At 43.5% G+C, this 114212-nt stretch carries 117 protein-coding genes and 1 riboswitch (2 of these 118 cut by a window edge); of the genes, 67 read left to right on the top strand and 50 right to left on the bottom strand.

All coding sequences use genetic code 11. The features are described 5' to 3' along the window. On the top strand, window positions 1-492 hold the 3' portion of the coding sequence (locus JHD44_RS02840) for an ABC transporter ATP-binding protein (protein WP_199460885.1). Its footprint begins 276 nt before the window's first position; only the last 492 of its 768 coding nucleotides appear in the window; its start codon lies beyond the left edge, outside the window; the stop codon is at window positions 490-492. 18 nt (window positions 493-510) lie between these two features. Further along, window positions 511-897 (top strand): nucleoside-diphosphate sugar epimerase/dehydratase, encoded by a 387-nt coding sequence (locus JHD44_RS02835; protein WP_199460883.1) that lies wholly within the window; start codon window positions 511-513, stop codon window positions 895-897. 28 nt (window positions 898-925) lie between these two features. Here the strand turns inward: JHD44_RS02835 and JHD44_RS02830 are convergent, their stop codons facing one another. The 5 genes from JHD44_RS02830 to JHD44_RS02810 form a co-directional block, all read right to left on the bottom strand. Beyond that, window positions 926-1732 carry a sugar phosphate isomerase/epimerase family protein gene (locus tag JHD44_RS02830; protein ID WP_199460881.1) on the bottom strand — a complete coding sequence of 269 codons (807 nt, stop codon included), beginning with the start codon at window positions 1730-1732 and terminating at the stop codon, window positions 926-928. 3 nt (window positions 1733-1735) lie between these two features. Then, complete coding sequence (locus tag JHD44_RS02825) at window positions 1736-2464, bottom strand: hypothetical protein (RefSeq protein ID WP_199460879.1); 729 nt, start codon at window positions 2462-2464, stop codon at window positions 1736-1738. Between the two features lie 226 nt (window positions 2465-2690). Continuing rightward, entirely contained in the window at window positions 2691-4202 is a 1512-nt protein-coding gene (locus JHD44_RS02820; RefSeq protein ID WP_199460877.1) for a tripartite tricarboxylate transporter permease, read from the bottom strand. A gap of 3 nt (window positions 4203-4205) precedes the next feature. Continuing rightward, a complete protein-coding gene (locus JHD44_RS02815; protein WP_199460876.1) occupies window positions 4206-4712 on the bottom strand; it encodes a tripartite tricarboxylate transporter TctB family protein in 507 nt (168 codons plus the stop codon). 68 nt (window positions 4713-4780) lie between these two features. Then, window positions 4781-5773: a tripartite tricarboxylate transporter substrate binding protein gene (locus JHD44_RS02810; RefSeq protein ID WP_199460874.1), complete on the bottom strand. Its 993-nt coding sequence runs from the start codon at window positions 5771-5773 to the stop codon at window positions 4781-4783. 554 nt (window positions 5774-6327) lie between these two features. Between JHD44_RS02810 and JHD44_RS02805 the strand changes: the two genes are divergently transcribed. The 10 genes from JHD44_RS02805 to JHD44_RS02760 all read left to right on the top strand — a co-directional run bounded on the left by JHD44_RS02805 (window position 6328) and on the right by JHD44_RS02760 (window position 15721). After that, window positions 6328-7335 carry an amidohydrolase family protein gene (locus JHD44_RS02805; RefSeq protein ID WP_199460872.1) on the top strand — a complete coding sequence of 336 codons (1008 nt, stop codon included), beginning with the start codon at window positions 6328-6330 and terminating at the stop codon, window positions 7333-7335. A 10-nt stretch (window positions 7336-7345) separates the two neighbouring features. Next, on the top strand, window positions 7346-8023 hold the full coding sequence (locus JHD44_RS02800) for a 4-carboxy-4-hydroxy-2-oxoadipate aldolase/oxaloacetate decarboxylase (protein ID WP_199460870.1): 678 nt from the start codon (window positions 7346-7348) through the stop codon (window positions 8021-8023). Beyond that, entirely contained in the window at window positions 8016-9086 is a 1071-nt protein-coding gene (locus JHD44_RS02795) for a 4-oxalomesaconate tautomerase (RefSeq protein ID WP_199460868.1), read from the top strand. Before JHD44_RS02800 ends, JHD44_RS02795 begins: the two co-directional genes overlap by 8 nt. A gap of 37 nt (window positions 9087-9123) precedes the next feature. Next, the gene (locus JHD44_RS02790) at window positions 9124-9996 is read left to right on the top strand and encodes an amidohydrolase family protein (protein ID WP_199460866.1); all 873 of its coding nucleotides are present in this window, start codon (window positions 9124-9126) and stop codon (window positions 9994-9996) included. A 33-nt stretch (window positions 9997-10029) separates the two neighbouring features. Beyond that, the gene (locus JHD44_RS02785) at window positions 10030-10389 is read left to right on the top strand and encodes a protocatechuate 4,5-dioxygenase subunit alpha (protein ID WP_199460864.1); all 360 of its coding nucleotides are present in this window, start codon (window positions 10030-10032) and stop codon (window positions 10387-10389) included. Next, the gene (locus JHD44_RS02780; RefSeq protein ID WP_199460862.1) at window positions 10389-11228 is read left to right on the top strand and encodes a class III extradiol dioxygenase family protein; all 840 of its coding nucleotides are present in this window, start codon (window positions 10389-10391) and stop codon (window positions 11226-11228) included. The genes JHD44_RS02785 and JHD44_RS02780 overlap by 1 nt, the downstream gene beginning before the upstream one ends. A gap of 202 nt (window positions 11229-11430) precedes the next feature. Continuing rightward, window positions 11431-11778 (top strand): protocatechuate 4,5-dioxygenase subunit alpha, encoded by a 348-nt coding sequence (locus JHD44_RS02775; protein WP_199460860.1) that lies wholly within the window; start codon window positions 11431-11433, stop codon window positions 11776-11778. Beyond that, window positions 11778-12632 (top strand): class III extradiol dioxygenase family protein, encoded by an 855-nt coding sequence (locus tag JHD44_RS02770; RefSeq protein ID WP_199460858.1) that lies wholly within the window; start codon window positions 11778-11780, stop codon window positions 12630-12632. The genes JHD44_RS02775 and JHD44_RS02770 overlap by 1 nt, the downstream gene beginning before the upstream one ends. Before the next feature lie 174 nt (window positions 12633-12806). Beyond that, window positions 12807-13661, top strand: coding sequence for a shikimate dehydrogenase family protein (locus JHD44_RS02765; protein ID WP_199460856.1), 855 nt, complete (start codon window positions 12807-12809; stop codon window positions 13659-13661). 200 nt (window positions 13662-13861) lie between these two features. Further along, window positions 13862-15721 carry a bifunctional sugar phosphate isomerase/epimerase/4-hydroxyphenylpyruvate dioxygenase family protein gene (locus JHD44_RS02760; protein ID WP_199460854.1) on the top strand — a complete coding sequence of 620 codons (1860 nt, stop codon included), beginning with the start codon at window positions 13862-13864 and terminating at the stop codon, window positions 15719-15721. Window positions 15722-15840: 119 nt separating this feature from the next. On the opposite strand, the gene JHD44_RS02755 is transcribed toward JHD44_RS02760, so the two are convergent. The 3 genes from JHD44_RS02755 to JHD44_RS02745 all read right to left on the bottom strand — a co-directional run bounded on the left by JHD44_RS02755 (window position 15841) and on the right by JHD44_RS02745 (window position 19214). Further along, window positions 15841-16824: an aldo/keto reductase gene (locus JHD44_RS02755; protein ID WP_233401653.1), complete on the bottom strand. Its 984-nt coding sequence runs from the start codon at window positions 16822-16824 to the stop codon at window positions 15841-15843. A gap of 78 nt (window positions 16825-16902) precedes the next feature. Then, a complete protein-coding gene (locus JHD44_RS02750; RefSeq protein ID WP_199460852.1) occupies window positions 16903-17850 on the bottom strand; it encodes a Gfo/Idh/MocA family oxidoreductase in 948 nt (315 codons plus the stop codon). A 149-nt stretch (window positions 17851-17999) separates the two neighbouring features. Continuing rightward, window positions 18000-19214 (bottom strand): LysR family transcriptional regulator, encoded by a 1215-nt coding sequence (locus JHD44_RS02745; RefSeq protein ID WP_199460850.1) that lies wholly within the window; start codon window positions 19212-19214, stop codon window positions 18000-18002. 237 nt (window positions 19215-19451) lie between these two features. On the opposite strand from JHD44_RS02745, the gene JHD44_RS02740 reads away from it, so the two are divergent. Then, complete coding sequence (locus JHD44_RS02740) at window positions 19452-22295, top strand: ligand-binding sensor domain-containing diguanylate cyclase (RefSeq protein WP_199460848.1); 2844 nt, start codon at window positions 19452-19454, stop codon at window positions 22293-22295. Window positions 22296-22399: 104 nt separating this feature from the next. Beyond that, window positions 22400-22711 carry a high-potential iron-sulfur protein gene (locus tag JHD44_RS02735; RefSeq protein WP_199460846.1) on the top strand — a complete coding sequence of 104 codons (312 nt, stop codon included), beginning with the start codon at window positions 22400-22402 and terminating at the stop codon, window positions 22709-22711. Between the two features lie 91 nt (window positions 22712-22802). On the opposite strand, the gene JHD44_RS02730 is transcribed toward JHD44_RS02735, so the two are convergent. From JHD44_RS02730 to JHD44_RS02705, 6 genes are all read right to left on the bottom strand, one after another. Next, window positions 22803-23606, bottom strand: a complete 804-nt coding sequence (locus tag JHD44_RS02730) for a M48 family metallopeptidase (RefSeq protein ID WP_199460844.1) — start codon at window positions 23604-23606, stop codon at window positions 22803-22805. 12 nt (window positions 23607-23618) lie between these two features. After that, window positions 23619-23978, bottom strand: coding sequence for a DUF2750 domain-containing protein (locus JHD44_RS02725; RefSeq protein WP_233401649.1), 360 nt, complete (start codon window positions 23976-23978; stop codon window positions 23619-23621). Window positions 23979-24092: 114 nt separating this feature from the next. Next, on the bottom strand, window positions 24093-25163 hold the full coding sequence (locus tag JHD44_RS02720) for a BMP family ABC transporter substrate-binding protein (RefSeq protein ID WP_199460842.1): 1071 nt from the start codon (window positions 25161-25163) through the stop codon (window positions 24093-24095). A 55-nt stretch (window positions 25164-25218) separates the two neighbouring features. Then, window positions 25219-26151 carry an ABC transporter permease gene (locus JHD44_RS02715; protein ID WP_199460840.1) on the bottom strand — a complete coding sequence of 311 codons (933 nt, stop codon included), beginning with the start codon at window positions 26149-26151 and terminating at the stop codon, window positions 25219-25221. Window positions 26152-26160: 9 nt separating this feature from the next. After that, window positions 26161-27228, bottom strand: a complete 1068-nt coding sequence (locus JHD44_RS02710; protein ID WP_199460838.1) for an ABC transporter permease — start codon at window positions 27226-27228, stop codon at window positions 26161-26163. Further along, window positions 27225-28784, bottom strand: a complete 1560-nt coding sequence (locus JHD44_RS02705) for an ABC transporter ATP-binding protein (protein ID WP_325097035.1) — start codon at window positions 28782-28784, stop codon at window positions 27225-27227. The genes JHD44_RS02710 and JHD44_RS02705 overlap by 4 nt, the downstream gene beginning before the upstream one ends. A 453-nt stretch (window positions 28785-29237) precedes the next feature. On the opposite strand from JHD44_RS02705, the gene JHD44_RS02700 reads away from it, so the two are divergent. Genes JHD44_RS02700 through rlmM form a run of 3 tightly spaced genes read left to right on the top strand, consistent with a single transcriptional unit; the run spans window position 29238 to window position 32092 of the window. After that, a complete protein-coding gene (locus JHD44_RS02700) occupies window positions 29238-30338 on the top strand; it encodes a GGDEF domain-containing protein (RefSeq protein ID WP_199460836.1) in 1101 nt (366 codons plus the stop codon). Between the two features lie 6 nt (window positions 30339-30344). After that, window positions 30345-31034 carry a TIGR01621 family pseudouridine synthase gene (locus JHD44_RS02695; RefSeq protein ID WP_199460834.1) on the top strand — a complete coding sequence of 230 codons (690 nt, stop codon included), beginning with the start codon at window positions 30345-30347 and terminating at the stop codon, window positions 31032-31034. A gap of 5 nt (window positions 31035-31039) precedes the next feature. Then, window positions 31040-32092 carry a 23S rRNA (cytidine(2498)-2'-O)-methyltransferase RlmM gene (rlmM, locus tag JHD44_RS02690; RefSeq protein ID WP_199460832.1) on the top strand — a complete coding sequence of 351 codons (1053 nt, stop codon included), beginning with the start codon at window positions 31040-31042 and terminating at the stop codon, window positions 32090-32092. Window positions 32093-32139: 47 nt separating this feature from the next. On the opposite strand, the gene JHD44_RS02685 is transcribed toward rlmM, so the two are convergent. Together JHD44_RS02685 and JHD44_RS02680 are read right to left on the bottom strand one after the other, a co-directional pair. Then, window positions 32140-33816: a L,D-transpeptidase family protein gene (locus JHD44_RS02685; protein WP_199460830.1), complete on the bottom strand. Its 1677-nt coding sequence runs from the start codon at window positions 33814-33816 to the stop codon at window positions 32140-32142. Continuing rightward, window positions 33813-34091: a YkgJ family cysteine cluster protein gene (locus tag JHD44_RS02680; protein WP_199460828.1), complete on the bottom strand. Its 279-nt coding sequence runs from the start codon at window positions 34089-34091 to the stop codon at window positions 33813-33815. Before JHD44_RS02680 ends, JHD44_RS02685 begins: the two co-directional genes overlap by 4 nt. A 100-nt stretch (window positions 34092-34191) precedes the next feature. On the opposite strand from JHD44_RS02680, the gene JHD44_RS02675 reads away from it, so the two are divergent. Beyond that, entirely contained in the window at window positions 34192-35436 is a 1245-nt protein-coding gene (locus JHD44_RS02675; protein WP_199460826.1) for a diguanylate cyclase, read from the top strand. Between the two features lie 75 nt (window positions 35437-35511). Here the strand turns inward: JHD44_RS02675 and gatB are convergent, their stop codons facing one another. Genes gatB through gatC form a run of 3 tightly spaced genes read right to left on the bottom strand, consistent with a single transcriptional unit; the run spans window position 35512 to window position 38720 of the window. After that, window positions 35512-36957 (bottom strand): Asp-tRNA(Asn)/Glu-tRNA(Gln) amidotransferase subunit GatB, encoded by a 1446-nt coding sequence (gene gatB, locus JHD44_RS02670; protein ID WP_199460824.1) that lies wholly within the window; start codon window positions 36955-36957, stop codon window positions 35512-35514. 2 nt (window positions 36958-36959) lie between these two features. Further along, on the bottom strand, window positions 36960-38420 hold the full coding sequence (gatA, locus tag JHD44_RS02665; RefSeq protein WP_199460822.1) for an Asp-tRNA(Asn)/Glu-tRNA(Gln) amidotransferase subunit GatA: 1461 nt from the start codon (window positions 38418-38420) through the stop codon (window positions 36960-36962). Window positions 38421-38432: 12 nt separating this feature from the next. Further along, window positions 38433-38720: an Asp-tRNA(Asn)/Glu-tRNA(Gln) amidotransferase subunit GatC gene (gene gatC / locus JHD44_RS02660; RefSeq protein WP_199460820.1), complete on the bottom strand. Its 288-nt coding sequence runs from the start codon at window positions 38718-38720 to the stop codon at window positions 38433-38435. Window positions 38721-38961: 241 nt separating this feature from the next. On the opposite strand from gatC, the gene JHD44_RS02655 reads away from it, so the two are divergent. The 7 genes from JHD44_RS02655 to JHD44_RS02625 are packed head-to-tail and all read left to right on the top strand — an operon-like array spanning window position 38962 to window position 48061. After that, on the top strand, window positions 38962-40005 hold the full coding sequence (locus tag JHD44_RS02655; protein ID WP_133560029.1) for a rod shape-determining protein: 1044 nt from the start codon (window positions 38962-38964) through the stop codon (window positions 40003-40005). A gap of 36 nt (window positions 40006-40041) precedes the next feature. Continuing rightward, window positions 40042-40860, top strand: coding sequence for a rod shape-determining protein MreC (gene mreC, locus JHD44_RS02650; protein WP_199460819.1), 819 nt, complete (start codon window positions 40042-40044; stop codon window positions 40858-40860). Then, window positions 40857-41330, top strand: a complete 474-nt coding sequence (mreD, locus tag JHD44_RS02645; protein WP_199460817.1) for a rod shape-determining protein MreD — start codon at window positions 40857-40859, stop codon at window positions 41328-41330. The genes mreC and mreD overlap by 4 nt, the downstream gene beginning before the upstream one ends. An 8-nt stretch (window positions 41331-41338) precedes the next feature. Next, window positions 41339-41932, top strand: coding sequence for a Maf family protein (locus JHD44_RS02640; RefSeq protein ID WP_199460815.1), 594 nt, complete (start codon window positions 41339-41341; stop codon window positions 41930-41932). Further along, window positions 41925-43379, top strand: coding sequence for a ribonuclease G (gene rng, locus JHD44_RS02635; protein ID WP_199460813.1), 1455 nt, complete (start codon window positions 41925-41927; stop codon window positions 43377-43379). The genes JHD44_RS02640 and rng overlap by 8 nt, the downstream gene beginning before the upstream one ends. Before the next feature lie 12 nt (window positions 43380-43391). Beyond that, window positions 43392-47219: a YhdP family protein gene (locus JHD44_RS02630; protein ID WP_199460811.1), complete on the top strand. Its 3828-nt coding sequence runs from the start codon at window positions 43392-43394 to the stop codon at window positions 47217-47219. Window positions 47220-47227: 8 nt separating this feature from the next. After that, window positions 47228-48061 (top strand): carbon-nitrogen hydrolase family protein, encoded by an 834-nt coding sequence (locus tag JHD44_RS02625; protein ID WP_199460809.1) that lies wholly within the window; start codon window positions 47228-47230, stop codon window positions 48059-48061. Window positions 48062-48068: 7 nt separating this feature from the next. On the opposite strand, the gene yjgA is transcribed toward JHD44_RS02625, so the two are convergent. From yjgA to JHD44_RS02580, 9 genes are all read right to left on the bottom strand, one after another. Next, complete coding sequence (yjgA, locus tag JHD44_RS02620) at window positions 48069-48599, bottom strand: ribosome biogenesis factor YjgA (protein WP_199460807.1); 531 nt, start codon at window positions 48597-48599, stop codon at window positions 48069-48071. Window positions 48600-48611: 12 nt separating this feature from the next. Then, window positions 48612-49964 (bottom strand): magnesium transporter, encoded by a 1353-nt coding sequence (gene mgtE, locus JHD44_RS02615; RefSeq protein ID WP_199460805.1) that lies wholly within the window; start codon window positions 49962-49964, stop codon window positions 48612-48614. 4 nt (window positions 49965-49968) lie between these two features. Next, window positions 49969-50238, bottom strand: coding sequence for an HPr family phosphocarrier protein (locus JHD44_RS02610; protein ID WP_199460803.1), 270 nt, complete (start codon window positions 50236-50238; stop codon window positions 49969-49971). A 9-nt stretch (window positions 50239-50247) separates the two neighbouring features. Then, window positions 50248-50697, bottom strand: a complete 450-nt coding sequence (locus JHD44_RS02605; protein ID WP_199460801.1) for a PTS sugar transporter subunit IIA — start codon at window positions 50695-50697, stop codon at window positions 50248-50250. A gap of 12 nt (window positions 50698-50709) precedes the next feature. Then, a complete protein-coding gene (locus JHD44_RS02600; protein ID WP_199460799.1) occupies window positions 50710-52194 on the bottom strand; it encodes an RNA polymerase factor sigma-54 in 1485 nt (494 codons plus the stop codon). A 77-nt stretch (window positions 52195-52271) separates the two neighbouring features. Then, on the bottom strand, window positions 52272-52997 hold the full coding sequence (gene lptB / locus JHD44_RS02595) for an LPS export ABC transporter ATP-binding protein (RefSeq protein ID WP_199460797.1): 726 nt from the start codon (window positions 52995-52997) through the stop codon (window positions 52272-52274). Window positions 52998-53001: 4 nt separating this feature from the next. Further along, window positions 53002-53523, bottom strand: a complete 522-nt coding sequence (lptA, locus tag JHD44_RS02590) for a lipopolysaccharide transport periplasmic protein LptA (RefSeq protein ID WP_199460795.1) — start codon at window positions 53521-53523, stop codon at window positions 53002-53004. Beyond that, the gene (lptC, locus tag JHD44_RS02585) at window positions 53507-54085 is read right to left on the bottom strand and encodes an LPS export ABC transporter periplasmic protein LptC (protein ID WP_199460793.1); all 579 of its coding nucleotides are present in this window, start codon (window positions 54083-54085) and stop codon (window positions 53507-53509) included. Before lptC ends, lptA begins: the two co-directional genes overlap by 17 nt. 3 nt (window positions 54086-54088) lie before the next feature. Then, entirely contained in the window at window positions 54089-55039 is a 951-nt protein-coding gene (locus JHD44_RS02580) for a calcium/sodium antiporter (protein WP_233401647.1), read from the bottom strand. Window positions 55040-55204: 165 nt separating this feature from the next. Between JHD44_RS02580 and JHD44_RS02575 the strand changes: the two genes are divergently transcribed. The 10 genes from JHD44_RS02575 to JHD44_RS02530 all read left to right on the top strand — a co-directional run bounded on the left by JHD44_RS02575 (window position 55205) and on the right by JHD44_RS02530 (window position 62284). Further along, window positions 55205-56008, top strand: coding sequence for an ATP-binding cassette domain-containing protein (locus JHD44_RS02575; protein ID WP_199461028.1), 804 nt, complete (start codon window positions 55205-55207; stop codon window positions 56006-56008). An 8-nt stretch (window positions 56009-56016) separates the two neighbouring features. Further along, complete coding sequence (gene mlaE, locus JHD44_RS02570; RefSeq protein WP_199460789.1) at window positions 56017-56790, top strand: lipid asymmetry maintenance ABC transporter permease subunit MlaE; 774 nt, start codon at window positions 56017-56019, stop codon at window positions 56788-56790. A 2-nt stretch (window positions 56791-56792) separates the two neighbouring features. After that, window positions 56793-57251, top strand: a complete 459-nt coding sequence (gene mlaD, locus JHD44_RS02565; RefSeq protein WP_199460787.1) for an outer membrane lipid asymmetry maintenance protein MlaD — start codon at window positions 56793-56795, stop codon at window positions 57249-57251. Next, complete coding sequence (locus JHD44_RS02560) at window positions 57251-57874, top strand: MlaC/ttg2D family ABC transporter substrate-binding protein (protein WP_199460785.1); 624 nt, start codon at window positions 57251-57253, stop codon at window positions 57872-57874. The genes mlaD and JHD44_RS02560 overlap by 1 nt, the downstream gene beginning before the upstream one ends. A 2-nt stretch (window positions 57875-57876) precedes the next feature. Further along, the gene (locus tag JHD44_RS02555; RefSeq protein ID WP_199460783.1) at window positions 57877-58149 is read left to right on the top strand and encodes a hypothetical protein; all 273 of its coding nucleotides are present in this window, start codon (window positions 57877-57879) and stop codon (window positions 58147-58149) included. Between the two features lie 111 nt (window positions 58150-58260). Next, complete coding sequence (locus tag JHD44_RS02550; RefSeq protein WP_199460781.1) at window positions 58261-58497, top strand: BolA family protein; 237 nt, start codon at window positions 58261-58263, stop codon at window positions 58495-58497. Between the two features lie 18 nt (window positions 58498-58515). Beyond that, entirely contained in the window at window positions 58516-59778 is a 1263-nt protein-coding gene (gene murA, locus JHD44_RS02545; protein ID WP_199460779.1) for a UDP-N-acetylglucosamine 1-carboxyvinyltransferase, read from the top strand. Between the two features lies 1 nt (window position 59779). After that, window positions 59780-60418 (top strand): ATP phosphoribosyltransferase, encoded by a 639-nt coding sequence (hisG, locus tag JHD44_RS02540; RefSeq protein ID WP_199460777.1) that lies wholly within the window; start codon window positions 59780-59782, stop codon window positions 60416-60418. 6 nt (window positions 60419-60424) lie between these two features. Then, entirely contained in the window at window positions 60425-61735 is a 1311-nt protein-coding gene (gene hisD, locus JHD44_RS02535) for a histidinol dehydrogenase (RefSeq protein ID WP_199460775.1), read from the top strand. Between the two features lie 9 nt (window positions 61736-61744). After that, window positions 61745-62284, top strand: a complete 540-nt coding sequence (locus JHD44_RS02530) for a hypothetical protein (protein WP_199460773.1) — start codon at window positions 61745-61747, stop codon at window positions 62282-62284. On the opposite strand, the gene JHD44_RS02525 is transcribed toward JHD44_RS02530, so the two are convergent. Beyond that, window positions 62281-63348, bottom strand: coding sequence for a S1C family serine protease (locus JHD44_RS02525; protein ID WP_199460771.1), 1068 nt, complete (start codon window positions 63346-63348; stop codon window positions 62281-62283). The genes JHD44_RS02530 and JHD44_RS02525 overlap by 4 nt on opposite strands. Between JHD44_RS02525 and JHD44_RS02520 the strand changes: the two genes are divergently transcribed. Next, the gene (locus JHD44_RS02520; protein WP_199460769.1) at window positions 63347-64108 is read left to right on the top strand and encodes a Nif3-like dinuclear metal center hexameric protein; all 762 of its coding nucleotides are present in this window, start codon (window positions 63347-63349) and stop codon (window positions 64106-64108) included. The genes JHD44_RS02525 and JHD44_RS02520 overlap by 2 nt on opposite strands. A gap of 80 nt (window positions 64109-64188) precedes the next feature. Here JHD44_RS02520 and JHD44_RS02515 read toward each other — a convergent pair whose 3' ends face one another. Then, window positions 64189-64632, bottom strand: a complete 444-nt coding sequence (locus tag JHD44_RS02515) for a DUF1043 domain-containing protein (RefSeq protein ID WP_199460767.1) — start codon at window positions 64630-64632, stop codon at window positions 64189-64191. Window positions 64633-64763: 131 nt separating this feature from the next. On the opposite strand from JHD44_RS02515, the gene zapE reads away from it, so the two are divergent. The 8 genes from zapE to JHD44_RS02475 all read left to right on the top strand — a co-directional run bounded on the left by zapE (window position 64764) and on the right by JHD44_RS02475 (window position 70889). Further along, on the top strand, window positions 64764-65873 hold the full coding sequence (gene zapE / locus JHD44_RS02510; RefSeq protein WP_199460765.1) for a cell division protein ZapE: 1110 nt from the start codon (window positions 64764-64766) through the stop codon (window positions 65871-65873). A gap of 156 nt (window positions 65874-66029) precedes the next feature. Next, window positions 66030-66458: a 50S ribosomal protein L13 gene (rplM, locus tag JHD44_RS02505; protein WP_199460763.1), complete on the top strand. Its 429-nt coding sequence runs from the start codon at window positions 66030-66032 to the stop codon at window positions 66456-66458. Between the two features lie 15 nt (window positions 66459-66473). Then, the gene (gene rpsI, locus JHD44_RS02500) at window positions 66474-66866 is read left to right on the top strand and encodes a 30S ribosomal protein S9 (protein WP_133560000.1); all 393 of its coding nucleotides are present in this window, start codon (window positions 66474-66476) and stop codon (window positions 66864-66866) included. A gap of 201 nt (window positions 66867-67067) precedes the next feature. Next, window positions 67068-67664 carry a ubiquinol-cytochrome c reductase iron-sulfur subunit gene (gene petA, locus JHD44_RS02495; protein ID WP_199460761.1) on the top strand — a complete coding sequence of 199 codons (597 nt, stop codon included), beginning with the start codon at window positions 67068-67070 and terminating at the stop codon, window positions 67662-67664. Then, window positions 67664-68899 carry a cytochrome b gene (locus tag JHD44_RS02490; RefSeq protein ID WP_233401643.1) on the top strand — a complete coding sequence of 412 codons (1236 nt, stop codon included), beginning with the start codon at window positions 67664-67666 and terminating at the stop codon, window positions 68897-68899. Before petA ends, JHD44_RS02490 begins: the two co-directional genes overlap by 1 nt. 2 nt (window positions 68900-68901) lie before the next feature. Then, the gene (locus JHD44_RS02485) at window positions 68902-69684 is read left to right on the top strand and encodes a cytochrome c1 (RefSeq protein WP_199460759.1); all 783 of its coding nucleotides are present in this window, start codon (window positions 68902-68904) and stop codon (window positions 69682-69684) included. Window positions 69685-69804: 120 nt separating this feature from the next. Next, window positions 69805-70437, top strand: coding sequence for a glutathione S-transferase N-terminal domain-containing protein (locus tag JHD44_RS02480; protein WP_199460757.1), 633 nt, complete (start codon window positions 69805-69807; stop codon window positions 70435-70437). A gap of 62 nt (window positions 70438-70499) precedes the next feature. Beyond that, window positions 70500-70889, top strand: coding sequence for a ClpXP protease specificity-enhancing factor (locus tag JHD44_RS02475; protein WP_199460755.1), 390 nt, complete (start codon window positions 70500-70502; stop codon window positions 70887-70889). A gap of 3 nt (window positions 70890-70892) precedes the next feature. On the opposite strand, the gene JHD44_RS02470 is transcribed toward JHD44_RS02475, so the two are convergent. From JHD44_RS02470 to JHD44_RS02460, 3 genes are read right to left on the bottom strand one after another with little or no spacing between them, the layout of a single operon-like run. Then, a complete protein-coding gene (locus tag JHD44_RS02470) occupies window positions 70893-71486 on the bottom strand; it encodes an SIS domain-containing protein (RefSeq protein WP_199460753.1) in 594 nt (197 codons plus the stop codon). Window positions 71487-71497: 11 nt separating this feature from the next. Then, a complete protein-coding gene (locus JHD44_RS02465) occupies window positions 71498-71881 on the bottom strand; it encodes a YraN family protein (RefSeq protein ID WP_199460751.1) in 384 nt (127 codons plus the stop codon). Continuing rightward, entirely contained in the window at window positions 71841-73670 is a 1830-nt protein-coding gene (locus tag JHD44_RS02460) for a penicillin-binding protein activator (RefSeq protein WP_199460749.1), read from the bottom strand. The genes JHD44_RS02465 and JHD44_RS02460 overlap by 41 nt, the downstream gene beginning before the upstream one ends. A gap of 35 nt (window positions 73671-73705) precedes the next feature. Between JHD44_RS02460 and rsmI the strand changes: the two genes are divergently transcribed. The 10 genes from rsmI (at window position 73706) to JHD44_RS02410 (ending at window position 86960) form a co-directional block, all read left to right on the top strand. Beyond that, the gene (gene rsmI, locus JHD44_RS02455; protein WP_199460747.1) at window positions 73706-74560 is read left to right on the top strand and encodes a 16S rRNA (cytidine(1402)-2'-O)-methyltransferase; all 855 of its coding nucleotides are present in this window, start codon (window positions 73706-73708) and stop codon (window positions 74558-74560) included. 63 nt (window positions 74561-74623) lie between these two features. After that, window positions 74624-74728, top strand: a riboswitch (TPP riboswitch). A 136-nt stretch (window positions 74729-74864) separates the two neighbouring features. Beyond that, on the top strand, window positions 74865-76856 hold the full coding sequence (gene thiC, locus JHD44_RS02450) for a phosphomethylpyrimidine synthase ThiC (protein WP_199460745.1): 1992 nt from the start codon (window positions 74865-74867) through the stop codon (window positions 76854-76856). Then, window positions 76857-78023 (top strand): thiamine phosphate synthase, encoded by a 1167-nt coding sequence (gene thiE, locus JHD44_RS02445; RefSeq protein ID WP_199460743.1) that lies wholly within the window; start codon window positions 76857-76859, stop codon window positions 78021-78023. Beyond that, a complete protein-coding gene (gene thiS, locus JHD44_RS02440; protein WP_199460741.1) occupies window positions 78004-78201 on the top strand; it encodes a sulfur carrier protein ThiS in 198 nt (65 codons plus the stop codon). Before thiE ends, thiS begins: the two co-directional genes overlap by 20 nt. A 1-nt stretch (window position 78202) precedes the next feature. Further along, a complete protein-coding gene (locus JHD44_RS02435) occupies window positions 78203-78976 on the top strand; it encodes a thiazole synthase (RefSeq protein WP_199460739.1) in 774 nt (257 codons plus the stop codon). Beyond that, window positions 78973-80130, top strand: coding sequence for a 2-iminoacetate synthase ThiH (gene thiH / locus JHD44_RS02430; RefSeq protein ID WP_199460737.1), 1158 nt, complete (start codon window positions 78973-78975; stop codon window positions 80128-80130). The genes JHD44_RS02435 and thiH overlap by 4 nt, the downstream gene beginning before the upstream one ends. Window positions 80131-81763: 1633 nt before the next feature. Next, complete coding sequence (locus tag JHD44_RS02425) at window positions 81764-83008, top strand: dsDNA nuclease domain-containing protein (RefSeq protein ID WP_199460735.1); 1245 nt, start codon at window positions 81764-81766, stop codon at window positions 83006-83008. Then, window positions 83005-83568 (top strand): hypothetical protein, encoded by a 564-nt coding sequence (locus tag JHD44_RS02420; protein WP_199460733.1) that lies wholly within the window; start codon window positions 83005-83007, stop codon window positions 83566-83568. The genes JHD44_RS02425 and JHD44_RS02420 overlap by 4 nt, the downstream gene beginning before the upstream one ends. After that, window positions 83565-85517 (top strand): AAA family ATPase, encoded by a 1953-nt coding sequence (locus JHD44_RS02415; RefSeq protein WP_199460731.1) that lies wholly within the window; start codon window positions 83565-83567, stop codon window positions 85515-85517. Before JHD44_RS02420 ends, JHD44_RS02415 begins: the two co-directional genes overlap by 4 nt. A gap of 525 nt (window positions 85518-86042) precedes the next feature. Continuing rightward, window positions 86043-86960, top strand: a complete 918-nt coding sequence (locus tag JHD44_RS02410; protein ID WP_233401639.1) for a serine hydrolase domain-containing protein — start codon at window positions 86043-86045, stop codon at window positions 86958-86960. Window positions 86961-87015: 55 nt separating this feature from the next. Here JHD44_RS02410 and JHD44_RS02405 read toward each other — a convergent pair whose 3' ends face one another. Then, window positions 87016-87891 carry an MYG1 family protein gene (locus JHD44_RS02405; protein WP_199460727.1) on the bottom strand — a complete coding sequence of 292 codons (876 nt, stop codon included), beginning with the start codon at window positions 87889-87891 and terminating at the stop codon, window positions 87016-87018. A gap of 227 nt (window positions 87892-88118) precedes the next feature. On the opposite strand from JHD44_RS02405, the gene JHD44_RS02400 reads away from it, so the two are divergent. Further along, entirely contained in the window at window positions 88119-88271 is a 153-nt protein-coding gene (locus JHD44_RS02400) for a hypothetical protein (protein WP_199460725.1), read from the top strand. Window positions 88272-88404: 133 nt separating this feature from the next. Here the strand turns inward: JHD44_RS02400 and JHD44_RS02395 are convergent, their stop codons facing one another. Beyond that, window positions 88405-89997, bottom strand: a complete 1593-nt coding sequence (locus JHD44_RS02395) for a sensor domain-containing diguanylate cyclase (protein ID WP_199460723.1) — start codon at window positions 89995-89997, stop codon at window positions 88405-88407. A gap of 412 nt (window positions 89998-90409) precedes the next feature. Between JHD44_RS02395 and JHD44_RS02390 the strand changes: the two genes are divergently transcribed. The 4 genes from JHD44_RS02390 (at window position 90410) to JHD44_RS02375 (ending at window position 95045) form a co-directional block, all read left to right on the top strand. After that, on the top strand, window positions 90410-91678 hold the full coding sequence (locus JHD44_RS02390; RefSeq protein ID WP_199460721.1) for an ABC transporter substrate-binding protein: 1269 nt from the start codon (window positions 90410-90412) through the stop codon (window positions 91676-91678). Window positions 91679-91688: 10 nt separating this feature from the next. Next, window positions 91689-93923, top strand: a complete 2235-nt coding sequence (locus tag JHD44_RS19030; RefSeq protein WP_199460719.1) for a hybrid sensor histidine kinase/response regulator — start codon at window positions 91689-91691, stop codon at window positions 93921-93923. A 145-nt stretch (window positions 93924-94068) separates the two neighbouring features. Continuing rightward, window positions 94069-94449: a hypothetical protein gene (locus JHD44_RS02380; RefSeq protein ID WP_199460717.1), complete on the top strand. Its 381-nt coding sequence runs from the start codon at window positions 94069-94071 to the stop codon at window positions 94447-94449. A gap of 152 nt (window positions 94450-94601) precedes the next feature. Then, window positions 94602-95045 carry a Spy/CpxP family protein refolding chaperone gene (locus JHD44_RS02375; RefSeq protein ID WP_199460716.1) on the top strand — a complete coding sequence of 148 codons (444 nt, stop codon included), beginning with the start codon at window positions 94602-94604 and terminating at the stop codon, window positions 95043-95045. 73 nt (window positions 95046-95118) lie between these two features. Here the strand turns inward: JHD44_RS02375 and JHD44_RS02370 are convergent, their stop codons facing one another. Then, window positions 95119-95775 (bottom strand): YecA family protein, encoded by a 657-nt coding sequence (locus tag JHD44_RS02370; protein WP_199460714.1) that lies wholly within the window; start codon window positions 95773-95775, stop codon window positions 95119-95121. Between the two features lie 58 nt (window positions 95776-95833). On the opposite strand from JHD44_RS02370, the gene JHD44_RS02365 reads away from it, so the two are divergent. From JHD44_RS02365 to JHD44_RS02350, 4 genes are all read left to right on the top strand, one after another. Beyond that, window positions 95834-97618 (top strand): RecQ family ATP-dependent DNA helicase, encoded by a 1785-nt coding sequence (locus JHD44_RS02365; RefSeq protein WP_199460712.1) that lies wholly within the window; start codon window positions 95834-95836, stop codon window positions 97616-97618. After that, entirely contained in the window at window positions 97611-98120 is a 510-nt protein-coding gene (locus tag JHD44_RS02360; protein ID WP_199460710.1) for a SprT family zinc-dependent metalloprotease, read from the top strand. Before JHD44_RS02365 ends, JHD44_RS02360 begins: the two co-directional genes overlap by 8 nt. A 90-nt stretch (window positions 98121-98210) precedes the next feature. After that, the gene (gene ttcA, locus JHD44_RS02355) at window positions 98211-99047 is read left to right on the top strand and encodes a tRNA 2-thiocytidine(32) synthetase TtcA (protein WP_133559973.1); all 837 of its coding nucleotides are present in this window, start codon (window positions 98211-98213) and stop codon (window positions 99045-99047) included. A gap of 21 nt (window positions 99048-99068) precedes the next feature. After that, a complete protein-coding gene (locus JHD44_RS02350) occupies window positions 99069-99626 on the top strand; it encodes a YfaZ family outer membrane protein (protein WP_199460708.1) in 558 nt (185 codons plus the stop codon). Window positions 99627-99709: 83 nt separating this feature from the next. Here the strand turns inward: JHD44_RS02350 and JHD44_RS02345 are convergent, their stop codons facing one another. The 12 genes from JHD44_RS02345 to ccoN all read right to left on the bottom strand — a co-directional run bounded on the left by JHD44_RS02345 (window position 99710) and on the right by ccoN (window position 110940). After that, complete coding sequence (locus JHD44_RS02345) at window positions 99710-100252, bottom strand: adenine phosphoribosyltransferase (protein ID WP_199460706.1); 543 nt, start codon at window positions 100250-100252, stop codon at window positions 99710-99712. A gap of 26 nt (window positions 100253-100278) precedes the next feature. Then, a complete protein-coding gene (gene fnr / locus JHD44_RS02340; RefSeq protein ID WP_199460704.1) occupies window positions 100279-101040 on the bottom strand; it encodes a fumarate/nitrate reduction transcriptional regulator Fnr in 762 nt (253 codons plus the stop codon). Between the two features lie 29 nt (window positions 101041-101069). Then, window positions 101070-102440 (bottom strand): oxygen-independent coproporphyrinogen III oxidase, encoded by a 1371-nt coding sequence (gene hemN / locus JHD44_RS02335; protein WP_199460703.1) that lies wholly within the window; start codon window positions 102438-102440, stop codon window positions 101070-101072. Window positions 102441-102522: 82 nt separating this feature from the next. Beyond that, the gene (locus tag JHD44_RS02330; RefSeq protein WP_199460701.1) at window positions 102523-103191 is read right to left on the bottom strand and encodes a sulfite exporter TauE/SafE family protein; all 669 of its coding nucleotides are present in this window, start codon (window positions 103189-103191) and stop codon (window positions 102523-102525) included. After that, window positions 103188-103346 carry a cbb3-type cytochrome oxidase assembly protein CcoS gene (ccoS, locus tag JHD44_RS02325; protein ID WP_199460699.1) on the bottom strand — a complete coding sequence of 53 codons (159 nt, stop codon included), beginning with the start codon at window positions 103344-103346 and terminating at the stop codon, window positions 103188-103190. The genes JHD44_RS02330 and ccoS overlap by 4 nt, the downstream gene beginning before the upstream one ends. 10 nt (window positions 103347-103356) lie before the next feature. Beyond that, window positions 103357-105735, bottom strand: a complete 2379-nt coding sequence (locus JHD44_RS02320) for a heavy metal translocating P-type ATPase (protein ID WP_199460697.1) — start codon at window positions 105733-105735, stop codon at window positions 103357-103359. Continuing rightward, window positions 105732-106217, bottom strand: coding sequence for a FixH family protein (locus JHD44_RS02315; protein WP_199460696.1), 486 nt, complete (start codon window positions 106215-106217; stop codon window positions 105732-105734). The genes JHD44_RS02320 and JHD44_RS02315 overlap by 4 nt, the downstream gene beginning before the upstream one ends. 57 nt (window positions 106218-106274) lie before the next feature. Further along, complete coding sequence (gene ccoG / locus JHD44_RS02310) at window positions 106275-107684, bottom strand: cytochrome c oxidase accessory protein CcoG (RefSeq protein ID WP_199460694.1); 1410 nt, start codon at window positions 107682-107684, stop codon at window positions 106275-106277. Between the two features lie 109 nt (window positions 107685-107793). Beyond that, window positions 107794-108690, bottom strand: coding sequence for a cytochrome-c oxidase, cbb3-type subunit III (gene ccoP, locus JHD44_RS02305; protein ID WP_199460692.1), 897 nt, complete (start codon window positions 108688-108690; stop codon window positions 107794-107796). Beyond that, window positions 108683-108874 carry a cbb3-type cytochrome oxidase subunit 3 gene (locus JHD44_RS02300; RefSeq protein WP_199460690.1) on the bottom strand — a complete coding sequence of 64 codons (192 nt, stop codon included), beginning with the start codon at window positions 108872-108874 and terminating at the stop codon, window positions 108683-108685. Before JHD44_RS02300 ends, ccoP begins: the two co-directional genes overlap by 8 nt. 9 nt (window positions 108875-108883) lie before the next feature. After that, window positions 108884-109486: a cytochrome-c oxidase, cbb3-type subunit II gene (gene ccoO / locus JHD44_RS02295; protein ID WP_199460688.1), complete on the bottom strand. Its 603-nt coding sequence runs from the start codon at window positions 109484-109486 to the stop codon at window positions 108884-108886. Between the two features lie 11 nt (window positions 109487-109497). After that, window positions 109498-110940: a cytochrome-c oxidase, cbb3-type subunit I gene (gene ccoN / locus JHD44_RS02290; RefSeq protein WP_199460686.1), complete on the bottom strand. Its 1443-nt coding sequence runs from the start codon at window positions 110938-110940 to the stop codon at window positions 109498-109500. Between the two features lie 193 nt (window positions 110941-111133). Between ccoN and JHD44_RS02285 the strand changes: the two genes are divergently transcribed. Both JHD44_RS02285 and tusA read left to right on the top strand, forming a co-directional pair. Further along, window positions 111134-111763 (top strand): alpha/beta family hydrolase, encoded by a 630-nt coding sequence (locus JHD44_RS02285; protein ID WP_199460684.1) that lies wholly within the window; start codon window positions 111134-111136, stop codon window positions 111761-111763. A 12-nt stretch (window positions 111764-111775) separates the two neighbouring features. Further along, complete coding sequence (gene tusA / locus JHD44_RS02280) at window positions 111776-112009, top strand: sulfurtransferase TusA (protein WP_199461024.1); 234 nt, start codon at window positions 111776-111778, stop codon at window positions 112007-112009. Between the two features lie 24 nt (window positions 112010-112033). Here tusA and JHD44_RS02275 read toward each other — a convergent pair whose 3' ends face one another. Both JHD44_RS02275 and JHD44_RS02270 read right to left on the bottom strand, forming a co-directional pair. Continuing rightward, a complete protein-coding gene (locus JHD44_RS02275) occupies window positions 112034-112627 on the bottom strand; it encodes a CBS domain-containing protein (RefSeq protein WP_199460682.1) in 594 nt (197 codons plus the stop codon). A gap of 43 nt (window positions 112628-112670) precedes the next feature. Next, window positions 112671-112964: a hypothetical protein gene (locus tag JHD44_RS02270; protein WP_199460680.1), complete on the bottom strand. Its 294-nt coding sequence runs from the start codon at window positions 112962-112964 to the stop codon at window positions 112671-112673. A 243-nt stretch (window positions 112965-113207) separates the two neighbouring features. On the opposite strand from JHD44_RS02270, the gene JHD44_RS02265 reads away from it, so the two are divergent. Together JHD44_RS02265 and JHD44_RS02260 are read left to right on the top strand one after the other, a co-directional pair. Beyond that, entirely contained in the window at window positions 113208-113939 is a 732-nt protein-coding gene (locus JHD44_RS02265) for a DUF599 domain-containing protein (RefSeq protein ID WP_199460678.1), read from the top strand. Then, a protein-coding gene (locus tag JHD44_RS02260; RefSeq protein ID WP_199460676.1) for an O-methyltransferase crosses the window boundary here: on the top strand, window positions 113929-114212 show its 5' portion. It continues 418 nt past the right edge of the window; only the first 284 of its 702 coding nucleotides appear in the window; its start codon is at window positions 113929-113931; its stop codon lies off the right edge, out of view. The genes JHD44_RS02265 and JHD44_RS02260 overlap by 11 nt, the downstream gene beginning before the upstream one ends.

The following is a 114212-nucleotide window of genomic DNA, read 5'->3' as shown; positions in this document are numbered from 1 at the left end:
GTTATGGAAACAGTTTTATTAGGTCGTTTTCCTTATAGTGCTTCAAACTGGAAAAATGATTCTCGACGTGATCAAGAGCTAACTACGGCCGCTTTGGAGGCATTATCGCTGCAATCCTTATCAACCCGTTCGCTTCATCAATTATCAGGTGGAGAGCGACAAAGAACAGCGATTGCTGCGTTATATGCCCAAGCGCCTGATATTTGGCTGGTAGATGAGCCAACAAACCACTTAGACTTACATCATCAAGTAGAAGTCATGTCGCTCTTATCGCAGCAAGCTAAAAAAGGTGGGGTGATGATTATGTCTCTGCATGATCTAAACCTTGCTGCAAGATGGTGTTCACATGTGATGTTAATGTATCCAGATCGATCAATATTGGCAGGACAGGCTCAACAACTTCTAACGCTGGAGAACTTAGAACCTCTATACCAACAGAAATTGGTTCAAGGAGAGATAGATGGGCAGACAGTTTTTATGCCTTCGAATTAGGCATTTATGGGGTAGCGAATGTTTCTAAAATGGCTTAATAACATAATAAGTTGCTCAAAAAATTCACCAAACAATATCATTGTCGTTGGTATTGATACACATTGTTACCACCTTGCCCAGCATTTGATTTCAGAAAGCAATATAAAAATCATCGCTTTTATCGATGATGAGCCTTGGAGTAATCGGACAATAATGCTGGGCTCGACAGTGCGCTATCCAAGCGATCTTGAAGCTTTAATCATTCGCAATGACGTGAAATTGATCATAGATTTTGATGATTCAACAATGATCCCTGAATCGATCTTAGCAGGGATCAGTCAACTGAGATGCCACCATATACGCCTAAATAGAGATGAAGCGATGGAAGCATGGTCAAGTAAAATAGAGGGGGTGCTTAACACTTAATCTCTAGATATCGGTGGCTAAATTAGTCTTACAGCGAAATTGAGCATAATTTATCGAGCAGTTTCTCATGAGATATCGCTTGGTACATTGAGCCATTGGCATAAATACTAAAATGGGATCGATAGCCTTTAGTAGTTAGAGTCTTACAAATTTGCTTGATATCCGCATGAAAATATCCATCACCTGGTATTAGTCGCTTACTACGATCCGCATCAATTAATTCTTCTAATGAGTCAATCAAAGTAACGGCTAAGTCTGAACATTGCACATTAAAAATCTTGTCGATCGGTAGTTGGTCTAGAATCTCGATATTTTCAGCATTACAAATAAAGAGAAAGGTATCCAGAACTAACCCAAAATTCGGGCTATCTACTGCCGTAATAATCTCTTGTGCAATTTCATAACTACCAATATAAGGGGACCAAGGTAATACTTTCAAAGCCACCTGAATGTTGTATGGTAGGGCCATATTGGCAAGTATGCGTAAATCATTGATGATTTTTTGGTGGTCAATGTCTTTGGAGCGGATGGTTGGTGCTGTGACGACTAAGATTTGACAGTTAAGACGTTTCGCAGCGCGTATATACGTACGTGCCATTTCGGTATCATATTCATGAATATGATTTGTGTTGCCACCATACTCTCTAAGGCCTGAGGCGCTGTTAAAGGTAATTTGGTAACGGCTTGATAGGTCGACTAGGTTTTCCAAACTTCTTGCGTCTGCTTTAACATCTGTATGGGTTAAGTCGACATGCGTAATGCCATATTCCGTGAATAGCGTAAATATGTGCTCTAAATTACCATTGAACAAGTTTGCAGAAATTGAAATGCTCATGGCCTAACCCCTAATCTCGAATGCCGAGTTTTGCAAGCGTGGCAGTCGGTCCAGTTGGCAGCTTGCTACGAGCTGTACATGTAATGAATTGATAAAATCACAATGCTCATTATCGTCTGCGTCTTCTGTAAAACGAATTTGGAAGCCATCGGGCAACTCGACTGTTGAAGAGCCTTCTTTGAGATCTAGCAGTCTTTGTAACCATATGGTTAACGCTTGGGCTCTTTGCTTTTCAACGGTAAAGTTTACTGCCGTAAAGCGCTCAATGGCTTTTGTATTTTCGGTTTGCTCATCTAGCTCAATGAAATCGATATCGTAAACACTGAGGTTTTCACGTGGTTGATCGATAAAGTATAAAGAGGTTCCGCCCACACCCTCTATACCCGGAATATTGATTTCCATTGGACCAGAGTGGTTTGACTTATCCCAACCACCTAACTCAATTGCGTTATGGTAGACATCAGCTGCTTGATAGCAGCGTAGGGCAATAGCGTATACAGAAATACCGAGTTCATTAAAATAAGCTTCCGCAGTGAGATCGTCTGATGCATTGACAATAATTTTGGTTTGTCCTTGTTGGAATAGGTAAACCTGCTTTCTGCGATGTTTTGATGTTAACGTAAATCCAAGCTGATTAAGATAAGCGCGGACGTTGTCTATATCTTGAGCCACGATCTCAATAAACTCTAAACCGAGTACAGAAGGCTTTTTATCAAGAGTGTGAGCAGTCATATCTTTGACCCCAAAAATGTCATCTTTATAGTGGTTTAATGTATCTTTATAACACTATAGTTGATTCGCTGGTCAAGCAATGAAAAAACGCGCTTTCAACATGATGATTTGTGCAAGGGTAAGCTTCTAAAAATTATGCATTTATTGGGGCTTTGAATGGCGCTAGGTGAGGCGTTTTTAAGAAAAAAATGCCGGCGCAAGGCCGGCATTGTAATGACGAACTCAACTAGTTCGCTTTGGAGCGCAATAATTTTGGTTTTATCCATCGAGTCCAGATAGGGCTCTGTGAGAATAAAATGAAAATTATGGTAAAAAGAAGCACGACAGATAATGGGCTAGTGAGCAAGTTGCTAAACAAATCAACTAGACTGCCACGTTCTGATAGGATGGCGCGACGCCAGTTCTCATCCGTCAAACTACTCAAGATAACGCCTAAAATAACAGGTCCCACGGGGAAGCCATATTGACGCATGAAGTAGCCGAATACACCAAATGCAAGCATCCACCAAATATCAATAACCGAATTATTAATGGCGTAAGCACCCACTACTGATAATAAGAAGATCAGTGGAATTAGGATCCCTTTAGGGCATTCAACGATTTTCGAGAATAGTTTGATGCCAGTTAAGCCAAAGATCAGGACAAAAATATTGGCAAGAGTAAGGTTGCCCACGGTAAACCAGAACATATGCGGCTGCTCGACCATCAAAAGTGGTCCAGGGTTTAAGCCGTGAATGAAGAGTGCCCCAATGAATACTGCAGTGACGGCATCGCCGGGAATACCTAGCGTTAACATAGGAATGTAAGCCCCACCTACCGCCGCATTGTTTGCAGCTTCAGGAGCAATTAAGCCTTCTTTCGCGCCTTTCCCGAACTCAACTTCAGGCTTTTTGGTAATGCGCTTAGCATGGTCATAGGCCATTAATGCAGCAATGTCGCCACCTGTTCCAGGTAAAGCCCCTACGATGACGCCAATGAACGATGACTGCAGGCTCAATGGTAGGTATTTTTTGACGTCCATCCATTTAGGAATGATGCGTGTGATTTTTTGCTTCACTACCGCTTTGTTCATATGGTGCAGTTGATGAAGTGCTTCGGAGATACCAAATAAACCGATCATTACTGCAACAGGGTTGATGCCATCCCATAGCTCTACGATACCAAAGGTAAAACGCTCTTCAGCTGTCATTGGGTCTAAACCAACGGTACCAATTAGAAGACCAAAAGCACCAGCAAAGATACCCTTGGCGAGACTGCCGCCTGATAGTGAGCCAACCAGCATAATGCCTAATACGCCTAACATCATATAATCACGAGGTTGGAATGTCAGCGCGAATTCGCTGATGCTAGGTGCTGCGATAGAAAGAACGAAGATGCCGACAAAACCACCAACCACAGACATAATGGTTGATAGCCCGATGGCTTCGCCTGCTAAACCTTTCTTCGCTAGTGGATAGCCATCCAGTGCGGTCGCAATAGCGGATGGCGCCCCAGGAATATTCAGCAAGATTGCTGTTCGAGAACCACCATAAACCCCGCCCATGAATACGCCTACCATTAGACATAATGCGTAGTTAACGTCCCATGAAAAGGTAAAAGAAATCAAAATGGAAACCGCCATAGTGACGGATAATCCAGGAATAGCACCGACGTAAATGCCTAAAAACGTACCAAGAGCAGTAAGCCCTAATAACTCTGGCGACAGCCAAGAAATGGCAAAATAAGAAAAAGCGTCCATTTATTAGCCCCTCCAGAATTGTTCAATGGCAGCAAGGATTTCACGTTCAGGTACGATACCCTCTGGTAAAACCACTTGGAAAACTAATCGGAAAATAATGTACACCACAACGAGAGACAACACGGTAATGCTCAGGGTTGTTAGCACGCTTTTCTGATAAAGGAATTGAATTCCAACAAATAAAAAGAAGAAACTCGAAAGAATAAACCCAAGACTCTCAAGCATGATTGCAAAAATTAGAATCAATGCCATCACGATCCCAACGATGGGTGGGAAACAGTGGTAGAAGAAGCGAACGCCTTCAGCCTCAGGCAATTTTAATGTATTCACGAATACGACACAGGCAGCAAGCAACATGGTTGCAGATGTGGCCAATGGGAATGCACCGGGTGAACTAAGTTCACTGAAGCCCGAGATGCCGTAGGCTTGCCAAAAAAGATACACGCTGAAAACGACCAGTAAAAAGCAAAATACTCTTTCACCTGGGCGACGATAGACAGTGCGAGGCATGATAACTCCTCAAAAAGACAAAGCATAAGGGCAGAGTGCTCTGAGCACCCGCCCTCGTCGAAACGCTGTTATGGTTTTGGAATATTGAATTCTTCAGGTGAACGCTTGCTGAAACCAGCTTCGTGCACTAACCAAGAAGAAGTAGATCGGTAGCCACTTAAGAACATATCTGCTTCTTCACCGCTTACATTAAGAATTGTGAAACCGCGTTTTTCCATTAGATCAATGAAGTCAGGGCTGAATGCAGCTTTATGGAAGGCTGCTTGAAGTTTTTCAACTGCTTCTTCAGGAGTGCCTTTTTTCACGAATACACCAAAGAAAGGTCCCCAAGGAAGGTAAGATTTCATACCTGGCAAGGTGTCAGTGATTGGAGCAACGCCTGGAAGTAGTTTGCTTTTTTCGACATCAACTACGCCTAGCGCTTTCATACGGCCGGCTTTCAAGTGCTCTACAGTAGCGCCCAATACAGAAGGCATTACATCAATAGCGCCGCCTTGAAGTGCTGTAAGGGCAGGGCCGTCACCGTTGTAAGGAATGCTGGTGTAATCTAAATCAACTTGTGACTCTAGCATGGCCATAACAATAGAAGTCAAACCACCTTTACCAGTAGAACCAAACTTAACTTTACCTGGATTGGCTTTAGCGTAGTCAATAAGTTCTTGCATGTTGTTGTAAGGTGCGTCTTTCTGAGCTACGAAAATTGGCGTGCCACGTGCAAGGATATTGATCGCAACCATGTCGTTGTAGTCAGTATCAGATAAACCTAGCACTTTATACATTTGTGGGTTTTCAGCCCCCATAAGAAGGGTGTAACCATCTGCTTTTTTAGCATTAACATATTTTAATGCAATGGCACCTACACCACCTGTTTTGTTAGTCAGGATGATGTCACTTCCAAGCTCTTCTTCAACGTGTGGAGAAATTGAGCGCATTACTGTGTCAGTTGAACCACCCGCTCCCCATTGGATGATGCCTTGGATATCCTTAGTAGGATAATCCGCAAAGGCTGCGCCTGACATTAGAGCAATACCTGCAACAGTAGTTAGAAAGCGTTTTTTCATTTTTATAGTCTCCGCTATTATTTTTGTGACTTTTTAGTTGGTCTTTAGCCGATATATCTGTGCTGAGTGAAAATATCGTTCACATCTACTATAGACATAAAGTTCGTTTAAGAGGGTAAGCCGTTCGAGTTTCTCGTCTTAAACTGTTGAACACCTCAAAAATGAATCAAAACTCAGCATTTTAGAAATGAAATTTTAGGCTCTTAAGTATGCTAAAAAAGAATACAAAAAAAATTATTCCGATTTTTTGTAAAAAATAATCAATAAAAACAATTAGATATATTTCTCGTTCACGCCCTTTAGGAGGGCTCAATCTACTTGGATATCAATATGTTATTGATTAAATAAATCGATATTGAAAAAAGAGAATGTTTAGCTATCTCAAAATGCAATACGTATGGCTTTAAATTGAAATGGTCAAAAAGCGACTGACTACTAATATTCTTAGATTAGATAGCGTTTCGGTATTGGTAAGGTTCAATACATTAAAGGACGATGTCTATCGAGCGCTAAAACATCCAATAAAAATAGATAACAGTTAAGAGAGCAGTAGCATGATTATAGATTGCCATGGTCACTATACAACTACACCACCTGCAGTAGGTGAGTACCGTGATAAGCAAAAAGCACTGGTAGCACAAGACCCGCTTGCTAAGGGTGAAAAAGGAACTATCCACGTTACTGATGATGAGATCCGTGAAAGTATCATTAATAACCAACTACGCTTGCAACAGGAGCGTGGCACGGACTTAACGATTTTCTCTCCACGTGCAAGCTGGATGGGACATCATGTTGGTAATGAATACACCAGCCAATACTGGACTGAACACCAGAATGATTTGATTCGTCGTGTGTGTGACCTTTTTCCAGAGAACTTTGTCCCAGTAGCTCAGTTGCCTCAGTCTCCAGGCGTGGATCCTGCGAAATCTGTTCCTGAAATCATCCGTACAGTTGAAGAAATGGGCTTTATTGGTATTAACCTAAACCCTGACCCGTCTGGTGGTCATTGGGATGGTGCTCGTCTATCTGACCGCTCTTTCTACCCAATTTATGAAAAGATGTGTGAATACGACATCCCAGCGATGATTCACGTATCGGCAGCTTGTAACTCTTGTTTCGATACGACTGGCTCTCACTACCTCGGTGCAGACACGACTGGTTTCCAACAGCTCATGATGTCTGATGTATTCAAAGACTTCCCAGATTTGAAAATCATCATCCCTCATGGTGGCGGCGCAGTGCCTTATCACTGGGGGCGTTTCCGTGGTCTAGCATTAGACAAAGGATTTGACCTAGAAGAGCGTGTATTGAATAACATTTACTTCGATACGTGTGTTTATCATCAACGTGGTATTGATTTGCTGTTAGATATTATCCCGACTAAGAACATCTTGTTTGCATCGGAAATGATTGGTGCAGTACGTGGTATCGACCCAGAAACAGGTCATTACTTTGATGACACGAAACGTTACATCGATAACAACACTGTGCTAACCGCTGAACAGAAGCAAGACATCTTCGAGAACAACACTCGCCGTGTCTTCAGCCGTCTAAAAGTTTAAGGAATAAGTCATGCGAGAAAATGTTGTAGTTCAACACATTGAACGTGCCGATCAAGCCATTATTGATGGTCTAGCAGAATGTGGTGTGGCGACGATCCACGAAGCTCAGGGTCGTGTTGGTTTGTTGGCTCACTATATGCGTCCGATTCAGCAAGACAAAGCGGTTGCAGGCTCTGCGATCACTATTTCTGGTGCTGCGGGCGATAACTGGATGATGCACGTTGCTATTGAGCAGTGTAAAGCGGGCGATATTTTGGTCTTTGCGCCGACATCACCTTCATACCACGGTTTCTTTGGTGATTTATTAGCAACTTCAGCCCAAGCACGTGGCGTTGTTGGTCTGGTGATTGATGGTGGTGTGCGTGATACACGTGATCTTCGTCAAATGAACTTTCCTGTTTGGTCTAAAGCGGTTTGTGCCGAAGGTACCATCAAAGAAACGCTGGGTTCTGTAAACGTCACCATCGTATGTGCAGATCAACTGATCAATGCTGGTGATGTCGTGGTTGCTGACGATGATGGTGTTGTTGTTGTTCGTCGTGAAAAGGCTGCTGAAGTCTTGGAGCTGGCTCGTAAACGTATGGATAACGAAGAAGCTAAGCGCGTTCGTTTAGAGAACGGTGAGCTTGGTTTAGACATCTATGACATGCGTCCTCGTCTTGAAGCCAAAGGCTTAAAATATGTCTAAGGGCGTAGAATGTATGTGGATGCGCGGAGGTACTTCCAAAGGGGCGTACTTTCTAGCGGACGCATTGCCAGCTGATGAAAGTGCACGTGCTGACTTTTTATTGCGCGTTATGGGGTCACCCGATGCGCGTCAAATTGATGGTATGGGTGGTGCCGATCCATTAACGTCTAAGGTCGCGGTTGTAAGTAAGTCTGATCGTGAAGATGCAGATGTTGAGTACTTATTTCTGCAAGTTTTTGTAGATCAAGCGATTGTGACGGACGCGCAAAACTGCGGCAATATTCTTGCTGGTGTTGGTCCGTTTGCAATCGAACGTGGCTTAGTTGATCCCATAGAGGGTGAAACTGAAGTACGCATTTTTATGCGTAACACTGGCCAAATTTCGGTTGCACGTGTGCAAGTGAAAGACGGAGAAGTCGTCTACGAAGGCGATGCTCGAATTGATGGTGTTCCTGGCTTCTCAGCACCTGTGCCAATTACATTCAAAGATACCGCTGGCTCAAGTTGTGGGTCATTGTTACCCACCGGCAATGTGGTGGATGTGATCGATGGCATTGAGTTAACCATGATCGATAACGGTATGCCGTGTGTGGTAATGCGTGCTGAAGACATGGGCATAACGGGACAAGAGACTCGTGAAGAGCTGGAAGCTAATGACGTACTTCGCGCCAAACTTGAGTCTATTCGTTTGCAAGTCGGTCCTTTGATGAACCTTGGTGATGTCAAAGAAAAGTCCGTGCCCAAGATGACCATGGTATCAGCGCCTTCTAATGGTGGTGCGATCTCTACTCGTACGTTTATTCCCCATCGCTGTCATGCATCGATCGGTGTATTAGGTGCTGTGAGTGTGGCGACGGCAGCAGTATTAAAAGGTTCGCCAGCGAATGACTTGGCAACGTATGATGCAGCATCCCGTATGACGCTCGATGTTGAGCATCCAACAGGCTGTATGACCGTAGTACTAGATCAAAATGAGCAGGGCGATGTTAGCTCAGCGGCCCTGTTACGTACGGCACGAAAGCTATTTGATGGCAAAGTATTTGTACATAAGAACGGTTTGTAAACCGTTCTTTTAACAAGAATTATATAGGTATTAAAAGATGGACAAAGATTATCTTCCATTTCATCCCAACCCAAGTAAGCCTGCTTACAAAGCACCTGAAGGCGCTGTGGATGCACATTGTCACGTATTTGGTCCAGCTGATCAGTTTCCATATCACCCAAAGCGTAAGTACACACCATGTGATGCGTCTAAAGATCAGTTGTTTGCGCTGCGTGATCATCTAGGTTTTTCTCGAAATGTCATTGTTCAGGCATCTTGCCATAGCACTGATAATGCTGCTTTGATCGATGCGCTAAACGCTGCTGGCGAGTTAGCACGTGGTGTGGCGTTCATCGATGACTCGTTCACTCTTGAGCAACTAAAAGAGTTCCATGACGCTGGTGTCCGCGGTGTCCGCTTTAACTTTGTGAAACGCTTGGTTGATAGCACACCAAAAGAAGTGTTTTTATCCATTGCTGAGAAAGTGAAGCAATTGGATTGGCACATCGTTGTGTACTTTGAAGCGCCCGATCTTGAAGAGCTGATTCCTTTCTTAAAAGAGTTGGGTACAACGATTGTTGTTGATCACATGGGACGCCCAGATGTTGCAAAAGGCGTTGACCACCCAGACTTCCAACGCTTTGTGAACTTCATGGCTGAAAACGACAATGTTTGGTGTAAGGTTAGCTGCCCAGAGCGTCTAACGCTTCAAGCACCTGATTACTCAGATGTTGTACCATTCGCTAAAACCTTGGTTGAGCAATTCCCTGATCGTGTTCTTTGGGGAACGGACTGGCCGCATCCAAACATGAAATCACATGTGCCAGATGATGGTCATTTGGTTGATGTAATTCCTAAGATTGCAACGACTGAAGCACTTCAGCAGAAACTTTTAGTCGATAACCCAATGCGACTGTATTGGGCTAAGTAACACGACAAACGATAAAAATAATGAGGTCTCCCTATGGCGACTAATGAAAAACGCGAATTTCCTGGAACGTATCTTTTTAATGGCGAAATGGCTAAAAAAGGATATGGGCTAAATAAAATGTGCTTCTCTTTTAATAATCAAGAAGCACGTGATGAGTTTAATGCTGATCCTGAAGCATATTGTGACAAGTATAAGCTGACAGATGTTCAGAAACAGGCAATTAAAGATAAAGATATCATTGCTTTATTAAAAGAAGGCGGCAGTATTTATTACTTAGCTAAATTCGCAGGTTTGCTGAAGCTTAATATGCAAGATATTGGTGCTTTGCAAACAGGCATGAGTGTTGATGAATTTAAAGCAATGCTTGAGAAAAACGGTCGAGGAGAAGTGTAATGGCTAAAATTATCGGTGGTGTGACCACTTCTCATATTCCTGCAATTGCGAATGCAATGGCAAATGGCCTAGAAGAAACGCCATACTGGAAGCCGTTTTTTGATGGCTATCCTCCAGTACGTGATTGGCTAAATGAACAAAAGCCTGATGTCATTATTCTTTTCTACAATGACCATGGTTTAGAGTTCTTCATTGATAAGAAGCCAACCTTTGCAATGGGTGTTGCAGATGAGTATTACAACTCTGATGAGGGTTGGGGTATTCCAACGATCCCACCAGTAACAGGTGAGTCTGAGTTGTCTTGGCACATTGCTAATAGCCTTGTTGAAGATGGTTTTGATATGACTATCTGTCAGGAAATGAAGGTAGATCATGGACTTACTGTACCGCTAAACCTTATGTGGCCTGGTCATAACTATGGTCATGTAAAAGTGATTCCTGTGTGTATTAACTGTGAGCAACACCCAATGCCACAGCCAAAACGTACCTTAGCGCTAGGTCAAGCTATTGGTCGCGCGGTTGAATCCTTTGATGATGATCTAAAAGTTGTTGTGTTCGGTACAGGCGGCATGTCGCACCAATTGGATGGCGAGCGAGCAGGCTTTATTAACCGCGCATTCGATATTGAATGTTTAGATAAATTGGTTTCCGACCCTGAATCTCTAACAAAATATTCAAATTACGATCTTGTAGAGTTAGGCGGAGCACAAGCGGTTGAGCTTAATATGCTAATTGCGATGCGAGGTGCTTTATTAGGTGAAGTGACCGAGTTGCACCGTAACTATCATGCCCCTATTTCAAACACTGGGTCAGGGTTGATGCTGTTAGAAAATAAATAATCAATAAATTTGATTATCCAAAAGCCACTATCAGGTGGCTTTTTTTATTGCTTCTGTATAACTTTTTTTGAATATCTCTGACTGTAAAAGCAATGTATGCTCACCTTTAAAATAGATATAAGTCAAATTTCCTCCTCTCAGTTCAATTTATACTCACTTTTATGAATTGTTATTCAATAAGAATAAATTACAGAGGTGAAAAATGGCTAGTCAAGGCAGTATTCCCGGAACAATAATGTTAGATGGCCCAATGGCGACTAAGGGCTACCCCTTAAATAAGATGTGCTACTCGTTCAATAATGCATCCGCACGAGACGAATTTAGGACAGATGAAGAAGCATATTATGAAAAGTTCAAGCTTACCGAAGAACAAAAGCAGGCGATGCGTCAACGTGATGTTATCGGCATGCTTGAAGCAGGCGGCAGTATTTACTACCTGGCTAAGTTTGCTGGCATTTTGGGTTTAAATGTTCAGGATGTGGGTGGATTACAAACAGGCATGACCACCGATGAATTTAAAGCGTTCTTAGTTAAGCAAGGGGAAGTGTAATGGCAAATTTACTTGGTGGTATCGCAACGTCTCATATACCAGCTATCGGTGTGGCAATGGACAAAGGTCTTGAAGAAACCCCCTATTGGAAAGATTTCTTTGATGCTTACCCCCCGGTACGCGATTGGCTTTACACACAAGAACCAGATATCGCTATTATCTTCTACAACGACCATGGTCTTGAATTCTTTCATGATCGAAAACCTACGTTTGCTATCGGTGCATCTGAACTTTATGAAAATGCCGATGAAGGCTGGGGGATTGCGGAGATTCCACCCGTGACCGGTGAAACTGAGTTATCTTGGCACATCGTAAATCATTTAATTGAACATGATTTTGATATTACGGTATGTCAAGAAATGAAGGTCGATCATGGCTTAACGGTTCCTCTTACTTTGATGTGGCCTGGCCATAAGTACGGTCACATCAAAGTGATTCCTGTGGCGATTAATTGTGAGCGTCACCCGATGCCAAAGCCGAGTCGTTGCTATGCCTTCGGTAAAGCTATTGGTGATGCAGTGAGATCGTTCTCTGGAGACCAAAAAGTGGTGGTGATGGGGACAGGGGGCTTGTCTCATCAATTAGATGGCCAACGAGCGGGCTATATCAATAAGCCTTTTGATCTCTATTGCATGGATAAAATCGTCAATGAGCCAGAACTTCTTACACAGTTTACCAACTATGAGTTAGTCGAAAAAGCTGGTGCGCAAGGCGTTGAGTTAAACATGTGGCTAGCAATGCGTGGAGCATTGGAAAACGAAGGTTCCTTGAAAGAGTTGCACCGTAGTTACCATTTGCCAATTTCTAACACAGGAGCTGGGCTGCAACTGCTGGCGACAAATAACGCTCGATAACCTATCTATAATTTTTCGACATACATAACGGTCGAACTTATCATAATCATGAAGGCGTACTTGGTGTACGCTTTCATCACTTCTATAAAATTCTGTTTCATGTCATTTGGTACAGATGAGCGACAGTGAATACATATCTTTTTGGGATATGTAACGCATTCAAAGGTAACGTATATGCAATATATTGGTCTTATTGGGCAAAGCATTTCTGCTTCCCGTTCTCCATCACTTCACAACATGTTGGGTGAGCTTAAGCAACTACCTGTAAACTATGAACTTCAGGAGCTTGATAGCTCTGCTGTTGAGGCGTTTACAGAACGTTTGTCTCTGATCCGTGAGAAGGGCTTCATTGGAACGAACGTGACTTTCCCGTTCAAGCAAATTGCTGTAGACAGTGCGGATGAAGTAGACGAGTCTGTAAAAAAAGTTGGCGCAACAAATACGCTGCTTCTAAAAGATGCCAAAGTGTGTGCGTTTAATACTGATTACACGGGCTTCATTCGTGGATACCGTACACGTTTAGCAGATCAACCAGCAGGTAAGGTGTTGATGATTGGAGCGGGCGGTGTTGGTCGCGCGGTGGCGTTTGGTTTGTTTGAAGTGGGTGCATCAGAGCTCTTTATTTCTGATTTGAACGTGGCAGGAGCTGAGGCGTTGGCGCAGTCTCTAAATGATGCCGGTTATAAAGCAACAGTGATTAGCGCTGATGAAATGGCGGATGTTGCGAAGAACGTTGATGGTCTAGTGAACTGCACACCTGTTGGTCATTATAAAACCCCAGGAAACCCTTTGGCGGCGTCGGCATTTGGTGCTCAGAAGTGGGCTTTTGATGCGGTATACACTCCACTGGATACCGAGTTTCTAAAAGCAGCAAGCGCTGCTGGACTTACCATTGTATCTGGGTTTGACTTATTCTTTTATCAAGCGTTGGATGCGTTTGAAATTTTCACAGGTGTTCAGGTTGACGATGTGACGCCTGTTTGGAATCAGTTCCGTGAAAAGTATGACGTTGTTAGTGATTTAATCTAATACTTTTGTGGTGACTTTTAGCGCAGCTTAGGCTGCGTTTTTTTATTCCATGTATTCCTTTTTAGACTATATATAAGTTTTGAATTTCATTCGATTCAGCTTTAAACGCTGGGCTAATATTAGGTTTATAAAGCTTAGTTTTAAGCAGAACTTTTTGACTATCTTTATATATTAAAAACAATATATAAAAAGGGGGTATAATGAAAACTGCACTAGCGACTGTATCTATTTCTGGTACTTTGCGGGAAAAGATGGAGGCAGCGTCCAAAGCTGGTTTTCAGGGCGTTGAGATTTTTGAAAATGATTTGACTCAGTTTTCAGGTTCGCCAATTGAAGTGGGGAAAATGGCCAAAGATCTGGGTTTGGAAATCATTGCTCTTCAGCCATTCCGAGATATGGAAGGTAATCCTCGAGACATTCAAAAAAAGCGTGTGGAAATGCTTAAGCGTAAGATGCAAGTGGCTCATGAACTGGGCACAAACCGTCTGCTTATGTGTTGTAACGTGCAGCCGTATGCATCCGCAGACCGAGAGCTGTGTGCAGCCGATTTGCGTCATTTGGCAGAAATCGCTGCGAGCGAAGAGTTAATCTTAGGTTATGAAGCCCTTGCTTGGGGAAAACACATTGCTGACTATGAAGATGCATGGGATCTTGTAAAACGCGCAGATCATCCAAATTTAGGCATTAACCTAGATACTTTCCATATGTTCTCCCGTGGCAACACACTAGATTGCCTGCGTAACGAAATCACTATTGATAAGATTGCGCTCGTCCAAGTAGCTGATGCGCCTGTGATGCCTCGTACTGATTACCTGACTTACAGTCGCCACTCTCGTTGCTTCCCAGGACAGGGTGATATGCCTGTTGTGGAATTTGTGCAGGTGTTAAAAGACAAGGGCTTTGATGATTACTTGTCCCATGAGATTTTTAACGATGAATTTCGTTCATCTGACCCTGTTGCCAAAGCAATAGACGGTATGCGCTCACTAATTTGGTTAGATGATCAAACGACGCCTAAGCACGATATCGCCATTGATAACATTGAAGAGTCAGCTTCGATTCGTGAAGTGGAGTTTGTTGAGTTTGCGGTGGAGGGGGATTCAGGTGATGAGCTGGTGAAAACGTTGGCTCAGTTAGGTTTTGCCGAAACTCATCAGCATCGCTCCAAAAATGTCACACTGATGCGTCAAGGTGATGTGAATTTAATTCTTAATAAAGAGCCAAAAAGTCAGGCTCATGAATACTTCCAAAAACATGGTGTGTCTGTGTGTGCGTTAGGTTTTGCGACAGACAGTGTTAAGCATACTTTGGCGGTTGCTGAGCATTACAAGGCTGAGCGTTTTGAACATCAAGCAGGCCCTGGAGAATTAAATATTCCCGCGATTCGAGGTGTGGGTGACAGTTTGGTGTATTTTGTCAATCGTGATGCTGGATATCGATTCTTTGATGTCGATTTCAAGCCAATAGACGGTGTCCAAGGTGAGCAAGGTGTTGGTTTAAAGCGAATTGATCATATTGGCCAAACAGTTGCCAACGTTGACTTCCTGTCGACCGGTTTCTTTTACAAGTCATTATTTGGTTTTGATATTCAGCCAAGCCAAGATTTGCCTGATATTCATGGTCTTGTGGTGAGCCGTACGGCGACCAATAAGGATAAGAGCATCCGTATTCCAATCAATATGACCAATGCTCGTTCTGCATCAGCTGAGCGTTTCTTAACGCAAACTCGTGGTTCAGGTGTACAGCAAATCGCCTTTGCTTGTGATGATATTTTCACCGCAGCGAAAAATATGGATCTAGAAAAAGTCCTGACCATTCCAAACAATTATTACCGAGATATTGAAGCTCGCTTTGATCTATCGGAGGAGTTGATCGCAAAACTTAAGGCTTACAACATCCTGTTTGACCGTAATGATGAAGGCGAGTTTTTCCATTTCTATACTGAGCAAATGCATGGTGTTTTCTTCGAGGTGGTGCAGCGTGTAGGTAGCTATGACAATTATGGTGAAGCGAACGCATTTGTTCGTTTGGCTGCGCAAGCAGAACAAGAGAAAGCGTAGTTTCTAGGTTGTTAAAAAGGTTGTTTCAAAAAGAGCGCTTCAGTCAGAAGGGCTTTTTTTTGTGTTGTAAAAAAGGAGAGCTTTTGGCTCTCCTTATGTTTCGCTGATGGAGCATCAGCTTAAAACTCTTCTGTATCAATCTCTTTTTGCTGCGCGGCGTTGTAGCGTGTGCCACTCACATTATTTTGGTTAATCATGTTGTTTAGATTACTTAGCTGGCTTTCGGAAAGCTTGATGCTCGATGATCCGAAATTGTCACGCATATGGTCTACAAAGCGGGTCCCCGGAATAGCAACAATATGTTCTCCTTGATGAAGGACCCATGCAAGAGCTAGCTGGGCAGGAGTACAGCCAATTTGATTTGCCATGCCAATGAAATCATTCAACAGCGCTAAGTTGGTAGGATAATGTTCGTTATTGAAGCGTGGCATGTTTAGGCGAATATCGCCTTGCTCAAGCTCCTCTGCGCTTTTTACCGCGCCAGTCAGATAGCCACGAGCAAGAGGACTAAATGCAACGAACGTTACTCCTAGTTCCTTGGTGGCTTCTAATGTGGCGATCTCAGGGTTGCGTGTCCAAAGTGAGTACTCTGATTGTAGTGCTGTGATCGGTGCTTCGGCATGTGCTTTTCGAAGCGTCTCGGCAGAGACTTCGGACAAACCAATAGCACCTATTTTACCTTCTTTAACTAGGTCATTCAGCGCCCCAACACTTTCTTCAACTGCAACGTTTGGATCTTTGCGGTGTAAGTAATATAGGTCGATGTGCTCGACTCCCAAACGCTTTAGGCTATTTTCACATTGTTGGCGAAGGTTCTCTGGGCGAGCATTCACTTCTTTTTTGCCGTCAACAATCGCCATACCGCATTTGCTAGCTAGAAAGAATTCATTACGAAGGTGTTTAAGAGCCTTGCCGACTAATAATTCATTCTTACCGCCACCGTATAGGGTTGCTGTATCAAAGTGGCGGTAGCCCATATCAAAGGCTTTATGAAGGGCTTTTACTGCTTCGTCTTCAGCAACGGGCGTTCCATAGGCGTGAGATAGATTCATGCAGCCTAGGCCGATACTAGGCGTCAGTAAATTTGGATGTTTATTAGACATATTCCTTGCCTCGTTTATGGTCGTTATAAATGAAAAAAGCAGGGCCTTTGGCCCTGCTTTTTACAACTGTTTAAGTGCTTAGTCTTCTAGGCACAGCTCTAGCTTGTGCAATGTTTCCATTGCATCGATTGCTTGAGTAACACATGAATTGGGTGCACGGCCTTCTTCAATCGCAGCAATAAACTCTCGATCTTGCAGCTCGATACCATTGTTAGATACTGCTACGCCAGAAAGATCGATCTTATTATCATTGCCGTCGTATAGATCATCGTAGCGAGCAAGGTAAGTGCCGTTGTCACAAATGTAACGGAAGAACGTACCGAATGGACCGTCATTGTTAAAAGATAGAGACAGTGTACAGATTGCACCGTTTGGTACTTTCATGCCAATGCTCATGTCCATGGCAATGCCAAGCTCTTCGTGGATTGGGCCTTGAAGAGCCTGTACTTTAGAAGCGACTTCACCCGTTTGGTATTGGAATAGGTCAACAGTGTGACAAGCATGGTGCCATAGTAAGTGATCTGTCCAAGAGCGTGCTTGTCCCAGAGCATTTTTGTTTGAGCGACGGAAGAAGTACGTTTGTACATCCATTTGTTGAACTTTTAGCTCGCCCGCTTCGATCTTGTTGTGGATCCATTGGTGAGAAGGGTTGAAGCGGCGAGTGTGACCAGCCATTGCTACTAGGCCAGTGCGTTTTTGAACTTCAACAACTTTGCGTGCGTCTTCAATGTTGTCTGCCATTGGGATTTCAGACATCACGTGTTTGCCTGCTTCCAAGCACTGAATTGTTTGTGCTGCGTGCATTTGTGTAGGCGTTGCCAAAATAACAGCATCAACGTCGTCACGAGCTAGTGCCTCAGCTAGGTCTGTCGTGTAGTGTGGGACACCACGCTCCTCAGCAAATGCTTTAATAGCATCAGGTTTTGTTCCCACGACTGAAACAACTTCAGAACCTTCAATGGCTGCAATGGCGTCCATATGTTTCATACCGAATGCGCCAGATGCACCTGCAATACAAATTCTCATTAAATATCTCCTAACCGTTGTCTTATTATTTGATAAGGTTCTACGACCTCTATAATCATAGAACCAATCTAACATTGGTGGCTAAAATGATGTAATTCGTAAACCAATAATAATATTGAAAAAAAAGATAGCATATGTCTTAAAGGGGGCTATCTGAATTGGTCGCATATTTCCCTTAAGACACTCAAAAAGTGAGACTGTGTAATGGTTGGGAGCCAGTTTTTACGAACACAGAGTCCGATTGGACGTCTTGTATGTTCCAGCGGATAGGATAAGATTTTGAGTAACCCTAAATCTAACTCGCGCTCCATTTGATGCCTAGAAATCAATGTTAATCGATCGCTGCCTAACAGCAGTTCACGGATAAGAATTTGTGAACTGGACTCAACAATTCGAGTAGGTTGGTCGCAGTTGGCCTGTTGGAAAAGTGTTTTAAAAGCGGTTCGAGTGGGAGTGCCTGATGCAGGAACTACCCAAGCATAACTCGCTAAGTCATGAGCTGTAACAGAGTCTAAATCAAGCAGTGGGTGGCCTGCACGACAAACGATAGACAAAGGCGGGTTCCATAACTCTTCCTGAATAACATCGTCTGCAGGTGCAGGGTAGCGCAGTGCTCCAAGAACTATATCAATGTCACCATGACGTAAATGGTGCAGTAAATCTGGGTAGGGACCCTCGATTACATTTACATTAACATCCGGGTGTTGATCGCCGAATCGGAGAATTGACTTTGGCAGAATAGTTGTTCGTGCTAACGGCATGCTTCCAAGTGAAATGGTTGAAACATCTTTAAATTGCAAAGCGTGGATTTCATAAATGCCTTGGCGAAGCTCACTAAAAGCTAGTTTGGCTGCTTTGGTCAGCGTTTTGGCGGCATCCGTGGCGTTAATTCCTGTGTTTGTTTTTTCGAAGAGTGTAATGCCTAACAGCTTTTCTAGATCACGGGCTGCGCGGTGCACAGACGATTGTGAAACACCGATATTACGACTGGCAATACTGAAATTTTGCACATCACATACTGCCACTAAAGCTTTCAGCTGGGTGGTGCTAATTTGGGCAAGTACATTCGAGGAAAGTGAGTCCTTTATAGCAGGTTCTTTTAATAGTTCTAAAGTTGATCCGCGAAGATAGTCTAATGCTCGTGTTACCCGCTTGTGCCAAAGTAATCCAGATTCGGTAGGATACATACCGTCTGAATGCCTTTCAAATAAATGCGTTTCAAGCTGTTTCTCTAATTTTGCAATAGCCTGTGTGATAGCAGGTTGGGACAGGTAAATACGTTCGGATGCGCGTGTGATGCTTTTAAGTTCACATACAGCAAGGAATACTCGTAAGTGACGTAAGTTAGGAATTTGAATGTCCACAACTTGCTCCAATTATTATTTTAGATGACTATATCAAAACTGAATACAGTTTATAAAGCCTACATTTCTTGCTTTTGTATGGCTGGTACGCGAAATTGTCCTTATTGAATACTTAGCCTACTTTTAATGATACAAACGACTCAAACAAAAAAATGGTGTTTTCTAGGATTGAACATGCAATACCATGTGAGAAGAAATATTTGTAAGTGGTTGATATGTATAAGCTCTTTTTTAACAATGAGTCATTTATACGCCTTTACTAAAGTCAACGACTACTTCATGGAGGTGTGGACATCGCACCAGGGGCTACCTCATAACAGCGTCAATGCGATAACCCAAACCGATGACGGCTATTTATGGTTTGCAACCTGGGAGGGTGTTGCTCGCTACAATGGCTTATCTTTCACTTTATTTAGTCGTGATGAGCAAAAAGGTATTGTTGATGCAGGTGTTCGTACGCTTACCGCTTCCGAAAACAATCGTTTATGGGTTGGGGGGGCTCGAGGTGGGGTAACTGTTAGGCAAAGTTTTAGCTGGTTTCCTCAAACTCTTGCTCAAGGTTTAGTCAATCATGTGTTTGTAGATCATCAACGTAACCTATGGATTGCTGTTGAGGGCGAGGGTGTATTCTTTAGACCTTTTTTGTCTGATAACGAATATGGTCCTGAGAAAAAGGTTTTAAATATAGCTACATACCGATTGGCGCAGTTTGAGAAAGGGTCAGTTTTTGCTGCAACGAAGCAAGGTGTTTATAAGCTATCGGGCAACTCTTCTGAACATATATCATTACCAGGTCTTCCTTCCGATACTCGAGCAAATTACATTTCATTTGACCATGCAGGCAATTTACTTATTGCCAGCGTTCTAGGTGCTTGGCGCTATGATGGTGTTGAAGTTAAACGTTACCGCAACGAGCTATCCAATGAAGTAATTACACTGATTGAAGAGGATGATGAGGGGCGAATCTGGTTCGGAACTATTGATAAAGGCATTGCCCGATTAAGTTTAAAACAACTGGATTTTATTAATACAGATAACGGCTTACCTAATAATCGAGTTTTATCTTGGTTCCAAGATGCTGAAGGGAGTATCTGGGTGGGGACTAATGGTGGTGTATTGCGCCTACGCTCAGCACCATTTATGTCCGTCAATAAGTTTGATGGGTTATTAGGAGAATTTACTAGGACGGTGCTCCCAATATCTGGTGGCCGGTTTTTAGTTGGCACCAGTGAGGGGTTGAGTATTGTTGATGGAGGGGTCGCAAAGCCTTCTTCCGCCTCTTTTTTATCACAACAATCAGTGCTTAGTTTGGCTCCTAGCACCTCAGGCAAAATATACGTAGGTACTCAAAGATCAGGGTTATATGAATGGCAAAATGGTGGTTTAACACCTCGTCTCTCTGTAGAGTCGGGATTACCTTCTAATGAGGTGAGAGCCATTCTAGAAGATTCTGTTGGTCGTTTGTGGGTGGGAACAGTCAATGGCGTTGTTTTAGTCACACGTGATGGCAAAACTAAGCTGATCAATCAAGCAAATTCTAATTTGCCTGACGACTATGTTATTGCGATCAGCGAGGATCAGCGTGGCCGTATTTGGTTTGGTACGGCTGAAGGCGTTGCGCTGTATGATCGATTGAATAACATCGAGGTAGTTGATATTTCAGTCTACGAAGGCGCCCAATATGTATTTGGCTTCTATATTGAACCTGGCTTTGTGTGGATGGCGACGGATCGAGGTCTTCTTAGGTACGATGTTTTAAAGAAGCGTATAGATGGTGTTGGTAAACCAGCAGGTTTGCCGATCGATAAAATTTTCCAAGTAGTTTATGACCATTTGGGGAGTTTTTGGCTTACCAGTAATAGAGGGATTTGGAAAGTTGGCTACGTCGAAGCTCACCGTGTAGCGTCAGGAAATTTACAGACAATAGACTTTGAGCACTTCGGTGAAGCTGATGGCATGGGCAGTGACCAAGTCAATGGAGGCTCTACGCCAGCCGCGGCAAGCACTAAAGGTGGGTACATGGCTTTTGCAACAGCAAAAGGGCTGTCAATTATTAAGCCGACTTCGCTAAAACAGTTGTATCAATATCGATTGCCCGTTGTACTTGAGCAAATTGATGCTGATGGGAAATTAGTGAATCCTGATGAAACTCCTGAACTTGGTCCAGGTATTAATCGTTTAAGAATTAAATTTGCCGGGCTTAGTTACATAATGTCCCAACGAATCCAGTATCAAACGAAGCTTACTGGATTCGAGGAAGAGTGGAATTATCAAGGCAATCAAACCATAGCTGAGTACACAAATTTACCCCCTGGCAAATATGAATTCCGTGTCAGTGCTCGTTATCCATATGGGGCGTGGAATGACTCAAACGTAACCTATCATTTTGAGATATTGCCTTTCTGGTGGCAAAGATTAGAGGTGCAAGTCATCGTCTTGCTACTAATCATAGTTCTAATTTCTAGTATGATTATCTGGCGTGTCAATGCGTTGAAGCGTCGCCAGATTTATCTTGCTGAGCAAATTGATCTCAAAACTCAAGAGCTTAGAGAACAGTCTGAGCTTTATGAACATCAATCAAGAGAGGATCCACTAACGGCATTATCAAATAGAAGGGCATTTGATGAGAAAGTACGTGGAGATTTTATTTTAGCGTACCCCTCTTTGAGTAAATTGAATCTTGCCATCATTGACATTGACCATTTTAAACAGGTGAATGATCGCTTTTCACATCTAGTTGGTGATGAGGTGATCAAACTAGTCGCTGACTACTTAAATGAATCCATTGGTGAACCAAATCAAGTGGCACGTTGGGGAGGAGAGGAGTTTACGGTTTTGATACATGGCACTCAAGAAGAGGCTAGGGAGATTTGCCAGACATTGTTGAATGGCATCGCTCAGTTGGAATGCCCCCAACTGGAAAACAAATTTAATTTAACGGTCAGCATTGGCTACGCTAATGCACTTGGTTGCCAAGATTACCAAACTCTTCTTAAACGTGCAGACCAAGCCCTTTACGCAGCAAAAGAAAAAGGGCGTAACAGAGTGGAAGAGTTTGATGAGTTTAGAATGTATGGATGATTAATCTATGATGTGAGTCAGTCTGTGAGAATGATTCCACCTATAATCTCTCGTTGTAGAACTATTACAGCCCTAAGTCTTGGGCATGAAAGCAGGAGATTATAATGATTGATCAAGGTCGTCGAAAGTTTGTTAAGAAAGGTTTATTCGGTTTGGCTGCTCTGCCTTTCGGTATGGGTGCGCTAACTCAGCAAGCGTTTGCAGCGTTACCTATGTTGGATGTTAACGCTCCGAACGCGAAAGCATTAGCATATACTCCAGATGCTTCAACTGCTGCTTCGCATGCTGCTTTTAAAGCAGGTAGTAACTGCTCAAATTGTAATTTTTTCAATGCTTCGACAGGAGCTTGTCCATTGTTTGCAGGTCATGCAGTGGAGGCAAATGGCTGGTGTCAGGCTTGGGTAAAAAAACCTTAAGCACTAATTCAATAAGGCATTAGACTAATACAAAAAAGCTCTTAGGCTGTGGAAGGCCTAAGAGCTTTTTGTTTTTATAGAGAGTATGAATCTAATAGCAGCTGGCTACTTTGTTAGAACTTTTCAATGATGCATAGACTTGCTTTGGTGCTGACATTGCGGCATTCAAATCTCGCATACGTGTCTCATGAGAGGGGTGAGTGGATAAAAACTCTGGCGTTGTGCTGGAGCCATTTTTAGCCATGTTTTGCCAAAGAGTTACACTCTCTTCAGGGTTAAATCCCGCTTTAGCCATGAGCTCTAAGCCGATTTTATCTGCTTCAGACTCGTGAATACGGCTAAAAGGAAGAATGATGCCTACTTGAGCGCCAATGCCCAGACCTTGAAAAATGGCGGTCTTCGTCGCAGAGTCTTCGCCTGATAATTGATAGCCGATTGCCAGGGCTTGACTGGTCGCTAATTGAGTAGAAACTCGCTCATTACCATGTCGAGCTAGAACATGTCCTACTTCATGACCGATCACCGCAGCTAATTGCGATTGGTTTTCTGCCACATTAAGTAATCCCGTGTATACCCCTATTTTATAGCCCGGTAAAGCGAATGCGTTTACCTGATCATCATTGAAAAGTACGACTTCCCATGCTTGGTTTCGATATTCATCAGGTAACACAGCAATGATTCGGTCTGCAACACATTGCACATTTTGTGTGGCTTTCGTGCTGTCAGAGGCTGGCGTATTGGACTTCATTTCCGTAAAGGAGGCCACTCCCATTTCATTGAGCTGGCTATCAGGCATCAGTACTAATTGCTTTCGGCCAGTTGGTGAGGTGCTACAAGCCACTAAAGCACTACTCACTAAGCATATGGTTAAAATTCGCATTAGTTTAGAGGTCATGGGTGTTCCTTTTTAGCTTTGAATCTCTTGTTTTAGTTCCATTGCCTGAACGACAATTCCTTCGCCAGCCATATTCGGTGCTACACCTACGCTGATGTTGTCATTCTGCATCCCTGGTAGCCAAGTTTCTACAAAAGCCTCGTTACTGATTTCAAGGGCGCTGAATTCTTGATGCTCTGCAGAGGCCCATTCGTTAGCTAATTCAGCAGTAGGCCAAATGGGTAATACGCGCTCATTGCCAACTGTAAGATTTAAACAGCCTTCTTCGTCAGCAAGAGTGAAGCAAACGCCGCCCTTGCTGAGGTGCTTAACAAATAAATCATAACGTGACTGGCTAGTTTCTCTGAAAAAATCTGTATTGCTCATCGTCATAGTGCTGCTCTAAGTATAGTTTTGATCGATGATAACACAGGTTATAAAAAGTACCTGACCAAAAAAATGGGCGATCAATAGATCGCCCATTTTTAATGATAGAAGCATCTTAGCTTAACGAGGAATCTCGTCAGTGATGCCTTCAACATACCAGTTCACTTGCGCAAGCTCAGTATCTGTTAGGGTGTGGCCTTCCGCAACAACAATGTTTCCTTTGTTATCCTTAATTGGACCAGTGAAAGGATGGAACTCGCCAGATTTGATTTTCGCGTAAGTCTCATCGATTTTCGCGCGAACATCAGCAGGTAAATTATCATTAATGGATGCAAGGCTTAACATATCTTCATGGAAGCCGCCCCAAAAGTCAGATGGCTCATAAGTTCCATCCATAACCGCTTGAGTCACTTTGATGTAGTAAGGAGCCCAATCATCACGTACTGAGAATACGTGTGCTGTTGGCGCGAAGCTGCTTTGGTCAGACGCTTGACCAATAGCACGCTTACCACGTTTTTCAGCTGCGATCAGTGGTGCAGGGCTATCGGTATGCTGTAGCAACACATCCACACCTTGATCCATTAGAGCGTTTGCTGCATCGGTCTCTTTACCTGGATCATACCAAGAGTTTACCCATACAATTTTCATGGTAACGTCAGGGTTAACACTTTTAGCCGCCATGAATGAAGAGTTAATGTCACGGATAACTTCAGGGATTGGGAATGAGCCAATGTAACCGATCGTATTGGTCTCAGTAAGCATGCCAGCAGCCACGCCTGAAACGTAACGTCCTTCGTAGGTTCTAAGAACATAAGTTCCCATGTTCTTAGAACGCTTGTAGCCAGTTGCGTGTTCAAACGTTACTTTTGGAAAGCGTTTAGCCACTTTTAGTGTTGGGTTCATGAAGCCAAATGACGTAGAGAAAATTAGGTCATTGCCAGATTTCGCCAATTGCGTGATAACACGCTCAGCATCAGCCCCTTCTGGTACGTTTTCAACGTAAGTCGTTTCAATCTTGTCGCCAAAGTATTTCTCAAGCTCTTGACGTCCACGGTCGTGCTCATAGCTCCAACCTAGGTCGCCCACTGGACCTACATAGACAAATCCTACTTTGAATGGGTCGTCCGCAGCTTGCGCTGCACCAACACCCGCTAGCAGGCCAAGACCTACAAGTAAGCTTTTAAGTTTCATTATTTGCTCCTTTTGTGCCCGAGGGCGATTTACAAAAAACGTTTACCAAAATCTATTATGCCATTTGGCGTGGATCGAACGGCTTACCAAGAGAACGCGGTGCTAACAGCTTCTCTTTGAATTTATCTGCGCTAATAATCACCATTACTACAATGGTCGCAACGTAAGGTAGCATAGCCAATAAGTTTGGCGAGATAGACCACCCCATGCCTTGGAGTACTAAATGCATGATACTGGCAAGACCAAACAAGTAAGCTCCTAACACAATGTTTCCAATGCGCCATGATGCAAACACCACTAACGCCAAAGCAATCCAGCCACGTCCAGCAGTCATATTCTCTACCCACATAGGTGTGTAAACAAGCGACATATAAGCGCCACCTAGACCTGCCATCGCACCGCCAAACATTACCGCAAGATAGCGTACACGCAGTACTTTGATGCCTATGGCATTGGCTGCATGGGGATTTTCACCGACCGCTTTGATGGTTAAACCCACGCGAGTTTTGTTCGCCACCCATGCAATGACTACCGCCAATACAATCGCTAAGTATACAAGCAGATCATGACTGAACAGAACTTTACCCACAACAGGTAGATCCGATAAAACGGGAATGTACACTGGCTGGAATCCTGCAATAGTTTGACCGACAACGCTCGAACCTATGAATGCACTCAATCCCGTTCCAAAGATAGTTAAAGCCAACCCTGTGGCAACTTGGTTAGCACCTAGGTGTAATACTAAAAAGCCGAAAATTAGACTCATGACCATACCGATCAGCATGGCACCGAGTAAGCCGAAACCAGCATTTCCTGTGCCATAAGCCGCCATAAAGCCAACCACAGCGCCCATCAGCATCATGCCTTCTTGGCCAAGGTTAAGTACGCCTGTTTTTTCGCAGATTGCTTCGCCTAGTGCAATGAACAGCAACGGCGTACCAGTCTTGATGGCCGCAAACAATACTTGTGTAATTAAATCAATGTCCACGCTTTACTCCTAGGCCATGTTTTCACGTGATGATACAACCCGGTAACGAATGAAAAAGTCACACGCTAATAGGAAAAATAGAAGAACCCCTTGGAACATGCCTACAACAGCGATAGGGATACCCATTTCAATCTGTGCCAAATCCCCACCCATGTACAAAATAGCAAGAAAGACTGAAGCAATGATGGCTCCAGCTGGATGAAGTCGACCTAAGTAAGCAACGATAATTGCAGAGTAGCCATACCCAGGAGAGATGTTTGGCGTGAGTTGCCCGATCGGACCTGCTACCTCAGAAACACCTGCGAGGCCAGCTAATGCACCAGCAAATAACATAACAAACCAACTAATACCTTTGGCATTGTAACCAGCGTAAGTTGCTGCAGGCTCATCAGCCCCGTAGACTCTTATTTTAAAGCCTAGGTGAGTTTTGCTGAGGATGAACCAAGCAAAAAGGGCTAATAGAACAGCTAGTACAACACCTAAGTGGACTCGGCCACTGTCAGATAACACTGGCAATAAAGTAGCGTCTGAAAAGAGTGCTGACTCAGGGAAGCCAAAGCCATCTGGATCACGTAAGGGGCCGTGTACTGCCCAGATCAAAAGATACAAAGCAATGTAGTTCAACATGATCGTGGTAAGGATCAAGTTTGAATTAAACTTTACTTTCAAATACGTTGGAATCGCAGCCCAAGCCATCCCTGATAAGATTCCCCCGAGTAAGGTCAATGGCATGGCCATGAACGACTCGGAGTCGACAAACATCAGAGCGACGGCGCTGCCACCCAGTGCACCAGCCAGTAATTGACCTTCGGCACCGATGTTCCACATATTAGCGCGGTAACACAGTGAAAGACCCACAGCACAAAGCAGTAAAGGCCCCATTTTTACCAGCATCTCACTGATGTTGTACGCATCAGAAAGCGGAAGAACGAGCAACACATGTAAAGCTTGAATGGGATCCTTATCTAAGGCTGAAAATAGAATAGAACCGAAGATTAATGTGAGCATAATCGCCAAAAGTGGTGAGGCGAATGTCATCAGAGTGCTAGGCTCGGTACGAGCTTGAACACGAATCATGCTGTCGCCTCCGCGGAATCGTTGGCATTAATAAATGTACCTGCCATCCATTGACCAATTTGATCAATAGATGTTTTCTCTGTTCTAACGACAGGTGAGAGGTGTCCATCACATACGGCAGCCATACGATCTGCCAGTAGGAACAATTCATCAATGTCTTCAGAAATCAGTAGGATGGCCGCTCCTTGGTCGCGTAAAGCAAGAAGCGCTTGGTGAATGGCCAGAGCCGCGCCTACATCGACTCCCCAAGTAGGGTGGGCGCAAATTAAAACCTTCGGGTTTTGACCAATCTCACGGCCCATAATGAATTTTTGCAGATTACCGCCACTTAAGCTTTTAGCTTCTGAAAATTCACCATGGCATTTTACGTTATACTGAGAAATAAGTTGTTTAGCGTAGCTTTTAACGGCTTTCCAGTTTACTAAACCAGATTTAACAAATCCCCGGCTATGAGTCAGTAGAGTGTTTTCAGATAAACTCATTTCGGGCACCGCACCACGACCTAAACGCTCTTCGGGAACGTACGCTAAACCGTTTCGCCTTCTTGCTCCTGCGGACAGTGTGCCAAGGTCTTGATCATCTAAAGTAAACACTCCCTTTAAAGATCGGTTATCCTCACCACTGATAATCGACATTAATTCTTCTTGGCCGTTACCAGCAACGCCCGCTATCCCAAGAATTTCGCCTTTTAGTAGTTCGAAGTTAATATTCTTAAGAGATGTACCAAATGGGTGTTTGGCCGCTAAATTAAGGGAGTGAGCAGAAAAAATAACGTCTTCACCGTATGCTTTTTCATACCCTGCATCTTGCTCAGCTAAATCACCTACCATCATTTTGGCAATCGTTGCTGGCGTTTCTTGGGCTGGTTGACAGTCGCCTACGAACTTACCACCACGAAGAATAGTTGCATTATGGCAAATCTCTGTGACTTCATGCAGCTTGTGGGAGATGAATAAAATACTACAGCCCTCGTCTGACAGCTGTCTTAAGACATCGAACAAACCAGCAACTTCTTGCGGTGTTAAAACAGACGTTGGTTCGTCTAAGATAAGAAGTTTCACAGACTGCACAAGACAGCGCATTATCTCTACTCGTTGGCGCTCGCCAATGGAAAGTGAGTGCACATATCGATTAGGGTCAACATTCAATCCGTAATCTTGAGACAGTTTTGTAATACGCTCGGCTAGGTTGCCGATAGCTACTAACTGAGCGGGGCTTAAACACAGCTCGATATTTTGCGCGACAGTTAATGTTTCAAACAACGAAAAATGCTGAAACACCATGCCTATTCCTAAGTCACGTGCTTTAGATGGCGATTTGATATCAACTTCATGGCCATCCCAAAGGATTTGACCCGAATCTGGAGATACGACCCCGTAGATCGTTTTCACCAATGTGCTTTTGCCGGCACCATTCTCACCAAGTAAGGCATGAATCTCACCTGGCATCAGGGTCATGCATATTTGGTCATTGGCAAGGCATCCGGGGTACTGTTTAGTGATATTCAGTAACTCTAACCGTGGTTTTGAGTTCTGCTTTTTCAATGTTTCCGACACCGTAAATACTCTATATGTTTGGATAAAAATCTTTCTATCTAGAAAGCCTGAGTAGCTTTTGCCATTTTATTTTTCACAAACTATGCGACAACGTTTTTGTAGTTTCTGTAGGTTCAACTCTGACGCTAGGTGATTGGCCTGATAAAGTCTTTATCAATAATTATGCCAATATTTATGAAATCGACGAATGACGTAAATAGGTCGCGAAGAATACGCAATTTTGACTTGTTTGTCTGCATGGTCAGCTTTTTAACGACTTATTATTTGCCTCATATAAATAATAATCTTGTTTATTTGGTCAGGCTTGCGCTAAATTGGTGCCAACATTGACCGATCGGTCCAGAATTAGGCATAGGTTATGCTCGCTTGGTGGTGTAAAATATTGTCTTTCTTAAGCGTCAATTTGCAGAATTGTCGTTCTTCCAGATGACCCCTTTTTTCAAAGAGCAAACATTGCATTTCTTGAAGCATTATATAAAGAAGCTTGCTTTACTGAGTTCTATCAATGCTGTTGATGTGGACTTAAATAGGAAACAGGTCGTTAACATTACGTATCTACTCTCTTCTGTAGTTGGGGTAATATCTGGTCTAGTGTTTCTATCATATGGTTGGCTGATTGAATCTTCAGTTCACTTTCTCGGCGCGGCAGTCTCTACAACAGGATACTTTTTATCAATAAAAGGTTATGCAGGAAGCGCTCGATTGCTTTTTCCATTTGCCTGTTCTACCTACGTTACTGTCTGTAGCTTCAAGTTTTATGGAACAGACAGTCATTTCTCCTGGTTGTTAATTGTTCTATCCGCGTATTCCGTAACAGGCTTTCGAGTTGATAGGGGAAAAGCACAGCTTCTTGTTTGTTTCTTTTCATTATTGGCTTTTGCTTTCATACAACTTTTTGCTCCGAAGACGACGGAGTATGTCTCCATTGATGGACGTTTGTTAATTGCGTTGGCTACCTTTGTCGCTTCTGCAAGCATGATTGTGTTAATTGCTGGAGTTGTGGTGACAAAACTGCGTAAGCTTAACGAGCATTTGCGATATCTGGCAGAAGTGGATGATTTAACAAAGGTATATAACCGTCGAAAAGTGCTTGCTGAGGCAGTTAATGTCTTTGCAGATGCCATTATGACAAATCAACGATGTAGTTTTGCGATTTTAGATCTCGATCACTTTAAGCGTATTAATGATCAATATGGTCATGACATTGGAGACCAAGTCTTACAGAGGTGCGCTGAAATAATGAGCAACAATATACGACGTCATGATTGGGTTGGACGTTATGGTGGGGAAGAGTTTGTATTCATTCTGCCAAATACTCGTGCAGAAGAGGCGAAGTCGTTGATGGAAAGTGTCCGAATTCAGATAAGTGATATGACGATTTTTCTCAGAGATACGGATGAGAGAATACATGTGACAACGAGCGTAGGCGTGGCTGAGATCCAGGACGATACAGTACGTTACGAACAAATTCTTGCTAGAGCTGATAAGGCTTTATATATGGCTAAAGATGCAGGTCGAAATAGGGTAATGCTTGATTTTGATGGGGCTAGGTAATTCTTAATGACGATTGAAATCATCTATCAACACAGTGATTTTTGGGTGGTGAGTAAACCTGCTGGGGAGAGCTTCCATTCTGAGAGTGGTGGTGGCTTTGTGCAGCGATTACAGCAATCGTTTCCTAATATCCCGCTATATCCGGTTCATCGACTGGATAAAATGACCTCTGGCTTACTGCTTTTTGCTACGTCTAAAGAGGCTGCAAGGCAATTTGGCAAGCTGTTTGCGACGCATACTATCGAGAAGCGCTATATTGCGGTATCCAATGTGAAACCTAAGAAGAAGCAAGGTACTGTTGCGGGGGGGATGGCTCCTAGTAGGCGAGGTCAATGGAAGTTGACGTCCACACCTGATAACTTTGCAGTAACTCAGTTTTTTAGCTTTGCTGAAAATGGGTTGCGTTTCTTTTGGATTCGTCCATTGACAGGGAAGACACACCAGATCCGTGTGGCCTTAAAAAGCATTGGTGCGCCCATCTTAGGTGATACGCGTTACTCAGCAGAAGCTTCTGATAGAGGCTATCTTCATGCATTTTCTCTAAGCTTTGAGTGGCTTGGGGAGACCTACTATTTTTCTGATTGGCCGGAAGAAGGTGCTGCTTTTACGGACATTGTCCGAAATCGTTACGATGAGTTGTATTTAATTGCACCTTTGATATGGCCCAAATTTAAATTACCAAAACTAGACGCCTGAATACTATGAAAAATATTTTGATTTACTGCCGTCCAGGGTTTGAAAAAGATGCCTTGGCTGAAATCACCGATAAAGCTGCAGAATGCGGTATTTATGGTTATGGCGTACCGAAAGAAAGTGCCGGTTACATTGTTTTTAATACTGATCAAAATGACGCGGCTGAAACCATCATCCAATCGCTATCTTTCAATCATTTGATTTTTGCACGACAAATTATTGCTATAAATGATGTGATTGATTTTGAGCAAGGCGGGCGAGTTCAAGCACTGCTTGAGGCGGCTCGAGATTTACCTCTAGCGGAAGATATTTGGCTTGAAACGGCTGATACCAACGAGGCGAAAGCATTGGCGGGACTGATTAAGAAAATTCAGAAGCCATTGCTTGGGGCATGGAAGAAGGCTGGCTTACTACGTAAAAAAGCGGTAGGTATCCGTCATCACGTGTTTTTTATGGAAGGTAATCAAGCTTATTTAGGTGTTAGCTTTGATACGTGTCGTTCGGACTATCTAATGGGGATTCGTCGATTGAGATTTCCTGCGAAAGGACCGAGTCGTTCAACCTTGAAGCTAGAAGAGGCATTACTTCAGTTCGTACCAACTAACCGCCTTGAGCGAGACTTGCATGATGGTATGCATGCTGTTGATTTGGGGGCGTGCCCAGGTGGCTGGACCTATCAGTTTGTTGTGCGGGGTATACATACTTACGCGGTAGATAATGGTCCTATGCAAAAAGAGCTGATGGCAACAGGTTTAGTCTCTCATATGACGGAAGATGGCTTCAAATTTGAACCGCCTGTGAAAGTTGATTGGATGGTATGTGACATGGTTGAACGACCGATACTCGTGGCAGAGTTAATGGCAAAATGGTTATGCGAAGGCTGGACGCAACGTACCATTTTTAATTTGAAACTGCCTATGAAAAAACGCTATCAAGAAGTTGTTCAGTGCTTGGAGCTTATTGCTAGTCAGCTTAAACAGCATGGACTTCGATATGAAATGCAGTACAAGCATCTATTTCATGACCGAGAAGAAATTACAGTTTGTATCATGATTAAGTAAAGGGGCGTTTCGCCCCTTCTTTAGTAGATCAGAGCATAAAGGTGAATCTAGAGTGAAAAAGGGGAGTAGCCCATGGCTTCTTCCATCAATTCGTCTCGTTGATAAATGTCATCACGGAACTCAAGCATGCCATTTGTGTTGGGAACCACAGTAAAATATACCAAGTACACCGGAATAGGGTCTTTTAAGGAAATGACAGCTGTTTGTTTAGAGTTTCTAGCATCTTGTAGTTGCTTCATGCGTGTTTTATCACCAGCAACCAACATATCTGCAAGTGCTTCGGGATGTTCAAGTCGAATGCAGCCAGAACTGTATGCTCGATAAGTTTTATTGAACAAATGTTTTGCCGGTGTGTCATGTAAGTAAATATCAAATTTATTTGGGAACATGAATTTATAAGCGCCTAGCGCATTATCTTCATCGGCTACTTGCTCAAAGCGATAGCGCATTGATTCAGGTTCAATATCATTCCAAGCAATCGTGCTGGGGTTCAGTTGTTTTGCTCCAATGCTCCAACTAGAGAAGACTTTATAGCCATGCTCCGTTAAATAGTTTGGGTTTTGTTGAAGCTTTGGTAGTAAGTTTTCTCTGGCAATCCGCATCGGGACGCGCCAAGTTGGGTTTGTCACCATATAGGTCATATTGCCATAAAATACATTGGTTCTTCTGTCTGGCTTTCCGATGATTACTTTCATGCTTTCCATCTGGCCATTTAGGTAGATGTGGGCTTGATAGTCTGTCAGATCTACCCAAATTCTATTATCTTCGAGTTGAGATGGAAGCCAACGCCAGCGCTCTAAATTGTATGCAATTTGTTTAGCCCTTTGTCGTAATGATACGTTTAGGGCTTGGATAGTTTGTGGTCCAGCAGCGCCATCAGAATCTAAATGATGTCTCTTTTGAAACCTCATTAGGGCGTCTCGAAGTGATGAATCAAAGAAATCTTCATTGACTTTGCGTGTGCTGAAGCGAATATCGCCAAGCTGTACGAGTCGAGCTCTTAATTGAGCGACTCGGTTTCCTTCATCGCCAACGCGTAGAGGAGCGCCTGGCTGCACAAAAACATCCCCTTCCTTCTGTGCAGTTTCTTGATAGAACTCTAACCAATTCTGTAGAACTTGATAAGCTGGTTGTCTAGGCGAAAGTGTAGGCAAATAATTTACCATGGCAGCGGGGCTGTCGAGGAAAAGCAGATTCTGCCAATCTTTATTAGGGGCATCGAGTCGCCAATTTGGGTCGATGAGTTGTGGTTCATAGCGTCCATTAGACAGGTCATGGGCAAAACTTGCTAAAGCAATAGTTGCGATAACATCTAATTCCGCTAATTGCTGTGACGTTGGTGTTTTTAAGGCAAGATATTCTTTTAGCGTTTCAAGATGGTAGTGAATCGGGTTTAACCCATGACTGCTCGCAGATTCTAATATATCAACCAACTTGTATAGAGACATATTAAGCTGCTTTTTCTCAATCCAAATAGGGTTGTAGTCTCGAAAAGCATAAGCGTCTAAAACACTTTGGTTTGGTAATGCTTGTCCTGCAATAGGGGTAAACGCTTCTAGCATCCAAGCAACTTGTTGCTTAACACTATGCTCAATTTGCGAATCGCTAGGTGGTGTTATGACGAAGTCACCATATTGACTACTTTGAGTGCTATTAGAGGAGCAGCCACTTAGTAGGGCGCATACTAACAGCGCTGCGCTAAAAGTTTGAAATGAAGACGTCATACTTTGTCCTTAAATATAATGTTGGGAAGCGTGGCCGCCTCCATGTCATTCAGAGTGCTTATTGCTTCGCTTCGATGTTCGCCGCATACATATTCAACGGCTTCAAACTGAGCGCAAACAGCAGGACGATCTGGTTGCCCGAAAATTTTACAATGATAATTCTTGTCTAATTGAATGCAGGGCACGCCGGCAGGTTTGCCATTAGGCATGCCAGGTATTGGGCTAGTGATAGAAGGGGCAATACAACATGCTCCACAGTAAGGTCGACAATTCATTAGAGTTTTTTACAAATGTTCACTATTTACTACTAAGTCACCAACGTTAAATTGGTCATTCGCTGTTACATTCAATAGGAGTAATCTTAAGGGTAGCAGAATGTATAACATATTAGTGGTTGAAGATACCGCTGTTGTTAGAAAAATCCTCGCGAAATTGATTGGTGCTAATCCTTATTTTCGCTGTGTGATGTGTAAGGATCTGGCAGCAGCAAAAGAAGCACTGAATCAAGGCGTGAGCTTTTTAGCGGCGGTTGTGGATCTTAATCTACCGGATGCCCCTAACGGTGAAGTGGTGCCTGAGGTGCTTGGTCATAATATTCCCGTATTGGTTCTAACGGGGAATTTTGATGAGGATCTAAGAAGTCAGTTGCTCAATAAAGGGGTGCTTGACTACATTACCAAAGATAATCGATATGCTTACGGGCAAGTTGAGAAGCTATTAGATCGATTACGCAAAAACCTAAACACTAAGGTGTTGGCTGTCGACGATAGTCGAATGTGTCTAAACATTGTGACAAACCTCTTGCAAAAAGCACACTTTCAAGTGCTAAGGGCTGAGGATGGCTTAGAGGCCCTAGGTGTTCTTGAGTCCAATCCGGATATAAAGTTAGTCATATCCGATCATCATATGCCAAATATGGACGGCTGTACGCTGGTAAAAACTCTGCGTCAAAAGTCTGAATATCAGAGTTTGGTCTTTATTGGTGTTTCTACGGAAGGTGATGGTCTGCTTTCTGCCAAATTTATAAAAAGTGGTGCAAATGACTTTTTGAAGAAGCCTTTTTATCACGAAGAATTCTATTGGCGAGTATTTAGTAGTCTTGAGTCTGTCGAAATGCTCGAAACGATTAAGCAGCAGGCCAACCTAGACCCTTTAACTGGATTGTTTAATCGACGCTACCTTTTTGATAAGGGCAATATTCTGTTCAATACGCGTGATAGTTACGACGGATTTGAAGTGTGTATTTTCGATATTGATGAGTTTAAACAGGTTAATGACACGTACGGTCATTTGATTGGTGATCAATTGCTTGTTCAGTTTTCGAGCATTTTTAAGAACCATTTTGGGGATGATTTAGTCGGTCGATATGGGGGTGAAGAGTTTGTTGTTATTTCAACAAAAAATAAGATCAGCCTCCACTGCGATGTATTAAACTTTATGAATGAGGTTCGAACGACTTTGTTTACGGAGAAGCGAATGGCTGTTACCTGCAGTGTTGGGGTCTGTGTCGATGCATGTGACACACTAGATCATACTTTAGAGGCTGCTGATGCATATCTGTATCGGGCGAAAGGTGCTGGGCGCAATCGAATTGAGCCCCTCAATAGTGAAGTGGCTTAGTCGTTGATGTCGTTGTCAGTGATGTAAAAAAAGCCCGCTCATTTTGAGCGGGCTTTTTGTTTTGGAGTTTTAAGCTTAACCTTTTAGCAGCTTGTTCAGTATAGGTGTAACCATACCTGGGTTGGCCTTTCCTTGTGAGGCTTTCATGACTTGGCCCATGAAGAAACCAATCATTTTCTTCTGCTTGTCTTCATCTGACGCACGGAATTGCTCAACTTGAGCGGCATTGGCATCCAGTACACCTTGAATCATGCTTTCGATGGCGCCAGTATCAGTTACTTGCTTCAGACCTTTGGCTTCGATGATTTCGTCAGCTGAGCCTTCACCTTCCCACATGGACTGAAGAACGTTCTTAGCAGTTTTACCGTTAATGGTATTGTCTTCAATGCGAACCAATAAGCCACCAAGCTGCTCTGCAGTTACAGCAGACTCAGTGATTTCTTTACCTTCAGTGTTTAGGTACTTACTTAGTTCACCCATTACCCAGTTTGCAGCCAGTTTAGCATTGCCGGCAACTTTTGCTACTTCTTCAAAGTAATCAGCCATAGCGCGTGTTGCTGATAGAACGCCTGCGTCGTATTCGCTCAGTTTGTACTCAGACATGAAGCGCTCAGCCTTCTGAACAGGTAGCTCTGGAAGATTCGCTGCGATCTCGTCCACGTATTCCTGCGTCAACTCTACAGGCAATAGATCTGGACAAGGGAAGTAACGGTAGTCGTTCGCATCTTCCTTGCTACGCATGCTGCGTGTCTCGTCTTTGTCAGGATCGTATAGGCGTGTTTCTTGGGTAATCTTGCCGCCATCTTCAAGAATGTCAGCTTGACGCTCGATTTCCGTGTAGATTGCACGCTCAATGAAGCGGAACGAGTTTACGTTCTTGATTTCTGTGCGAGTACCAAATTCTTCTTGGCCTTTAGGGCGTAGAGAGATGTTGATGTCACAACGCATCGAGCCTTCGGCCATGTTGCCATCACAGATGCCAAGATACGTGACGATTGAGTGAATCATCTTAACGTAAGCAACGGCTTCTTTTGCAGAACGCATGTCTGGTTCAGAAACGATTTCAAGCAGCGGTGTGCTGGAGCGGTTCAAGTCTATCCCTGTCATGCCCTGGAAATCTTCGTGCAAAGATTTACCTGCGTCTTCTTCCAAGTGCGCACGGGTGATGCCAACACGTTTTACTGTGCCATCATCAAGCGTGATATCTAGGTGACCTTTGCCCACTATAGGGTGATCCATCTGGCTGGTTTGGTAGCCTTTTGGAAGGTCAGGGTAGAAGTAGTTCTTACGTGCAAAAACCGATGTCATGCCAATTTCAGCGTTCACTGCTTGGCCAAACATCACGGCCATGCGAAGCGCTTCTTTATTGAAAACAGGTAGTGCGCCAGGCATACCTAAATCAACAAGTGTTGTATTGGTATTTGGTTCAGCGCCAAAGCTTGTTGCTGCACCAGAGAATAGTTTTGACTGAGTCGATAGTTGGGCGTGGATTTCCAGGCCGATGACAACTTCCCAATTCATGATTATGCTCCTTCTGCCAAGCTAGGGTTTTTCGTATGCCAATCCGTTGCTTGTTGGAACTTGTGTGCAACGTTTAGTAGCTTGGCTTCTGCGAAGTAGTTACCCATGATCTGTAGGCCAACAGGCATGCCTTCAGCAAAGCCAGCTGGGATAGACATCGCAGGGATGCCTGCAAGGTTTATCGATAGGGTGTAGATGTCTTCTAGGTACATCGCAATTGGGTCATCTGTTTTCGCGCCAATACCAAATGCAGTGGTGGGTGCAACAGGGCCCATGATCACGTCAACTTCGTTAAAAGCTCTAACAAAATCTTCTTTGATTAGGCGACGGATGCGTTGAGCTTTTAAGTAGTAAGCGTCGTAGTAGCCTTCAGACAGAGCGTATGTGCCGACCATAATACGTTTTTGTACTTCTTTGCCGAAGCCTTCGCCACGAGAGCGCTTGTACATGTCCATTAGGTCTTTTGGTTCTTCACAGCGATAGCCGTAACGCACGCCGTCGAAGCGTGATAAGTTAGAAGATGCTTCTGATGGTGCAATCACGTAGTAAGACGGAATACTCAGGTTTAGGTTAGGTAGAGAAATCTCTTTCACCTTGGCACCCAGCTTTTCGAATTCTTTAACGGCATCTTGAATCACTGTCGCAACGCCATTGTTAAGGCCGTCGCCAAAGTATTCTTTAGGTAAGCCAATTGTTAGGCCTTCAAGAGGTGCATCCAGATTTGCAGTGTAATCTTCAGTCGCTACTTCTGAACAAGTTGAGTCGTTCGCATCGAAGCCAGCAATAGATTGAAGTATGTGGGCACAGTCTTCTGCAGAGCGCGCCATAGGGCCCGCTTGGTCAAGGCTTGATGCATAAGCAATCATGCCGAAACGAGAAACGCGACCGTAAGTTGGCTTTAGACCTGAGATACCACAGAAAGAAGCTGGTTGGCGAATCGAGCCGCCTGTGTCAGTACCGGTTGCGGCAACACATAGGCCTGCTGCGACAGCGGCCGCAGAGCCGCCAGATGAGCCACCAGGCACTTTTTCCAAGTCCCAAGGGTTCTTAACAGCACCAAAATGGCTGTTTTCGTTTGATGAACCCATCGCGAATTCATCCATGTTGGTTTTGCCTAATGTTACTGCGCCTGATGCTAACATGCGACCCGTTACAGTGGACTCATAAGGCGGTACAAAGTTATGCAGCATTTTTGAGGCACACGTTGTTAGGATGCCATCAGTACAGAATAAGTCTTTATGGGCGACTGGAATGCCTGCTAGGGCACTTGTTGAGCCTGCTGCGATCAGTTTATCGGCGGCTTCAGCTTGTGCTAGGGCCACTTCGTCAGTCACAGTGATAAAACTGTTTAATTGGCCATCTAGCTGTTTGATTCGTGCTAGGTAATCTTGCGTTAGTTCAACGCTGGAAATTTCTTTAGCTCGCAGTTTCTTCGCGAGCGAGGCAATACTTTGATCAACCATGTCTTTAAGCTCTTAATCGATAACTTTCGGAACCAAGAATAGGCCCGCTTCGGTTTGAGGTGCGTTAGCAAGGAAAGCTTCGCGGCGATTTTCTTCTGTCACCACGTCGTCACGTAGACGTTGTTTTGCTTCTAGTGGGTGAGAAAGTGGCTCAACACCATCGGTGTCGACCGACTGCATTTGTTCAACCAAGTCCAAAACGCTCGTTAGAGAATGTTGGTACTGCTCGGCGTCGTTATCATCTAACGACAAACGAGCAAGGTGCGCGATTTTAAGCACGTCTTGCTTTTCTAGAGACATGTTTCACCTAAATTATATCGGTTTTCGAAAAATGGTGATCATTGTAGCGCCATTAGAGAATGGTAGAAAGCGCACAGCCAAAAAATATGTATTATTCCTCTTGTGATCGAAAAAGCGCCTATAAACAAAGATATATGAGTAAAGAAATCGCATTATTGTGCGGTTTCGGCTTGCTCAATGCACGGCTGGTTGTTACATTTTCTGACTATTCGTAATGGACCATTTCAGGGTGTAGAAATTCATGTTTAAAAAAATTAGGGGAATGTTCTCAAGCGACCTATCCATTGACTTGGGGACAGCTAATACCCTTATTTATGTGCGCGATCGTGGAATCGTTTTGGATGAGCCGTCTGTTGTAGCAATTCGTCACAATGGTAATCAAAAAACTGTTGCTTCCGTTGGTTCCGATGCTAAGCGCATGTTGGGTCGTACCCCTGGAAATATAACCGCGATACGTCCTATGAAAGATGGCGTAATAGCTGATTTCCATGTAACTGAGAAAATGCTTCAGTACTTCATTTCTAAAGTACATGAAAACAGCATGTTAAAGCCAAGCCCTCGTGTTCTAGTCTGTGTTCCATGTAAGTCCACTCAAGTAGAACGTCGTGCGATTAAAGAATCCGCTTTAGGAGCAGGTGCTCGTGAAGTGTTTATCATTGAAGAGCCGATGGCGGCAGCTATTGGTGCAGGGCTTCCTGTTGCGGAAGCATCTGGCTCTATGGTGATCGACATCGGTGGTGGTACCACTGAAATCGCAATCATCTCGTTAAATGGCATCGTGACATCAGAATCGATTCGTGTTGGTGGTGACCGTTTTGATGAGGCCATTACAACTTATGTACGTCGCCAATATGGCAGCCTAATCGGTGATGCGACAGCCGAACGTATTAAGACCGAGATCGGTATGGCTTACCATACTGGTGAAGAGCTTCAAATAGATGTTCGTGGCCGTAATCTTGCGGAAGGTATTCCTCGTTCATTCACACTGAAAAGCTCTGAAATTCTTGAAGCGTTGCAAGAGCCACTAGCGCAAATCGTTCAAGCGGTTAAAGGTGTTCTTGAGCAATCCCCACCTGAGTTGGCGGCTGATATTGCTGAATCAGGTTTAGTCTTAACCGGTGGTGGTGCTTTGCTACGTGAAATTGATCGTCTAATCAGCGAAGAAACAGGTCTGCCTGTGATCATTGCCGATGATCCATTGACCTGTGTAGCTCGAGGAGGCGGTATGGCGCTAGAGATGATGGATAAGCATGCATCTGAATTATTCTCTCCTGAGAGTGATTGATAAGTAGGAGCGCATCTCATTAGTAATTCGGCATTTTTGTCTGGCAAAGTCTCCAGTACTCGCTTTGTGATTCTAGTGTTTGTGTCGCTGGCGATGATTATTGGGGACTTGCAATTCAAAGTTTTTAGTCCAATAAGGCCTTATTTGACTTGGTTGGTGACACCTATTCAAGTCGTTGTAAGTGCCCCGCAAAAAATGATCAGCTGGGCTGAAATGCACCTTGATAGTCGTGAAGATTTGGTGGCTCAAAACCAGGCGTTAAATCAAGAGCTATTACTATTAAGGGGGCAGTTACAGCGTTTTGAAGCGCTAAAAGCTGAAAATGTTCGTCTTAGAGAACTGTTGGATGCCTCGCAAAGGGTCGATGAGAAGGTGGTGATGGGGGAAGTAATTGGCTTTGACCAAAATGCCTACAGCCATAAAATTCTTATCGATAAGGGGTTTTCTAATGGGGCCTATGTCGGACAGCCCGTTCTAGATGCTACCGGTGTCCTAGGTCAAGTCGTAGAAACATCTGCCTATACTAGTCGTGTTCTGTTGATTGCTGATGCAAGTCACTTTGTTCCCGTGCAACTTGCTCGCACTGGTTTTAGAAGTGTTCTTCGTGGAACAGGCGATATGAAGCGTATGGAGCTGATGAGTGTTCCGCATACGGCTGATATTAAAAAAGGGGATATTCTGACGACAAGCGGTTTAGCGGATCGTTTTCCTCTTGGATATCCTGTTGGTGTTGTTAGAGCCGTTCGTCACATTTCAGGCAAGCCTTATGCCGATGTGGATGTTGTGCCCTTGGCTCAGCTTGGGCGTAGTCGTCATGTTATGCTGATCGAGAAAAATGAAGAGGCGCAGCAATGAGGTCGTCATTTGCATTTGTTCTGACATTCATTGTCGCTCTCATGCTTGAAGGGTTGGTATTTCCAACACACTTGGTTTGGTTTAAACCGGAATGGACGTTACTGGCCATACTGTATTGGGTCATTGCCTTGCCCTTCAAAGTGGGCGTAGGAGCGGCATGGTTTTTAGGCCTTCTTGTCGATTTGTTGCAAGGCGGAGTTATTGGACAGCATTCTTTAACCTATGTTGTGATTACTGCGGCCTGTGCCACACTTTATAAACGGTTGAGAATGTATCGGCGCTGGCAGCAAAGTATTTTTATTTTTTTGCTCATCTCAATCAATCAGCTTGTTGGTTTCTGGATTGATCACATTACTGGTGATGCGGAACCAACTCTGATGATTTTTATGCCTGCTCTCGTATCTGCAATTCTATGGCCTTGGGTTTTTGTTTTACTTAGAAGTGTTCGTAGACTGTACTTAATAAAATAAGAGGTTTCATGATTATTCTTGCTTCTGCTTCGCCTAGGCGTAAAGAGCTGCTTTCCACTCTGGTCAATGCCTTCGAGGTAAGACCTGCCGATATTGACGAAACTCCATTTTCTATGGAATCCCCAGAAGAGTATGTCATTCGCATGGCAAGAGAAAAAGCAGAAGCAATTGCAAAACATGATGTTGAACATCGTGATGTAATCATTGCCTCGGATACTAGTGTTGTTATTGATGAGCAAATTTTAGGTAAACCGGAGAGTTTTGAGCACGCAAAGGAAATGTTGCGTGCGCTTTCTGGCAAAACTCACCAGGTTATGACTTCTGTGTGTGTGTGTAATGGTGGCTTAAACCGAGTGGCCACCTGTAATGTCATATCAGATGTGTCATTTCGCGAAATTTCAGATCTAGAAATAGAACACTATTGGAAAACAGGAGAGCCGTGCGACAAAGCAGGGTCTTATGCAATTCAGGGTGTTGGTGGGATGTTTGTTAAACATATGTCCGGCTCTTTTTCGGCCGTAGTAGGCTTGCCAATCTATGAAGTAAGTCAGTTTCTGAGTGAATTCGGAGTGAGTCCTTTAAAGGAGAATATTCGTGAGTGAAGATGTCTTAATTAACGTCACCCCGATGGAAATACGTGTAGCACTGGTTGAAAATGGCGTGCTACAAGAAGTGTATATCGAACGCTCTAGTCGTAAAGGAATTGTTGGTAATATATATCAAGGTAAGGTTGTACGGGTATTGCCGGGTATGCAGGCTGCTTTTGTGGATATAGGCTTAGAAAGAGCTGCCTTTATTCACGTTTCTGAGGTGGCTGATCGTGATTCTGTTAATGCTAGCGATCAAATTGGTGACTATTTACGTGAAGGGCAGTCGCTGGTTGTGCAAGTAACGAAAGACCCAATCAGTACTAAAGGTGCTCGTTTAACTACACACCTTTCTATCCCGTCCAGGTATTTGGTCTATATGCCTGACCAAGCCCATGTTGGTGTAAGTCAGCGCATTGAAAATGAAGAAGAACGAGATCGTCTAAAGCAGTTAGTCTCCAAAGCATTGGAAGATAGGGATGAAACCAGTGGCTATATTCTCCGAACTGCTGCAGAGCGTGCGGGTGAAGAAGAGATTCTTGCTGATATCAATTTTTTAACACGCCTATGGCAGTCTGTTAAAAAACGTATTCATACAAGTAAGGCTCCTGCCATAATTTATGAAGATCTGCCCCTTCATTTACGTACTATGCGAGACTTAGTTAGCTTAACTACCGAGAAGATTCGTATTGATTCGAAGGAGAATTATGCAAAATTAAGAGCTTTTGCTGAAGACTTTATTCCTGAGTTAATGAATCGAATTGAATATTACCCAGGTGAGCGTCCAATTTTCGATTTGTACAGTGTCGAAGATGAAATTCAGAGGGCTCTAGATCGTAAAGTTCAGCTTAAATCCGGCGGGTATTTGCTTATTGAGCAAACGGAGTCCATGACCACAATCGATGTGAATACTGGTGCATTTGTGGGCAGTCGAAATTTAGAAGAAACCATCTACAAAACGAACTTAGAAGCAGCGACAGCTATTGGGCGTCAACTTAGGCTCCGCAATCTAGGTGGCATCATTATCATTGACTTTATCGACATGGAAGACGAAGAGCATAAGCGACAAGTGTTGCGAATGCTTGAGAAGGTGTTAGAGTCGGATCATGCCAAGACTAAGATCACAGGTGTTTCTGAGTTGGGCTTGGTTGAAATGACCCGTAAGCGCACTAGAGAAAGCTTGGGACAGGTTTTGTGTGAGCCTTGTCGTTCATGTCGTGGAAGCGGTGTGGTGAAAACTCCTGAAACAGTTTGCTATGAAGTATTACGAGAAATTATGCGCGCTGATCGGGCTTATAATTCACAAACTTATACTGTCTTAGCAAGTGGTCCTGTGGTGGAGCGTTTTCTGGATGAAGAAAGTGCAGCGGTGGCTGAGCTCGAAGCCTTTATTGGTAAAACTATACGCTTCCAAGTGGATCCTGTTTACACTCAAGACCAGTACGATGTAGTGCTGCGTTAATGAGATAAATGTATGCGAGCGATAAGGACTGCGACACGCATCTTTTTCTGGGGAATTGTTCTGGTTAGCGTTCTGTTAGCCGGAACTGTTTTGCTTGCTAAAATTTCTCTTCCTCTTATTAGTGTCTACCAACCTCAAGTTGAAAGAAACCTGACCCAGTTAACTGGAATGAAGGTGCATGTCAGAAACTTATCTGGTGAACTTAGAGGTATCAATGTTGAGTTTAAGGCAACAGGCCTTGCACTTGATACCCCTAAGCAAGCCAATGCGATTCAATTAGACTACTTATCCCTTGAGCTTGATATTCCTAAAACTCTTTTAACTCTGTCTCCCCAGTTCAAAAACGTTGTGTTAGCTGGTGTAAATGTTTTGTTGCAAGAAGATGAGCAAGGCAAGCTTTCATTGAAGGGGCAGGAGTCGTCGCTATCAGCATCATCTAATACTGATATTGCAGTATCTCGTGTGCTGAATTATGCAGCGGAGCAGCAACAAATGAGTCTTTTGGATGTTGTGCTCAAAATTGAAAGCCCAAGATATGAAGAGCTTTCGGTTATCATGCCGGCAACGATGTTGCGCAAACAATTTGCCAAAACATTGTTGCGTACCGATGTGTTTATTAACGATATCGAGCAACCTATTCAAGTTCGAGCTCAAATGAGTCGAGATTTGACTAACTTTTTCGAGCAGCAAGTTCAGGCCTACATAGATGTTCCGGAAGTGACACTTCCTTTGGAGTGGTTGTCTTTACCGGTGTTGGCGCCGCTTGAAAGTGTTTCATTTGCGGGAGACTATTGGCTAACTTTTCAGCCTAACAAAGGCATCTCCCTTCAAGCAAAAGACAGCCTGCTGAAGCTTGCTTACACTGATCAAACGTCACTTTTTGCCAAAGCTGATTGGCGCATGAAGTACAGCGATAATGCTGCAAATTTTGCGGTGGTTGATTTGGCTCTTAATGATTCTGGGCGATCGTATGAAGGGATTAATATTAAAGCAGAATGGGAGTCTGAGGGTAAACGTGCCTACGCTGTGTTTAATAAAATGGATGCCCAGATTGCGTCAAAAACCGCATTGCGATTCGTACCAGAAAATTGGCGGCTTCACGATATTTTGTCTGGATTAAGTCCGAAAGGGGAGGCTAAAAATGCATCATTACGTGTGTGGCAAGGCGGTGATGGCGTTCGCTTTCAGTATTTAAGTAATTTAGTGAATGCTCAAGTGGAAGGACATAGGGGAATTCCCGCTGTAAATAATGTATACGGTGTTTTTTCGCTTACAGACTCACAAGGCAGTGTTGAGTTCAAAAGTGTAAACAGTTCTCTTGCCTTTCCTACCGTCTACGACGAAGCATGGCAAATTGACCGTGCAAGCGGTTCGGTTGCTTGGCAGAGGCTTGATAATGCTTTTGTAGTGACTGGAGATAACCTTGCTTTAAAGCAAAAAAATGCAACGGTACAAGGTAGTTTTAGGTTGGAGCAGCCATTTGACACAGGTGTTGGTGTCAATCAGCTTATGTTGGACATTAACGCGCAACATGTCTCAAAAGACGATGGCTTGGCTTTTGTGCCACCAAATATACTTTCTGAATCATTGTCCAATTGGTTGAGTCAGTCGCTCGGTAAAGGTGAGGCCGAAAATGTAAATTTGTTACTACGAACGGGGCTTGTCGCTGGAGAGGTTTCGCCCTTTTTGAGGTTATCAATAGACTCCAGTTTAGAGCAGTTAGAATTCGATCCTAGTTGGCCTCCTGCAAAAGATATTCAAGGAAATGTCTTGGTCACAGAAGATCGTGTTAGTGTCACTGTAAATAACGCAAACTTTTCAGGGCTGCCGGTCAAAGATATACAGGTAAATGTTCCTTTTAAAGGAAGTGAAGCGAATCGTGTAGCAGTGCAAGGTAGAGTAAGAAACCAGGCTTCATTAATTGCACAGGCTTTATCTAAAACCCCATTGCAGGACTCAGTTCTAGAGCCTTTTAAGGACTGGGATATCGGTGGTGAATTATCGGGTGAATTTAATTTAAGTGTTCCTCTTGTTAAGGGGGAGCAGCCTACAGTTGGTCTGGAGTTAGTCTTTTCAGAAAACTCAGTTGTTGTTTCTCAAGCGCAATTGCCAATTAAAGTTTTAAATGGGCGCTTAAATTTTGGCAGTGAAAAAGGGGTGTACGATACCGAGTTTGAATTAGAAACATTAGGAGGGACGAGCAGTCTTGTGTTGACCTCTCAGGTTGATGAAGAAGAACATTTTATACTTGATGGGGTGCTTAAAGGTACTATTAACAGCAAACAGGTTGCTGAATGGCGCAATGCTCCTCAGCCTTTAATTTCTAGACTAGAAGGCTTAACAACTTTCACAGGAAATCTTGCAATAGGGCGCAGTAAACTTGGGCAAGTGGATCTCGATCTATCCACTGATCTGGTTGGTGTTAAGCTTGCGATGCCTAGCCCCATTGCAAAGCTAACAGATGTCTCAGTTCCGACCGATATTCATATTAAAGCTTTGAATGAAGAGTTGTTGCTAGAAGTCCAGGCTAAGGAATGGTTGTATGGTGAAATTTTAGTCAGTGATTCTCAAATTCAAGGGGGTAGTGTTTCACTACTGAAGCCTCTTCCTGTTGATCAAGAAATTCAAAAAGGTCTTTCTTTTTATGGTCAACTTGACGAATTTGATTGGCGCACTTGGCAGCCAATTATCGATGACTTTAAAGTGTCTTTATCAAAAAATACTGACAATGCTTCTGACAGTAGTATTCCGACTAATCTGCCTGAATGGATTCGTTCTATGGATGTGTTGGTGGATGTATTGCCTGTTAATGAAAAAAATCAGTTCAATAACGTCAAAATCTCTTACACCCGAGCAAAGGATGGTCACCCTTTTACAGTGGCTTCAGACGAGCTTAATGCTGTCCTCAATCAAACAGATGCTGGGCCTGAGTTGCATATTCATTATTTGAATTGGTTGACGGCTGATAAAGAGAATACAACGGTAGAAAGTAATAGAGAAAATGAAATTCAACCTAGCTTGATTCCCTCAATGGCCGTCAAAGTCGATCAAGTCTACATTGATAATAGGCCGTATGGAGATTGGTCAGCTGTTATCGAGAGTCAAGGAAACATAGTTAGGATTAAAAATATCTCTACTCAGTTGCCGAAAGGTCAGTTTTTGGGGCAAATTTTCTGGCAAGGTGGATCTAAGCAAAATGTTGAGATGACCTTAAAGGCTGAAGGCGAAGATGCTAGAGAGCTGACGAAAAAGTTCTCTCCGTCACCCTTTCTTAGCTCGAATCGATATCAAATGGATGTTTTATTGAGCTGGGAAAATTCGTTACTTTCGTTTGATCGTCCTAGTTTGTCTGGTCGTATCAGCTTCAATGTGCAAAAAGGTAATTTCAATCAAGTCGATCAATTACCACCATTCCTGCGATTGCTTGGAATATTTAATGTGGATGCTTTTGCAAAACGGTTAACGTTCGATTTTTCAGATTTGTATGAACCGGGCATGCCTTTTGATAGATTCAGCGGGGATCTGTCTATTGCGAAAGGTCAATTGAAAACAGTCGAGCCGCTCAAAGTTATATCGCCAACGGCGGAGATTGCTTTGCAAGGTAACGCGAACCTAATTGATGAAACTCTAAACGAAAGGCTTACTGCAACGATTCCAATAAGCAGCACCTTACCGGTTGCTGGCTTGTTGTTGGCAACACCGCAAATTGCAGGGCTTTTGTATATCACTGACAAACTAATCGGTGATCAACTCTCAAAAGTAACAAGTATTCAATACCAAATTGAGGGGCCTTTCAGTGAGCCCAAGGTAACCCCAGTACAATATTCACCGATAAGGTAGTGATCTTCATGGCGAAACTTGGCATTGCTTGTATCCAGCTTACCAGTGTTCAGGACTGGCAGCTTAACTTGAATAAAGTCCTAGAGCTCATGACGGCAGCGATGGATCATAACCCAAGATTGTTAGTGTTGCCTGAGAATGTCTTTTTGTTCGATGCCAAACAGATGCGAGCGCTGTCCGAGTCAGAATCAACAACGGTAATTTTAGAAGCTATTAAGCGATTCGCATCTGAGAAAAATGTATATGTTTTAATTGGTTCACATCCAATGGCATTAGATCAAGATAGTAGGTTGGTTAAAGCGGGTCGTGTTAGGCAGTCTTCTTTATTGATAGGGCCTGAAGGCGAGGTCTTAGCACGTTACGATAAAATTCACTTGTTTGATGTGGATGTCGATGACAAAGCTAATACTTATCGTGAGTCTCGTTACATTGAACCAGGAGAAATTGCCCCCGTTGTATACCTTGTAGATGATGTTTGTTTGGGTTTTAGTATTTGCTATGACTTGCGTTTCCCTGAATATTATCGTCGTTTAGCTGAACTTGGGGCCGAAGTTGTGGTTGTTCCTTCTGCGTTTACTTATAAAACAGGTGAAGCTCATTGGCATACCCTTTTGTGTGCTCGAGCCATAGAGAATCAGTTTTATGTGGCGGGAGTAGGGCAAGTCGGTTGGCATAGCGATACAAGGCGCACTTATGGAAATACAGTAGCCTACAGTCCATGGGGAGAATTGATTGATAAATTAGATGGTGAGCAAGAAGGGATAATTTATTTTGAGGTGGATAAAACTTACCTCAAAAGCGTTAGATCGGCGATGCCGTGCCTCCAGCATCGCCGTCTATAATACATTTCTAAAGCAGTCCTAATTGTGCATCCTGCACTTCACGTAAAAGTTTAAATAGCTTTTTACGTTGTGTCGTTGCCTTACCTTGTTCAACTTCTTTTATGGCCATGCGTACCAAAGAGCGCAGCTGTTGAATATCAACAGTAGGGTTGGCTTGGATATACTGATCAAGAATCATTTTACTATTATCGCCAATAAGTGCGTCACGTGTCGCTTCAAGTTGGTGAAAGCGTTTGTTATTGGCTGCAGATGTGCTGTCAAACAATTCTAATCGCGCTGAGATAGCATCAGCGTCTTCAGTTCGCATAACTTTGCCAATATATTGTAAGTGACGACGCTTAGCACCCCATTGCTTAATTCGGTCGGCTTCTTCAAGTGCATCGCGAAGCGTATCCGACATAGGGACTTTCTTGCGCTGAGCAGGACTAAGATTAGTAAGTTTTTCCCCTAAATCTTGTAGAGCTTCCATTTCTCTTTTTACTTGGGTCTTACTTTTATATTCTTCTTCGTTGTCGTCGTAGTGTTCAAAATCTGTCATGTTTAATTCGTTCTATAGTAAAAAGAGTGTCGCTAAGCCTAAAAATGATAAAAAACCAACAACATCGGTAACGGTTGTTAAAATCACGCTGCCAGCAAGGGCAGGATCAATGCCTAGCTTCTTTAGTGCTATGGGTAATAGCGTTCCAGTGAGTGCCGCAAACAATAGGTTAATGATAATCGCACCAGCGATCACATAAGCTATTTTTATATCCCCAAACCAAACGGTCGTCAGTAAAGCTATTACGGATGCCCATAATACACCATTTATCAGGCCAACGACGACCTCTCTGTTAAGAAGCCATCTCGCATTCGAGGAGCCTATCTGGTTCAGTGCGATACCGCGAATGACCAGTGTTAATACTTGCGACCCAGCAATTCCCCCCATACTGGCAACAATTGGCATCAAGATGGCGAGTGCAACGACTTTATCGAGTGTGTTTTGAAACAGTCCGATTACATAGGAAGCTATGAATGCAGTAATTAAATTTATTCCTAGCCAAACAGCTCGACGACGTGTGGTTTGCATAATAGGAGCGAAGGTATCTTCATCATCGTCTAAGCCCGCCATTTGAAGCATAGAGTGTTCGGCTTCATCTCGAATGACATCGACGACGTCATCAATGGTGATACGGCCTAATAGCTTCTTTGAGTCAGGGTCGATAACAGGGGCGGATACAAGGTCCATTTTTTCGAACAGCTGAGCCACTTCTGTTGCTGTCTGATGGGCGTATATGACATCGCAATCTGTTTCCATTATATCGCGTACAATGGTGTCGGTGTCAGCCACTAATAATTTTCGCAAAGGCAATATGCCTAGAAAGCGGTCGGATCGACTAACGACCAAAAGGCTGTCTGTCATTTCAGGTAGTTCTGAGTGACGGCGTAAAAAGCGAAATACAATATCAATCGTGATATTTGGTCTGATTGTTATCGTATCTGTGTTCATTAAGCCACCAGCAGAATCTTCTGAGTAGCTCATGAGGGATTCCATTCGAGCACGATTCTGTGCTGTCATGGACGCTAGAACTTCCTTAACAAGAGTCTCGGGAAGTTGTTGTAGGATATCGGCTAAATCGTCGTTATCAAAATGCTCTGATACTGCAAGTAATCGTTCAGTATCCATGTCCTTCATGAACTGAATACTGATTTCTTCAGAAACATATTGCAGGACATCGCCTTGATTATCGTGATCGATCAGTTCCCAGAGAAGCTTACGTTCTTTAGGTGGAGAGGATTCTAAAAGGCGAGCGACATCCTGCGCAGGTAGAGCACCATTAAGCAAATAGCGAATTTGCATGGTTGCCCCTGACTCTAGGGACTCTGCAACCGTTTGTAAGTGTTCTAAGGTAGATTGATCGCTCATTCGGCTATTCGCCTTCTCCAAACCGATCATTAATAAGGTTTATAATGGCTTCCATCGCCGCAGCTTCATCTTCACCATTTACTTTGACGTTAATGGTTGTACCTTTAGCTGCTGCTAGCATCATCATCGCCATGATGCTTTTTCCGTCAACATTACGACCTTCTTTTTCAATGGTGATATCAGAAGTGAAGCGTGTCGTGGTCTCAACTAACTTTCCAGCAGCACGGGCATGAAGGCCTAGTTTATTTATAATTTCTACCGATTGTTCCAGCATGGGGTATCCTTACAATAAAGCATTGAATGCTTCAAATAACTCGGTGTTATCTTGCTTTTCTCTTAGCAAGTCCAGTTTTTCTTCAGCTTGGGCAAGTTCGGCAATTTGCGCAAGCGTTGCTAGGTGTTCGTCACATTGGTTCGTTGGGACGAGTAAAGCAAATATTAAATCTACTGGTCGACGATCAATTGAATCGAAATCTATAGGGTCTTGTAATGACATCAACACAATTGTGGCCCTATTAACCTTATCAAGTCGACAGTGTGGTATTGCAATACCGTTACCGATTCCTGTACTGCCAAGCTTTTCTCTGCCTAGTAAGGCGTCATAAACTTCATCTGCATTGCAGTGTAGACGGTCACTAACTGACTCTGCTAATTGTTCAAGCAGTCTCTTCTTGCTAGAAATTTGCTGTTTTGCAAACACTAATTCAGGTTTGACTAAATTTTTAACAGACATTTTATATGGCCTTTAGATTAGTCGTTTCCGCTCATTTGAAGGCGGAATATTCATGGCTTCACGATACTTGGCAACAGTTCTTCGCGCTACTTGGATACCTTGGTCGGCTAATATGGTTGCCAGCTTATTATCGCTCAATGGCTTCTTCGGAGGTTCATCTGCGACCAGCTTTTTAATCATTGCACGTATGGCAGTTGAAGAGCATTCACCACCAGATGACGTGTTTACATGACTAGAGAAGAAATATTTAAGCTCAAATATTCCTCGTGGTGTGTGCATGTATTTTTGTGTCGTGACACGTGAAATGGTTGACTCGTGCATACCAACTTCTTCGGCGACATCGTGCAGAACCATTGGTTTCATGGCTTCTTCACCTATCTCGAAAAAATCGACTTGTTTAGAAACAATACAGCTCGCTACCTTTAACAGGGTTTCATTTCTGCTTTGAAGGCTCTTCATGAACCATTTGGCCTCTTGCAAAGAGTTCTTAATGTAAGAGATGTCGTCACTCGAAGCCTTCGAGTTGACCATTGCAGAGTAAGTTTCATTTATCTTTACAGGTGGAAGGGCATCATTATTCAACTCAACTTGCCATACATTATTATGTTTCTTAACTGAAACATCTGGTATGACGTAGTCTGTTTCACTGGTATCAATCACTGAGCCTGGACGTGGATTCAGTTGCTGAATAAGTGTAATGACTTCTTTTAGCGCCTCTTCTTTGAGTTTGGTCTTACGACTCAGTTGAGCATAGTCTCTGTTACCAAGTAGTCCTAAGTATTGATCAACAACGTTGAATGTTGACCTGAAAAGAGGGTGGTCTTGATATGCTTCAAGTTGTACCAAAAGACACTCACGTAAATCTTGAGAACACACTCCAACTGGGTCAAATCGCTGAAGTCTGTGTTGTACTGCGACCACTTCATCCAGTTCAAGATCTTCTAGCTCAGTTGTTAGAGCTTGAAAAATCTCATCGAGACTCATGGAAAGATAACCATCCGTCTGAACACTATCGATGATGGCATAAGCAATCTCAATATCTCGATCAGACATATGGGTTAAATTCAGTTGCCAAATTAAATGGTCTTGCATGTCTTCTGACAGGGCGTTGCGGCTGTCAAAGTCCTGTTCTCCATCGAAAACAGGTGTGTCAGCAGCGGCAGCTGAATTTTGGTAAGTGTCGTCCCAATTGCTATCAATTGAGAGCTCATTGGGGATACTTTCCGTCCACTCGGATTCTAACTGTGGTGTTTCAGAGACGGCATCGCTATTTTCATTCGATGTATCTGCCGAAGTGCTGTTATCTGATGTACGGCCTTCTGTCTCAGCTTGGAACCCTTCCTCCTCATCCAGCTCTAACAAAGGGTTAGATTCAAGAAATTCGTGGATTTCTTGTTGCAGGTCGAGTGTTGATAATTGCAGCAATTTAATTGCCTGCTGCAATTGCGGGGTCATGGTTAGCTGTTGCCCGATTTTAAGTTGCAGGGACTGCTTCATAGCGCAACTCTTCTACTTTTTAGTATTTGGAATGACTTATGCATACTACTCCCTTTTATCGTGAAAAATAAGGGGGCTTAGAGTTTGAAATTATCGCCTAAGTAGATTTTTTTCACTTGTTCATTGTTTATGACTGCTTCAGCATCGCCAGATGCAATGATGTGTCCATTACCTACAATATACGCTTTATCGCAAATATCTAACGTCTCACGGACATTATGGTCTGTGATTAAAACACCGATTCCGCTCTCTTGTAAGTGTTTGATAATACCTTTGATGTCGCCAACAGAGATTGGGTCAACGCCTGCAAAAGGCTCATCTAGCAGTACAAATTTTGGATTCATGGCGAGTGCGCGTGCGATCTCTACGCGTCGACGCTCACCTCCGGAAAGAGCCATGCCTAAATTCTTACGGATATGTGTGACATGGAACTCTTCTAAAAGGCTTTCCATCTTTGCTGTTCTCTCAGCGCTTGTGAGGTCCTTGCGTGTTTCTAATATCGCCATGATGTTATCTTCGACAGACATCTTTCTAAAAATAGAAGCTTCTTGTGGGAGATAGCCAATACCTTTTTGCGCACGATCATGCATGGCATCCTTTGTGACATCTTCGCCATCAATGAAGATTCCACCTAAATCATTAGAAACCATGCCAACGATCATATAGAAACAGGTTGTCTTGCCTGCGCCATTCGGACCTAGCAGTCCTACTGCCTCTCCAGAGCGCACCTCTAAAGACACATCTTTTACAACTTGACGTTTTTTGTAGCTTTTAGCTAAGTGTTTCGCTTCTAAGATTGCCATGAGTTTAGTTTTGTTGCTCGCTGGAAGTAGGCTGCAGGGTCATGTTAACTCGACCACTACCACGATTTTCTGCTTTAAAAGTTTCGTTATTCATTAGGTAGCGAATAAAGTCTGCTGAAATTTCATCATCGCCACGTTGAAGGTAGCCGTTTTTATGAATTTCAAGTTGGCCTTTTTGGACATCGTAATTCAGCATATCGCCATTAGCTTTCATTTGCTTGCCTTCTTCATTCAGTTGTTGGGCGAAAGAAGAAGGTGTGCCTTCTGCTGAAAGAGATTGAAATTCTCCTGTTGAGGGATTGGTTTTAATTTTAAGAAGCTCGGCTTCAATGCGAATGCTTCCTTGGGTGACAACGACGTTACCGCTGTAGTTTGCAGAGCCTTCTTTTTGATCAAAAAAAGCTTTGTCAGCTTCAATGTTAATTGGCTGGTTCAAGTCGTCAGGTAGGGCCATAACCACACTGCTACTGAGGCTTAGAATGGCGGCGGTCAGTGCAATCTTAAGTTTATTAATTTGTAACGTCATAGTGTCCTGATACGCCTCCGTTTAAGGTTGCGGTGTTGTCCGTTAGGTTGTAAAAAATGCTGTCAGCCAAAGTTGTTCCCTGCGGAGTTTTTAATGCGCTATTGCCTTGGCCAAGAATGGTTTGGTTTCGATCGTTAAACAAAATAGTGTTTGCTTGAACTCGACCGGATTCTATCGAATTTATAAAGCGAGCAACGACAGCACTTTGGTTTAAAGTGATTGTGTTGTCCGTATCATTGATGACGCCAGTTTCTGCTTCAGCCACGGATTTTATGTTTTCAGTAACTTTGGTAATAACTGGCTGCTCTAAGGTGGTTTGTTGTGCGACATAGTGGTTGGCGGATTGTGCGACAACGGTTTCCACTAGCAATCCGCTTTTGTCATATGACTTTACGGTAACGCCTTCTAAAAAAAAGTCAGGCGCATCAGAGAGCTTTTGCTCTTCCAAAATATAGAGCGTTGGCTGGTTGCCAAAAAGAAAAACAACAACGGCTACAACCGCAATTGCGAAAAAGCCTGTCAGCCCTTTGTTGTCAATGAGTTTTGAGATAAACGACTTCATTATTTAGCCAGAAATTGCTAATAAATACATATAAGCCCCATAGCCGCCTAGTAATGGCACGGCAAACCAACGTGGGATGCTTAAGCTACGGTGCTTGGAGTAAATGATAACAGCAATTGAGAATAAAAGGGTAAATCCAAGCATCCACCAGTAATCTCTATTTATAACAGTTTCCTCAATTAATCCAGGGGCGAGTATGGCTGGAAGAGGTAGGACGGTGGCTAGGTTAAATATGTTGGATCCTAGGACGTTGCCGATCGCAATATCATGATGACCCTTTTTCACACTTGCTATCGAAGCGGCTAGTTCCGGTAAGCTCGTTCCTATTGCCACGATAGTTAAGCCAATGATTAAATCCGATACTCCTAAAGCTGATGCAATACCGATAGCCCCCCATACCAATAATTTTGAGCTGCCGATTAATACAGCCAAGCCTACGCCGGCAATGAGTAAGGAGCGCGCTACACTGCCACCATCGTCTTCTGGTAAGTCTTCTGTTAATTCATCTTCAAGATTTTTAGAGTTTTTTAATAAAAGGTAGAGAACAATTAAAAAGGCAATGATCAAAGCTACGCCATCTGTGAGCGAAAGGTGCTGATCAATCATGAGGAAGCCCGCTAGAAGTGTCACAAAAATTACGAGAGGGATTTCTTTTTTAATCAGGCTTCCGTTAATTGGAACGGCAGCGAGAACAAGCGTTGCCCCAAATACTAAGCCTATATTTGCTATGTTTGATCCAATCACATTGCCCACAGCGATTCCAGGTGCATTGTCTAATGCTGCAATGGCCGAAACAACCATTTCAGGGGCCGATGTTCCAAGTGCTACTAAAGTAATACCAATAACAATTGGGCTGACGTTTAGCTTTTCGGCAACTAGAGCTGCGTGTTCTATAAATTTATCTGAGCTTAGAACCAGTAAAATTAGCCCGGCAATGAGTGCCGCGGAAAACATGAGCATTCGTTAAATACCTAAATTAAATGAGAGGGTTTTGTAAAACGCCCCATTTAATGTGGTTTATTGAAGGATTTCAAGAGTCTAGACATGCAACCTCTAGTGCATGGCGTATCTTTTACAAAATTGCGGTGCTAGTATCCAATCGATTTTTAATATGAGGAGCTGTCTGTGGAAGTCTACGTGGACGTCAAGAATCTATCCTTTTATCGCGCTGATCGAGCGATTTACAAGGATATTACTCTGCAGATCCCCAAAGGCAAAATTACAGCGGTGATGGGGCCAAGTGGTGTTGGCAAAACAACATTGCTTCGATTAATTGGCGGTCAGATTGCACCGCATTCAGGCTCGGTGACGGTTGCAGGCCTTGATATGTCAAGGGCCTCTCGAAAAGAGCTTTTCGATGCGCGTCGCAAAATGGGGATGCTGTTTCAAAGCGGTGCGCTCTTTAGTGATATGAGTGTCTTCGAAAATGTTGCTTTGCCGTTACAAGAGCACACAGAGTTTGATGATGTCATGATACGCGATATTGTCTTGATGAAGCTGCAGAGTGTTGGTCTTCGCGGTGCAGCACATTTGATGCCAGCGGAGCTCTCTGGAGGTATGGCACGTCGTGCAGCGTTAGCGCGTGCAATTGCATTAGATCCTGATTTAGTAATGTATGATGAACCATTTGCTGGGCAGGATCCTATCTCAAAGGGTGTTTTGGTAGAGTTAATTAAGCGCTTGAATCATGCTGCTAACATTACCAGTGTGCTTGTGTCGCATGATGTAGAAGATTCATTAAGCATTGCTGATCATGTCTGTTTGTTGTCGGATGGCCGAGTTATCTTGTCTGGTACTGCGGATGAAATACGTCAATCAAAAGACCCGAGGGTTGTTCAGTTTCTTCAAGGGCACGCTGATGGTCCAGTCGGTTTTCATTATCCGGCACAAGATTATGATAAGCAGTTGTTAGGGATGAATTAATTAGACTAATGAAAACATTATATTCTGCTATTTATCGGCATATCGAAACGGTAGGGCAAGCGGGTGTGTTCCTGTTTCAAGCTATTTGTCGATTGCCTGTTCGCTATGACGAGGCTTTAAAGCTTTATTTTCGCCAGATTTACTCTGTAGGCGTTTTGTCGCTCATTATTATCATAGTGTCTGGTGCTTTTATTGGGATGGTTTTAGCGCTTCAGGGGTATTCTATTTTAACGCGTTACGGTTCGGAGTCTGCAGTAGGTCAACTGCTTTCCTTGACGTTGCTTCGCGAACTAGGGCCGGTCGTCACAGGATTGCTGTTTGCTGGGCGTGCCGGTTCAGCATTGACTGCTGAAATCGGGTTAATGAAAACCACTGAGCAGCTTTCCAGCTATGAGATGATGGGGATTGACCCTTTGCGAAGAGTCGTTGCTCCGCGTTTCCTTGCTGGTGTGACCTGTATGCCCATTCTTGCGGTAATTTTCTCGGCAGTTGGGATATGGGCTGGAATGCTTGTGTCGGTTCATTGGCTCGGCGTTTATGAGGGTTCGTTCTGGAGTAGTATGCAGCAATCTGTATATTTCGATACCGATGTAATGAACGGTGTGATTAAGTCATTGGTTTTTGCAGTAGCGGTTGTTTGGATTGCTGTGTACCAAGGTTACATATGCCAACCGACATCTGAAGGGATTGGTAGGGCAACAACTAGAACAGTAGTGTTAGGTTCGTTAGCTATTTTAGGTTTGGACTTTTTGCTAACGGCTGCAATGTTTGGAGATTTTTAATAATGAAGGATGCTAAAGCGAATCTTTTGGTCGGCTTGTTTATGCTTTTGGGGTTAGCCGCTTTTATCTACTTAGCGATGCAAGTAAGCGGCTTGGCATTCGACGAAAAGTCTGATGGTTATACAATTCAAGCACACTTTGATGATATTGGAGGCTTGACGGATCGAGCCAAAGTCACGATTGCGGGTGTGACTGTAGGTCAGGTGCAAAGTATCGAATATGATAAAGAGTTTTTTATGGCCAAAGTGACCATGAGTATTGACTCTACCGTTGATAATATCCCCACAGATAGTTCCCTGGCGATTCTGACAAGCGGTCTAATCGGTGAAAAATACCTCGGTATTTCGATCGGGGCAGAAGAGGATGTTCTGAAAGACGGAGATGAAATCTATGATACTCAATCTGCGCTTGTATTGGAGAATTTAATCGGTCAGTTTTTGATGAGTGCAGGAGGAGAATAATGCGCTTAAAGTTAACAAGTCTTGTTTTAGCACTTTTAGTGTGGACGGTACCTGTCTTGGCAGCCGTTAATCCAGAAGGCGCACGCGATGAAGTTATTCGAGTGGTTGAGGATTTTAAAGTTAAAATTGTTGATCAAAAAGAGGTGTTAGCGGACGATCCGCAAAAGCTTCGATCTGTGATGAGAGAGATTATTTCTCCAGTAGTTGATTTTAACGATTTGGCAAAAAAAGTAATGGGGAAGTATTACCGACAAGCCACACCTAAGCAGGTGAGCGATTTTGTGGCGGTAACAGAAAGTACGTTATTGAAAACCTATAGTGCGGCTGTCATTGATTTTGATCCAAGTAGATTGACTGTTTTGCCGCTGGCTCGTCAGAAGCCTGGCCGGGAAGTGCGCGTTGATGCCAAATTCCAGTTGAGCGATGGTAGTCCAGTAGATATTGCATTTTACATGGAGCCTGCCGCGACTGAACAATGGATGCTTAGTAATGTTGTTATTAATAACATTAACTTTGGTTTGACCTTTCGAAAGCAGTTTGGCGTCATGATGCAGCAAAATGGTAACGATATTGATCAGGCTATCGCTGCTTGGCAGTCGTCGTTAGCGGCTGGAGGGAATTAGTAATGCAAATTCAAACTTCAGACAGTTTGTGGAGTTTAAGTGGACATTACGATGCTAAGCAATTGCTAAAGATTAAGAAAAGTTTAATTGGGCGAGAACGTGTTGCGGAGGTGCTTTTAGATATTGCTGAGTTAAGCACGATGAATGCTCCGATTATCGCCCTTTTAATTGAGATTCGGCGCACTTCAAGCAGTTTAGTGTTGCGGGGGTGTCGAGCTGAATTTAAGGAATTGCTAAAGCTTTATGGCGTGCAAGGGATTTTTAAGTTCGAATAGAGAATGTAAACAGGAGGAAACTCCTGTTTTTTGCGTTATAAAGCTGACAAATTATTTTTTGGCTAGGGTACAATAGCTGTATAAAGAACATTGAATAGAATTGGAGTTTTTGTGAACGCCTCCGAAGTGAAAGCTTTATTAGAATCAAAAATTGAAGGCAGTCAGGTTACTACTGATGGTGCTGACTGTAGCTTCCAAATCACTATTGTTGCAGAGGCCTTTGAGGGTCTAAATGCAGTGAAAAGACAGCAACTTGTTTACTCTCATTTGCAAGAGGCGATTTCTTCTGGCGCAATTCATGCGATAACAATGAAAACGTACACGCCTGCTCAGTTTGCAAGTCTTTAATAGTTAAGAGAGAAATGAATGGATAAATTGCTGATTACTGGCGGTAATACTCTTAGTGGAGTTGTTCGCGCGTCAGGAGCAAAAAATGCTGCTTTGCCTATTTTAGCAGCGACACTGCTTACAAAAGATCTCATTACGATCAAAAACCTACCCCACCTTCATGATATTACCACAATGCTGGAACTACTTGGCTCTATGGGGTGTGGTGTAGTGGTAGATGAACGCATGAATGTTGAGTTAGATGTCTCTTCACTGGATAACTGTGAGGCACCTTATGAGCTTGTAAAAACGATGCGTGCTTCAATTCTTGTATTAGGCCCTTTAGTTGCTCACTTTGGCCGTGCAGTTGTGTCACTACCAGGTGGGTGTGCAATAGGTAGTCGACCTGTCGATCTTCACCTTCGTGGTTTAGAGGCGATGGGGGCTGATATCGTAGTCGATAATGGCAACATTATCGCGAAGGTAGATGGTCGTCTTAAAGGCGCTCGTATCTTCTTTGATAAAGTAACGGTTACAGGTACAGAAAACCTGCTAATGGCTGCCACTTTAGCGGAAGGAACGACAATCTTAGAAAACGCTGCGCGAGAGCCAGAGGTTGTTGATTTGGCAGAATGCCTTATCGCAATGGGTGCAAACATCACTGGTCATGGTACAGACACGATTACAATTGAAGGTGTCGAGCGTTTAGGGGGCACAACTTACTCAGTTATGCCTGACCGAATTGAAACGGGGACTTTCTTGGTTGCTGCTGCAATAACTGGTGGAAAAGTGCGCGTTACAGATACGGACGTTGACAGTCTAGAGGCAGTTCTTGCGAAGTTGGAAGAGGCTGGTGCAAAGGTAACATGTGGCGATGATTGGATTGAACTGGATATGGAAGGGCGTCGAGCTAAAGCCGTAAATATCTCTACAGCACCATATCCGGCATTCCCAACGGACATGCAGGCGCAGTTTGTCGCATTGAATGCCGTCGCGGAAGGCGTTGGCACAGTCATTGAAAATATCTTTGAAAATCGCTTTATGCATGTGAACGAAATGGTTCGCATGGGCGCTGATATTGAGGTGAACGGCAATACAGCGGTTGTTCGTGGTAAAGACATGTTGAAAGGTGCGCCTGTTATGGCGACGGACCTTCGAGCATCTGCTTCGCTTGTATTGTCTGCTCTTGTCGCTGAAGGGGATACGAAGATTGATCGTATCTACCATATTGACCGTGGTTATGAGTGTATCGAGGAAAAGCTTGGTGCATTAGGAGCAAAGATTTCAAGGGTTCTAAATTAAGATGAGTGAAACCTTAACGATTGCGCTATCGAAAGGGCGTATTTTAAAAGAAACGCTTCCTCTTTTAGAGAAGGCAAATATCTATCCGTTAGAAGATATCAGCAAAAGTCGCAAACTGATTTTTGATACCAACCATGACAACATTAAGTTGGTTATTTTACGTGCGACAGATGTACCAACGTACGTTGAGCACGGCGTTGCGGACTTTGGTGTCGCTGGTAAAGATGTTCTGATGGAAGCGAATACTAAAAATCTTTACGAGCTACTTGATCTGAAAATCTCGAAATGTCGCTTGATGACTGCGGGTGTTCAGGGGCAAGAGTTGCCTAACCGTCGCCTAAAAGTAGCTTCTAAGTTCACCAAAACTGCAAAAGCATATTTTGCGGAGCAGGGAATACAGGCAGATGTGATTAAACTTTATGGTGCCATGGAATTGGCACCGATCATGGGGTTAGCAGATCTGATCGTTGATATCGTTGATACGGGTAATACCTTGCGTGCCAACGGCCTAGAAGCCCGTGATCTAATTGCTGATATTAGTACGCGATTGGTGGTGAACAAAGCCGCTTACAAAACTAAATATGAGCATATTCAACCAATCCTAGATATGTTGAATGGTGCTGTATCTGTCGAGGCTTAGAAGATTATGAAATTAGATATCAGACAGTTTTCGTCTAAGGATAAAGATTTTCGTCGTGATCTAGATCAGCTGCTTTCATGGGAAAGTGTTTCTGATGCTAACGTACAAAAAAGTGTAGAAGACATTGTAGGTCGTGTTCGTAACGAAGGTGATTCAGCTCTAGTTGAATTAACGAATCGTTTTGACCGTCGTAATGTTCAATGTGCAGCAGATTTGGTCATCGAAGCTGATGAGCTTGCCAAAGCAGTTGAGCGTGTTGATGTAAACATTGTATCTGCACTAAAGCAGGCTGCGGAGCGTGTTAAGTCTTATCACGAACGCCAGATTCAGCCGTCTTGGCAGTATGAAGAGGCAAACGGAACGGTATTGGGTCAGCAGATTACTCCGCTTGACCGTGTAGGTGTTTATGTGCCTGGTGGCAAAGCCGCTTACCCATCATCTGTGTTGATGAACGTTATGCCTGCAAAAGTGGCTGGTGTTGGCGAGATTGTGATGGTTGTCCCGACGCCAGATGATGTCGTGAATGACATAGTACTTGCTGCAGCGCACGTTGCCGGTGTCGACCGAGTCATCACTGTCGGTGGGGCGCAAGCCGTTGCTGCATTGGCTTACGGTACGGAAACTGTTCCGAAAGTAGATAAAATCGTTGGTCCTGGCAATATTTATGTGGCTACGGCAAAGCGTATGGTATTTGGTGCTTGTGGCATCGATATGATCGCAGGTCCATCTGAGATTCTTGTGGTTAGTGACGGTCAGTCTAATCCTGACTGGATTGCGATGGATTTGTTCTCGCAAGCTGAGCACGATGAAGATGCACAATCAATCCTGATAAGTACGGATGCAGGTTTCATTGAGAAAGTGCAGGCTTCTATGGAGCGTCTTATTGAGGATATGTCACGCCAGGAGATCATTAAAACGTCCCTTGAAGGGCGTGGTGCTTTCATTCATGTTGACTCTATGGAAGAGGCTATTGAAGTTGCCAATATTGTTGCAGCGGAGCACTTGGAGCTTTCGATTGAAAATCCACAGGAGTGGGTAGGAAAGATTCGACACGCAGGCGCTATCTTTATGGGGCGCTATACGCCTGAGGCGCTTGGTGATTACTGTGCTGGCCCTAACCATGTCTTGCCGACATCAGGCACAGCTCGTTTCTCTTCTCCTCTTGGTGTATATGACTTCCAGAAACGTAGTTCTATTATCTATTGCTCTCATGAAGGAGCAAGTGAGCTGGCTAAGATTGCATCACCGCTTGCTCGTGGTGAGTCTCTAGAGGCCCATGCTGTTTCTGCTGAATTCCGTATCATTGATAAGGGGTAGGCATTTACTATGCAGCCAACTCAAGCGCTCATTTCGCTTCGTTTGGTGACGCGAATTGCGGCAGTCGTGATTTTATCGGCTGTCGCAATTGGTTTTTTTCTGCCCTCTGATTACAAAATAGAGCGCAGCATTCAGGTTCCAAATGAGCAATATGACTTATTGCAAGAGCGGCTTTATAACCCGAAGGCTTGGTCTCAGTGGATGTATATAGAATCTGGTAATCTCATACTGCAAGATGATGCTGACACATTGTCATCTGATGTGCGATATTTGATCCAGTATCAAGATGCATCTACGAAACAGGGCGAGCTAAATATTATCTCTGTGACTTCAGATTCCATTCGTTTTTTGGTTAAGCCTAATCAAAAAACAAAACCAATCCCTAATGTTTTAAATATCCATGAAAATGCAAATGGTGAAGTTCAGCTTGATTGGGTGATCGAAGGGGAGTTGGATGCGGGTTTCCTTGGGCCTTATCTTGCTCTGTTTGCAAATAACATTGCGGGCAGTAACATTGAAAAAAGTCTATCTGCATTAGCTGGTCATTAATTGTGCTCAACTGCCTGCATAGCGGGCAGTTTCTCGACTCGAGCCTTGGTAATGTAGCTCTGAGTTCCTCGTAAGCCTTTAATAGTAACGTCCTCTCCCGGTGTAAGTTGAGAAACAAGTTGCTGTGCTCGGTGTGCGCTTAAATCTGTATATTTCTCTATAGAAATCAAAATATCACCTGCGCGAATACCTGCATTATAGGCGGGGCTGTTTGGCGTGACGCTGGTAACGATTAAACCGTCATCTGTAGTAAGGTTTAAGGCAATCGCTACTTGGTGTGAATTTTCTTGAACCTGTAATCCTAAGTAGCCTCTCACAACGCTGCCATACTCAATAATCGACTGCATGATTTTAATGGCGTCATTAATGGGCGTCGCAAAGCCAATGCCTTGAGAGCCACCTGAGCTTGAATAAATGGCTGAGCTGATTCCGACTAGCTGTCCTTTTAAGTCAACCAGTGCGCCCCCTGAATTACCGGGATTGATGGCTGCATCGGTTTGAATGAAATTCTCGTAAGTGTTTAATCCTATACTATCGCGACCTTTTGCACTGACAATGCCAGCGGTAACGGTTTGGCCAATCCCAAATGGGTTTCCAATGGCTAAAATTTGATCGCCTACTCTTAATGTGTCGCTATTCCCCAAATTAATTGGGGTAAGTTCGGTCAGCTCAATCTTTAATACTGCAAGATCGGTTGCAGGGTCACTGCCTATAATCGATGCACGAGTTTGTCTTTGGTCATTTAATGAAACTATGACAGCACTTGCGCCCTGAATGACATGATGATTTGTGAGAATGTAGCCATCTTTAGATATAATAACGCCAGAGCCAAGATTAGTGATTTTTTGATTATTGCTGTGGTTAAAAGGTGTTTCCTGGTTGGTGAATGTATAAATGTTGACCACTGCATTCGCTGTTTTAGCGGCGGCATTCGCAAAGCTAAGAGTGCTATCTTTTTGGTGTTGTTGCCAGAATAACAGCATAGTGCCAACCCATAACCCTAAGAAAATCCATGTAAGGTGATTGCGAAACTGTGGGTTGGGAATCGTTTTAGGAGTAAGCATGAATATAAAAGAACTTGAAAGTAAGTTAACGGCATTATTTCAGCCAAAATCATTCAAAGATTATGCGCCGAATGGACTGCAAGTGGAAGGTAAAGCCGAGATAAAAAAAATTGTCACAGGAGTGACAGCGTCAATGGCGCTTATCGACGAAGCCATTGAGCGTAGTGCAGACGCTATCATTGTGCACCACGGTTATTTCTGGAAGGGCGAGGCGCCTGAAATTGTTGGTATGAAGTATCGAAGGTTGTCTGCTTTGATCAAACAAGACATAAATCTGTTTGGGTATCATTTGCCGATGGATGCGCATCTTTTGGTTGGTAATAATGCCAATTTAGCACGAGGATTGGGTTTACAGGCGCTACGCTCATTAGAGGTAGAGAAAACTCTAGAGGAAAGCATTGGTATTGTTGGAACGCTTGAAAAGCCAGTGAGTCCTAAGGAGTTTCAGACAATAATCGAAAAAGTCGTGGGTAGAGAGGTTTTGTTTGAGTGTGTGTCAGATGATGGAATATTGAATGTTGCGCTTTGCACTGGTGGGGCACAAGGTTATATTTCGAAAGCTTTGGCTGCCAAGGCCGATGTTTTTATTACCGGTGAGGTATCTGAGCAAACAATACATATAGCACGAGAAGAGGGGATGCATTTTTGTGCTGCAGGTCATCACGCTACAGAATGCTTTGGACCTAGGGCTTTGGCTAATTACATCGCAGATAATTGGGGAATAGAGTGTGAGTTTATTGATGTGCCAAATCCTGCTTAAGTTGATGTTGGCGCATTAGACGGTAAGTTGAAATAGCGTAATTAAAAAAGCCTGCTGGTTAAGCAGGCTTTTTAGGTTTTCTAAAGCGCTCTAGTTGGCTCTTCTACTGATTTTCTGTGAAGTCCATAGCTCTCACTTAGCATGCCTTCATCTGCATCTGTTTTGGAAGCGTAATCACGAGGCGGTGCTGTGATTTCTTCCTTCAGCTCAGTGCTTGAGTTCTCTGCTTCAGGTTTCTCTAGTGTAACAGTTGCTAGAGAAGTTGCTCCTTCAAGAACCGCCTTACGAGCATCAGCCAGTTTCTTTTCAGCCGCAGATAAATGTGCGTGTAATTGTAAAAAATGATCATCAGAAAGAACTTGTCGACGTTCCATTTCCTGTTGTAGTGCTTCTATTGTGGCACCGGCAGATGGATTTTTATCGTGAGCACTTTTTTTGCTCAAGGCGCGAAATGTAAGTGCTCCTGCAAATCCTATGATGATGCCAGTAACAAAGACGATGATATCGAATACTTCTAGTTCCATGGTTTACTCCCAAAAACAGCTCAGTAAATTATAACGGAAATACACCACAGGAAATATAGGGAATAGTGAGGTTTCTGTATCTATTTGGTAATATATCGCTAATCTCTCACGCAATGGTGTAAACGCAAACAATGACCCCGCTATCGAAATACCAAGAAGATCTTAAACGTCCAGATTTTAATTATGATCCTGCCCAAGAAGAAGCTGTCCAGGCTTTACAGGATTTGTTTGATCGAATTGTTGCGAATGGCGAACAATCGCCCAAGCCTTCTAAATCGTTATTTGGTTTTTTGAAAAAGAAAAAGCCGGAAATTCAAGTAGAGCAAGGATTGTATTTTTGGGGTGGTGTAGGTCGCGGAAAAACGTATTTAATGGATACGTTTTTTGAGTGCCTGCCCGTTGAACGTAAGTTGCGTTTGCACTTTCATCGTTTTATGCAAATGGTGCATCAAGAGCTACGCAAACTGAATGATACTAAGAATCCACTGGAAATCGTGGGTAAGCAAATTTCTGATAAAGCCCAAGTGTTGTGTTTTGATGAATTTTTCGTAACAGATATAACTGATGCAATGATTCTTGCTGGCTTACTAGAGCAGTTGTTTATTAATGGCACTGTTTTGGTTGCGACGTCAAACATCGAGCCAGATGGCTTGTATAAGAACGGTCTACAAAGAGCGCGTTTCTTACCTGCCATTGATTTGGTTAACAAGCATACTAAGGTGATGAATGTAGATGGGGGTATCGATTATCGTCTACGTACATTAAAACAAGCTAAGTTATACCATTTCCCACTATCGCAAGAAGCTGCTGATGCATTGAGTGAGCGATTTGGAAGTTTGGTGGTTAATCGCGATGCCGTGAACGAAGGTGGTGCGGTAGAAATTGAAGGGCGAGAAATTCCCTTGCTAAGAAGTTATGAAGATGTGGCTTGGTTCGATATCAAAGCGCTTTGTGATGGTCCACGCAGTCAAGTGGATTACATTGAAATAGCCAAGCTGTATTCCACTATTATCATTTCTGATCTGCCTCAGTTTGATTCGGCGCGTGATGATATGGCTCGTCGCTTTATTAACTTAATTGATGAATTCTACGACAGACATGTAAAAGTTATTATCTCGGCAGAAGTGGCGATCCCAGATATTTATCAGGGCACACGCCTAGCTTTTGAGTATGACCGTACTGTCAGCCGATTGTTAGAGATGCAGTCCGAAGAATACTTGATGTTAGAGCATCGCCCTTAATTAGAAAAAGCGCTTTAGTTTTGCGTGCGGTTTGGTTATAATTCGCGCGCTCTAATTTATGAGTATGTGTAAGTTATGTCGTCGTAACCCGACAACATAACCAATAATAATAGGTATTGACATGCGCACAGCATGTAAATGATAAAGGGTTTTTTAATGAAAACTTTTACTGCAAAACCTGCTGAAGTACGCCGCGACTGGTTCGTGGTTGATGCTGAAGGCAAAACTCTTGGTCGTTTGGCTACAGAAATTGCTCGCCGTCTACGCGGTAAGCATAAAGCAGAATACACTCCTCACGTTGACACTGGTGATTACATCGTTGTTATCAACGCTGAGAAAGTACGTGTAACTGGTAACAAAGCTTCTGACAAGAATTACTACCGTCACACTGGTTACCCAGGTGGCCTACGTACTATGAGCTTTGATAAGTTGATTGATCACGCTCCAGAGCGCGTTCTTGAAATCGCTGTTAAAGGCATGCTTCCAAAAGGTCCTCTAGGCCGCGCAATGCACAAGAAAATGAAAGTGTATGCTGGCTCTGAGCACCCACATACTGCACAACAGCCACAAGAACTTAACATCTAATACGGGAAGATCATTATGTCAGCTACTCAATACTACGGTACAGGTCGTCGTAAAACGTCTACTGCTCGTGTATTCCTAAAGGCAGGTTCTGGTAACCTAGTTATCAACAACCGTTCTCTAGAGCAATACTTCGGTCGTGAAACTTCTTGCATGGTTGTTCGTCAGCCACTAGAGCTTGTTGAAGCTACTGAAAAATTTGACGTTTACGTTACTGTAAGCGGTGGTGGTATCTCTGGTCAAGCAGGTGCTATCCGTCACGGTATCACTCGTGCGCTAATGCAATACGACGAGACACTACGTCGCACTCTACGTTCAGCTGGTTACGTTACTCGTGACTCTCGTCAGGTTGAGCGTAAGAAAGTTGGTCTACGTAAAGCACGTCGTCGTCCACAATTCTCTAAGCGTTAATTTTTACTACGCTTCGTATTTCTTCAAAACGCCTGCATTCGCAGGCGTTTTTTTATGTCTCAAATCAGTGTTTTGTGAATGTGCAAGAATGTTGCCTTGTCACCAAAATACCTTTCCCATAACATCCCTTAAAGTATTCAAATCCTTATTATTTTTGTGGATTTGAGCGTGTTGACAGTAAATTGGTGGGAGAGAACCATAATGAGTCAAAGCGGCGTAAATAAAGGCCGTCGTCGATTCCTACTGGGAGCAACCAGCGCTATTGGTGCTGTGGGAGCGGTAGGGATTGCAACGCCTTTTGTTGCCTCATGGAATCCAAGTGCTAAAGCAAAAGCTGCTGGTGCACCAGTGAAGGCTGATATCAGTAAATTAGAAATGGGTCAGCAGATGATCGTTGAATGGCGTGGTCAGCCTGTATGGGTTGTCCGTCGTTCAGAGCAAAGTATCGCTGATTTATCCAAGTTAAATGATCAGCTAGCGGATCCAGCATCTGCGGTTGAGCAGCAACCTGAGTATGCACAAAACGAGTATCGCTCGATCAATCCTGAGATTGCGGTATTGCTGGGTATTTGTACACACCTTGGTTGTTCTCCTACCTATCGTCCAGAGGTTGCACCAGAAGATTTAGGTGACAAATGGTTGGGTGGTTTTCTATGTCCATGCCACGGATCTCGTTTTGACTTAGCTGGGCGTGTATATAAAGGCGTGCCTGCGCCAACTAACTTGGTGGTGCCACCACATCGTTTTATTGGTGAGTCTGTTATCGAAGTCGGTGTTGACGCTGGAGGTAACGCATAATGGCTGTAATGAAAAATTTCATGGCTTGGGTGGATGCTCGTCTACCTGTTACTCAGGCTTTTGAAAAACACATGAGTAAATATTACGCACCAAAGAACTTAAATGTTCTTTATCTATTTGGTGTGTTGTCGTTATTGGTATTGGTAAACCAATTGCTAACCGGTGTGTGGTTGACGATGAGCTACAATCCTTCTGCTGAAGGGGCGTTTGCTTCGGTTGAATACATCATGCGTGACGTAGAATATGGCTGGTTAATCCGTTACATGCACTCAACCGGTGCTTCGGCGTTCTTTGTCGTGGTGTACCTGCACATGTTCCGCGGTTTGCTATACGGTTCATACCAAAAACCACGTGAATTAGTGTGGTTGTTCGGTATGGCGATATACCTAGCATTAATGGCAGAAGCGTTCATGGGGTACTTACTACCATGGGGACAGATGTCGTATTGGGGTGCTCAGGTAATCATTTCACTGTTCAGTGCGATTCCAATGATCGGTCCAGATCTAGCGCAGTGGGTACGTGGTGACTACTTGATTTCAGGTATTACTCTAAACCGTTTCTTCTCTTTGCATGTTATTGCCTTGCCGTTGGTCTTAGTTGCTCTGGTTGTGCTTCACTTGTTGGCACTTCACCATGTGGGCTCTAACAACCCTAAAGGTGTCGATATCAAGAAGCATAAAGATGAGAACGGCATTCCATTGGACGGTATTCCATTTCATCCATACTACACAGTGCATGATATCGTAGGCGTAGCAGTATTCTTGTTCGTCTTCTGCGGTGTAATTTTCTTCTTCCCTGAAATGGGTGGCTATTTCCTAGAGAAGCCTAACTTTGAAGCAGCTAACCCTCTGAAAACGCCAGAGCACATTGCACCAGTCTGGTATTTTACTCCTTTCTACGCGATTTTACGTGCTGTGACGTACCCATTGTTTGGTTTAGACGCTAAATTTTGGGGTGTGGTTGCGATGGGTGGGGCAATTGCCATTCTATTTGTATTGCCTTGGTTAGATCGTAGCCCTGTGAAATCAATGCGCTACAAAGGTTGGATGAGTAAGGTGGCATTGGTTCTGTTCTGCATCAGTTTTGTTGTGCTGGGCGTGCTGGGTGTGCTGCCGTCTACAGAAGGGCGTACCACAGTGGCACAGCTCGCGTCAGTGGTTTACTTCTTGTATTTCATTTTGATGCCTTTCTATACCAAGTGGGAAAGTACTAAACCAGTTCCGGAGAGGGTGTAACCATGAAAAAGATTTTCGCAACGGTGGCGCTGATGTTTGCGTCGGCGATCACTTTCGCATCCGGTGGCTCGACTGTTCACTTAGAGCATATGGCCCCAGATCTTCATGATAAGGCATCATTGCAGCGTGGTATGCAAGTATACTCAAACTACTGTGCAGGCTGTCATGAAATGGGCTATGCGCGTTATGAGCGTGCGGCGACTGATTTAGGTATTCCAGCAGATATATTTGAGGCCAATCTTTTGCCTGCAGGTAAAAAGATTGGTGACCTGATGGATAACTCAATGGATGCTATTGATGCCAAGAATTGGTTCGGTGCAACGCCTCCAGACTTAACGCTAGAGGCTCGATTGCGCGGGCATGATTGGGTTTACACCTATTTAAAATCTTTCTATGAAGATGAAACTCGTCCTTGGGGTGTTAATAATACGATCTTCCCGAGCGTTGGTATGCCGAATGTGCTTGAGCACCTTCAAGGTGTGCGTCATATGACATGTGCGCAAGCACCTGCAATGGACGAGCATGGCAAGCCAAAATTTGATACACTTACCGGCGATATTTTGACTGAAGAACAATGTAACGTTGTGGTGCAAAAAACAGAAGGACAGCTTACTGAAGCTGAGTTCGACCAAGTTGCTTACGATGTTACGAATTTCTTGGTGTATATGGGTGAACCAAGTAGATTACAGGCTGAATCGCTAGGTTTAAAAGTGTTATTATTCATCGTTCTGTTTGGTATTTTTGCATACCTATTGAACAAAGAGTACTGGCGCGAAATTCACTAAGCACTCTGTAATTGTTGTTTTTGCCCAAAATGTCCCTTCTTTTGAAGGGACATTTTCATCGTAGTTTGTTAAGTTAACCCCTTCATGGGGTTTTCGTTGTTTATTGAATAGGGGTTATACATGGGTGTTATTGCAAAGCGCTCTTCAATGACGTTCTTCTCTGATGGAGAAGATCACTACAGCCATCGCGTACGTATCGTTTTGGCTGAAAAAGCGGTAACCGTAGATATTATTGATGTTGATCCTTTCAACAAGCCAGAGGAATTGGCAGATATCAACCCTTACAACGAGTTGCCGGCTCTTGTTGATCGTGAACTTGTTCTTTATGAGCCAAATGTAATGATGGAATACTTGGATGAGCGTTTTCCGCATCCGCCACTGTTGCCTGTTTACCCTGTCGCTCGTGCAGAAAGCCGTCTATACATGTACCGAATTCAGCGTGATTGGGCAGTTCTTGTGGATACTATTCTTACAAGTAAAGATCGCGAAGCGGTAGAGCAAGCTCAAAAGGAATTGCGTGAAAGCTTGATCAGCGTATCACCAATTTTTGAAGAAAAGCCATACTTTATGAGTGAAGAGTTTACAATCGTAGATTGTTGCTTGACTCCAATCCTATGGCGTTTACCTGTGCTGGGTGTTGAAATTAACAAGGAACAGGCGCCAGGTTTATACAAATATATGGATCTTGTTTTTGAACGCGAGTCTTTCAAAGAAAGCTTGTCAGAAGCAGAGCAGGAAATGCGCCTAGACTAACGGCGTGAAAAGTTTTTCAAAAGGGGCTACAAGCCCCTTTTTATTTATTAGGAGTGCTGAGAATGATTCCGAAGCGTTCGTATTTTCTAAATGCGACTTATGAGTGGATAGCCGATAACGACTTAACGCCGTATTTGTTGGTTGATGCTGACTTTGAGGGGGCGATTGTACCCCGAGAGTTTGTTAATGAAGAAGGTCAAATCGTCCTGAATATTAGTATGAATGCTGTGCGTCACCTTCATATTGATAAGCAGGGAGTTTCCTTTGAAGCTCGCTTCAGTGGCAAACCTATGCAGGTCTTTGTGCCAATGGCGGCTGCCATAGCGTTGTACGCCAAGGAAAATAGCGATGGAATGGTGTTTCCACCAGAAACATTTGAAGAGGTTCCAGAGCCTGAACCAACACCGCCGGAACCACCGCAAAAGGGCTTTACATTAAAAGTGGTCAAGTAAACGCTAGTCTTCATAGCCAAACAGTTGTCGTTCTAGTAAATCTACTAATGTATGAACGACAGTTGTTTGGCATTCCTGTACACGTGCAGTACCCGTCAAATTGATCTTAATCTCAGTGTCATCCTGTGATGTTAGTGATGAAACGTTTTTGGCATCGGGTGTTGTGAGTGCAACAATACTCATTTTGCGCTCATGCGCCGCTTGAATAGCTTGGATAATAGGTGATGTATTACCTTTGTTGGCAACAACGAATAAAACGTCTCCAGGGTTACCAATGGCAGTAATTTGTTTAGAAAAGACATCGTGATAGCTGTCATTATGTGTGATCGCGAGTAAAGCATTGCCATTGCTCGTTAAGGATACAGCCGGTAGTCCCGGGCGCTCACGATCCATCCTATCTAATAGCAAAGTGCTGAAATATTGAGAGATATAAGAGCCCGTACCATTGCCGACAGCGACGACTTTACCGCCATTGGCAATGCTGTTAAAAAGTACTTTCGCGGCATGTTCAATGTGAGCGGGTAGGGTTTCTAGCGCGTATTGCTGTGACTCAAAACTTTGAGCAAATTGCGTATAGATTGCTTCTTGATAATCCATAAATAACTGCTTTATACCTGTACTGCCTGCAGCCAATGTATGTTACTAAAGGACAGAGTTCCATCTATAGCAATCACATCTATCTGGTATTGGCTTTGTTGCATGTTATGTTTCATTAACCAGAATTCTGCTGCTTTTAAGCAGCGAAGAAACTTCTGTCTTGTAATAGTCTCACTAGCGCTACCGCGCTTGAGGTTAGCTCGGTATCGCACTTCTACGAAAATAATGCTTTGTGTACTGGGAGATCGCATAATTAGGTCAAGCTCTCCCACACGACAAAAAGCATTTCTTTCGATTAACTCCAAGCCTTGTTGAAGCAGAAATTGTTCTGCTAATCTTTCTGCTTTTGAGCCATCAATCTGTTTCTTTGTAAGTGAAATAGCTTTCCTTAGCATCAATAAGCACTCCTTGCTTATACGTCACAATATTTGGGCGACGGTTGAATATCCCATTATTTTCAAGCGTTATAATACCTGTTTTAGCTGAAAGTTTTGCGGATCGAACATTGCTAAATAAGGCTAGGCGTTTAGCTATTAAGTAGCTGTCATTACCTAATGCAGTCAGGCGTTGCAACACCAAAGGCTTGTTAATGTTGCTGCCTTGGTTGTCTAGTACGGCAGGGAGCTCCGTGAATACGATGCGTTCAATATCTTCATCTTTGGTTGTCGCTGGCGGCGTACGATCATGAATCGTTTGCGATGCTAGCATTGGTATGTTGTTGGCAAAATAAAAATTAAGAAGAGGGCGTATTTGCTTGGCGTCTTCTAATTTACCAACATAATAAACATAGTCTAGATCTTGGCGCGCACGGGGTGTCGCCTCCACATCTTGTTTTGTCCACTGTTTGATTTTATGAATACGCGCCTCACTTTCGTCAACTTGAAGCAACTGTTTAACCGCGTTAGCACGACCCGTTGGCGTGTTTTCATAAGATAATGAGGCAAGCACAGGTAACTCTTGTTCTTGTGCGATGCTTTTAAACTGATCGCCTTGTCGCAATGCCCATGTCGGTTGAATGGTTAATATAGCAGAATTCTCAGCACCTTCTTTTTTTGCGAACGCCATAAGTTCACGGATGTCATCCTTCACATTCAATGAGAAATGATAAAGGTTTGGTGTCAGTGTATTCACCTCAAGTTGGTTCATAGCAATGGTTGGAATGTCTGTGACTAAATGAGGCAACAGACCAACATTTTGCTTGCGTAGAGGACCAATGATCGTTTCGGCACCGGTTTCAGTTGCAGCGAAATAAGCATCGGCAAAATTAGCATATCGATCTGTATCAATTAGATGAAGTTCTGGCTGAACTTCAGGGTTCGCGTAATATTGTTGTAAAAGTCCATCTAGGATCGCTTCAGATGCGACTTTCAGCTCCTTGCTCATTGGCAATAAAACCGCAACGGACTTCGGCATAAGGTCTTCTAAAGATGCCATGATCTGAAAGTCGTGAGGTGGGTTTATCGCTGCAGGATGACTTAAGTGGGTGGTTTGCCACTGTTTAAATGCCTTGACCTGCTGATCGACTGTCATGCTTTGATCGCGCAGAATGTTGGACACATTTAACCATCCATCAAGCAAAGGGATTGAGCTCCCTTGCAAATAGCTTACTTCATTATCAGTTAAGTTTTGAATGGCGAACCAGAGATCTTCTTGATTATCGAGTTGTTCATTAATGGGAAGCTGCAAACTGAGCTGCATATAGTCTTTAACAGCATTGGGCCAGTTGTCTAGAGAGGCCATGACTTGAGCGCGATGACGTAGTAATTCGGTACTGTTCGCTAACCGTTGTGCAACAGGTAATTGCGACGCTTGCCCAAGCATTTGTAAAGCAAGAATGGGGGTATTGAGCGCTAACGCAATGTCGCTCATTAGCAACATGCCTTCAAACTGGCTTGGGTTGCTAAAAGAAATGACATGACTTTCTAAAAGAGAGCGCGCATCAAAATATTGCTCGTCCAAGAAACGAGCCTTGGCAGCAGCTAAATAAAATGGCGCAGCTGCCTCAGGCGTGTTTTGCGCCTTAGCTTGTGCTAGCGCATAGTGATAATCGGATAAATCCCCCGATTGCTCAACGATGGTTTCGGTTGAGCCTTGATCAGGCATGGATGTTTCAATGGCACCACAACCAATAAGAGACAATGTAACCAAGGAAAGTGGTATGATACGGGATCTAAACAAACTCATATGCACGCAATACTTAAGCCTATTAAAGAGGAATCATGGTAACACAGTCTGATAATGATGTGAGAGGAACCTTCTACATTGTAGCGACCCCAATTGGCAATCTGGATGATTTTACGGATCGTGCAAAACGAGTTTTACAAGAAGTTGACTTTATTGCGGCAGAAGATACCCGTCATAGCAAACGGTTAATGAATCATTTTGGTATCGATACTAAGCTGTTTGCGCTACATGATCATAATGAGCGCGATAAGGCATCCTACATTGCTTCCTTGTTAAGTGACGGTAAAAATGTGGCCTTGATCTCTGATGCGGGCACGCCATTGATCTCTGACCCTGGTTACCATGTGGTGAACTTGTTACGCCAAGAGGGACACAAAGTGGTGCCCGTTCCAGGGCCATCTGCTTTGATTACGGCACTGTGTGCGTCGGGATTGCCGACTGATCGTTTCAGCTTTGTTGGCTTTTTGCCAGCAAAAAGTAAATCTCGTCGCGACGAAATGTCGAGCTGGACGCCAAGTCTTGGCACCGTGGTGTTCTATGAGTCAACCCATCGTATTTTGGACTGTCTAGAAGACCTAGAAGCGGTATGGGGTGAGCAAGCTCAAGTGGCTCTAGCGCGTGAATTAACCAAGACATTCGAAACCTTCTTATCTGGTTCGGTTTCTGAAATTAAGCACATTTTAGAAGACGATAGCAACCAAACTCGTGGTGAATTCGTGATGATGGTGTCTTTACCTGCACAGGAAGAAGACAACGGTGAAGCCATTAAAATTCTAAAAATTCTGTTGAAAGAATTGCCTGTAAAACAAGCGGCAGCCTTAGCTGCTGAGATCACTGGCGAGAAGAAAAACGCCTTGTATAAACAAGCGCTGGCGATGAACGAAGCCTAATATTCCTAACCAGTCATTTAGTGTTTGCTTGTTTACAGCAACAAACAAACGCGTATACTGATGCGCAACTTGTCGGAGTGCCTTAATTGGCTGAGATCGCATTTTAATGCGGGATCCGCAGAACCTGATCAGGCTAATACCTGCGAAGGGAACAAGAAAGCATCATTTCTTTTCTGCTGAAATAGTGTTGTTTTAACCAAGCGCAAACCTTGTGCAAAAGGACCAAAACAGCCGCACGTACGTGGAAGTACGTGATCTCCTGACAAGCATTTTTTCCAAATACAAACATAATGGGAATCTGCTTATGTCGACCAACATTCCAAAGCCAAATAAAAAATCACGTGAAATTGCCCGTCTAGAAGCCAAAGCGTTTATCGAATCTTTGCAAGCAACTCCTTTTCCGTCCTCTGAGCGTATTTACGTACAAGGTTCTGATGCATCCATCCAAGTGCCGATGCGTAAAATTAACCTAACCGATACGCCGATCGGTTCTGATCCTGAAAACCTAACGTTTGAACCAAACGAGCCAATCTATGTCTACGACACAGCGGGCCCATACGCCGATCCAGCAGAAAACATCGACGTACACGTGGGTCTTAAAGCCCTGCGTCAGCAATGGATCGAAGCCCGTAACGATACCGAAGTACTGGAAAGCGTCAGCTCAAACTTCGCTCAAGAGCGTCTAGCAAATAGCGAGTTAGACGAACTGCGTTTTAAACATCTACCAACGGTACGTAAAGCTAAAGCAGGTCAATGCGTCACGCAAATGCATTACGCACGCCAAGGCATTATCACACCAGAGATGGAATACATTGCCATCCGTGAAAACCAAAACCTGCAGGCAATTAAGTCTGAACTGCTGTTAAAGCAGCATCCTGGTCACAGCTTCAGCGCCAATATTCAAACAGAAATTACCCCAGAATTCGTACGTAAAGAAGTGGCCGAAGGTCGTGCCATCATTCCTAACAACATTAATCACCCAGAAACCGAGCCCATGATCATTGGTCGTAACTTCCTCGTGAAGGTGAACGCCAACATTGGTAACTCGGCACTAACGTCTTCCATCGAAGAAGAAGTAGAGAAACTAGTTTGGTCAACTCGCTGGGGCGCGGACACCGTGATGGACTTGTCGACTGGCAAAAACATCCACGAAACCCGTGAATGGATCCTACGTAACTCGCCAGTGCCAATCGGTACGGTACCGATTTACCAAGCCCTAGAAAAAGTAGATGGCGTCGCTGAAGATCTAAATTGGGAAGTGTTCCGCGATACGCTGATCGAGCAAGCCGAGCAGGGCGTTGATTACTTCACCATCCACTGTGGTTTGTTATTGCGTTACGTGCCGATGACAGCGAAACGTCTAACCGGCATCGTCTCTCGTGGTGGGTCGATCATGGCGAAATGGTGTCTAGCGCACCACGAAGAAAACTTCCTGTACACACGTTTCAAAGAAATCTGTGAAATCTGTGCCGCCTACGATGTAGCACTTTCCCTAGGTGACGGTCTACGCCCAGGTTCGATCATGGATGCCAACGATGAAGCGCAATTGTCGGAGCTGCGTACCCTTGGTGAACTAACGAAGATCGCATGGGATTACGATGTTCAGGTGATGATCGAAGGCCCAGGACATGTGCCAATGCAATTGATCAAAGAGAACATGGATCTGCAACTTGAGCACTGTCACGAAGCGCCGTTCTACACCTTAGGCCCCCTAACGCAAGACATCGCACCGGGTTACGACCACATCACTTCAGGTATCGGTGCTGCACAAATCGGTTGGTACGGCTGTGCCATGTTGTGTTATGTGACACCAAAAGAGCACTTGGGTCTACCGAACAAAGAAGACGTGAAACAGGGTCTGATCACTTACAAGATCGCTGCCCACGCGGCGGACTTGGCCAAAGGTCACCCTGGTGCCCAAGTACGAGACAACGCACTATCAAAAGCGCGTTTTGAATTCCGTTGGGAAGATCAATTCAACTTGTCTCTCGATCCTGAAACCGCTCGTTCTTACCACGATGAAACGCTACCGCAAGCATCGGGCAAAGTGGCGCATTTCTGTTCTATGTGTGGTCCAAAATTCTGTTCGATGAAGATCACTCAAGAAGTACGTGACTACGCCGCAGGCCTTGAGAAGATCGAAGCGGTGGACGTAACGGCAGAAGAAGGCATGCAACAAATGTCTGAGCAGTTCAAAGAGCTTGGCAGTGATGTCTACTTAACGACTGACAAGCTAGCGACGGATAAGAAAAAAGCAGACAAGCATTCTGAAAATGAGCTAGAGACGGAACAGTAAATGACCACAACAGATGTTAAACAAATAGCGTTTCGAGACGCTGGGTTTAAATCATCTGTTTTGGACAACACTCGACACCTTGGGTGTCGAGTGCTTCACTCCACAACGGATGAAGTTCAACCCCCGTGCCATATTGAAACGAGTCAGGGCGGATTAACGCTCACCACGACGACCGAGACATGGCAATTTGTCACTGAGCTGTATGCATCAAGCAGTGTTTATCAAGCGCTGTGTCAAAAACATGGCCAAGACAATCAGATAACCGTTCAGCTACCGGGGCAGCGTATTGCTCATTTTCAAGCTGATAAACTGACCAAGATAAACCAAAACGACCTTGTCGTTGCGCTAGCCTGTTTTATAGAGCAAGGCTACGAGCATTTAGATGCCATGACCTTGGCGCTGGCTTGGTTAACACAACAAGCACGCGCCGCAGGGGCGGGTTGGCCGGAAGATCGCACTTGGTTCCCGAGCACCAGCTTTGCCGATGACCATGTAATTGCCAAAGGTGCCGAGTTTAGCCCGATTCGCAAAGAGCTGTTCACCCTTTACCCCGTCGTTGATACGGTGGAATGGTTGGCGTTGGTGTTAGAGCAGGGTGTGACGACTACGCAATTGCGCATTAAGGATGCTAACGACAAGGATCTAAGAAATAAGATCCAACAAGCCATCGCTTTAGGCGAGCAATTTGGCGCGCAGGTGTTTATCAATGACTACTGGCAGCTGGCGATTGAACTAGGTGCTTACGGCGTGCATTTGGGGCAAGAAGACATTGAAGTGGCTGATTTAACCGCGATCCAGCAGGCGGGCTTACGCCTTGGGATCAGCACTCATGGTTATTTTGAAATCATGCGTGCCTTTAACCTTAAGCCAAGCTACATCGCCCTCGGTCATATTTTTCCAACCGTGACCAAAGACATGCCGTCTCAGCCACAGGGCTTAACCCGTTTAGGCCAATATGTGGAGCTGATTAATGATGCTTATCCAACTGTCGCTATTGGGGGTATCAACGCCGAGCGTTTGCCGAAAGTCAAAGCCACGGGTGTAGATTCGATTGCCTTGGTGACCGCGATTACCCGTGCGGACGATCCAAAAGCTGCGACGCAAGCTCTACTCAAAGCGGTGATTAATGACGTTCAAGGAGATGCCAATGCAGTTGTATGTGAATGATGAGCCAGTTCAGTCTGAACACAACACCTTATCAGCGTTATTAGAGAACTATGTTGGTGCTGAACAACGGGTCGCGGTGGCAGTGAATCAACAAGTGGTGCCACGCAGTATGTGGTCGGATTGTCTATTAAAAGACAACGACCGTATCGATATCTTTGAATCCATTGCCGGGGGGTAATATGTCATTAACGATTGCAGGTCATACCTTTTCATCGCGCTTATTCACTGGTACCGGCAAATACGCCAACCAAGAGCAGATGATTGCCTCGATCCTGGCCAGTGGCAGTGAAATGACCACCTTGTCCTTGCGCCGTATGGATTTAAAAGCAGGCTCCGACAATATCTTAAAGCCCTTGCAGCAACTGGGTGTAAAGCTATTGCCAAATACTTCTGGTGCCCGCGATGCCAAAGAAGCGATCTACGCCGCGCAATTGGCGCGAGAAGCCTTGGAAACCAACTGGGTTAAAGTAGAAATCCACCCAGATCAACGCTACCTGATGCCAGATCCGATCGAAACATTGAAAGCGGTGGAAGAGCTAGTGCGTCAAGGTTTTGTGGTGATGCCTTATATTCATGCGGATCCTGTATTGTGCAAGCGCCTAGAGGAAGTGGGCGCACAATGCGTGATGCCCCTTGGCGCACCGATTGGCTCGAACCAAGGGTTGGCGTCTAAGCCGTTCCTCGACATCATCATCGAGCAAAGCAATGTACCCGTGATTGTTGATGCAGGCATTGGCGCACCGTCTCATGCGGCCGCCGCATTAGAAGCCGGTGCCGATGCGGTATTAGTCAACACCGCCATGGCGGTCGCCAGCCAACCTGAAATGATGGGGAAAGCCTTTAAACTGGCGGTGGAAGCTGGGCGCATGGCTTATGAATCGGGTACAGGTAAAGTGCAACCTACCGCCGAAGCGTCTAGCCCCTTTACTGAGTTCCTCAAGGAGCTGGTATGAGTGGCGCCATACGAGTCTTGCACCAAAGCCCAGTGGTCGAAGGACAATTTAGCGCCCAATTAGAAACGCTAAATTGGGATGACACCGCAGCTAAGCATCTTAACGCCACCGAAGCCGATGTGCGCCGAGCGCTGGCCAAACCTAAGCGTGATATCAACGACTTTGCCGCCTTGATCTCCCCAGCCGCTAAGCCATTTATCAATGAAATGGTGGCGGAAAGCGAACGTCTGACACTGCAACGTTTTGGTAAGACAGTCAGCTTGTTTGCGCCCTTGTATTTGTCCAATACCTGCGCCAACGAATGCACTTACTGCGGCTTCTCCATGAGCAACGCCATCAAGCGTTTAACCTTGGACGAGCAGCAGATCGAGCGTGAGATCAAAGCCATTAAGCAAAAAGGCTTTGATCATATATTGCTGGTGACAGGCGAAACCAAAAAAGTCTCCATGCCTTACTTCGAGCGCATGTTGCCGTTGTTTAAGCCCGCTTTTAGCCAGCTTTCCATGGAAGTGCAGCCACTGGAAATGGATGAGTACGCTCAACTCAAAGAGCTTGGCCTCGATGGCGTCTTGGTTTACCAAGAAACCTACCGCCGTAGTACCTACCTTGAGCATCACCTGCGTGGCAATAAATCTGACTTTAACTACCGCTTGGACGCGCCGGATCGCATCGGCCAAGCCAAGGTCCATAAAATCGGCTTAGGCGTCTTGCTAGGATTGGACGACTGGCGCACCGACTCCATTATGATGGCGCACCACCTAAGACACCTGCAAAAGCGCTACTGGCGCTCACGCTTTAGCGTCGCCTTCCCGCGTATTCGACCCTGTGCTGGTGGTATCGTACCGAAATCCGTGATCTCCGATCTGGAATTGGTACAACTGATCGCCGCGTGGCGCTTGTTTGATGCGGACTTAGAAATGAGCCTCTCTACCCGAGAGTCAGCGGAGTTTCGTAACCACGCCGCACGCATGGGCTTCACCACCATGAGCGCCGAATCGAAAACTCAACCGGGCGGCTACGCTGATGACGCGAAAGAAGCGCTAGAGCAATTTGAAATCAGCGACGAACGCAGCGTCACCGAAATCGCCAACGCCATCCGCGCCCAAGGCCGCGAAGTCGTCTGGAAAGACTGGGACATCTCCCTCAACCTCTAAACTGATCTTGTACGACCTCGCTGCGCGAGGGAAAAATCCGCAGCCTAGGCAACCTCCCTAGGCTGCAATCTCCCTCGTACGAGCGGGTTGCACCCCGCGACCAAACCTTTTGTACGACCTTGCTGCGCGAGGGAACAACCTGCAAACTAGGCAATAATTCTAGGCTACTAAATCTCCGCTTCGGGACTCTGAAACCACTTCGCGGCCCCATCCCATGTATTCAATTCGCTTGCGCATTGTCTTCGTTCCTCGACGCGTCAGCGCGAATCAAACACATGGAATGTTGCTAATAAGTTCCCAGCAGACTTCGTACGAGCGGACTCCGTTCCGCGACCAAAGCGACAGCTTTGCGCTCTTGTAGGACCTCGCTGCGCGAGTGAACAACCTGCAAACTAGGCGATAATTCGAGGCTACTAAATCTCAGATTCGGCACTCTGAAACCACTTCGCGGCACCATTCCATGTAATTCAATTCGCTTGCGCAAATCTCAGGTCGTTCCTCCCTTCGAACGTCAGCGCGAATCAAACACATGGAATGTTGCTAATAAGATCCCAGCAGACCTCGTACGAGCGGACTCCGTTCCGCGACCAAAGCATCAGCTTTGCGCTCTTGTAGGACCTCGCTGCGCGAGGGAACAACCGGCAATCTAGACAATAATTCTAGATTACTAAATCTCAGCTTCGGCACTTAGAAACCACTTCGCGGCCCCATCCCATGTATTCAATTCGCTTGCGCATTGTCTTCGTACCTCGACGCGTCAGCGCGAATCAAACACATGGAATGTTGCTAATAAGATCCCAGCAGACCTCGTACGAGCGGACTCCGTTCCGCGACCAAAGCGATAGCTCTGCACTCTTGTAGGACCTCGCTGCGCGAGGGAACAACCAGCAAACTAGGCGATAATTCGAGGTTACTAAATCTCAGATTCGGCACTCTGAAACCACTTTTCGGCCCCACCCCATGTATTCAATTCGCTTGCGCATTGTCTTCTTACCTCGACGCGTCAGCGCGAATCAAACAAATGGAATGTTGCTAATAAGATCCCAGCAGACCTCGTACGAGCGGACTCCGTTCCGCGACCAAAGCGATAGCTTTGCGCTCTTGTAGGACCTCGCTGCGCGAGGGAACAATCAGCAATCTAGGAGATAGTTCTAGGTTACTAGGTCTCCTCTTCGGCACACTGAAACCACTTTACATCACCATTCCATGTATTCAATTCGCTTGCGCAAACCTCAGGTCGTTCCTCCCTTCGAACGTCAGCGCGAATCAAACACATGGGATATTGCTAATAACTCCTATTTTTGCATTTTTATGTTGCTCCAAGAATATGGGTACATTTAGAGTGCTGTGATAGCATGTCAACAAAGCGTCAATGGATTGAAGCTCTCTCACCAATCAGTGAAAAGGTTGCCTCCATTGACCTATGTAAGGACGATTATCAAAAAAGCTGATTGTAATTCTCTGCCTAGCTCTGCTACATACTTCTTAGGTTTAAGAGCAAGCCTGCAGCCCCAATTTAGCTATCAAAAATGTATAACATAAGATGGCGTCTTTTTTTCTAACTGGATAGGCATACATATTTATCGGCTACATAAGTCTAGTGAGTGCTTTTCAAAATTAGAGGTTTCTCTTAATGAGTAAGTTACTAACACAAACGTATGATTTGTCAGACCCTGGAGACGATATGCAACTCCGCGTTCGTTACCAGCATGGTTATGGGTTAATTTTATTCTGTGAAGCTGAGAAGAAGGAAATTGACTGCAAGTCATTATGGTTTGAGCATCTTGAAGATATTCTCTTAGAGAAAAATAACGGAAAATTCAATTTCTATCAGGTTAAAACGCGAGAGCCCACTCTGGGAAAGTGGAAGATGAGTGACGAGGCTCTTGTAAAAAGCATTAAAAGGTTTTGTGAATTTGAGGCTGAATATGGAGATTCAACTGATAGATTTTTCTTTGTTTCAAATTGTCCATATCGAGAAACACAAACATCCACAAAGGAAGAAGAAAAGGCGTTAAGTCCAATTAATTTCTTTAGAAAAATCAAAAGCCTAAAAACTGGAGAAGAGCTTGATGGAGAGTTTAAGAAGAGGTTTGAAGTTCTTATTAAATCTGTCGGGTTAGAGGGCTCAATTCTTATAAGAGTTATCCAAAAAACAAGTCTCGTAGTAGGTCCTCCTCTAGAAAATTTTGAGCTTGAGTTGTCCGTAACACATCTTCTATCTATTTCTGCTATCAAGGATAGGGGGCTGACTTATATCAATCGTGTTAGAGATGAATTTCTTCATAAAATATTCAAAGCTTCTTCATTAAGTATAGAAGATACTCACAAGCATATATTCTGCATGGTAGACGAAAAAAAATATGATCCTCGCGTATTAAGCAAGAAGATTGATCTTGAGAGTTTTTCTGAATTTATTAGCAGTGCGCCTAAAGATGTTTTTATGTACTTCGAAAATAGTGCTGAACTTGAACTTGGTTCTTCAATTCGAGATATGGAGATTTTAAGAAGAAAAGTAAAGCGTGCAGGGCTTAGTTCACAGTATGAGTCTCTTAAAAGACGTGCGCTGTCTACTGAAGGGATTTTCTTAGAAGAAGCCATCAAAAATCCTGAAGAGTTTCAGTCAATGTTAGATCAGGTGGAGGGTAGTGTTCTTTCAGTTTGTTCAGATGCGATACTTGATGCAACTAATGGTCAGGCAATAGATGGTGTTGAAGCGTTTAGGTCGGCAAGAAAAAAGCTAGAATATTTATCTAATCACAATCCGGCCCAAGTTTCTTCCCAGAGTTCTGATTGTCTAATAGGTGTAGCGGGGTTGTTGACAGGGGCTTGCAAGCTTTGGTGGTCAGAAGAATTTGACATGGATGAAGAGAAATGAGCTTACTTCTTGCAAGAAAAGCAGCTCAGGCAGAGTTGTCAGACGATTTGCATATGATGCGAGTGCTAATGTTGGTTGCAATATCTGGTAAATGGAAGGGAAAAAGGAAAATTAAGGGAATTACTAAGCTTGCCAAGATGGATTTCTTACTGCGTTATCCGAATTGCCTAAATATAGCTATTGAAAAAGAAGGGAAGTCTCTTTCTCAATTTGATGTAGAAATTAAAGATCATGAGAAATTTACCATTGAATCGAAGATGATTCGATTTAGATATGGACCATGGGATGGTCGTTATCGACGATGGATAAGTTTGTTGAAGGCCAAAGGGCTTTTAGATGTTTATACAGAGGGAAGGACTGTGATAGTAGAATCTACCGATTTGGGTCAAAAATTTGTGGAAGATCTTTATGATTCGGAAGTTTATAAAGATCAATATCTTCGAGCAACTGCTGTTGTCAAAACATTTGGTGGGTTTTCTGCGACAAAGCTGATGGGATTTATTTATGAAACGTTTCCAGAGTTAAATAATATGCGCTGGGGGGATGAAATAGAGCTATGAAGATCTATTTGAATAAACTCGTTTTGAGATTGAAGCAGTCTGAAGAAGTTATTGAATTCTCTGATACTTCCTATTTTTACGGGAAGATGGGTGCGGGTAAAACGAGCATCGCGCGTTTGATAGATTATTGCTTTGGAGGTGATTTTGAATATTCGCCTGCTCTTCAGCAAGAGTTTGTTTCTGTAAATCTTTTTCTTTCTGTTAATGATAATAAGTTGACCTTGTTAAGACCGCGAGATGCTTCGAGCGTCATAGCATCCTATTCTATAGATAAAGAAAACTATAAGCTTGTCGTTCCAATTGATGCTGGTGAAGAGGTTATTCCTAATAGTGGCATTGAAAATCTTTCTGATTTTTTATTTTATATGTCGGGAATGATTCCTCCAAAAGTTAGAAGAAGTAAAATTAAAGAGAACTCTGATTTACAAAGGCTAAGCATTAGGAATCTACTTTGGTATTGCTATCTTGACCAAGACGAAATAGATAGTGACTTTTTTCATCTTGGCTCTAGTGCCAATAATTGGAAGCGTCTGGCTAGTCGGGATGTTCTTAGATTTATAATTGGTTTCCACCAAGAAAAAGTTTCGGAGCTTGAGGAGGTATTGACCGATCTTAGAGATAAGAGAAGGTCCCTCAATACGGCAGCAAGTACCCTTAGGGATGTTCTCAACGAATCTTCAATAAATTCTTATGAGGATATTCATAATGAAATTGAGAGTCTAAAGCTCAAAGAGACTGAGCTTGTTGATGTTGTAAAGGGTCTCAAGTCAAAAATTAAGAAGACAGAAAATAAACATGCTGTTGATAATCTTAAAAATGATGCTAGGGCAATATTCTATGAAATTGAGAGTCTTGATCTTGCAATACGGGATGTGAAAGAGCTCATTGCAAGGGACTCAAGGCATTTGAACGAAATTCAAATGCTTAAGCTAAAAGTTAAAAGGGATTCTTCTGCAAGACTTGCCCTGTTGAGTGTTTCTTATGCATCTTGTCCATCTTGTTTTAGGAGTCTTCCAGAGAGACCTTCTGGGACCTGTGTTGTGTGTGGTCAAGAGGATTGTTGTGAAGGGGATCCAGGTGATAATAGTGAAATTCTAGATAAGGATGCGGACTCAAGAATTAAAGAACTATCTGCAGCTGTAAAGGATCATAAGGAGCAAGTCTCGAAGCTGGAAAGGAAGAAGAATGAATATGTTCGTAGGAAATCTGATATCGATGAAAGGTTGACAAAGCTGTTGAGTGAGTACGATTCAGTTTATCTGTCGACAGTTCTTGATACGGAAACAAAGCTTATATCTATAAAGGAAAAGATAGATGGCTTGAGGAAGTTACAGGAGCTTCCTACTAAAGTTAATTTGCTTCAGTCAGAGGCAAGCGCTTTAACTCCAGAGATTAAGGAGCGCAATGAAGAGCTGAAGAAGGTTAGAGAACAGGCTGAAAAGGATACAAAGAATCTAGATAAACTGGAACATATATTCTTGGAAATGTTATTAAGATCAAATTTCCCAGGTATAAAGCAGGATGATTTGGTTTCAATCAAGTCTCCAGATTTTCTACCGGATGTGTTGGACTCTCGCATTGGCGATCTAGCAGTTACATCATTTGCTAACTTGAGTAGCGGTGGTAAGAAGACTATCTATAAAAGCTGTTTTGCATTAGCGGTCCATTGCTTGGCTAAATCTACAAAGAATACAGTTTTGCCGTCCTTGTTGATTATTGATTCTCCGATGAAAAACATCAGTGAAAGAGAAAATAGAGAAGTATTCGAGGGCTTTATAAATCTAATTTATGAGCTGGCTGCTGAAGAGTTAGATGGCACCCAGATTATAGTGATCGATAAAGAGTACTTTCCTCCACCAGAGGAATACGTCAAGTCGCATAAATCTAGGCATATGCAACCTGATAGTAAAGAGTTTCCCCCTTTAATTCCTTACTACAAAGGACACTGATATGGAAATGTGTGAAGTCCAGTGGATAGTTTTCTTAATTTAAAGTCTTGTGTTGCGAGTGTTAAACAACAAGAGAGATTACGAAAGAATTATTACCATCGAACCCCGTCAGCTTGAGAATCCGATTTTACCGATATCCACTCGTGCGCAAGGATGTATCATAAAAAATATGTCTCACGTATGAATAGTGATCCTGCACCGATGGAGAGCTCTTAATAAGCCACTCATCTTAAAGAGTGCTTAGTAACTCACTAGCCAGTTCTACCAGAACTGGCTTTTTTATGCTCAATCAGCCCCCAAAAAATCCCTCGCCACCCCCATCAATCCATACCCTTCAAGGCACTTTTTCTCTAACTACTTGTCATTAATTAGAGAGACTCACTCCATTCAACGGATGATTTATCTTTTATGCTTTCTCTTTTATCAAAATTACCTATATGTAAGACACTAATTCTCTGCTCCTTTTCTGCGTATATCACCTCTGTCGCTGCAGCCTCACAGGCAAGCACCATAGATTTGAGTGCGATGGACAAAACCGCTGAAGGTTTTTCAAATATCAAGACCGTTCAAGTGGCGTATCAGGGCGAGCTGGTTTGGTCTAAGGCTTATAACAATGCGGATAAGGATGCGGTGACCAACATTAAGTCGGCCTCGAAATCCTTGATGTCGGCGATCGTTGGCATGGCCATTGATCGTGGTGTGCTGGAGGGGGCGGATCAATCAGTTTCATCCTTATTGCCTGATCAACTGCCGCAAAATCCTGATCCTCGTTTAAAAGAGATTACCATTGGGCATTTACTCTCTATGCAGTCTGGATTGGAGCGTACCTCTGGTCGTAATTATGGCGCTTGGGTCGCCAGTGATAATTGGGTGAAGAATGCGCTGTCGCGACCTTTTGTGGAAGAGGTAGGCGGTGCGATGCAATATTCCACCGGCAATACTCATGTGCTCTCGGCCATCATGATGCGAGAAAGTGGACGACCTACTTATCAGCTTGCCAATGACTGGTTACAGGGCTCTGGCGTGCGCATCGAAAGTTGGGAGACGGATCCTCAAGGGATTCCAATGGGCGGCAATCAAGTGGGCATGACGCCCGCGTCGTTATTAGCCTTTGGTGAGTTGTACCGCCGCGGCGGAGTCACAAAAGACGGTAAACGAATGCTTTCCGAAGACTGGATAGAGCAAAGTTGGACGCCAAGAACTCAGTCTCGCTTCCATCGTGGTCTTTATGGCTACGGCTGGTTTATCCAGCCTTTTGCGGGTGTACAGGGCTATTACGGTTGGGGCTATGGCGGTCAGATGATTTATGTATTGCCGGAATTGGAGCTCACGGTCGCCATTACTTCGCAGGAAAATTTGCCTTCTGGCCGTACAGGGTATCGTGACTCACTGCATCAAATGTTGAGCCAAGATATTATCCCCGCGATTCGGTCGGCTCAATGAAGTATTGTGGCTTAAAAGATCGATGTGTTAAGCATCGATCTTTTTTATCAACGCTTTATTCCGCTAACGCCATCTCGGCCATTTTCATGGTGTTCTCAAACGACGCGCAACCTGCGATAAACAAGCCGTTATGACAGAACATGGCATCATCTAATCCGGTCACTGCTTGCAGTTCTTTACCAGACAATCCCGCCCACGCGGCAGGCAGTTTTTTGCGATCTTCAAACGAACCTAGCTCAACTGGGACGGTTTGAATGCGCCATTCGCCAGTTTGCGATGGGTAGATCATAAATAAGGCGTCTTCTGATGTGTTAAGAACGGTGGTCTTCCAAGGGGTAAATTGCTCTAACACTATGACTCTAGAATCGTTGGCGTTTTCAATGGCTTCAAGGACAATGGATTTGGCATTAACGCCACCATTGGCCGAGGCGATAAATCGCGCCAGTACCCGTGAAGCAAAGGTTACGGCTTCTTCAAAGCAGGCATCGAAATCGCTGTGTTCTTCCCAGGTTGGGTTAAACATGGAGATGGTTTGACTCAGGCTGACACCTGTGAGTGGACCGTCGACATGCCCGCAGTCGATGGCATCGATGACAGAGACGAGGTTTTTATCTACCGCATCAGTGACTTCTTGATTGCCAGCGCAGATTTGAAGGCCGTATTTCTGCCACATCAAGCCAAACGATGAAAACGGAATGCCGTTGTCACGTGCACCAGCACCGCCGCGTTGGTGGTGGTCGAAACGGCCTTTGTCGGCATCGTATACGCCACCCACATCCAACACGATATCGGCTTGATATAGCACATCTAGGTTACGTGTTCGTATTACTTTCGCAGATGGGTAAATGGTCTTGAGTGCTGCCACAGCAAATACGTCGTCTGCATGAAAGTTGCCGTTATGTGTCGCAATCACTGGGGTGTGTTCTGTCATGTTTACCATCTCTTATTTCTGTCTTATTTCGTTTGTCAGCTAGGTGGAATTAAGGGGCTGGATTCTACGGACTTTTGAAGGTAGGTAACACCGTTGTGTGTGATTACTTGTGCCGATGCTGAAAATATCGAGCAAGTTGATTATTTCTAGAGTATTGATGCGCATGTCTTGCTAAGATGCAGCTGCGCCGAATAGGGCACCTATATTTCAATATATGAGAGTTACCAATGACAAACTTTGAAAAAAGAGTTGAAGAGTTGACGGCTAAACATCCGCATTTAACCAAAGATGAAGCGATCAAAATCGTCACCGAGAAAAATGCGCGTAAGAAACAAAAGCGAAATGCTCGCTCGAATAATGCGGGTACTAATAAAGGCTAAATACGCCAAGATCGTTGCGTGGTCTAAGGATGGATGGCTATAAAGGCTCAGTCAATAAAATAGGACTGAGCCGATGATCAGAAAGGTCAATTTGTCTTAGCCGCCATGCGACTTTTGCTAGATTCAGCATAGATCACGGTTGAATGCGATTTCTTCCGTTCTGTTTTGCGAGATACATTTTCTTATCGATTTCAACCAAGATGCTTTCTAACGAATGGTGATCGTTAAACTCTGATAAACCTAGGCTAACCGTTACATCTATATCCATAGGGAATGTATGCTTATGGATTGCGGAAAATATATTGCTTGCCATCGATAAAGCCACTTGCTGATATGTGTGAGGGCAGACGATGACAAATTCTTCTCCTCCCCATCTGCCTATAGTATCGGTATTACGTATCGTTGCTTTGACTACTTTTGCCAGTTTTACTAAGACCTGGTCACCCACTTCATGGCCATACGTGTCATTAACACGTTTAAAATGGTCGATATCAAACATGAGTACGCAGAAAGGCTGGCGAGTTTTTTGGTAGTTGCTAACTTCTTTTTGAAGCACTTCCATCATTTTGCGACGGTTTGCTATTGCCGTTAGCTGATCAGTATGTGAGATAGAGCTGAGTAATAAGTTTTTATCTTTTAACTCTATGTTCTTTTGAAACAACGCTTTCTCAGTAAGTTTTTCGATGGCTTCTGAAATCTTGCCTATTTCATTATTTGGGAAGACATATTTGCCTTGGCTATCCTTGCCTTCAGTGATTTCTTGAACTCTATGCTGTAGCTTCTTTAAAGGTACAATTAGATGTCTACTTAATATATAACTCATCAACCAAGTCGTAAGCAGTGAACCTAAAACAATAGTCAATAAGGTGGTTGTGATCGTTTTGACGATGGGTTCTCGAATATCCGTGAGGTTGACCTCGGTTACAACAATCCAACCTAACTTATCAATTCGATTATAGTGAGCGAGCTTTTTTTGGTCTCCATCTTGGTAAGAAAGGCTACCAGATGCATTCATTTCATTTGGAATGTGGGAAATAATTTCTCGGTGTAGTGTGTCGGGAAGCGTTTCGTTAGGGTGTATCAGTATTTTGCCTTCGGTATTCATGACGAAATTATAGATGGTCGGATACTTCTCATCTTCAACGGCTAACGCTTCGACAATAGCATCCATACCAGCATCGATTGAAATAACGCCTACCACTTTACCTTCTGGGTTTATAAGTGTTTTTCCAAACGATACCAGCCATTTTTTAGAGTTAATATCCTGATAAGGCACACCGTCCGAAATCATGGGATTCGATTTTATAGCAGCTTGATACCACGGTCTCTCGACAGCATTATAGTCTGAGGGTGGTGTGTAGTTGTTTATTAGCAAAGAGCCATCTTCATAGCCAGAAAAGATGTAATGTATATTTGGAATGGTGTTTTGCAGTATTTTATACAAACTTTGTATTTTTGTTTGAGTTTCTGGTTCTTGAAAACGACTGTGATCTACCCCTGAGGCAGAGCTGCCAGTGTACTCAACCGCTTTGCGTAAAGGTGCAACATAACCTTCTATTAGGGCATTTACCGATCTGTTTTTATTGCGCAGCACGGATTCCGCATTATCTATTCCTTGGGTATACAAAAGAGAGGCAATACAAACACTGATAATCAAGATTGTCAGTAAAGCAAGTGCTGTTGTGATTGAAAATATCTGTTGATGTAATTTTGAAAACTTTTTCATATAAAATATCAATTAAATTCAAATCTTTACTTCATCAATGAAGTATTATCTTTTGTATGCTTGGTTGAAAATTGGCCGATTCTTTCAAAATAAACCTTGCTTGTCTACCTATATTTCAAATGCAAGAAAGTTAGCGTAATCAATAAAATATGAAGCTGGTTATATTAGAAGATTGAGCATTACTCACTACAGCCAAGAAGTGTTTTATATTGTCCAAATTAAACAGTCTAATGTTGAGCATGATATTTTTAGTCGTCGCGAATGAAAACGTCTCTCATTAAAGTCAACGCATAGTGCGTAATTGCCAATACGACAAAAGAGACTGTTACTGACGTTGACTAAGGTGTCGCTGCTAGCGGTTTCTATGATCCTATCTATAATGAAGAAGAAAACTTGGATAGGACAAGCAATTATGGGTGATTTACTGGATCGTCGAGGCTTTTTGAAAACCTTGGGGGTCGGAGCCGCGGCCTCGACCGTAGCCTTAAAAGCTCCATTTGTATATTCAAAGAAGGTGGTCACTTTAAGGGTGATGGGAACACATGTCACCCTACAAGAAGAGCTTAGGCAACGGGCTATGAAGGAGCTCGGAATTAACCTTGAGTTTAGCCCGATGGGTGATGCGGCGTTATTACAAAAAGCGGCCTCAGCCCCAAGTTCATTTGATTTATATGAACATTGGTCGGATTCAATAAATATTCTATGGCAAGCGGGTTCTATCCAGCCATTAGAGACTGATCGTCTTAGATATTGGCATGAGATAAATAACCTAACGAAAACTGGTAAATTAACCGATAGCTCTTTAATCGGGGCTGGTGATGCACCCAATAAAATTATCTATGTACAGCCTGATGGATCGTTAGGGGCTAATCCGACAGGCCAGTTAAGTTTTATGCCTTATGTCCATAATGTAGATTCGTTTGGCTATAATACCCAACATATTTCAAAAGGTGTGGCCTATGAGACTGAGTCTTGGGCATGGTTGTTAGATGAACGAAATAAAGGCAAGGTTGGTCTGGTTAATGCACCAACCATTGGGATTTTTGATGTGGCTTTAGCGGCTCAAGCACAAGGTCTAATGTCCTTTAAGGATATAGGGAATATGTCCATCACGGAAATAGACCAATTGTTTGACATCTTGCTCGCTAAAAAACGACAAGGACATTTCTCAGGTTTTTGGTCATCTGTTCCCCAATCCGTTGAGTTTATGAAAACAGGACGGGTCAATATCCAAAGCATGTTTTCTCCTGCCGTCAGTGCGTGCAATGGACAAGGTATCCCCGTTGTTTATGCTGCGCCGAAAGAGGGTTATCGAGCCTGGCACGGGGTCATGTGCATGTCTGCCAACGTTAGTGAGGATGTCAAAGAGGCCGCATACGATTATATGAATTGGTGGCTATCTGGGTATCCGGGTGCCTTTATTGCGCGCCAGGGTTATTACATTTCTAATCCTCAACGTAGTAGGGCGCTAATGTCTCAGGCAGAATGGGATTATTGGTACGATGGAAAAGAAGCGGCGGTGGACTTAAAGGGTACCGATGGCAATGTTTCTGTTAAAGCCGGAGACTTAAGGCATGGAGGTAGCTATGTCACGCGTTTGTCGAATATTGCCGTGTGGAATACCGTGATGCAGAACTATGATTATAGTTTAGATAAATGGTATGAATTGCTAAACGCTTAGGGGAAGTGTAGTGCATTTTATTGCTCGTTCAATCGTTGCAAAAATCATATTAGCTTTCAGTTTAGTCGTTATTACGCTTGTAGTAAGTTATATCGTAATGGCTCAACGTCTGAATACCATTGACGATGCGATGAGTAATGTCGCAGATATCAGCACATATTCCACAGTGGTAATACGGATTAATAAAGACGTTATTGAGATGCAGCGAGATATCTCTGTTTACAGCTTGTCGGGAAGCGATGCAGTATTTGATAAAATAACAGATAATTTTAAAGATATTCAGCTTAGGTTGGATGCACTGGATCAAGAAAATGTGTCAGCCAAAGAATACGATTATATTAATAAGATGGTGGGTTTACTTGACAGGATAGGAAGCAATTTGAATATGCTGTCTGTCCTTTATAAGTCAAGAGAAGAGATGATTGATGGTGAGTTAGAGTCAATTTATCAAGCCGCTATTCAAGAACTCTCTACACTAGAAAAAGACTCTGATATTCCCGAGACAAAGTTGGCAATACTCGAAGAGAATAATGATTGGCATACATTGCATCGTAGTGCGTGGCAGTTTTTAACGAAGAAGGATTACAGTAAAAGAAGAGCAGTTAATGCTATTCTAAATAGATTGGCAGGAAAAAATATTAATGAAATCAAATCCAATATAAAGCTTCACCAACTGGCAAAAGAATATCAAACATCCTTTGCAAAAAGTATTCAGATTAATCGAAACTATCTAAATCTTATGAATGTAGTGATGGCTGGTGATGCAAATGAGTTTGGCACATTGGCTAATGCACTGAGGGAACTCTCCCTTGAGCGTCTGAATAGTATTAAGAAAGTAGGTGTCGAGAGTATTGCGACTACCGCGATCATCTTAAATCTTCTCAGTTTGGCAATTGTGATTTACCTTTTAATGCTGGTTTGGTTTTTCCATGTTCATCTCACAAAAGCTATTGTTCAGCTAACACATAGCTTTAGACGATTTCTCAGCAATGACCTAACAGCAACAATCAACCAGACCGATAGGCGAGATGAGCTTGGTGTGTTGGCGGAAGCGGCTAGCCGTTTTCGAGATATGAGTATAGATCTCGAAAAACAGAAAAAGGCTGCGGAGCATACTTCGAAAGTTAAATCCGAATTTTTAGCGAATATGAGTCATGAGATTCGGACTCCTATGAATGGTATTTTAGGTATGGCCTCACAGCTTTATGAAACAAAGCTGTCAACCGATCAAAAGGAAATGTTAGATATTATTAAGTCTTCAGGTGAAAGCCTGCTTGTAATAATTAATGACATTTTAGATTTAAGTAAAATAGAAGCGGATAAGGTTGAACTAGAGAACAGTCCGGTTAACTTAAATACAATGATGAAGTCTTTAGAGCTATTGTTTAGAGGCCAAGCTGTTTCAAAAGGTATTAAGCTTCAGTTGAATATTATTCCAGAGGCTGAAAACATTGTTTTCTTGGGAGATGAGACAAGATTAAAACAGGTTCTTATGAACTTAATTGGTAATGCCATTAAGTTTACCAGTGATGGCGCTATTTGTATCAACGTCAAAGCAACTAAACAATCTGATAAAACGCTGCGTTTAGATTTCAGTGTTTCTGATACTGGGATCGGTATAGAATCTCAGGCTCTAGATAAACTATTTGAAGCATTTACCCAAGCAGACACTTCCGTTACTAGAAAATTTGGCGGGACAGGGCTGGGTCTAACTATTAGTAGTAAATTACTTTATTTAATGGATAGTGAGCTCAATGTCGAAAGTAAACTAGGGAAAGGGGCGAATTTTTATTTTTCTATGCAAGCAGAAATAGCTGAGATTGAAGCGTCTATTGATGAAGAAAAAATGCTAACTCTTGATGATGAAACTCATGATTTCTCACACTTAAATATTTTAGTGGCCGAAGATAATAAGACAAATCAAATTGTTATAAAGGGACTTTTAAATAAGCTAAATGTAGGCTCAATTGTGTTGGTAGAAGATGGTGAGCAGGCGATTGAGCAATGTAACGCCCATCTGTTTGACTTAATTTTTATGGATATCCAAATGCCGATCAAGGATGGTCTTCAGGCAACGTTAGAAATTAAAAAGATGGAAAGTTACCTCTCTGTACCCATTATAGCGCTCACTGCAAATGCCTTTGAAGAAGACAAAAAGCATTGTAAGGAGGTTGGGATGTGTGACTTCATAGCGAAACCTGTCAATGTAACTCAATTGGAAGAAGCTCTGATAAGATGGCGTTGAGGGGGCGTTACCTCTAAACACTTAATCTGTGACCTGTAGCAAAGTTTTAACAAGTTATCACCCCAACTCAACTTTCAAACTGGTCAAGTAATTTCCTGAGGCGTAACGTGAAAGATTGTTGTTCACCAATTGTTAAGGATAAGAAATGAGCCAGAACCAATTCAAGGTCGCAGTCGTTGGTGCAGGAAATGCAGGCTTAGAGCTATTAGATCGGCTTTTTAAAGCGGAATTCGTAGATATCGTGGGTGTTGCCGATACTAATCCACAAGCTCCAGGGATCCTGCTTGCAAAAGAGCATAATATTTTAGTCACAACAAATATGTATGACTTATTAGAAGATAGTTCTCAGATTGACATTTTAATCGATGTCACAGGTATTAAATCTGTTCGAGATGAACTACGTCATCACATGCAGGAGTGCGGCAACTGTCATACAGTTATCATGCATGAACGAATCTCAGCCCTACTTATTTCACTATTTAATGGAATGATGGTTGAAACGAAAGCAAGCGACGAGTTTTACTAACTTTACAGGCGTGTATCGCTGACCTACCTCATATATGCAAGTGAGGTGACCATTCTGTTTGATTTCTTTACAGTGGCATTTCTCATATCTGACACACACTGACAGTTAAAGGGTGATAATGAAATCACCAATAACGAACAGCGAGGTGTGGTATGACCACTTTTAATGCGAAGCGTTACAAGAAATCAACTTTGGCTCTGGTTGCTGCGGCAGCAGTAACCATGGCGTCAACATCTTTTGCGGCGGGTTCTGCTCAAGCGCCAGTAAAGACAATGGATCCTTACTCTGAGCAGGCGCTAGACCGTATGGCGACTGAGTTAAAACTTGATGAAAACACCAAGAAGAAAGCTGGAAAGCTATTCGCCGAGGCCAGAGAAGATCGTCAAGAGGTGATTGAGGACCTGCAAAAGCTGCGTAAACCTATGATGCAGTTAAATCCGGTAGACAAGGATTATGTTGATCAAGTCGCAGATCTGTCGGAAAAGCGTGGTGATCTGATGCAAACTCTAGAGGTTAAGAGAGCAAAGACAACGCATGAATTCTATGCGTTATTAACGCCACAGCAAGTGCAATGGATGCAAGATCGCCGTAAATAGTTTAGATGCGAAATCGGTTCCCCCACTTGATAGCCGCATCCAGTGATGCGGCTTTTTTTATGCTGAACAAAGATTAATGCTTCTTGCCGCCTTTACCTTTATTAGAACCTTTGCCACCTTTAGGGCCGCGTTGTTGTGGTTTTGGTTTGTTTGGCTTTTTCTCCGGCTCTGTGCGCAGAACAAGAAATAAGTCTGTCACTAACTGAGGGATTTGCTCGATACAAGATTTGGTGAGCTTTTCGCTTTCACGAATTTGTTGCACTTCTTCGTCTTCAAACAAACCAGATGCCACCATAAATGGCAGCAGAAGTTCGGCCACTTCTTCCTCTTTTTCGGTTTCAAACCAGCTGCGTTCCGTGAAGAATACACCTTCCATGAAACCTGACGCCCATTCTTCAAGCTCACTCAACTCATTTGGGTCGCTGCTTACTTCGATTTCACAAGGGACTAAGAAGTCATCTTCGGACTCTAATTCCTTTTGAATATCAGATGCCAAACGCACTATTAAATTCTCGATGTGCTTTTGTTCTTTATCAGAGGTAAAATTAGGCGTTTCTTCGAAAACAAGCGGTAACCATTGAGACGCTGCTGGTGGCTCTGGACAAATAGCAAGAGCGGTTAGGAAGCCATGTGCCATCACAAAGTTTTGGCAGTCTTCGTGGACGGCATCGGAATCAAGAAAGTTTTCGAGCTCTTCTAATTCTAAGTCATCAAGAGGTTGGTGTTGCATTTAAGTGATCCTATTCAATATACGCGACACAGTTTAAACACATCAGTTGTAAAAAACCATGAGCAAACCCGTTAAAAACGACTCTCTAGAGCGAATAAATCCTACGCTCGAGCATGCCCTTCAGCGTTTGGGTTACTCATCTTTTATTGGTTCACAAGAAGCGTGTGTACGTGCGGTGACAGAAGGTGAGGATGTTTTGGCATTGTTGCCAACCGGAGCAGGTAAATCGGCTATTTATCAAGTGGCGTCTTTGGCAAGCGAAGGGGTTGGTTTAGTAATCAGTCCTTTGATTGCGATTATGCAGCAGCAAGTAGAGACGCTTCAGGGGCTTGGGATCAAAGCAGAGTTTTTAAACTCCACGCAAAATGGCGCGGAGCAAAATGATCTGTATTGGCGTTTGCGTCATAACGACGTTGAAATATTGTACATGTCGCCGGAAAAGCTTCTGCAGTCGAGCGTGATGGGGTTATTAGAAGATGTACCGATTGCTTGCATTGCGGTGGATGAGGCGCACTGTATTCTACGTTGGGGGCGTAACTTTCGCCCAGAATACGCGCAGCTTGGTTGTTTGAAAACGGTATTTCCTGATGCGCCTATCATTGCGCTAACAGGTACTCTGTTGCCCAATAAAGAACAAGCGATAGCGAATGCGCTGGGCCTACATTCCCCGAGAATTGTTCGTGAGAGTATCAGTCGTCCTAATATCCAGCTTAAAGTCTCACAAAAAAAGCGCGCTAAGCAGCAGTTGCTTTCTTTCTTGATGAAAGATGCCATGGCTCAGCCGGGGATCGTTTATTGTCGTGCCCGGTCCAAATCCGAAGAGTTAGCCCGTTGGCTCACTAGCCAAGGGGTATCGGCGACCTGCTATCATGCCAGCATGGATTCAGATTCTAGAGAAATGGCTCATCAATGCTTTGCAAAAGGCAAGGTACAGGTATTGGTGGCGACCACGGCCTATGGCATGGGGGTTGATTTGGACCACGTTCGCTTCGTAGTGCATATGGACTTACCTTTGTCGCTAGAGAACTATGTTCAGGAGGTAGGGCGGGCAGGCCGTGATGGCCGTGTCGCTCAGGCGTTACTATTTTATGGCCTACAAGACGTCATGCAGACTTGGCAGTTTGTTCATCAAGAACAAATAGAAGAGGAGTTCTGGCGTTTGATGTCCTGCCTGGAGCATATGAGTTGCCGCCAAAATGTACTGTTAGAGGCTTTTTCAGAGACGCCAAAGGCTCCTTGTGGTGTGTGCGACCGATGTCGTTCAACTAGCAAGCAACATAACGTAACTATCGCAGCGCAGAAACTCTTAAGCCTAGTGCATCATACTAAAGGGGTGGTGCCGTTTGCTGCCTTGATTCAAGTATTAATGGGCAAGCGTACAAAGCAAGTTTTGAATTACCGTTTAGAGACTCATACATTGTTTGGCGCGGGTACGGCTTTGGATGAAATTCAGTGGAAATCGGTGGTTCGTATATTGCTAGCAAAGGGCTACCTATTTATTCAAAGTTTATCGCCTTTTTCTGTTGGGTTAGGCGAAGAATGTCGAGCGTTATTAAGATCTGAAGTGCAACTGTTAACGACAACAGATTGGTTTTACCCAGCACTCAAAGACACGCAGGAGTCGGAGAAGCCTACAGGGAGCTGGCAAAAGTTATTACAATGGAGTGTGGCCAATCGAGCTGCTGATTACCTTACTGAGAAGCAACTGCATGCCATTTTCGAATCGAACCCAACGTCCATCGCTGCATTGAGCCGTTTAACTGGACTTAGTAAAGATATCCTAAGTAAGCTTAATGCGAATGATTTATTTACTGAACAAGTAGGTGAGAAGCTGGATGTCTAACGTTCTGTCGGCCGATCTAAAAAATAGAATTGCTGCGAAGGTTCAGGAGTGCATGAGCCGAGCAGAGCGTTACTTTCAGATCAAGTTAAGTATGCCTACGTATAACTTTAGGCAACGTGGCCGCAGTGCCGGTACGGCCTATCTACAGCGCAATGAAATGCGTTTTAATCTATTTATGTTATCCCAAGATGTGGAGCGCTTTATCGAAGAAGTGGTTCCTCACGAGGTGGCACATATCGTGGTGCATCAGGTTTATGGCAGTAAAGTCAGGCCTCACGGGAAAGAGTGGGTGGCAGTGATGGAGCATATTTTCAATGTAGAAGCCTCGCGAACCCATGACTTTGAAGTGCCGAAAGCAAAGAACCTGTTTGAATACCGGTGTCAGTGTCGAACTCATGAATTCACTGCTCATCGTCATGGGCGTGTGAAACGCGGCAGTCAGTATCTTTGTCGTCAGTGCGGCAGTCAGCTAACCTTTGTGAAACAGATCGCTAATCTCTAAGCGATTTATTGTTTTGTTGCGAACTTGATGGGATGTTTCCAAACACTGCTTGTAGTAAGATACCCGCCATCTGTTTTATGGTAATTTAGAATGACTTCTGAGATCGATCGAAAAGAAAAGCTTGAACTGAATAAACTGCAAAAGCGCCTGCGCCGCCTAACTGGCCAAGCCATTGCAGAATTCAATATGATTGAAGATGGCGATAAAGTCATGGTGTGCTTGTCTGGTGGTAAAGACTCCTACACCATGCTGGATATCTTATGTAATCTGCAAAAGAGTGCGCCGATTAATTTTGAAATCGTGGCGGTTAATTTAGACCAGAAGCAGCCAGGATTCCCTGAGCATGTTTTGCCTGAGTATTTATCAGGCCTTGGTGTGAACTACCACATTCTTGAAAAAGATACCTACAGTATCGTTAAAGAAGTCGTGCCAGAAGGTAAAACAACCTGTGGCTTATGCTCACGCTTACGTCGTGGTTCGCTGTACGGCTTTGCTGAAGAAATTGGCGCAACCAAAATTGCTTTGGGGCACCACCGTGATGACATTTTAGAAACTATGTTTTTGAATATGTTCTTTGGTGGTAAATTGAAGTCGATGCCACCTAAACTTTTGAGTGACGATGGTAAGCACGTGGTTATTCGTCCTTTGGCTTTTTGTAAGGAATCTGACATTGAACAATATTCTTTACTGAAGTCTTTCCCAATCATTCCTTGCAATCTTTGTGGCTCTCAGGAGAATCTACAACGTCAGGTAGTGAAAGAAATGCTTCAAGGTTGGGAAAAGCAATACCCAGGGCGTTTGGATACTATGTTCTCTGCAGTCCAAAACGTAGTGCCGTCTCATTTGGCGGACACCGAGTTGTTTGACTTTAAGGGTCTTAAACAATCTGAAGAAGCAATGAAACGCTTAAACGTTATATCGCTTTAATTTTAAGGAAGCTGTATGTCAATGAAGAAACTTTTACCTCTTGTATTGGGCGCTGCTGTCTCTGTGCAAGCACTTGCTGAAACGAATGTTGAAGGCAGCCTTTCCAACGATGCTGTTAAAATTGATGTTAGTTTAGATCAAGACCGCTATTTCTTCGATTTTGGTGGCATGTACCATTCTGATGATGGTAAGTACGGTTATATCGGTGCGCATATCGAAGATATCGATACAGCAAAAGATTACCCTGTTCAAATTGGTTTAGGTATGCGTCTGCTTGCAGTCGACACAGAATACAGTGTTGATAACGCTGGTACAGCCGTTGCTTTGGGTGGTTTTTACCGCTATACCTTCCCAAAAGCGAACCGCTTTAGTGTTTTAGGTTCTTTATACTACGCACCAAAGGTTCTGTCTTTCCAAAACATTGATAGCCTGTATCAAGCGGAAGTTCGTGGTGAATACCGAACCTTGAGAAATGCTCGTGTGTTTTTGCGTTACGGTATGACAACTGTAGATTTAGACCGATACGGTGACGTTGATATGAACAAGGGTGTTGCTATTGGTGTTGCAACCACTTTTTAGTAATGTCTAAGACTTAGAGTCAAAAAAGGTGGCAACTGCCACCTTTTTTAATACTCAAAAAAATGTTGCCAACACGTCTAATGTTATTCGCCTTCAAACGCACAAAGTGAAAACACAGGAATATCTAAATCCTGTATTTTTGTGCTTCCGCCTAGATCCGGTAAATCAATGATGGCCGCTACTTCTTTGATGGTTGCACCTTGTTGTTTCAGCAGGCTCATTGCAGCAATTAGAGTACCACCAGTGGCAATCAAATCGTCAAATAACAAAACCTGAGCGCCTTCATGAACCGCATCTTCTTGAATTTCTAGCTCGGCGCTGCCGTACTCTAAATCGTAGGATTGCGAAATAGTTTTACCAGGTAACTTGCCTTTTTTTCGTACAAGTACCAAAGGTTTGCGTAACTCGTACGCCAGAACTGAAGCAATTAAGAAGCCTCGCGCATCGATACAAGCAATGTGAGTAATATCACTATCAATGTAACGATGCACATAGGCATCAACCACCATGCGCATCCCTTTGGGATTGCTGAAAATTGGCGTGATATCTCGAAAGCTAATGCCTGGCTTTGGCCAATCTTCAACGGTACGAATCAGAGACTTAAAGTAAAAGTCATCAAAAAGCATAGGTAAAACCTTAACTAACTGGTTAATTAAACATGCTCAATGTTAGCACATTCTGAAGATGCGCCGACAAGTTTCTCCATCTCAGCCATATCAATGATCGAAATTTCTTTGCCATCCACATCAATCAAGCCGTTTTTCTGAAAACGGGTCATAACACGGCTAACGGTTTCTACTGCTAAACCAAGGTAATTGCCGATTTCACCTCTAGACATAGATAAGCGGAATGCGGTTGCAGAGTAGCCACGCTTTTTAAAACGATGCGATAGGTTCAGCAAAAAAGACGCTACTTTTTCATCGGCATTTTTCTTACCTAGTAAAACCATCATTTGTTGATCATCACAGATCTTACGGCTCATTAGACGAAATAGCTGATGTTTAAGCGAAGGGATTTGTGAAGACAGTTGTTCTAAATGCGAAAAAGGGATCTCACATACTGTGGTGGTTTCCAATGCCTTGGCAGACACAGGGTAATGATTTTCATCAATACCGCTTAAGCCAACTAACTCACTAGGGCAGTAGAAACCAGTAATTTGTTCTTCACCTGAGTTTGTAATGTTGAACGTTTTGAGTGTACCCGTGCGAACAGCAAATACTGAATCAAACTCTTCACCTTGATGAAATAGTAATTCGCCTTTCTTTAATGGGCGCTTACGTTCAATAATTTGGTCAAGGCGGTTAACGTCTTCATCTGCTAATGCAATAGGTAAACAAAGAGCGCTTAAACTGCAGTTTTGACATTGAGAAGTCAACTTGCTGCTGAAGCGATTGTTTGAGTTTGAAATTGCCATTTGTACTCTCCCTGAGCTCGATCGGGTAATTAGATAACTTTTGAAAAACTGTTGTTATTAGTAAGGTACTTATCAAATGCCATGCACACGCAGCGCACAAGCAATCTTCCTACTTCTGTTATTTCGAGAACAACTTGATCATTTTTATAATAGACGTTTATAACGCCATCTTCCTCTAGCTCTTTTAAAGAAGCTAGTTCTTTCTCAAAATACTCACGGAAGTTAATACTAAAGTCGCGTTCTATATTTTTACTACTTAGTGAGTTATGACATAAAAGCTGCATGATGACAGAATGACGAATACGGTCATCTTGGTTGCTCAAATAGCCCTTCATAATCGCAAGCTGCCCATTTTCGATGCTATTTTGGTACAACGAAAGATCTGTATGATTCTGGAAATATGCGTTACTTACTTGGCTAATCGCAGAGACACCAAATGCTAAAAGATCTGTTTCTGCATGTGTGGTGTAACCTTGGAAATTGCGCTGTAAATGTCCTTCTCGTTGAGCTTTTGTCAAAGAGTCTTCGGGCTTAGCAAAATGATCCATGCCAATGTAAACGTAACCTGCTTCCGTTAATGTATCGATGCTTAGCTTAAGTAATGCCAATTTTTGGTCGGGCGTCGGAAGATCTTCATCTAAGATACGTCGTTGTGGCGCGAACCTTTGTGGTAAATGTGCATAGTTAAACACTGAGATACGATCAGGAGATAGCTCAATGACTTGCTTAAGTGTCTTTTCAAAGCCTTCTAATGTTTGCTTCGGTAATCCATATATCAAGTCAAAGTTTATGGAGTTAAATCCTAAGTCACGGACATCCCCAACAACGCTATCTACTAGATCGAGTGGTTGAATACGGTGTATCGCCTTCTGAACCTCTGCATCGAAATCTTGAATACCTAAACTGACTCTATTAAACCCTAATTTATGCAAAACTTCTAATTTAGTTCTGCTTACTTCCCTAGGATCAATTTCAATGCTGAAATCTTGGCTACCATCTGTAACAAGATTAAAAAGATCGTGAATTCTAGAAAAAAGCTTTTCTAGGTTTTCTTCACTTAAAAAAGTCGGTGTGCCACCACCAAAATGTAACTGAGTAACAGGTCGGCTTTGATCTATCATCAGTGCTCGAAGACGCATTTCTTCGCCTAAAAGCTCAACATATTCAGTGCCTTTATCATATTGCTTTGTAACGATCTTATTGCAAGCACAGTAATAGCAAAGATGTGCACAAAAAGGCACGTGGAAATACAGGCTAAGTGGCGAACGAGAAGGCTCCAGCATCTTACCGATCAATTCCATCTTGCTAACATCTGTTGAGAACTGAGGCGCAGTTGGGTAAGACGTGTAGCGCGGCCCCGCAAGGTTGTATTTTTGGATAAGTTGGGAGTCCCAAAGCATAAAAGCATGTCCTATTAAAAATTCTAATAGGAAGTTTACTCTTCTATGTTTTTAGCTTGCTGATATAGATCAATTGTTGAGATTATCCAATTGAAGAAAGCAGATTTTTTACGATAGGAATACTGTAAGCGCCGTAGAGGATGATGCTGAGCCCAAAAATCCATTTTAGGTGATATCTATTCCATGCATTTTTAATTTGCTGGCTAAACATTCCGGCCAAAAACATGCTTGGCATTGTACCGATAACAAACCCTAAAATCGCTGCCATTGATAAGGTGACAGAGCCTAATGATACAGACCACAGGACGGTAGAGTAGACCAATCCGCAAGGTAGCCAGCCCCACAGCATTCCCGCTACAAATGCTTGCTTCGAAGATTGGATGGGTAGAAAAGATTTAGCAAGCGGTTGTACCCACTGCCAAATGAAGCGGCCACTTTTCTCTATCTTTAGGATAAGCTTTGATGCGCCACATATATACAACCCCATCAAAATCAGAATGATGCCTGCAATTGTGCGGAGAGGTTCCATGGCCTCAGTATAATATTCTGTCAGCCCAAAATATAAAGCGCTGGATATAATGACTGTAAAAGTTATGTATGAAAATCCACGGCCAATATTGTAGAAGATTAGCCAGCTAGGTTTACTGTTTCCACCCATTGATAGCATTGAAGCTAACCCGCCGCACATGCCTAAGCAATGACCTGCACCTGCCAACCCAATGACTAAACCACTAAAAAATATCGAGATCACTTCTTTGTATCCGTCTCGTCATCGTCAAAAAGGATACGTTCACCCTCGCGGTTTAAGTCATCAAATTGATCACCCTTGACCGCCCAAATAAAGATGATAACGGCAATGACAACAAAAATACCGGCAATAGGAATGAGTAAAAAAAGGCTTTCCATTATGTATTTCCTATAACGTATTTAGTCTTGAAGCATTCAAAACAACAATTAGAGAACTTAAAGCCATACCAATGGCTGCAACCCACGGAGGTATTAAACCTGCAACAGCTAACGGAAGTAATGTTGCGTTATAGCCAGCAGCCCAGCATAAATTTTGTTTGATGATTCTTCGACATTGTTTTGCCCCCTCGATAGCTTCTGGAATCGTTCTGAGATGATTGTTTAACAAAACAGCATCAGAGTGCAGTTTCGCTAAATCTGAACTCGCTCCCATCGCAAGAGATGTGGTTGCTCCAGCTAAAGCTGGGACATCGTTTAAGCCATCTCCCACCATAAGAACTTCTGTTTGTCCTTGTTGTTTTAACCATTGCCATTTTTGGTCAGGAAGACAATCCGTTTCATAGTCATCAAACCAAGATACAGGTAGCGTGCTCAAGGCAGAAGATCGAGTATCTCCTGTCAGTAGACTTAAGCGAATACCGTTTTTTCTGAGTGTCCTCAGCACTGACTCCGCTTCTGGTCTTAGAACATCTGATAAGTAGATGACTGAGATTAGTTGCTGCTCACATGCTAGAAAAAGTGCCAGCTTGCCATTCTCTACATGAAGTGCAGCATCTTGTTGGAGGCCTATTTTTGTCATTAAAGCCAAATTGCCAAAGAAAAATTCCTTACCATTGAAAAAACCAGAAACGCCAAGGCTAGTTATGTTCTGTATTTCTAGTACGGCGGCAGGTTGGATAGGTCGAAACGCTTGAGCAATAGGGTGTTGAGAGTTTTGTTCAAGCCCACTCATGATACTTAAAATAACATCAGCAGAATGCTCATTTGAAAAGTTCTTTTGATTAATAATGGAAAACTTACCTTGTGTGAGTGTTCCCGTTTTATCAAACACAATTTGTTTGGTTTGAGCGAGCGATTCTATAACATGGCCTCTTGTGATTAATAGGCCGTGGCGTTTCAATGTATTTGTCATCGCTGTTAATGCAACGGGGGTTGCAAGAGATAATGCACAGGGGCAGGTGACAACGAGTACGCTCACCATAATCCAATATGCTTCTGCTTCACCCATAACAGTCCAGAATCCATAAGTAATCGTTGCGGTGAGCAAAACAGCTAATACAAAGTAGTGGGCAACTGTATCAGCAATGATTGCAACCCGCGGCTTTTCACTCAAAGCGCGTTCAGTAATTCGTGAGATGGTTGCTGCTTGCGTGTTTTGCCCAACTTGTTTTACCCGTAATTGAATTTTCTGGTCAACGTTTACAGTCTGTGCATGTAAGGCATCGCCCTTGTTTTTTTCTACAGGGCTGTATTCACCTGTTAGGCTGGATTCATCGACATTCGTCAGTTCACTTAACAGGGTGCCATCAACCGGAATGGTTTGTCCGGGGTTGATGATTGCAATGTCACCTACGGCTAGCTTTTGTGTCGGAACTGTTGTTTCTATCCCATCACGAATAACTTTGACTGGTTCAAGGGAGTGCTTAGTTTGCTGACTATTCTGATTTGATCGCGCTAATGTTTCTAAAAATCGCCCTAAGAGTAAAAAGAAAATGAACATGGTTGCTGAATCAAAGTAAACATGTCCAGACTCTGTATAGAAAGCGAGAACACTGGAGCCATATGATAGTAAGACACCTAATGAGACCGGTAAGTCCATTGTGAAATGGCGTGTTTTAATATCTCTGATAGCGCCTTTATAGAAAGGCAGTCCAGCATAGATGACAACAGGGGTTGCAAAAAGGAAGCTGATCCAGCGTAACAAATGACGATAGGCGTCTTCCATGCCCTGAAGGTCACCGGCATACATTGCAATTGCGCTCATCATGACTTGCATCATGCCGACACCCGCTATTCCAAGTCTTATGATGGCTTTTTTACGCTCGTTTTTTTGGACAAGATCCTGCTCACCATGGCGGTGAGGCTGGGCACTGTAGCCTATTGTTTGAAATGCTTGGGCAAGGATATGTATATCCGTTTCATTAGAGTCCCAAGTCAATGAAGCTAAGGATTCACTCACGTTAACGCTAATACTGACGACACCAACTTGGTTTGCTAAATGCTTCTCGATTAACCAAGCACAAGCGGAGCAAGTTATGCCAGAAATGGAAAGTTGAATACTGTGCAGATTAGACTCTTGAAAAACATACTCGTTGTAAAGAGAAGGGTCTTTTAATAAATCAAAAATAGCGGATGAATCAGATGTTGCTCTTTTTGCAAGGTCCATCTCTCTACGCTCGTAATAGAGCGCTAAATCAGCTCCGCAGATATGCTCTGCTATAGCCTGACAGCCGTAACAACAAAATTCACGAGTCTCATTTTGAAGCTGACTATGAATATGAAGGTCTGTGGGGATTGGATCCCCACAGTGGAAACATAACTTATTCATAAATTGAAGTTTAGGTGGTCATGAATGTCACTGTTCACTCGGCCGTTAAGCTGCCAGCCGTTGGGTGATTCAAGATAAACGTTCCAAATACCGCTAAGAGGTTTCTCTAATTGAGCTCTATATTCATTGGGGCTCACCTTTTTGAGAATAATGCTAAAGTCTTTACTTGATAGTGCAGCATGGGCGAATAAAGCGGTGAGTTGTGGTGCTGTTGCATGTTCTGTGTTTAATAGCAGTTCCCCAGTCACATTGTCCATGCGCAAGTGGGCTTTGATTGCCAATGATTTTGCCGTTTCTCGTTTCGTAATAACTTGATTAATCGCTAAGCCTTCCTTGTAGTAATCATCTTTTACTAAATCGCTTGAAGAGTGAAGCGCAGCATAAATTTGAACAACCGCAACAAGAACAGATGACAATGGAATACTGATAATAAACCAAGGCCAAAATTGCTTATACCAAACCGGAGCAGCAGTAGACGACATACAGGTTCTCCAACCAAAAATAAGATAAGCGGTGATATTATCACCGCTTATAGTTAATTATTTTGATACAGGACCAATAAATCGACTTTCAGTTATCTTTTCTGCTTCATAATTTGGGTCTAAAGACTGGACTTTGAAGAAAATAGTATTTCTTTGCTCCGTTAGCGCTGTAGGTGGAACCTGGATAGAAAATGGCACTGATCGAACTTCGCCTGCATTGGCAGTGACGGTTTTCCTGCCTATCATAGTCATATTGTCCAACCCGCTGACAGAGATTTCGAATTTATGGCTGGTTTGGTCCATGTTGATCACTTTGATAGTGTATATATTCTCAATCATCCCGCTTGGCGTTTGATTAAATAGTTTATTTCGATCTCGAATAACATCTAGGCCAAGCGCCTCACGATCTCCTGCAAAATACATAAAGGCAGTGATGACGACTAGCATACATAGTGCGTAACCAACCACCTTTGGTCGCATTATATGTGAGTTTTCACCTTCTAAACGGCGTTCTGTTGTGTAGCTGACTAGGCCTCTGTCATAACCCATCTTATCCATAACTGAGTCACATGCATCCACACAAAGTGCACAGCCAATACATTGATACTGAAGACCGTCTCGAATGTCGATGCCAGCAGGGCAGACGTGTACACATAAGTTACAGTCAATGCAGTCACCTAAACCTTCGGCTTTTGGGTCGGCTGAGCGTTTACGAGGGCCACGGGATTCCCCTCGGTTATAGTCATATGAAATAACTAAGGTGTCCGGATCAAACATGACGGCCTGAAAGCGAGCATAAGGGCACATATATGTACATACTTGTTCCCTCATCCAGCCAGCAAACAAGTAAGTAGCTCCAGTAAAAAGCGCCACCCAAAAATATGCCCAAGGATGTGCGCTAAAGGTAAATAAATCAATTAGCAACTCACGGATAGGCGTGAAATATCCGACAAACGTTAAGCCTGTTAACCAGCCAAAAAGAACCCATAAAGAGTGTTTATTAAACTTCTTAATGAATTTGCTCTTAGACATAGGTGATTTGTCTAGCTTCATACGGGCGTTGCGAGAACCCTCAGTCTTCTCTTCAATCCACATGAAAACCATGGTCCAAACAGTTTGCGGGCATGTATACCCACACCAAACTCGACCAAAAAGAGTGGTGACAAAAAACAACCCAAAAGCACATATAATCAAAATCCACGCAAGCAAGAAAAAGTCTTGGGGGAAAAATGTTACGCCAAATATGTGGAATTGTCGGGCTGGTAGATCGAACAGAACGCCTTGACGGTCATGCCAGTTAATCCAAGGTGTTAGGAAATAACCAAGCATTAAAACCCAAAGAACACGGGTTCGAATCTTTTGAAAAAAACCTGAAACTGCACGAGTGTAAATCTTCTTGCGTTTCTCATATAAGTCAAACTCAACGACTTCCGGCTCGACTTGTTGGACAGGTATCTTCTCACTCATTGTGCTTTCCTTAACCTATGTAGGCTGCTTAAGTACTAGCTAATATTACAATTTTTGATAAAAAAAGGGTGCGCCTTTCGGTCACACCCTTTTGATACACATCAGAGATTTACTGATTTGATAGGCTGTAAACGTAGCCAGCAACAACGTGTGCTTTGTCTTTACCTAGAATGCCTTCCCATGCAGGCATCTGCCCGTTACGACCGTTACGTATAGTTTGCATGATTTGCTGCTCACTACCGCCGTAAAGCCAGATATTATCAGTTAAGTTCGGAGCGCCGAACAGGTGATTGCCCTTCGCCTCAGCGCCATGACAAGCAATACAGTTAGTATTGTATAGTTGTTGGCCTTGTTGAGCAGCTTGAGCATCTGACTCTCGGCCACTTAAGCTGAGTACATACTGAGAAACGTTGTGAATACCATCTTCTCCTAAGATGGCACCCCATGCAGGCATGGCTGCTATCCTACCATTAAGAATGGTTTGCGAGATTGCAGCGGCATCACCGCCATACAGCCAATCATTGTCTGTCAGGTTAGGGAAGCCGTAGCTGCCAGTTGCTGCAGAACCGTGACATTGAGCGCAGTTATTTGCAAACAAACGTTGACCGATTCGCATTGCCTGATCATTTTGCGCTAACTCTTCAATGGGTGTTTGAGAGAACTGCGCAAACATTGGGCCAAACTCAGCCTCAGCTTTAGCAACTTCACGATCGTAAGCGGACTCTTGAGACCAGCCTAATACGCCTTTGAAGTTCCCAAGACCTGGGTAAAGTGTTAAGTAGCCAAGCGCAAAAATGACGGTCAAGACAAACATCCAGTACCACCAACGTGGCAGGGGATTGTCGTACTCTTCAATGCCATCAAATTCATGCCCTACAGTTTGAGTAGTTTCTGAATTAAAGCGTTGCCCTTTACGAACAATGCTAAGTAGCACAAAACTACCTAGAATAGAGCCAAGCGAAATCACGATGATCCAGCCGCTCCAGAAAGACGTTAATTCATTCATTTGTATTCTTCTCCACGGATGACTTGCGCTGTACATCACTTACATCGTCATCGTCTGCAAAAGGCAAATTTGCGGCTTCTTCGAAGCCTTTTTTACGTCCTTTGCTAAACGTCCATGCGATAATTGCAATAAAAGCAACAAAGGCGATGGGGGTTGCAAGTGCTCTGAGCGTGTTAATGTCCATGTTTAGGCCCTATCGTTCTATCACTGTGCCCAGCTGCTGCAGGTAGGCAACAAGAGCATCAATTTCACGTTCACCGCGTACGTCAGTTTTTGCGTTGGCAATTTGCTCATCCGTGTAAGGGACGCCTACCATTCGTAAAGCTGACATTTTGTTGGCAGTGTCGTTTCCGTCGATTTTGTTCTCAAACAACCAAGGGAAGCCTGGCATATTAGACTCAGGTACGACATCACGAGGGTTATACAAATGGGCACGATGCCATTCGTCACTGTAACGTTGACCTACTCGTGCCAAATCAGGTCCAGTACGCTTAGATCCCCATAAGAATGGGTGATCATAGACGGACTCACCAGCAACACTGTACGGACCGTAACGTTCTGTCTCTGCACGGAAAGGGCGGATCATCTGAGTATGGCAGCTCAAGCAGCCTTCACGCTGGTAAATGTCTCGACCTTCTAGCTCTAGCGCAGTGAGAGGTCGTAGATTCTCAACTGGCTGAGTTGTTTGTTTCATAAAGAATAGAGGGATGATCTCAACCAAAGCGCCGAAGCTGATTGCTACGACGATAAGGATGATCATTAGCCCCATATTTTTTTCAATTACTTCATGGCGCATGTTTTAAACCCCTATGCTGCTTGAGTGTCGGCTTGGAAGTTTGCTGCTTCATTGCCTTTTGCCTGACGAACAGTCATCCAAGCGTTGTAAGACATTAGCAACATGCCAAGTAGGAAGATGGCGCCACCTAGGACACGTACAAACCAACCTGGGTAACTTGCGTCAACGGCTTCAACGAAACTGTATGTCAACGATCCATCATTATTGAAGGCACGCCACATTAGACCTTGCATGATACCGTTCACCCACATAGAAGCGATGTACAATACAGTACCAATAGTTGCTAACCAGAAGTGAACATTGATTAGACGGCTTGAATACATTTGACCAGGTTTCATGCCTAATACAGCAGGCAAAAGATGGTAAACAGAGCCAATACTAACCATTGCTACCCATCCCAGTGCACCAGCATGTACGTGACCTACAGTCCAGTCGGTGTAGTGAGATAAGGCGTTAACTGTCTTGATAGACATCATCGGGCCTTCGAAAGTCGACATACCGTAGAAAGATAGCGAGACGACTAGGAAACGAAGAATTGGGTCATGACGTAATTTGTGCCAAGCACCTGAAAGCGTCATTACACCGTTGATCATGCCACCCCAAGACGGTGCCAACAGGATCAAAGACATCACCATACCTAGACTTTGTGTCCAGTTAGGTAGAGCAGTGTAGTGAAGGTGGTGTGGACCTGCCCAAATGTATAATGAAATCAATGCCCAGAAGTGAACAATCGATAGGCGGTAAGAGAAAACAGGGCGTCCCGCTTGTTTTGGTACGAAGTAATACATCATCCCAAGGAAGCCTGCCGTTAGGAAGAAGCCCACAGCGTTGTGTCCGTACCACCACTGTACCATGGCATCTGCAGCGCCAGAGTAAACTGAATATGACTTCATTGCACTGACAGGTACTACTGCACTGTTACCTAGGTGAAGTACAGCAACAGTAATAATGAATGCACCATAGAACCAGTTGGCCACGTAAATGTGTTTCATCTTACGTTTGGCAACGGTACCAAAGAAGTTGATAGCGTAAGCCACCCAAACTAATGTAATCAGAATATCGATTGGCCACTCTAATTCTGCATACTCTTTGGTTTGTGTGTAACCAAGAGGTAGCGTTATTGCAGCGGCGACAATAATGATTTGCCAGCCCCAGAATGTGAAGCCAGATAATACGTCTGAAAATAACCTCGCCTGCGTCGTACGTTGCACGACATAGTAAGAGGTGGCAAATAATGCAGAACCACCAAATCCGAAGATGACTGCGTTAGTGTGTAGTGGGCGTAAACGTCCAAAATGTAGGTAAGGTATGTTAGCAAGTAGGTCTGGCCATACCAATTGTGACGCAATCAATACGCCGATAGCCATGCCTACTACGCCCCATACCACCGTCATAATGGTGAATGCGCGCACCACTCGATAGTTGTATGTTGGGTGATCAAAAGCTGTGCTCATAGTTTCTTCCACAAACCACGTTGAGTGATAGACCTTATTAAAAGACAATACTGTTTTCTTGAGCGGAGGGCTGGGTGCTGCGATGCAAGATGACGTAGCAGTTGGGCCTTCCTTATCAATCCAACAGCGGTAAACTAGCGAAATTGATTCTAAGTCTTTTCACATTTCAAATAACAGGAGCCTAGTTTGCTTTGTGGGCATTCCTTGTCACAGAGCAACGTTTTCAGTCGATATGTCCAATGTTTATTTATTACATGGCGCAGGTGCGGGTCATGAGAGCGTCTTTTTACAAGCTTTTAAACACGAGTTAGAAGTCCTTTTAAATGCTACGGTAACTCCTATTACATTGAGTTATATGAAGGAGATTGAAAAAACAGGAAAGAAGCGACCGCCGCCTCGTTTACCTAAATTAGTGACGGAAGTAGGGGAGAGTATTGATGCACAGGCCCCGGTGGTATTGATTGGTAAATCCATGGGAGGTCGTATCATTGCAGAGCTTTGTCAAACGCATGATGTAAAGGTCTGTGTCGCCTTGGGTTTTCCATTTTACCCAGCGAAGAAAGAAGATAAGCACCGGCTAGAAAACCTTCAGAATTCTAATGGTGTGCCTTACTTGGTGTGTCAAGGTACACGCGATAGTCTAGGGGCCGTTGAGTGGGTTACAAACCAAGTGTTACCTAGCAATGTAAAATTACATTGGATTGAAGGTGCGGATCACGATTTTCATGTATTAAAGCGTTATAATCGGTCGCAAGTGTTAGTAATTAAAGAATTGGCAAAGGTTTCGGCAGACTTTATTGCAAACCATGAGACTAATTCATAAGGAGTTACAGTGATTGAACACCAACAAGAGTTGGACACCCAAGGGTTATATTGCCCTGAGCCAGTGATGATGCTGCATGGCGTTGTTAGAAAAATGAAGCCTGGTGAAGTGGTAAAGATTACCGCTACTGACCCGTCAACAGAACGAGATATTCCTAAGTTTTGTAATTTTCTCGGGCATCCTCTTCTAAAAGCTGAGCAAGATGGCGAGCTGTATTTTTATTGGGTACAAAAAAAGGCCAGCTGAAAATAGCTGGCCTTTTAATATCTACTAAGCTACGCGTAGACGTTTACTGTCTGCATATTCATGTTCCAAAATGTCATTCAGTTTCGCAAAACTGGTTGAAGTCGAAACATCAATGTTTAGTTGTAACTGGCGAACGATGTCATTAGCAGATACTAAACCACGAATTGACATATCAGATTCATCTACGACCAACAGGTGTTGGTAGTGATTGTTTTTCTGACTAAAAATCAAAGACTCAATATCGCTATTACTTAATGATTTATAAGACACTGCCAAAAGCTCTTCTTTAGGGCGCATCAAATCAATCGTTAGTAGTTCACTACGTACATACCCTTCGGCTACACGTTTGACAAACGCTTCGTCAGATAGGTCTTCTAAACTTACCACACCTAAGAAGTGATTCTGGCTATCGACCACAAGCTTCATTCTGACATGCTCTTTTTTCATAATGTCAGCTAAGATATCTGCTCGTACCGTAGGCTCAATGAGACGCGGGCTAACGGTTTTAAAATCCGTTAAAACACGAAGAGCTGAAGTGTATAGGCCAACGTTTTCTTCAATATTTGGCCAAGTAAGTTCGTTAATGTCTTTTGTTGTTGCGTAAGTAAGAGTTTTCATGAGATTTCACCTTGTTCGTATTAAAAAAAGAATGTTCTGTGTGCTACGACAAGATGGGTGGCGCTCTACAATAAACAAAACGATTTAGATCGACTTCTGCAAAGCAGTTATGTTGAGGAATGATGTATAAGGTGACGTCATTGACAGGAACTTGTTCCTTGGATGTCAATGCATGGTCAATATCAGGAGCAACTTCTGCTGAAGGAAGTTCGTACGAACTCTCAATCAAATCACCTTTGATTTTTCCGAAAGCAAGACCATCACTAGAAGCCTTAACGGTGATGCTGAAAAGCATTACCAAAGGTATCAGTAGTAAGGTCATATACAAACGGAACATAACAGCGTTCTCCAAAATCTCTATGTTCTCAGCATAGCTTGATTCATTAAAAAATGACAATGGTCAATTTTTACTTTGCTCGATTGATCAAATTTATTTCACTATCTGTTTGGAATGTTTTAGAAGTAGCCTTTTTTGTTCAAAAAAATAACAAAAAAGTCATGTCTTTAGGCTGGTTTTAGTGTTTATTCAGATATAATGGCGGTACCACCCCATCACACGATAAGGCTTAATCTAAGCATCATGGAACCGCATTCACTTGCTCAGTTGTTTGAACCGATCAATATCATTACTTTAATTATTTTTTTTGGTTGCTGGTGGGGGTATGCATTTTATGCACTCTACAACTCCAAGCGCCGAACCTGCTTGGTAAGTGTGCTGCATCAATTCCGTCTAGCTTGGATGTCCCGTCTGTTGAGACGAGATAACCGTATCGCTGATGCCTCGGTTATGGCTAACCTTGAACGCAGTAGTTTGTTCTTCGCTTCCAGTAGTTTGCTAATCATCGCTGGCCTTTTCACCGCCTTTAGCTATTCAGAACAGGCCATGGGCATTATTAATGACTTTTATTTTCTGGAGCCCATGAGTCAAACGGAGTGGGAGCTGAAAATCATCGTTTTGGTTCTTATTTTCGTTTATGCGTTTTTCACGTTCACTTGGTCTGTACGTCAGTACAACTTCTGTTCAGTGTTAGTAGGTAGTGCGCCATTGGCAACCGAACGAGGCATTGAAGAGAGTGAGCGTGAGTTGTATGCCATGCACATGGCAAAGGTCTGTAGCTTAGCTGCTAACCAATTTAACTATGGTCTGAGAGCATATTATTTTGCTATGGCTTTTTCTGCTTGGTTCTTAGGGCCTTATTTTTGTATGGCCACGAGCTTAATGGTTGTTGCAGTTCTTTATCGCCGAGAGTTTCGCTCTAAAACATTTAAAACACTAAGTCGTGGACTTGTTATTAAATCCCATGCTTCCTAATTTCCCAAAACAAGTGTCAGATGATAATCCACCAGTTAACCGTACGGTGAAGGTGGATGATCGTTTATACAGTTATTTGATCAACCACTCTGTTAATGAGCACCCTGTGCTTGAAGCCTTACGCCGTGAGACGGCTCAATATCATATGGCACGTATGGCGCTTTCTCCTGAAGTCGGGCAGTTTTTAGGCCTACTCATTGCGATGCAGAACCCTAAAAAGGTTTTGGAGGTTGGTGTATTCACGGGCTACAGTACTATTTCGATGGGCCTAAA

The sequence above is a fragment of the Marinomonas ostreistagni genome (genome assembly GCF_016461785.1).
Lineage (GTDB): Bacteria > Pseudomonadota > Gammaproteobacteria > Pseudomonadales > Marinomonadaceae > Marinomonas > Marinomonas ostreistagni_A.
The sequence above is the reverse complement of the archived record's forward strand: the minus strand, read 5'-3'. Positions and strand labels throughout refer to the sequence as shown.

Excerpts from the sequence above, each read along its gene's own strand:
- JHD44_RS02835 (WP_199460883.1), top strand. The coding sequence starts at position 511 with ATGTTTCTAAAATGGCTTAATAACATAATAAGTTGCTCAAAAAATTCA.
- JHD44_RS02830 (WP_199460881.1), bottom strand. The coding sequence starts at position 1,732 with ATGAGCATTTCAATTTCTGCAAACTTGTTCAATGGTAATTTAGAGCAC.
- JHD44_RS02825 (WP_199460879.1), bottom strand. The coding sequence starts at position 2,464 with ATGACTGCTCACACTCTTGATAAAAAGCCTTCTGTACTCGGTTTAGAG.
- JHD44_RS02820 (WP_199460877.1), bottom strand. The coding sequence starts at position 4,202 with ATGGACGCTTTTTCTTATTTTGCCATTTCTTGGCTGTCGCCAGAGTTA.
- JHD44_RS02815 (WP_199460876.1), bottom strand. The coding sequence starts at position 4,712 with ATGCCTCGCACTGTCTATCGTCGCCCAGGTGAAAGAGTATTTTGCTTT.
- JHD44_RS02810 (WP_199460874.1), bottom strand. The coding sequence starts at position 5,773 with ATGAAAAAACGCTTTCTAACTACTGTTGCAGGTATTGCTCTAATGTCA.
- JHD44_RS02805 (WP_199460872.1), top strand. The coding sequence starts at position 6,328 with ATGATTATAGATTGCCATGGTCACTATACAACTACACCACCTGCAGTA.
- JHD44_RS02800 (WP_199460870.1), top strand. The coding sequence starts at position 7,346 with ATGCGAGAAAATGTTGTAGTTCAACACATTGAACGTGCCGATCAAGCC.
- JHD44_RS02795 (WP_199460868.1), top strand. The coding sequence starts at position 8,016 with ATGTCTAAGGGCGTAGAATGTATGTGGATGCGCGGAGGTACTTCCAAA.
- JHD44_RS02790 (WP_199460866.1), top strand. The coding sequence starts at position 9,124 with ATGGACAAAGATTATCTTCCATTTCATCCCAACCCAAGTAAGCCTGCT.
- JHD44_RS02785 (WP_199460864.1), top strand. The coding sequence starts at position 10,030 with ATGGCGACTAATGAAAAACGCGAATTTCCTGGAACGTATCTTTTTAAT.
- JHD44_RS02780 (WP_199460862.1), top strand. The coding sequence starts at position 10,389 with ATGGCTAAAATTATCGGTGGTGTGACCACTTCTCATATTCCTGCAATT.
- JHD44_RS02775 (WP_199460860.1), top strand. The coding sequence starts at position 11,431 with ATGGCTAGTCAAGGCAGTATTCCCGGAACAATAATGTTAGATGGCCCA.
- JHD44_RS02770 (WP_199460858.1), top strand. The coding sequence starts at position 11,778 with ATGGCAAATTTACTTGGTGGTATCGCAACGTCTCATATACCAGCTATC.
- JHD44_RS02765 (WP_199460856.1), top strand. The coding sequence starts at position 12,807 with ATGCAATATATTGGTCTTATTGGGCAAAGCATTTCTGCTTCCCGTTCT.
- JHD44_RS02760 (WP_199460854.1), top strand. The coding sequence starts at position 13,862 with ATGAAAACTGCACTAGCGACTGTATCTATTTCTGGTACTTTGCGGGAA.
- JHD44_RS02755 (WP_233401653.1), bottom strand. The coding sequence starts at position 16,824 with ATGTCTAATAAACATCCAAATTTACTGACGCCTAGTATCGGCCTAGGC.
- JHD44_RS02750 (WP_199460852.1), bottom strand. The coding sequence starts at position 17,850 with ATGAGAATTTGTATTGCAGGTGCATCTGGCGCATTCGGTATGAAACAT.
- JHD44_RS02740 (WP_199460848.1), top strand. The coding sequence starts at position 19,452 with ATGAGTCATTTATACGCCTTTACTAAAGTCAACGACTACTTCATGGAG.
- JHD44_RS02735 (WP_199460846.1), top strand. The coding sequence starts at position 22,400 with ATGATTGATCAAGGTCGTCGAAAGTTTGTTAAGAAAGGTTTATTCGGT.
- JHD44_RS02730 (WP_199460844.1), bottom strand. The coding sequence starts at position 23,606 with ATGACCTCTAAACTAATGCGAATTTTAACCATATGCTTAGTGAGTAGT.
- JHD44_RS02725 (WP_233401649.1), bottom strand. The coding sequence starts at position 23,978 with ATGACGATGAGCAATACAGATTTTTTCAGAGAAACTAGCCAGTCACGT.
- JHD44_RS02720 (WP_199460842.1), bottom strand. The coding sequence starts at position 25,163 with ATGAAACTTAAAAGCTTACTTGTAGGTCTTGGCCTGCTAGCGGGTGTT.
- JHD44_RS02710 (WP_199460838.1), bottom strand. The coding sequence starts at position 27,228 with ATGATTCGTGTTCAAGCTCGTACCGAGCCTAGCACTCTGATGACATTC.
- JHD44_RS02695 (WP_199460834.1), top strand. The coding sequence starts at position 30,345 with ATGACGATTGAAATCATCTATCAACACAGTGATTTTTGGGTGGTGAGT.
- rlmM (WP_199460832.1), top strand. The coding sequence starts at position 31,040 with ATGAAAAATATTTTGATTTACTGCCGTCCAGGGTTTGAAAAAGATGCC.
- JHD44_RS02685 (WP_199460830.1), bottom strand. The coding sequence starts at position 33,816 with ATGACGTCTTCATTTCAAACTTTTAGCGCAGCGCTGTTAGTATGCGCC.
- JHD44_RS02680 (WP_199460828.1), bottom strand. The coding sequence starts at position 34,091 with ATGAATTGTCGACCTTACTGTGGAGCATGTTGTATTGCCCCTTCTATC.
- JHD44_RS02675 (WP_199460826.1), top strand. The coding sequence starts at position 34,192 with ATGTATAACATATTAGTGGTTGAAGATACCGCTGTTGTTAGAAAAATC.
- gatB (WP_199460824.1), bottom strand. The coding sequence starts at position 36,957 with ATGAATTGGGAAGTTGTCATCGGCCTGGAAATCCACGCCCAACTATCG.
- gatA (WP_199460822.1), bottom strand. The coding sequence starts at position 38,420 with ATGGTTGATCAAAGTATTGCCTCGCTCGCGAAGAAACTGCGAGCTAAA.
- gatC (WP_199460820.1), bottom strand. The coding sequence starts at position 38,720 with ATGTCTCTAGAAAAGCAAGACGTGCTTAAAATCGCGCACCTTGCTCGT.
- JHD44_RS02655 (WP_133560029.1), top strand. The coding sequence starts at position 38,962 with ATGTTTAAAAAAATTAGGGGAATGTTCTCAAGCGACCTATCCATTGAC.
- mreD (WP_199460817.1), top strand. The coding sequence starts at position 40,857 with ATGAGGTCGTCATTTGCATTTGTTCTGACATTCATTGTCGCTCTCATG.
- JHD44_RS02640 (WP_199460815.1), top strand. The coding sequence starts at position 41,339 with ATGATTATTCTTGCTTCTGCTTCGCCTAGGCGTAAAGAGCTGCTTTCC.
- JHD44_RS02630 (WP_199460811.1), top strand. The coding sequence starts at position 43,392 with ATGCGAGCGATAAGGACTGCGACACGCATCTTTTTCTGGGGAATTGTT.
- JHD44_RS02625 (WP_199460809.1), top strand. The coding sequence starts at position 47,228 with ATGGCGAAACTTGGCATTGCTTGTATCCAGCTTACCAGTGTTCAGGAC.
- yjgA (WP_199460807.1), bottom strand. The coding sequence starts at position 48,599 with ATGACAGATTTTGAACACTACGACGACAACGAAGAAGAATATAAAAGT.
- mgtE (WP_199460805.1), bottom strand. The coding sequence starts at position 49,964 with ATGAGCGATCAATCTACCTTAGAACACTTACAAACGGTTGCAGAGTCC.
- JHD44_RS02610 (WP_199460803.1), bottom strand. The coding sequence starts at position 50,238 with ATGCTGGAACAATCGGTAGAAATTATAAATAAACTAGGCCTTCATGCC.
- JHD44_RS02605 (WP_199460801.1), bottom strand. The coding sequence starts at position 50,697 with ATGTCTGTTAAAAATTTAGTCAAACCTGAATTAGTGTTTGCAAAACAG.
- JHD44_RS02600 (WP_199460799.1), bottom strand. The coding sequence starts at position 52,194 with ATGAAGCAGTCCCTGCAACTTAAAATCGGGCAACAGCTAACCATGACC.
- lptB (WP_199460797.1), bottom strand. The coding sequence starts at position 52,997 with ATGGCAATCTTAGAAGCGAAACACTTAGCTAAAAGCTACAAAAAACGT.
- lptA (WP_199460795.1), bottom strand. The coding sequence starts at position 53,523 with ATGACGTTACAAATTAATAAACTTAAGATTGCACTGACCGCCGCCATT.
- lptC (WP_199460793.1), bottom strand. The coding sequence starts at position 54,085 with ATGAAGTCGTTTATCTCAAAACTCATTGACAACAAAGGGCTGACAGGC.
- JHD44_RS02580 (WP_233401647.1), bottom strand. The coding sequence starts at position 55,039 with ATGTTTTCCGCGGCACTCATTGCCGGGCTAATTTTACTGGTTCTAAGC.
- mlaE (WP_199460789.1), top strand. The coding sequence starts at position 56,017 with ATGAAAACATTATATTCTGCTATTTATCGGCATATCGAAACGGTAGGG.
- mlaD (WP_199460787.1), top strand. The coding sequence starts at position 56,793 with ATGAAGGATGCTAAAGCGAATCTTTTGGTCGGCTTGTTTATGCTTTTG.
- JHD44_RS02560 (WP_199460785.1), top strand. The coding sequence starts at position 57,251 with ATGCGCTTAAAGTTAACAAGTCTTGTTTTAGCACTTTTAGTGTGGACG.
- JHD44_RS02555 (WP_199460783.1), top strand. The coding sequence starts at position 57,877 with ATGCAAATTCAAACTTCAGACAGTTTGTGGAGTTTAAGTGGACATTAC.
- murA (WP_199460779.1), top strand. The coding sequence starts at position 58,516 with ATGGATAAATTGCTGATTACTGGCGGTAATACTCTTAGTGGAGTTGTT.
- hisG (WP_199460777.1), top strand. The coding sequence starts at position 59,780 with ATGAGTGAAACCTTAACGATTGCGCTATCGAAAGGGCGTATTTTAAAA.
- hisD (WP_199460775.1), top strand. The coding sequence starts at position 60,425 with ATGAAATTAGATATCAGACAGTTTTCGTCTAAGGATAAAGATTTTCGT.
- JHD44_RS02530 (WP_199460773.1), top strand. The coding sequence starts at position 61,745 with ATGCAGCCAACTCAAGCGCTCATTTCGCTTCGTTTGGTGACGCGAATT.
- JHD44_RS02520 (WP_199460769.1), top strand. The coding sequence starts at position 63,347 with ATGAATATAAAAGAACTTGAAAGTAAGTTAACGGCATTATTTCAGCCA.
- JHD44_RS02525 (WP_199460771.1), bottom strand. The coding sequence starts at position 63,348 with ATGCTTACTCCTAAAACGATTCCCAACCCACAGTTTCGCAATCACCTT.
- JHD44_RS02515 (WP_199460767.1), bottom strand. The coding sequence starts at position 64,632 with ATGGAACTAGAAGTATTCGATATCATCGTCTTTGTTACTGGCATCATC.
- zapE (WP_199460765.1), top strand. The coding sequence starts at position 64,764 with ATGACCCCGCTATCGAAATACCAAGAAGATCTTAAACGTCCAGATTTT.
- rplM (WP_199460763.1), top strand. The coding sequence starts at position 66,030 with ATGAAAACTTTTACTGCAAAACCTGCTGAAGTACGCCGCGACTGGTTC.
- rpsI (WP_133560000.1), top strand. The coding sequence starts at position 66,474 with ATGTCAGCTACTCAATACTACGGTACAGGTCGTCGTAAAACGTCTACT.
- petA (WP_199460761.1), top strand. The coding sequence starts at position 67,068 with ATGAGTCAAAGCGGCGTAAATAAAGGCCGTCGTCGATTCCTACTGGGA.
- JHD44_RS02490 (WP_233401643.1), top strand. The coding sequence starts at position 67,664 with ATGGCTGTAATGAAAAATTTCATGGCTTGGGTGGATGCTCGTCTACCT.
- JHD44_RS02485 (WP_199460759.1), top strand. The coding sequence starts at position 68,902 with ATGAAAAAGATTTTCGCAACGGTGGCGCTGATGTTTGCGTCGGCGATC.
- JHD44_RS02480 (WP_199460757.1), top strand. The coding sequence starts at position 69,805 with ATGGGTGTTATTGCAAAGCGCTCTTCAATGACGTTCTTCTCTGATGGA.
- JHD44_RS02475 (WP_199460755.1), top strand. The coding sequence starts at position 70,500 with ATGATTCCGAAGCGTTCGTATTTTCTAAATGCGACTTATGAGTGGATA.
- JHD44_RS02470 (WP_199460753.1), bottom strand. The coding sequence starts at position 71,486 with ATGGATTATCAAGAAGCAATCTATACGCAATTTGCTCAAAGTTTTGAG.
- JHD44_RS02465 (WP_199460751.1), bottom strand. The coding sequence starts at position 71,881 with ATGCTAAGGAAAGCTATTTCACTTACAAAGAAACAGATTGATGGCTCA.
- JHD44_RS02460 (WP_199460749.1), bottom strand. The coding sequence starts at position 73,670 with ATGAGTTTGTTTAGATCCCGTATCATACCACTTTCCTTGGTTACATTG.
- rsmI (WP_199460747.1), top strand. The coding sequence starts at position 73,706 with ATGGTAACACAGTCTGATAATGATGTGAGAGGAACCTTCTACATTGTA.
- thiC (WP_199460745.1), top strand. The coding sequence starts at position 74,865 with ATGTCGACCAACATTCCAAAGCCAAATAAAAAATCACGTGAAATTGCC.
- thiE (WP_199460743.1), top strand. The coding sequence starts at position 76,857 with ATGACCACAACAGATGTTAAACAAATAGCGTTTCGAGACGCTGGGTTT.
- thiS (WP_199460741.1), top strand. The coding sequence starts at position 78,004 with ATGCAGTTGTATGTGAATGATGAGCCAGTTCAGTCTGAACACAACACC.
- JHD44_RS02435 (WP_199460739.1), top strand. The coding sequence starts at position 78,203 with ATGTCATTAACGATTGCAGGTCATACCTTTTCATCGCGCTTATTCACT.
- thiH (WP_199460737.1), top strand. The coding sequence starts at position 78,973 with ATGAGTGGCGCCATACGAGTCTTGCACCAAAGCCCAGTGGTCGAAGGA.
- JHD44_RS02425 (WP_199460735.1), top strand. The coding sequence starts at position 81,764 with ATGAGTAAGTTACTAACACAAACGTATGATTTGTCAGACCCTGGAGAC.
- JHD44_RS02420 (WP_199460733.1), top strand. The coding sequence starts at position 83,005 with ATGAGCTTACTTCTTGCAAGAAAAGCAGCTCAGGCAGAGTTGTCAGAC.
- JHD44_RS02415 (WP_199460731.1), top strand. The coding sequence starts at position 83,565 with ATGAAGATCTATTTGAATAAACTCGTTTTGAGATTGAAGCAGTCTGAA.
- JHD44_RS02410 (WP_233401639.1), top strand. The coding sequence starts at position 86,043 with ATGGACAAAACCGCTGAAGGTTTTTCAAATATCAAGACCGTTCAAGTG.
- JHD44_RS02405 (WP_199460727.1), bottom strand. The coding sequence starts at position 87,891 with ATGACAGAACACACCCCAGTGATTGCGACACATAACGGCAACTTTCAT.
- JHD44_RS02400 (WP_199460725.1), top strand. The coding sequence starts at position 88,119 with ATGACAAACTTTGAAAAAAGAGTTGAAGAGTTGACGGCTAAACATCCG.
- JHD44_RS02395 (WP_199460723.1), bottom strand. The coding sequence starts at position 89,997 with ATGAAAAAGTTTTCAAAATTACATCAACAGATATTTTCAATCACAACA.
- JHD44_RS02390 (WP_199460721.1), top strand. The coding sequence starts at position 90,410 with ATGGGTGATTTACTGGATCGTCGAGGCTTTTTGAAAACCTTGGGGGTC.
- JHD44_RS02380 (WP_199460717.1), top strand. The coding sequence starts at position 94,069 with ATGAGCCAGAACCAATTCAAGGTCGCAGTCGTTGGTGCAGGAAATGCA.
- JHD44_RS02375 (WP_199460716.1), top strand. The coding sequence starts at position 94,602 with ATGACCACTTTTAATGCGAAGCGTTACAAGAAATCAACTTTGGCTCTG.
- JHD44_RS02370 (WP_199460714.1), bottom strand. The coding sequence starts at position 95,775 with ATGCAACACCAACCTCTTGATGACTTAGAATTAGAAGAGCTCGAAAAC.
- JHD44_RS02365 (WP_199460712.1), top strand. The coding sequence starts at position 95,834 with ATGAGCAAACCCGTTAAAAACGACTCTCTAGAGCGAATAAATCCTACG.
- JHD44_RS02360 (WP_199460710.1), top strand. The coding sequence starts at position 97,611 with ATGTCTAACGTTCTGTCGGCCGATCTAAAAAATAGAATTGCTGCGAAG.
- ttcA (WP_133559973.1), top strand. The coding sequence starts at position 98,211 with ATGACTTCTGAGATCGATCGAAAAGAAAAGCTTGAACTGAATAAACTG.
- JHD44_RS02350 (WP_199460708.1), top strand. The coding sequence starts at position 99,069 with ATGAAGAAACTTTTACCTCTTGTATTGGGCGCTGCTGTCTCTGTGCAA.
- JHD44_RS02345 (WP_199460706.1), bottom strand. The coding sequence starts at position 100,252 with ATGCTTTTTGATGACTTTTACTTTAAGTCTCTGATTCGTACCGTTGAA.
- fnr (WP_199460704.1), bottom strand. The coding sequence starts at position 101,040 with ATGGCAATTTCAAACTCAAACAATCGCTTCAGCAGCAAGTTGACTTCT.
- hemN (WP_199460703.1), bottom strand. The coding sequence starts at position 102,440 with ATGCTTTGGGACTCCCAACTTATCCAAAAATACAACCTTGCGGGGCCG.
- ccoS (WP_199460699.1), bottom strand. The coding sequence starts at position 103,346 with ATGGAAAGCCTTTTTTTACTCATTCCTATTGCCGGTATTTTTGTTGTC.
- JHD44_RS02320 (WP_199460697.1), bottom strand. The coding sequence starts at position 105,735 with ATGAATAAGTTATGTTTCCACTGTGGGGATCCAATCCCCACAGACCTT.
- JHD44_RS02315 (WP_199460696.1), bottom strand. The coding sequence starts at position 106,217 with ATGTCGTCTACTGCTGCTCCGGTTTGGTATAAGCAATTTTGGCCTTGG.
- ccoG (WP_199460694.1), bottom strand. The coding sequence starts at position 107,684 with ATGAGTGAGAAGATACCTGTCCAACAAGTCGAGCCGGAAGTCGTTGAG.
- ccoP (WP_199460692.1), bottom strand. The coding sequence starts at position 108,690 with ATGAATGAATTAACGTCTTTCTGGAGCGGCTGGATCATCGTGATTTCG.
- JHD44_RS02300 (WP_199460690.1), bottom strand. The coding sequence starts at position 108,874 with ATGGACATTAACACGCTCAGAGCACTTGCAACCCCCATCGCCTTTGTT.
- ccoO (WP_199460688.1), bottom strand. The coding sequence starts at position 109,486 with ATGCGCCATGAAGTAATTGAAAAAAATATGGGGCTAATGATCATCCTT.
- ccoN (WP_199460686.1), bottom strand. The coding sequence starts at position 110,940 with ATGAGCACAGCTTTTGATCACCCAACATACAACTATCGAGTGGTGCGC.
- JHD44_RS02275 (WP_199460682.1), bottom strand. The coding sequence starts at position 112,627 with ATGAAAACTCTTACTTACGCAACAACAAAAGACATTAACGAACTTACT.
- JHD44_RS02270 (WP_199460680.1), bottom strand. The coding sequence starts at position 112,964 with ATGTTCCGTTTGTATATGACCTTACTACTGATACCTTTGGTAATGCTT.
- JHD44_RS02265 (WP_199460678.1), top strand. The coding sequence starts at position 113,208 with ATGGAACCGCATTCACTTGCTCAGTTGTTTGAACCGATCAATATCATT.